The 114,903-nt window shown below is 72.4% G+C and carries 94 protein-coding genes, 5 tRNA genes and 1 pseudogene (2 of these 100 cut by a window edge); 58 read left to right on the top strand and 42 right to left on the bottom strand.

The genetic code is table 11. From position 1 onward, the window contains the following. Both BS80_RS21640 and BS80_RS21635 read right to left on the bottom strand, forming a co-directional pair. On the bottom strand, positions 1 to 1,884 hold the 5' portion of the coding sequence (locus BS80_RS21640; RefSeq protein ID WP_035799781.1) for an FtsX-like permease family protein. Its footprint begins 465 nt before the window's first position; the window shows 1,884 of its 2,349 coding nt (coding positions 1–1,884); the start codon lies at positions 1,882 to 1,884; the stop codon falls past the left edge of the window. Continuing rightward, positions 1,881 to 2,609 (bottom strand): ABC transporter ATP-binding protein, encoded by a 729-nt coding sequence (locus tag BS80_RS21635; protein WP_051966880.1) that lies wholly within the window; start codon positions 2,607 to 2,609, stop codon positions 1,881 to 1,883. The genes BS80_RS21640 and BS80_RS21635 overlap by 4 nt, the downstream gene beginning before the upstream one ends. 158 nt (positions 2,610 to 2,767) lie before the next feature. Between BS80_RS21635 and BS80_RS21630 the strand changes: the two genes are divergently transcribed. Both BS80_RS21630 and BS80_RS21625 read left to right on the top strand, forming a co-directional pair. After that, complete coding sequence (locus tag BS80_RS21630) at positions 2,768 to 3,709, top strand: sensor histidine kinase (protein WP_035799780.1); 942 nt, start codon at positions 2,768 to 2,770, stop codon at positions 3,707 to 3,709. A 77-nt stretch (positions 3,710 to 3,786) separates the two neighbouring features. Continuing rightward, a complete protein-coding gene (locus BS80_RS21625) occupies positions 3,787 to 4,491 on the top strand; it encodes a response regulator (RefSeq protein WP_051967174.1) in 705 nt (234 codons plus the stop codon). A 45-nt stretch (positions 4,492 to 4,536) separates the two neighbouring features. On the opposite strand, the gene BS80_RS21620 is transcribed toward BS80_RS21625, so the two are convergent. Beyond that, the gene (locus tag BS80_RS21620; protein ID WP_035799776.1) at positions 4,537 to 5,163 is read right to left on the bottom strand and encodes an ABATE domain-containing protein; all 627 of its coding nucleotides are present in this window, start codon (positions 5,161 to 5,163) and stop codon (positions 4,537 to 4,539) included. Between the two features lie 79 nt (positions 5,164 to 5,242). Here BS80_RS21620 and BS80_RS21615 point away from each other — a divergent pair, with 79 nt between their 5' ends. From BS80_RS21615 to BS80_RS21555, 13 genes are all read left to right on the top strand, one after another. Then, on the top strand, positions 5,243 to 6,019 hold the full coding sequence (locus BS80_RS21615) for an MBL fold metallo-hydrolase (protein ID WP_051966878.1): 777 nt from the start codon (positions 5,243 to 5,245) through the stop codon (positions 6,017 to 6,019). 159 nt (positions 6,020 to 6,178) lie between these two features. After that, positions 6,179 to 6,658: a VOC family protein gene (locus tag BS80_RS21610; RefSeq protein ID WP_035799775.1), complete on the top strand. Its 480-nt coding sequence runs from the start codon at positions 6,179 to 6,181 to the stop codon at positions 6,656 to 6,658. Between the two features lie 206 nt (positions 6,659 to 6,864). After that, on the top strand, positions 6,865 to 7,716 hold the full coding sequence (locus BS80_RS21605; protein ID WP_051966877.1) for an MmyB family transcriptional regulator: 852 nt from the start codon (positions 6,865 to 6,867) through the stop codon (positions 7,714 to 7,716). 325 nt (positions 7,717 to 8,041) lie between these two features. Beyond that, positions 8,042 to 8,920 carry a 3-hydroxybutyryl-CoA dehydrogenase gene (locus tag BS80_RS21600; RefSeq protein ID WP_035799773.1) on the top strand — a complete coding sequence of 293 codons (879 nt, stop codon included), beginning with the start codon at positions 8,042 to 8,044 and terminating at the stop codon, positions 8,918 to 8,920. 85 nt (positions 8,921 to 9,005) lie between these two features. Further along, entirely contained in the window at positions 9,006 to 10,226 is a 1,221-nt protein-coding gene (locus BS80_RS21595) for an 8-amino-7-oxononanoate synthase family protein (RefSeq protein ID WP_035799771.1), read from the top strand. After that, entirely contained in the window at positions 10,219 to 11,457 is a 1,239-nt protein-coding gene (locus BS80_RS21590; RefSeq protein WP_198045572.1) for an MFS transporter, read from the top strand. The genes BS80_RS21595 and BS80_RS21590 overlap by 8 nt, the downstream gene beginning before the upstream one ends. Before the next feature lie 62 nt (positions 11,458 to 11,519). Further along, entirely contained in the window at positions 11,520 to 13,124 is a 1,605-nt protein-coding gene (locus BS80_RS21585; RefSeq protein WP_035799769.1) for a carboxyl transferase domain-containing protein, read from the top strand. Positions 13,125 to 13,129: 5 nt separating this feature from the next. Next, entirely contained in the window at positions 13,130 to 15,106 is a 1,977-nt protein-coding gene (locus tag BS80_RS21580; RefSeq protein WP_035799767.1) for an acetyl/propionyl/methylcrotonyl-CoA carboxylase subunit alpha, read from the top strand. Between the two features lie 193 nt (positions 15,107 to 15,299). After that, positions 15,300 to 15,971 carry a hypothetical protein gene (locus BS80_RS40945; protein ID WP_035799765.1) on the top strand — a complete coding sequence of 224 codons (672 nt, stop codon included), beginning with the start codon at positions 15,300 to 15,302 and terminating at the stop codon, positions 15,969 to 15,971. A gap of 39 nt (positions 15,972 to 16,010) precedes the next feature. Next, positions 16,011 to 16,544, top strand: a complete 534-nt coding sequence (locus BS80_RS21570; protein WP_035799762.1) for a SigE family RNA polymerase sigma factor — start codon at positions 16,011 to 16,013, stop codon at positions 16,542 to 16,544. Next, positions 16,541 to 17,254: a hypothetical protein gene (locus tag BS80_RS41960; protein WP_035799760.1), complete on the top strand. Its 714-nt coding sequence runs from the start codon at positions 16,541 to 16,543 to the stop codon at positions 17,252 to 17,254. Before BS80_RS21570 ends, BS80_RS41960 begins: the two co-directional genes overlap by 4 nt. A gap of 127 nt (positions 17,255 to 17,381) precedes the next feature. After that, positions 17,382 to 18,305 (top strand): NADP-dependent oxidoreductase, encoded by a 924-nt coding sequence (locus BS80_RS21560; protein WP_035799754.1) that lies wholly within the window; start codon positions 17,382 to 17,384, stop codon positions 18,303 to 18,305. Between the two features lie 83 nt (positions 18,306 to 18,388). Next, a complete protein-coding gene (locus BS80_RS21555) occupies positions 18,389 to 19,327 on the top strand; it encodes an AraC family transcriptional regulator (protein WP_035799753.1) in 939 nt (312 codons plus the stop codon). Between the two features lie 19 nt (positions 19,328 to 19,346). On the opposite strand, the gene BS80_RS21550 is transcribed toward BS80_RS21555, so the two are convergent. Then, positions 19,347 to 19,898 (bottom strand): GNAT family N-acetyltransferase, encoded by a 552-nt coding sequence (locus BS80_RS21550; protein ID WP_035799747.1) that lies wholly within the window; start codon positions 19,896 to 19,898, stop codon positions 19,347 to 19,349. Between the two features lie 123 nt (positions 19,899 to 20,021). Between BS80_RS21550 and BS80_RS21545 the strand changes: the two genes are divergently transcribed. From BS80_RS21545 to BS80_RS21535, 3 genes are all read left to right on the top strand, one after another. After that, positions 20,022 to 20,777, top strand: coding sequence for a class I SAM-dependent methyltransferase (locus BS80_RS21545; RefSeq protein WP_035799745.1), 756 nt, complete (start codon positions 20,022 to 20,024; stop codon positions 20,775 to 20,777). Between the two features lie 241 nt (positions 20,778 to 21,018). After that, positions 21,019 to 23,295, top strand: a complete 2,277-nt coding sequence (locus tag BS80_RS21540; RefSeq protein WP_035799736.1) for a DUF1565 domain-containing protein — start codon at positions 21,019 to 21,021, stop codon at positions 23,293 to 23,295. 75 nt (positions 23,296 to 23,370) lie between these two features. Further along, a complete protein-coding gene (locus BS80_RS21535) occupies positions 23,371 to 25,692 on the top strand; it encodes a right-handed parallel beta-helix repeat-containing protein (protein WP_035799734.1) in 2,322 nt (773 codons plus the stop codon). An 84-nt stretch (positions 25,693 to 25,776) separates the two neighbouring features. On the opposite strand, the gene BS80_RS21530 is transcribed toward BS80_RS21535, so the two are convergent. Continuing rightward, positions 25,777 to 28,008, bottom strand: coding sequence for an MMPL family transporter (locus BS80_RS21530; RefSeq protein ID WP_083975019.1), 2,232 nt, complete (start codon positions 28,006 to 28,008; stop codon positions 25,777 to 25,779). 71 nt (positions 28,009 to 28,079) lie between these two features. Further along, on the bottom strand, positions 28,080 to 30,872 hold the full coding sequence (locus tag BS80_RS21525) for a lectin (protein ID WP_083975017.1): 2,793 nt from the start codon (positions 30,870 to 30,872) through the stop codon (positions 28,080 to 28,082). 114 nt (positions 30,873 to 30,986) lie between these two features. Between BS80_RS21525 and BS80_RS21520 the strand changes: the two genes are divergently transcribed. Further along, entirely contained in the window at positions 30,987 to 31,757 is a 771-nt protein-coding gene (locus BS80_RS21520; protein ID WP_083975015.1) for a rhomboid family intramembrane serine protease, read from the top strand. A gap of 86 nt (positions 31,758 to 31,843) precedes the next feature. Continuing rightward, entirely contained in the window at positions 31,844 to 33,010 is a 1,167-nt protein-coding gene (locus BS80_RS21515; protein WP_035799731.1) for a glycoside hydrolase family 10 protein, read from the top strand. An 11-nt stretch (positions 33,011 to 33,021) separates the two neighbouring features. Here BS80_RS21515 and BS80_RS21510 read toward each other — a convergent pair whose 3' ends face one another. After that, positions 33,022 to 34,590: a helicase HerA-like domain-containing protein gene (locus tag BS80_RS21510; protein ID WP_035799729.1), complete on the bottom strand. Its 1,569-nt coding sequence runs from the start codon at positions 34,588 to 34,590 to the stop codon at positions 33,022 to 33,024. 191 nt (positions 34,591 to 34,781) lie between these two features. Between BS80_RS21510 and BS80_RS21505 the strand changes: the two genes are divergently transcribed. Both BS80_RS21505 and BS80_RS21500 read left to right on the top strand, forming a co-directional pair. Beyond that, positions 34,782 to 35,078 (top strand): type II toxin-antitoxin system VapB family antitoxin, encoded by a 297-nt coding sequence (locus tag BS80_RS21505; protein ID WP_030061387.1) that lies wholly within the window; start codon positions 34,782 to 34,784, stop codon positions 35,076 to 35,078. A 352-nt stretch (positions 35,079 to 35,430) separates the two neighbouring features. Beyond that, positions 35,431 to 36,180 (top strand): LytR C-terminal domain-containing protein, encoded by a 750-nt coding sequence (locus BS80_RS21500; RefSeq protein WP_232246555.1) that lies wholly within the window; start codon positions 35,431 to 35,433, stop codon positions 36,178 to 36,180. Positions 36,181 to 36,253: 73 nt separating this feature from the next. On the opposite strand, the gene upp is transcribed toward BS80_RS21500, so the two are convergent. Continuing rightward, the gene (upp, locus tag BS80_RS21495) at positions 36,254 to 36,889 is read right to left on the bottom strand and encodes a uracil phosphoribosyltransferase (protein WP_035799724.1); all 636 of its coding nucleotides are present in this window, start codon (positions 36,887 to 36,889) and stop codon (positions 36,254 to 36,256) included. Between the two features lie 161 nt (positions 36,890 to 37,050). On the opposite strand from upp, the gene BS80_RS21490 reads away from it, so the two are divergent. From BS80_RS21490 to BS80_RS21460, 8 genes are all read left to right on the top strand, one after another. After that, positions 37,051 to 37,269, top strand: coding sequence for a hypothetical protein (locus BS80_RS21490; RefSeq protein WP_035799722.1), 219 nt, complete (start codon positions 37,051 to 37,053; stop codon positions 37,267 to 37,269). Positions 37,270 to 37,547: 278 nt separating this feature from the next. Continuing rightward, positions 37,548 to 38,072: a tRNA adenosine deaminase-associated protein gene (locus tag BS80_RS21485; protein ID WP_232246554.1), complete on the top strand. Its 525-nt coding sequence runs from the start codon at positions 37,548 to 37,550 to the stop codon at positions 38,070 to 38,072. A 47-nt stretch (positions 38,073 to 38,119) separates the two neighbouring features. After that, positions 38,120 to 38,629, top strand: coding sequence for a tRNA adenosine(34) deaminase TadA (gene tadA, locus BS80_RS21480; protein WP_083975012.1), 510 nt, complete (start codon positions 38,120 to 38,122; stop codon positions 38,627 to 38,629). A 56-nt stretch (positions 38,630 to 38,685) separates the two neighbouring features. After that, positions 38,686 to 38,775: transfer RNA gene (locus tag BS80_RS21475), tRNA-Ser, on the top strand. 423 nt (positions 38,776 to 39,198) lie between these two features. Beyond that, positions 39,199 to 39,363: a hypothetical protein gene (locus BS80_RS41955; RefSeq protein ID WP_198045571.1), complete on the top strand. Its 165-nt coding sequence runs from the start codon at positions 39,199 to 39,201 to the stop codon at positions 39,361 to 39,363. A gap of 114 nt (positions 39,364 to 39,477) precedes the next feature. After that, positions 39,478 to 39,771: a Dabb family protein gene (locus tag BS80_RS21470; RefSeq protein ID WP_035799716.1), complete on the top strand. Its 294-nt coding sequence runs from the start codon at positions 39,478 to 39,480 to the stop codon at positions 39,769 to 39,771. A gap of 255 nt (positions 39,772 to 40,026) precedes the next feature. After that, positions 40,027 to 40,971 (top strand): RNA polymerase sigma factor SigF, encoded by a 945-nt coding sequence (locus BS80_RS21465; protein ID WP_232246553.1) that lies wholly within the window; start codon positions 40,027 to 40,029, stop codon positions 40,969 to 40,971. Positions 40,972 to 41,151: 180 nt separating this feature from the next. After that, complete coding sequence (locus BS80_RS21460; protein ID WP_035799713.1) at positions 41,152 to 42,072, top strand: RNA polymerase sigma factor SigF; 921 nt, start codon at positions 41,152 to 41,154, stop codon at positions 42,070 to 42,072. A 12-nt stretch (positions 42,073 to 42,084) separates the two neighbouring features. Here the strand turns inward: BS80_RS21460 and BS80_RS21455 are convergent, their stop codons facing one another. Next, positions 42,085 to 42,870: a putative protein N(5)-glutamine methyltransferase gene (locus BS80_RS21455; protein ID WP_035799711.1), complete on the bottom strand. Its 786-nt coding sequence runs from the start codon at positions 42,868 to 42,870 to the stop codon at positions 42,085 to 42,087. Positions 42,871 to 43,030: 160 nt separating this feature from the next. Further along, positions 43,031 to 43,939, bottom strand: coding sequence for a tyrosine-protein phosphatase (locus BS80_RS21450; RefSeq protein ID WP_051966875.1), 909 nt, complete (start codon positions 43,937 to 43,939; stop codon positions 43,031 to 43,033). A 449-nt stretch (positions 43,940 to 44,388) separates the two neighbouring features. Between BS80_RS21450 and BS80_RS21445 the strand changes: the two genes are divergently transcribed. The 8 genes and pseudogenes from BS80_RS21445 to BS80_RS21410 all read left to right on the top strand — a co-directional run bounded on the left by BS80_RS21445 (position 44,389) and on the right by BS80_RS21410 (position 54,474). Then, a complete protein-coding gene (locus tag BS80_RS21445; RefSeq protein WP_035799709.1) occupies positions 44,389 to 46,599 on the top strand; it encodes a hypothetical protein in 2,211 nt (736 codons plus the stop codon). A gap of 135 nt (positions 46,600 to 46,734) precedes the next feature. Continuing rightward, positions 46,735 to 48,270, top strand: a complete 1,536-nt coding sequence (gene pelF, locus BS80_RS21440; protein WP_083975008.1) for a GT4 family glycosyltransferase PelF — start codon at positions 46,735 to 46,737, stop codon at positions 48,268 to 48,270. A 55-nt stretch (positions 48,271 to 48,325) separates the two neighbouring features. After that, complete coding sequence (locus BS80_RS21435; RefSeq protein WP_035799706.1) at positions 48,326 to 49,840, top strand: DUF2339 domain-containing protein; 1,515 nt, start codon at positions 48,326 to 48,328, stop codon at positions 49,838 to 49,840. Between the two features lie 39 nt (positions 49,841 to 49,879). After that, complete coding sequence (locus BS80_RS21430) at positions 49,880 to 50,872, top strand: SDR family NAD(P)-dependent oxidoreductase (RefSeq protein ID WP_035799704.1); 993 nt, start codon at positions 49,880 to 49,882, stop codon at positions 50,870 to 50,872. Positions 50,873 to 50,999: 127 nt separating this feature from the next. After that, positions 51,000 to 51,710, top strand: a pseudogene (locus BS80_RS21425) (nucleotidyltransferase family protein); the annotation flags it as partial. Positions 51,711 to 51,847: 137 nt separating this feature from the next. Next, positions 51,848 to 52,726: an NAD-dependent epimerase/dehydratase family protein gene (locus BS80_RS21420; RefSeq protein ID WP_035799702.1), complete on the top strand. Its 879-nt coding sequence runs from the start codon at positions 51,848 to 51,850 to the stop codon at positions 52,724 to 52,726. After that, positions 52,723 to 53,451, top strand: coding sequence for a spherulation-specific family 4 protein (locus tag BS80_RS21415; RefSeq protein WP_051966874.1), 729 nt, complete (start codon positions 52,723 to 52,725; stop codon positions 53,449 to 53,451). The genes BS80_RS21420 and BS80_RS21415 overlap by 4 nt, the downstream gene beginning before the upstream one ends. Before the next feature lie 24 nt (positions 53,452 to 53,475). Next, positions 53,476 to 54,474, top strand: a complete 999-nt coding sequence (locus tag BS80_RS21410) for an endo alpha-1,4 polygalactosaminidase (RefSeq protein ID WP_232246552.1) — start codon at positions 53,476 to 53,478, stop codon at positions 54,472 to 54,474. Between the two features lie 25 nt (positions 54,475 to 54,499). Here BS80_RS21410 and BS80_RS21405 read toward each other — a convergent pair whose 3' ends face one another. Continuing rightward, positions 54,500 to 54,685: a hypothetical protein gene (locus BS80_RS21405; protein WP_035799698.1), complete on the bottom strand. Its 186-nt coding sequence runs from the start codon at positions 54,683 to 54,685 to the stop codon at positions 54,500 to 54,502. Positions 54,686 to 54,802: 117 nt separating this feature from the next. On the opposite strand from BS80_RS21405, the gene BS80_RS21400 reads away from it, so the two are divergent. Next, positions 54,803 to 55,771, top strand: coding sequence for an aldo/keto reductase (locus BS80_RS21400; RefSeq protein ID WP_035802252.1), 969 nt, complete (start codon positions 54,803 to 54,805; stop codon positions 55,769 to 55,771). Positions 55,772 to 55,846: 75 nt separating this feature from the next. On the opposite strand, the gene BS80_RS37925 is transcribed toward BS80_RS21400, so the two are convergent. The 6 genes from BS80_RS37925 to BS80_RS21370 all read right to left on the bottom strand — a co-directional run bounded on the left by BS80_RS37925 (position 55,847) and on the right by BS80_RS21370 (position 61,869). After that, positions 55,847 to 56,965: a C40 family peptidase gene (locus tag BS80_RS37925; RefSeq protein WP_051966873.1), complete on the bottom strand. Its 1,119-nt coding sequence runs from the start codon at positions 56,963 to 56,965 to the stop codon at positions 55,847 to 55,849. Then, complete coding sequence (locus BS80_RS21390) at positions 56,962 to 58,230, bottom strand: SPFH domain-containing protein (protein ID WP_198045570.1); 1,269 nt, start codon at positions 58,228 to 58,230, stop codon at positions 56,962 to 56,964. The genes BS80_RS37925 and BS80_RS21390 overlap by 4 nt, the downstream gene beginning before the upstream one ends. 191 nt (positions 58,231 to 58,421) lie before the next feature. Beyond that, positions 58,422 to 61,127 (bottom strand): Ig-like domain-containing protein, encoded by a 2,706-nt coding sequence (locus tag BS80_RS40935; protein ID WP_035799695.1) that lies wholly within the window; start codon positions 61,125 to 61,127, stop codon positions 58,422 to 58,424. 189 nt (positions 61,128 to 61,316) lie between these two features. Continuing rightward, positions 61,317 to 61,389 (bottom strand) — tRNA-Arg (locus BS80_RS21380). 121 nt (positions 61,390 to 61,510) lie between these two features. Beyond that, a tRNA-Arg gene (locus tag BS80_RS21375) sits at positions 61,511 to 61,583 on the bottom strand. A gap of 195 nt (positions 61,584 to 61,778) precedes the next feature. Then, positions 61,779 to 61,869, bottom strand: a tRNA-Ser gene (locus tag BS80_RS21370). A 200-nt stretch (positions 61,870 to 62,069) separates the two neighbouring features. On the opposite strand from BS80_RS21370, the gene BS80_RS21365 reads away from it, so the two are divergent. Both BS80_RS21365 and BS80_RS21360 read left to right on the top strand, forming a co-directional pair. Beyond that, positions 62,070 to 65,645 carry a response regulator gene (locus BS80_RS21365; protein WP_035799693.1) on the top strand — a complete coding sequence of 1,192 codons (3,576 nt, stop codon included), beginning with the start codon at positions 62,070 to 62,072 and terminating at the stop codon, positions 65,643 to 65,645. Between the two features lie 266 nt (positions 65,646 to 65,911). Continuing rightward, the gene (locus tag BS80_RS21360) at positions 65,912 to 66,922 is read left to right on the top strand and encodes a helix-turn-helix domain-containing protein (RefSeq protein ID WP_051966871.1); all 1,011 of its coding nucleotides are present in this window, start codon (positions 65,912 to 65,914) and stop codon (positions 66,920 to 66,922) included. 58 nt (positions 66,923 to 66,980) lie between these two features. Here BS80_RS21360 and BS80_RS21355 read toward each other — a convergent pair whose 3' ends face one another. Then, entirely contained in the window at positions 66,981 to 68,657 is a 1,677-nt protein-coding gene (locus BS80_RS21355) for a long-chain fatty acid--CoA ligase (RefSeq protein ID WP_035799689.1), read from the bottom strand. 282 nt (positions 68,658 to 68,939) lie between these two features. On the opposite strand from BS80_RS21355, the gene BS80_RS21350 reads away from it, so the two are divergent. Then, positions 68,940 to 69,623: a hypothetical protein gene (locus BS80_RS21350; RefSeq protein WP_035799683.1), complete on the top strand. Its 684-nt coding sequence runs from the start codon at positions 68,940 to 68,942 to the stop codon at positions 69,621 to 69,623. A 54-nt stretch (positions 69,624 to 69,677) separates the two neighbouring features. On the opposite strand, the gene BS80_RS21345 is transcribed toward BS80_RS21350, so the two are convergent. From BS80_RS21345 to BS80_RS21330, 4 genes are all read right to left on the bottom strand, one after another. Then, positions 69,678 to 70,688, bottom strand: a complete 1,011-nt coding sequence (locus BS80_RS21345; protein ID WP_051966870.1) for a DUF1906 domain-containing protein — start codon at positions 70,686 to 70,688, stop codon at positions 69,678 to 69,680. A 212-nt stretch (positions 70,689 to 70,900) separates the two neighbouring features. Continuing rightward, on the bottom strand, positions 70,901 to 71,230 hold the full coding sequence (locus BS80_RS21340; RefSeq protein WP_035799681.1) for a hypothetical protein: 330 nt from the start codon (positions 71,228 to 71,230) through the stop codon (positions 70,901 to 70,903). A 257-nt stretch (positions 71,231 to 71,487) separates the two neighbouring features. After that, positions 71,488 to 72,852 (bottom strand): FAD-binding oxidoreductase, encoded by a 1,365-nt coding sequence (locus tag BS80_RS21335; RefSeq protein ID WP_035799678.1) that lies wholly within the window; start codon positions 72,850 to 72,852, stop codon positions 71,488 to 71,490. 354 nt (positions 72,853 to 73,206) lie between these two features. Then, positions 73,207 to 73,689, bottom strand: a complete 483-nt coding sequence (locus BS80_RS21330) for a hypothetical protein (protein WP_035799675.1) — start codon at positions 73,687 to 73,689, stop codon at positions 73,207 to 73,209. A 194-nt stretch (positions 73,690 to 73,883) separates the two neighbouring features. Between BS80_RS21330 and BS80_RS21325 the strand changes: the two genes are divergently transcribed. Next, entirely contained in the window at positions 73,884 to 74,216 is a 333-nt protein-coding gene (locus BS80_RS21325; RefSeq protein WP_232246551.1) for a site-specific integrase, read from the top strand. A gap of 137 nt (positions 74,217 to 74,353) precedes the next feature. Here the strand turns inward: BS80_RS21325 and BS80_RS21320 are convergent. Both BS80_RS21320 and BS80_RS21315 read right to left on the bottom strand, forming a co-directional pair. After that, positions 74,354 to 74,441, bottom strand: a tRNA-Ser gene (locus tag BS80_RS21320). Positions 74,442 to 74,507: 66 nt separating this feature from the next. Continuing rightward, positions 74,508 to 76,187, bottom strand: coding sequence for a S1C family serine protease (locus BS80_RS21315; protein WP_035799671.1), 1,680 nt, complete (start codon positions 76,185 to 76,187; stop codon positions 74,508 to 74,510). 363 nt (positions 76,188 to 76,550) lie between these two features. Here BS80_RS21315 and BS80_RS21310 point away from each other — a divergent pair, with 363 nt between their 5' ends. From BS80_RS21310 to BS80_RS21295, 4 genes are all read left to right on the top strand, one after another. Beyond that, positions 76,551 to 77,948 carry a purine-cytosine permease family protein gene (locus tag BS80_RS21310; protein WP_063772027.1) on the top strand — a complete coding sequence of 466 codons (1,398 nt, stop codon included), beginning with the start codon at positions 76,551 to 76,553 and terminating at the stop codon, positions 77,946 to 77,948. Positions 77,949 to 78,026: 78 nt separating this feature from the next. Further along, a complete protein-coding gene (locus BS80_RS21305) occupies positions 78,027 to 78,863 on the top strand; it encodes a glycerophosphodiester phosphodiesterase family protein (protein ID WP_035799668.1) in 837 nt (278 codons plus the stop codon). Between the two features lie 286 nt (positions 78,864 to 79,149). Beyond that, entirely contained in the window at positions 79,150 to 79,854 is a 705-nt protein-coding gene (locus BS80_RS42940; RefSeq protein ID WP_063772071.1) for an ATP-binding protein, read from the top strand. 107 nt (positions 79,855 to 79,961) lie between these two features. Beyond that, a complete protein-coding gene (locus BS80_RS21295; RefSeq protein WP_035799666.1) occupies positions 79,962 to 80,945 on the top strand; it encodes a DUF5926 family protein in 984 nt (327 codons plus the stop codon). A gap of 269 nt (positions 80,946 to 81,214) precedes the next feature. Here BS80_RS21295 and BS80_RS21290 read toward each other — a convergent pair whose 3' ends face one another. After that, the gene (locus tag BS80_RS21290) at positions 81,215 to 81,922 is read right to left on the bottom strand and encodes a bifunctional DNA primase/polymerase (RefSeq protein WP_035802241.1); all 708 of its coding nucleotides are present in this window, start codon (positions 81,920 to 81,922) and stop codon (positions 81,215 to 81,217) included. Positions 81,923 to 82,550: 628 nt separating this feature from the next. On the opposite strand from BS80_RS21290, the gene BS80_RS21285 reads away from it, so the two are divergent. Continuing rightward, on the top strand, positions 82,551 to 84,167 hold the full coding sequence (locus tag BS80_RS21285) for a PP2C family protein-serine/threonine phosphatase (protein WP_051966868.1): 1,617 nt from the start codon (positions 82,551 to 82,553) through the stop codon (positions 84,165 to 84,167). A gap of 126 nt (positions 84,168 to 84,293) precedes the next feature. After that, complete coding sequence (locus BS80_RS21280) at positions 84,294 to 85,796, top strand: aminopeptidase P family protein (RefSeq protein ID WP_035799664.1); 1,503 nt, start codon at positions 84,294 to 84,296, stop codon at positions 85,794 to 85,796. A 49-nt stretch (positions 85,797 to 85,845) separates the two neighbouring features. Here the strand turns inward: BS80_RS21280 and BS80_RS21275 are convergent, their stop codons facing one another. The 3 genes from BS80_RS21275 to BS80_RS21265 form a co-directional block, all read right to left on the bottom strand. Next, on the bottom strand, positions 85,846 to 87,264 hold the full coding sequence (locus BS80_RS21275) for a hypothetical protein (protein ID WP_035799662.1): 1,419 nt from the start codon (positions 87,262 to 87,264) through the stop codon (positions 85,846 to 85,848). Beyond that, complete coding sequence (locus BS80_RS21270; RefSeq protein WP_332262183.1) at positions 87,261 to 87,977, bottom strand: RNA polymerase sigma factor; 717 nt, start codon at positions 87,975 to 87,977, stop codon at positions 87,261 to 87,263. Before BS80_RS21270 ends, BS80_RS21275 begins: the two co-directional genes overlap by 4 nt. Before the next feature lie 246 nt (positions 87,978 to 88,223). Continuing rightward, positions 88,224 to 88,697, bottom strand: coding sequence for a rhodanese-like domain-containing protein (locus BS80_RS21265; protein ID WP_051966867.1), 474 nt, complete (start codon positions 88,695 to 88,697; stop codon positions 88,224 to 88,226). A 133-nt stretch (positions 88,698 to 88,830) separates the two neighbouring features. On the opposite strand from BS80_RS21265, the gene BS80_RS21260 reads away from it, so the two are divergent. Then, the gene (locus BS80_RS21260) at positions 88,831 to 89,868 is read left to right on the top strand and encodes a helix-turn-helix domain-containing protein (RefSeq protein ID WP_083975002.1); all 1,038 of its coding nucleotides are present in this window, start codon (positions 88,831 to 88,833) and stop codon (positions 89,866 to 89,868) included. 72 nt (positions 89,869 to 89,940) lie between these two features. On the opposite strand, the gene BS80_RS21255 is transcribed toward BS80_RS21260, so the two are convergent. Further along, positions 89,941 to 90,705 (bottom strand): MerR family transcriptional regulator, encoded by a 765-nt coding sequence (locus BS80_RS21255; RefSeq protein ID WP_035799661.1) that lies wholly within the window; start codon positions 90,703 to 90,705, stop codon positions 89,941 to 89,943. Between the two features lie 209 nt (positions 90,706 to 90,914). Here BS80_RS21255 and BS80_RS21250 point away from each other — a divergent pair, with 209 nt between their 5' ends. Beyond that, on the top strand, positions 90,915 to 91,712 hold the full coding sequence (locus BS80_RS21250) for an aquaporin (RefSeq protein WP_051966866.1): 798 nt from the start codon (positions 90,915 to 90,917) through the stop codon (positions 91,710 to 91,712). A 7-nt stretch (positions 91,713 to 91,719) separates the two neighbouring features. On the opposite strand, the gene BS80_RS21245 is transcribed toward BS80_RS21250, so the two are convergent. From BS80_RS21245 to BS80_RS21230, 4 genes are all read right to left on the bottom strand, one after another. Further along, on the bottom strand, positions 91,720 to 92,988 hold the full coding sequence (locus tag BS80_RS21245) for a hypothetical protein (RefSeq protein WP_408607418.1): 1,269 nt from the start codon (positions 92,986 to 92,988) through the stop codon (positions 91,720 to 91,722). Between the two features lie 270 nt (positions 92,989 to 93,258). Further along, the gene (locus tag BS80_RS21240; RefSeq protein WP_035799659.1) at positions 93,259 to 94,413 is read right to left on the bottom strand and encodes a hypothetical protein; all 1,155 of its coding nucleotides are present in this window, start codon (positions 94,411 to 94,413) and stop codon (positions 93,259 to 93,261) included. 273 nt (positions 94,414 to 94,686) lie between these two features. Further along, positions 94,687 to 95,253, bottom strand: coding sequence for a GNAT family N-acetyltransferase (locus BS80_RS21235; RefSeq protein ID WP_051966865.1), 567 nt, complete (start codon positions 95,251 to 95,253; stop codon positions 94,687 to 94,689). 47 nt (positions 95,254 to 95,300) lie between these two features. Next, a complete protein-coding gene (locus tag BS80_RS21230) occupies positions 95,301 to 95,717 on the bottom strand; it encodes a PPOX class F420-dependent oxidoreductase (protein WP_083975332.1) in 417 nt (138 codons plus the stop codon). 335 nt (positions 95,718 to 96,052) lie between these two features. Here BS80_RS21230 and BS80_RS21225 point away from each other — a divergent pair, with 335 nt between their 5' ends. Further along, positions 96,053 to 97,450, top strand: a complete 1,398-nt coding sequence (locus BS80_RS21225; RefSeq protein ID WP_157536435.1) for a glycoside hydrolase family 16 protein — start codon at positions 96,053 to 96,055, stop codon at positions 97,448 to 97,450. A gap of 22 nt (positions 97,451 to 97,472) precedes the next feature. Here the strand turns inward: BS80_RS21225 and BS80_RS21220 are convergent, their stop codons facing one another. The 5 genes from BS80_RS21220 to BS80_RS21200 all read right to left on the bottom strand — a co-directional run bounded on the left by BS80_RS21220 (position 97,473) and on the right by BS80_RS21200 (position 101,601). After that, positions 97,473 to 98,846, bottom strand: a complete 1,374-nt coding sequence (locus tag BS80_RS21220; protein WP_083975000.1) for a CoA transferase — start codon at positions 98,844 to 98,846, stop codon at positions 97,473 to 97,475. 115 nt (positions 98,847 to 98,961) lie between these two features. After that, a complete protein-coding gene (locus BS80_RS21215; protein WP_051966864.1) occupies positions 98,962 to 99,597 on the bottom strand; it encodes a TetR/AcrR family transcriptional regulator in 636 nt (211 codons plus the stop codon). Between the two features lie 123 nt (positions 99,598 to 99,720). Further along, on the bottom strand, positions 99,721 to 100,380 hold the full coding sequence (locus BS80_RS21210; RefSeq protein WP_051966863.1) for a hypothetical protein: 660 nt from the start codon (positions 100,378 to 100,380) through the stop codon (positions 99,721 to 99,723). A gap of 134 nt (positions 100,381 to 100,514) precedes the next feature. Continuing rightward, positions 100,515 to 100,727 (bottom strand): DUF397 domain-containing protein, encoded by a 213-nt coding sequence (locus tag BS80_RS21205; protein WP_035799656.1) that lies wholly within the window; start codon positions 100,725 to 100,727, stop codon positions 100,515 to 100,517. After that, positions 100,714 to 101,601: a helix-turn-helix domain-containing protein gene (locus tag BS80_RS21200; RefSeq protein ID WP_035799654.1), complete on the bottom strand. Its 888-nt coding sequence runs from the start codon at positions 101,599 to 101,601 to the stop codon at positions 100,714 to 100,716. Before BS80_RS21200 ends, BS80_RS21205 begins: the two co-directional genes overlap by 14 nt. Positions 101,602 to 101,847: 246 nt before the next feature. Here BS80_RS21200 and BS80_RS21195 point away from each other — a divergent pair, with 246 nt between their 5' ends. After that, positions 101,848 to 102,330 (top strand): ATP-binding protein, encoded by a 483-nt coding sequence (locus BS80_RS21195; RefSeq protein WP_051966862.1) that lies wholly within the window; start codon positions 101,848 to 101,850, stop codon positions 102,328 to 102,330. Between the two features lie 77 nt (positions 102,331 to 102,407). Continuing rightward, complete coding sequence (locus BS80_RS21190; RefSeq protein ID WP_157536433.1) at positions 102,408 to 103,154, top strand: hypothetical protein; 747 nt, start codon at positions 102,408 to 102,410, stop codon at positions 103,152 to 103,154. A gap of 106 nt (positions 103,155 to 103,260) precedes the next feature. Here the strand turns inward: BS80_RS21190 and BS80_RS21185 are convergent, their stop codons facing one another. The 3 genes from BS80_RS21185 to fgd form a co-directional block, all read right to left on the bottom strand. Beyond that, positions 103,261 to 103,791 (bottom strand): hypothetical protein, encoded by a 531-nt coding sequence (locus BS80_RS21185; RefSeq protein ID WP_035799650.1) that lies wholly within the window; start codon positions 103,789 to 103,791, stop codon positions 103,261 to 103,263. Between the two features lie 289 nt (positions 103,792 to 104,080). Continuing rightward, a complete protein-coding gene (locus BS80_RS42935; protein WP_035799648.1) occupies positions 104,081 to 104,293 on the bottom strand; it encodes a hypothetical protein in 213 nt (70 codons plus the stop codon). Between the two features lie 298 nt (positions 104,294 to 104,591). Further along, a complete protein-coding gene (gene fgd / locus BS80_RS21175; protein ID WP_035799645.1) occupies positions 104,592 to 105,596 on the bottom strand; it encodes a glucose-6-phosphate dehydrogenase (coenzyme-F420) in 1,005 nt (334 codons plus the stop codon). 223 nt (positions 105,597 to 105,819) lie between these two features. Here fgd and BS80_RS21170 point away from each other — a divergent pair, with 223 nt between their 5' ends. The 3 genes from BS80_RS21170 to BS80_RS21160 all read left to right on the top strand — a co-directional run bounded on the left by BS80_RS21170 (position 105,820) and on the right by BS80_RS21160 (position 113,437). Beyond that, positions 105,820 to 106,500, top strand: a complete 681-nt coding sequence (locus tag BS80_RS21170; RefSeq protein ID WP_051966861.1) for a hypothetical protein — start codon at positions 105,820 to 105,822, stop codon at positions 106,498 to 106,500. A 64-nt stretch (positions 106,501 to 106,564) separates the two neighbouring features. Then, on the top strand, positions 106,565 to 108,688 hold the full coding sequence (locus BS80_RS21165) for a flotillin family protein (protein ID WP_035799640.1): 2,124 nt from the start codon (positions 106,565 to 106,567) through the stop codon (positions 108,686 to 108,688). 27 nt (positions 108,689 to 108,715) lie between these two features. Continuing rightward, on the top strand, positions 108,716 to 113,437 hold the full coding sequence (locus BS80_RS21160) for a DNA repair ATPase (RefSeq protein WP_035802215.1): 4,722 nt from the start codon (positions 108,716 to 108,718) through the stop codon (positions 113,435 to 113,437). Positions 113,438 to 113,442: 5 nt separating this feature from the next. Here the strand turns inward: BS80_RS21160 and BS80_RS21155 are convergent, their stop codons facing one another. Continuing rightward, the gene (locus BS80_RS21155; RefSeq protein ID WP_035799638.1) at positions 113,443 to 114,486 is read right to left on the bottom strand and encodes a PucR family transcriptional regulator; all 1,044 of its coding nucleotides are present in this window, start codon (positions 114,484 to 114,486) and stop codon (positions 113,443 to 113,445) included. Between the two features lie 197 nt (positions 114,487 to 114,683). Between BS80_RS21155 and BS80_RS21150 the strand changes: the two genes are divergently transcribed. Continuing rightward, positions 114,684 to 114,903, top strand: partial view of a VOC family protein gene (locus BS80_RS21150; protein WP_035799636.1) — the 5' portion only. The gene runs 137 nt beyond the window's last position; the window shows 220 of its 357 coding nt (coding positions 1–220); it begins with the start codon at positions 114,684 to 114,686; the stop codon falls past the right edge of the window.

Genomic DNA, 114,903 nt, shown 5'->3' with positions numbered 1-114,903 from the left:
GGGGACGGCCGCCGCGAGCGCGGCGTCATAGGCGTCGACGTTCGTACCGGGGGCGAGCCGGACCCAGTACTGGTTGACGTACCGGGTGGTCCCCGGGTCGGGCACAAGCGCGGTCAGCGTCTCCCAGGGCGCCTCCACCTGGTCCGCGTCACCGGTCACGGTCTCGCCGACGATGGTCACGCCCTGCTCGCGGCCGGCCAGTTGAAGGGTGAGGTGGTCGCCGACGGTCAGTCCGTGCTTGGCGGTGAACGACGACGCGACGACGACCTCGCCCGGGCCGCTCGCCCAGCGCCCCTTGAGCATCGCCGTACTCATGCCCGCCGAGTCCCCGCGCATGAACCAGCCCCGCACGATCTGGGAGCTGCCCACCATGTGCAGCTCGACCGGCGCCATGGCGGTCACCTGCGCCGTCCCGGGCAGGGAGCGCAGCTTCGCCTCGATCGCGGCGTCGGCCAGCGTCGGCGCACGCTCGCCGATCTCCGCGTCACCCACGTAACTCACGGACTGGACATGGTCGTTCCCCGCCTCGATGTACGCGGCCACCGAGGAGGACAGCCCGCTCGCGAGGGTCACCGTGGTCACCCCGAGGACGAGCGTCGTCAGCGTCAACGCCGACCGGCCCGGACGGGCGAACGGCAGGCCCAGGCCCAGGCTGACGGCCCGCGGCAGCCGGGTGCCGCCGAACCAGCGCTGGACGCGCAGCCCCCGCCCGGCGCGCGGGGCGCTGCCCGCGCTGATCGCCCGGGCGGCCGAGAGCCGGTGCGCGCGCAGCGCGGGGACGAGCGCGGCCAGCACGATGACGGCGGGCATGCCCAGCAGGGTCAGCACGTCGACCCAGGGGCTGAGGGTCGCGGTGAAGTACCCGTAGTCGAACCCCGAGAACACCGTGTGCAGCAGGGGCTGCGCCGCCAGGTCGCCGAGGACCGTGCCGAGCACGGCGCCGACGACGCCCGGTGCCAGGACCATCACCAGGTAGACCGCGACGACCTGGTTCGGGGTGAACCCCAGGGACTTGAGCACCCCGATGTGCCGGTATCCCGAGACGACGGCGCCGCTGACCACGTTGGCGACGATCAGCACCGCCACCACCAGGCCCAGGACGCCGAACGCCAGCAGGAACGGCACGTACGCGTTGGCCGTGGCGGTCATGTCCTGCTTGACCGTGAGGTACGACAGCGAGCCGAGCAGCGCGCCCTGCGGCAGCCCGGCCGTGACCGTCGCCAGGCCGGCCCGGACCTGATCGGCCGTGCCGCTGCCGGTGAAGCGGTAGAGCACCTGGCTGGCCGTCGGGTGCAGGGCGGGCATCTGGTCCGGGGAGACCCAGGCACCGGCGCTCTGGCTCAGCGTGGACGCGAAGCCGACGACGGTGAGCGACGGGGCACCGGGCAGCAGCAGCCGGCTGCCGACCGCCTCGTTCGGCCCGTAGTGCTCGCCCGGCGGCCGCATCAGGACGATCTCGCCGGGACGCTCGACCCAGCGGCCCTCCCAGAGGTCGACGCGGTCCACCGGGCCGGCCGGGTCGGCCCGGCCGACGACCGTGATCGGTCCGGGCGGCGGCGCGTCCACGCCGGGCGCCTGGACGGCCGTGTTGCTCGGGGCGGTGAGCACGGCCTGCGCGAACGGTCCGGCGACGGCCGCCACACCGGGCCGGGCGGCGGCCTGCGCGAGCTGCGCGTCGGTGACCTTGGCCGGGTCGAAGGTCGCGGTCAGCTGGGCGCCGCGCTGCTGGTCGAAGGTGCGGTCGAACGGGGCCGAGGCGGCGTCGAGCAGCCCGAGGGCGACCACCAGGGCGACCGTGGAGGTGAGCACCACCAGCGCGATGACGAAGGTCTGAAGTCGGCGGCGCCGCACGGCCGCCCGGGAAACCTGCCACACCGCGCTCATGCCGTCCGCTCCAGGCTGCGCTGGCGCACCACGCGGCCGTCGGCTACCTCGACCAGCCGGCTGGCGCAGCGGGTGGCCAGGCGCTGGTCGTGCGTCACGATCAGCAGGGTCTGACCGATCTGGTTGAGGTCGATCAGCAGGTCCATCACCTGCTCCCCGGCGTGACTGTCCAGCGCACCGGTCGGCTCGTCCGCCAGCAGCAGGGCCGGGCGGTTCATCAAGGCGCGTGCCACGGAGACCCGTTGACGCTCTCCGCCGCTGAGCGCCGCCGGATAGACGTTGCGGCGATCGGCTATGCCGAGCTCGTCCAGGAGCTCCAGCGCCCGCCGACGCGCCTGCGCCACCGACACACCGGTCAACTGCGCGGCCAGCGCGACGTTGTCCAGCGCCGGCAGGTCGTCGAGGAGGTTGAAGAACTGGAAGATCATGCCGATCCGCCGCCGCCGGAACAGCGCCAGCCCGGTCTCGCTCATCGAGGCCAGATCCTCGCCGTTCACCACCACCCGGCCGGACGTCGGCCGGTCCAGGCCCGCGACCATGTTGAGCAGCGTCGACTTGCCGCAGCCCGACGGCCCCATCACCGCGACCGCCTCCCCCGCCCGGATGTCCAACGAAACCCCGTCCAGGGCCGTCGATTCGCCGTACTCCTTGCGTACGCCGTCCAGGTGGACGACGACCTGGCCCGCCTCGGTACCGCCTGCGTTGCTGCTGTCTCCCGTAGTCATGGCAGGAACCTACGGGTGGCGGCGCGACCTGCGGATCACTCCACCGGTGTATCCGCGCCGCCTCGTCATCCCGGAGATGTATGCCGGGCCGCTTCGGGCGCTGCGCGTTGGACCTGCGGATGATGCCAAGACCCGTGCCGGAGTGCGAAGGTGATCATGTGTGGGGAACCGAGTCGGACGTACTGATCGTGGCGCTGGCGACGGCGGCCTGTGGGGCGGGTGCGGGGTGCGGATGGCTGGGCACGGCCCTCGTCCGGGCCCGACGCCTGCACCGCCGAGCCCTGGAAGAGCGGGCCTGGCTCCTCGAACGGGAGCGCGAGAGCGCGGCCCGCACCGCCGTCGACGGTGAACGGGCGCGGATCGCCCAGGAGTTGCACGACATCGTCGGGCACAACGTCAGCCTGATGGTGGTGCAGACCGGGGCTGCCCGCGAGGTGCTGTCCAGCATGCCCGAGGAGGCGGCGGCGGCGCTGCTGGCCGTCGAGACGGCCGGGCGGGACGCGATGACCGAGCTGCGGCACCTGCTCGGCCTGCTCGCGCCGTCGGCCGACGGCGCGGACGGGCCGTACGGCGGGCAGGGCGGGCACGGCGGGCACGGCTTGGACGAGCCGGGCGGCTCGGGCGGCGCGAGCCTGACGCCGCAACCCGGGCTGAGCCGGCTCAGCCCGCTGATCGACCGCATCGCCTTCGCCGGACTGCCCGTCGAGGTGCGGATCTCCGGGGAGCCGCGCGCGCTCCCGGCGGGGATCGACCTGACCGCGTACCGGATCATTCAGGAGGCACTGACCAATGCGCTCAAGCACGGTGACGGGGGGAAGGCCGAGGTGACGGTGCGCTATGCCGACAGCTACCTGCGGGTGGAGGTGCTGAACAGCGGGCCCAGCGTGCTCTCCGGCACCGGCTCGGGCACCGCCAGCGGCACCGGCACCGGCACCGGCTCCGGTGCGTGGGAGTCCGCCCCCGGCCGGAAGAACGGCACCGGCCGCGGACTGCTGGGCCTGCGGGAGCGGGTCGCCGTCTACGGCGGCGACCTCGACGCTCGACGGCGACTCGGCGGCGGCTACCGGGTCCGCGCCCGCATCCCGCTGGACCGCCCGTGAGCACCCCGCCGAGCAGCGAGCCCGCACCCCGCGTGCTGATCGCCGACGACCAGGCCCTGATCCGCACCGGCTTCCGCATGATCCTGACCGCGCGCGGCATCGAGGTGGTCGGCGAGGCCGCCGACGGCGTCGAGGCGGTGGCGGCGGCGACCCGGCTCCTGCCGGACGTCGTGCTGATGGACATCCGCATGCCGACCATGGACGGCCTGGAGGCCGCCCGGCAGATCCTGCGGCAGACGCCCGCCTGCCGGGTGATCATGCTGACCACCTTCGACCTCGACCACTACGTCTACGCCGCCCTGGCCCTGGGCGCGAGCGGCTTCCTGCTCAAGGACGTCACCGCCGCGCATCTCGCCTCCGCCGTCCGTCTGGTCGCCACCGGTGACGCCCTCCTCGCCCCCTCGATCACCCGCCGCCTCGTGGAGAAGTTCGCCTCTGGCGACCAACAACGCAGCGCCTCTGGCGACCAACAACGCAGCGCCTCTGGCGACCGACAGCACAGCGCCGCCGGCGACCAGCGGCCGAGCAGCACCCCGCCCGCCCCCGCCCCCGCCGTGCACCGCGACCTCACCTCCCTCACACCCCGGGAGCTCGAAGTCCTGACCCTCCTCGGCCGCGGCCTCTCCAACACCGAACTGGCGCGCCGGCTAACCCTCAGCGAAGCCACCGTGAAGACCCACGTCGCCCGCATCTTCGCCAAACTCACCCTGCGCGACCGCGCCCAGGCGGTCGTCCTCGCCTATGAGACCGGCCTGGTCTCCCCGGGCGACGCCTGCTCCTGACGCCCGACACCCGACGTCCGACGTCCGACACCCGACGTCCGCCGCTCAGGCGGTCTTCGGCTGGGCGGTGCGGCGGGCGTAGGCGCGGGCCGCGCGGGCGCGGTCGCCGCAGCGGACCGAGCACCAGTGGCGAGCGGCGTGGGTGCGCAGCAGGTGGCGGGTGCAGGGGGCGGAGCCGCAGGTGGCGAGGCGTTCGGCGTCGGGGCCGGTGAGCAGGTCGGCGGCATCGGCGGCGAGGACCGCGAGGGCGTGGTCGACGAGGCGGTCGGTGGGGTGCGGCTGGGCGCGGTGCAGGCCCTGGGCCTCGTCCCAGCGCAGCAGGGGAGCCGAAGGGACGCTGGTCAGCGCCTCGTTGACGGCGGTCAGGGCCTCGGGTGGCGCCGGGAGAGCAGTGATCCGCGACACGAGCAGTGCTCTCACCTGCTGACGGAAGTCGCGCAGCCGCCCCGCGCACACCTCCTGCAGGCGGGCGTCGGCCGGCGCGAGACCCCGCTCGACCAGCCACTGCGCCGCCGAATCCGGCGAGCCCAGCAGGTCGAGGCCACCACTGGGCAGCACGAGGGCGCTGTTGGCGAAGTCGAGCGCGGGGTGGCGCTCGGCCCCCGGCGCGGGCGGCGGAGCGAGGTGAGCGGGTGCGTCGGTCACGGGCACGGTCTCCTTCATGGCTCTCATGTTAGACCTTGCGGTTTGCCGTGAGAGTTGGATAGCTTTCCCTCACGGCAAACAGCCGACTTAACCGTGAGGTGTTCTCATGACCGGTACCAGCGCGACCGCGACCAACGAGCAGATCACCGTCCGCGTCTTCGGCGGACCGACCACCCTCATCGAGGTCGGCGGCCTCAGGCTCCTCACCGACCCCGCCTTCGACGCCCCCGGCGAGTACCGGCGCGCCGGCGGCAGCGTCCTCACCAAGACCGCGCCCTCCACCGTCGACCCCGCCGAGCTCGGCCCGATCGACGCGGTGCTGCTCTCGCACGACGAGCACGCGGACAACCTCGACCACTCCGGCCGCGCCCTGCTGGCGACCGTCCCCCTCGTCCTCACCACGCGCGGCGGCGCGGACCGCCTCGGCGGCACCGCCCGCGGCCTCGCGCCCTGGGAGTCGGTCGAGCTGGGCCGTCCCGACGGCGGCGTGCTCACCGTGACGGCCGCCCCCGCCCTGCACGGACCGGAGGGCTGCGAACCGATCAGCGGCGAGGTGGTCGGCTTCGTGCTGACCGCCCCCGACCTGCCCACCGTCTACGTCAGCGGCGACAACGCCTCACTCGCCCTCGTCGAGCAGGTCGCCGAGCGGTTCGGCCCGGTGGACACCGCCGTCCTCTTCGCCGGAGCGGCCCGCACCAAGCTCTTCGACGGCGCACTGCTCACCCTCGACAGCGCCCAGGCCGCCGAGGCCGCCGTGATCCTCGGCGCGCGCAAGGTCGTCCCCGCCCACTTCGACAGCTGGGCCCACTTCAGCGAGGGCCGCACCGAGCTGCTGGACGCCTTCACCGCGGCCGGGCTGACCGACCGCCTCCAGCTGAGCTGAGCCCCGCCGCGCCGCCCATGGCCCGCCCCACGCCGACCGGACGCCGACCAGACGCCGACCTGCGCCGAACGGGCGGATCGCCGTCCGGTCGGCCGTCCGGGCGTTTGCGCCGCGCAGGCGGTCGGTACGAGTGAGCAACTCACCGACACGGAGGCACCGATGACCGACAAGGGATTCACCACCTGCCTGTGGTTCGACGGACAGGCCGAGGAGGCCGCGAACCACTACACCTCGATTTTCAAGGACTCCCGGCTCGGCCGGACCGTGCGAACCACCGAGGCCGGCCCCGGCCCCGCCGGCAGCGTGCTGACCGTCGAGTTCGAGCTCAACGGCCAGAAGTTCGTCGGGCTGAACGGCGGGTCGCAGTTCACCTTCAACGAGTCCGTCTCGTTCCAGATCCCGTGCGCCGACCAGGGCGAGGTGGACTACTACTGGAGCCGGCTCACCGCGGGCGGCAGTGAGGTGGCCTGCGGCTGGCTGAAGGACAAGTACGGGCTGTGCTGGCAGGTCGTCCCCACCGTGCTCATCGACATGATCAGTGACGCTGACCCGGAGAAGGCGAAGCGGGCCACCGAGGCGATGATGTCGATGACCAAGTTCGACATCGCCGCACTCCAGAAGGCCTACGAAGGCCGGTAGGGCCTGCACGGGCCCGGGCCCTGTCAGGCGCTTACGGACAAGCCGGACCCACCCCGGTCGCCCTCGGACGATCGGGGTAACATCGGAATAGGGGAATGCCGGGGGGTGACCGATCTCCGGGCGGCTCCGAATCAGGCTGTACGAATGTGGCACACACCACACAGTCGCGGTCGACCTGTCCCGTAATAGACCGGAGAAACGTGTCGATGGCGCACGAGGAAATCATTGTCGGCCTCAGTCACGACCCGTCGACGGCCGACTCGTCCGCCACCGGAGAACTCCCCGGGCTCCCCGATCTGCCCGGACTCCCTCCGCTGCCCGGACTCGCCGGCCTGCTGCGCAGCTGGCGCACCCGCGCCGGCGAGCGGCTCGGACTCGGCAAGCCCCTCCCGCAGGTGGAGCTGGCCAACCGGGTCGGCATGAGCGAGCGGTGGTACCGCGACCTGGAGCGCGGCGCGACCGCGCGCCTGGACCCACGGGTGCTGGCCCTCCTCGGGGACTCCCTGCTGCTCGACGCGGACGAACGCGCGACGCTCTACCTCTACGCCCTGGGCGGGACCCCGTACGCCGCCCTGTCGAAGCCCGACGACGCCTGCGGCCTCGGCCCGCTGCGGGAGCTCCTCGACCGGCAGATGCCCAGGCCGGCCTACCTGACCAACAGCTCCTGGGACATCGTGGGCCACAACCGGGCGATGGCCGAGTGGTTCCCGTGGGTCCTCACCCCGGACGCCAACCTGATCCGCTGGGGCCTGACCCTGCCCGAGGCCCGCGAGCAGCTGGTCGACTGGCCCCGGCACGCGCGGATGTACCTGGCGATGATCCGCTTCGCGCTGGCCCAGCACCCGAACGACGCCGGGCTGGTCACCCTGCTCCAGGACGTGCTGCGGGACCCGCTCTGCCGGGAGCTCTGGGCGGAACGGCTCTGCGTCGTCGCCAACCGCGACGGTCACAGTTTCCGCCTGCGCCTGCCGCACGTCTCCCCCGATGTCGTCGATGTGGTCACCCAGGTCCTGATTCCGGCCGGCCGACAGAACCTGCGCTTCGTCGTCATCACCTGAGCCGGCACCTGAGTCAGCGCTCCGGCCCGGCCGGTTGCCCTGCTCCCTATTGAATACACGCCGACGCGCCCCGGGTTCAATACCCGCCGACCGGCAAATATTTTCCGGTCCGCCCGATCGCCGGATTCCACCTGGATTCCGGGGTCGGCAAATAATTGCCGGTTGACAGCCGAGACAACGCGTTGGAAGTCTTTCGCCCTGCCAGGACGCCGTCTGCCGTCCTGTGGCGAGAGACTCCGGAGAGCGCACGTTGTACGCATTCACGAATCCACCGAAGACAATCGGGAACACTAATGATTTCCCGGCCGACGCCACCGGATCCGAAATGCACGGGCCCGCTCGGCGCATCGAGCGCGTCGAGCGCGTCGGCGTGGTCGGCTCCGGCGCGATGGGCGCCGGCATCGTCGAGCTGTGCGCGCTGCGCGGGCTGGACGTCCGGCTGGCGGTGTCCCGGGAGTCCTCGCTGACCTCCGCGCCGCAGCGGATCGCCGCCTCGCTGAACCGCCGGGTCGCCAAGCAGAAGATCACCGAGGACGAGCGGGACGCCGCGCTGGCCCGGATCTCGCTCACCACCGACCTGGCCGACCTCGGCGACCGGCAGCTCGTGATCGAGGCCGTCCCGGAGGACGAGTCGATCAAGCTCGACCTGTTCGCCACCCTGGACAAGGTCGTCGAGCCGGACGCGATCCTGGCCTCGACCACGTCGGCCATCACCATCACCCGGCTGGCCCGCGCCACCACCCGCCCGCAGCGAGTGATCGGGATCCACTTCTTCAACCCGGTCGTCTCGATGCCGCTGGTGGAGCTGGTTCCGACGCTGCTGACCGACGAGGGCGTCAACCGCCGCGTCGAGTCGTTCGTCGCCGACACGCTGGGCAGGCAGCCGCTGCCCACCCGGGACCGCAGCGGCTTCACCGTGAACGCGCTGCTGGTCCCGTACCTGCTGGCCGCCGTCAGGATGGTGGAGTCGGGCTTCTCCTCGGCCGAACTCGTCGACCAGGGCATGGAACTGGGCTGCGGACACCCGATGGGACCGCTGCGGCTGTGCGACCTGATCGGGCTCGACGTGGTCGCCGCCGCGGCCGACGCGCTGTACGGCGAGTTCAAGGAGCCGCTGTACACCCCGCCGCCGCTGCTCTCCCGGATGGTCGAATCCGGCCTCCTGGGCCGCAAGTCCGGCCGCGGCTTCTACGAGTACGCGTAGCCGGCCACCCGCAGCCGGACGGCCAACCACAGGTAGCCGCCCCGGTCCAGCTCTCCCCACCACCCTCACCCGCAGGAGCTTCGGCGTGCATTCCTACATGAACATCAAGAAGTCGGCCCGGATCAGCCACGACTTCTGGGAGGTCACCACCAAGGCCGGGATGTTCGACATCATCGCGGCCGGACTCGGCGACGGACGCCACCGATCGCTGGCCGACGGCCACGAGTTCGTGAACATGTCCTCCTACTCCTACCTCGGTCTCGACACCCACCCGAAGATCGTCCGGGCCGCCGCCGACGCCGTGCTCGCCGAGGGGTCGTTGAACACCTCGACCTCCCGGATGCGGATCCGCTTCGGCGTGCTGAAGGACGCCGAGGACGCGCTCTCCGAGCTGTTCGACGTGGAAGCCGTCACCGTCGCCTCCTGCGCGGCGGCGGCCTGGGCGAGTCTGCCGCTGATCGCCTCCGGCCTCTTCACCGACGACCAGCCGCCGTTGATGGTCTTCGACAAGAACGCGCACTTCTGCCTCAACGCGATGAAGCCCAACGTCGCCGACGAGGCCCCGGTCACCACCATCGCGCACAACGACCTCGACGCCCTGGAGGAGTTGTGCCGCACGCACCCCCAGGTCGCCTATGTGGCCGACGGCGTCTACAGCACCGGCGGACAGGCCCCGGTCGCCGAACTCCTGCGGCTGCAGGAGAAGTACGGCCTCTTCCTGTTCTTCGACGAGGCGCACGGAATCTCCACCGTCGGCGAGCACGGGCGCGGCGTGGTCCTGGAGGAGATGGCGAAGGCCGGTGGGATCAACGACCGTACGCTGATCATCACTTCGCTCAACAAGGGGTTCGGCGCGTCCGGCGGCGCGATCTTCCTGGGCCGCAAGGGCTCCCAGCAGCGGCGCGACACCGCGCTGCGCAACGGTGGCCCGCTGATGTGGTCGCAGCGGATCAACACGGCCGGCCTCGGCGCGGTCCTGGCCTCGGCCGAGATCCACCGCTCCGGCGAGCTCAAGGAGTTGCAGACCAGGCTGCGGGAGAACGTCGACCTCTTCGACCGCCTGGTCCCCACCGCGCTGAGCGGCGACTGGCTGCCGATCCGCTTCGTCGACATCGGCTCCGAGGACGCCACCGTCCGGCTGGCCGAGGGCCTGCTCAAGCACGGGTACTACGCCTCCCCGATCTTCTTCCCGGTGATCGCCCGGGGCAAGGCGGGCCTGCGCCTGATGCTGCGCGCCAACATGAGCAGCGCGGAGATCACCGAGTTCGCCGCCCTGCTGCACGAGTTGCGGGACCGGCATGTCTGAGCGAACCGTGACTCCCGCCCCGGCGGCGCCGGACACCACCGTGCGGCCGGAGCGGCGCACCATGGCGGTGGCCTGCCTGATGGTGTTCATGGCGCAGATGGCCACCACCATCTACCTGCCGTCGCTGCCCGCCGTCGAACACGACCTGGGCGTCTCGCGCGGGGTCGCCACCCTCTCGGTGTCGCTCTTCGTGATCGGCGCGGCCGCTCCCGTGGTGCTCTGGGGGCGCGCGGCGGACCGCTACGGCCGCCGTGCCTCGGTACTGGCCGCGCTGGCGCTGTTCGTCCTCTCCAGCGCGCTGCTGGCGGTCAACACCTCGCCCGCGGGCCTGCTGGTGCTGCGCTCGGTGCAGGGCATCGGCGCGGGCGGCGCGGCCATCATCGCGCGGATCTTCGTCCGCGACCTCGGCAGCGGCGACGCGCTCGCCCGCCGGCTGTCGGTGCTCTCGATCGCGTTCGTCACCGCGCTGGGCGGCGGCCAGTTCCTGGGCGGCCTGATCGGCCGCTACGCGCACTGGCAGGCCGGCTTCGTCCTGCTGGCCGTGGTCGGGACGCTCGGCGCGCTCGGGACGACGACGCTGCCGCTCGACCCCGGACGCGGACGCGACGGGCAGGGCGGCATGGTCGGCATCTACCTCCGGATCCTGACCATCCGGGCGTTCCTGCTGCCCACGGTGGCCGGCGGCCTCGGCTTCGCCACCATCGTGCTGCTGCAGGAGGTCGCGCCGTTCGTGATCCAGCAGCACTTCGGCATGAGCGTCGAGGCGTACGGCAACTTCGGGCTGCTCTTCGGGCTGGCCTACTTCGCCGGCGCGATGATGGTGAACCGGCTTGCGGCCAGCGCCGGTTCGGCCTGGCTGATGCGCACCGGGGCGCTCGTGATGACCGCCTCCGGCCTGCTGATGACCGTCCTGTGGCTGGTGCCCGGGCTGCCGCTGGGCGCCGCGCTCGCACTGTTCGTGCTGCTCTACTGCGCCACCACCTTCGGTCAGGCGGCTCTCTTCCCCAGCAGCATGGCGGTCGCGGTGGGCCGGGTGAAGGAGCACGGGGCGTACGCGGTGGCCCTGTGCGGGTTCCTGGCCCAGTCGATCGCCGGCGTCGCCTCCACCCTGGCGGTGCTGCTGCACGCCGACCTCGCCTGGGCGTCGGTCGCCACCGTGCTCAGCGCACTGGCCTTCCTGCTGGTCCTGCGCAGCGCCTCCGGCGCCCGCCCGGCGGCCGCCGGCTCCTGACCCGGCCGGACGCACCGGCACAACTCTCCACCACCACAAGCCTGTTAACAGCAGAGGCTCCGATGACGCAACTCCGCTCACGTATCGACACCTCGTCAGAAATCTTCCGCCGCAACGTCGAAGCCTTCGAAGAGAAGCGCCGGATCATCGCGGACGCCCGGGCCGCCGCCGTCGCCGGCGGCGACGCGAAGGCCCACCGACGCCATGCCGAACGCGGCAAACTCACCGCCCGCCAGCGCGTGTTCGGGCTGCTGGACCCCGGCACCCCGTTCCTGGAACTCGGCCAGCTGGTCGCCCACGACGTCTACGACGAACCGGTGCCGTCGGCCGCGCTGATCACCGGGATCGGCGTGGTGGGCGGGCGGCCGACCATGGTCTTCGCCAACGACGCGACGGTGAAGGGCGGGACGTACTTCCCGCTCACCGTGCAGAAGCACCTGCGGGCGCAGAAGGTCGCACGCGAGAACGGCCTGCCCTGCATCTACCTGGTCGACTCCGGCGGCATCTACCTGCCGCTGCAGGAGGACCTCTTCCCCGACGAGTACCACCTCGGGCGGATGTTCCGGAACATCGCCGAGATGTCGGCCCTCGGACTGCCGCAGATCGCGGCCGTCATGGGGTCGTGCACGGCCGGCGGCGCCTACATCCCGGCGATGTGCGACGAGGCGGTGATCGTACGGGGCAACGGCACGATCTTCCTCGGTGGACCGCAGCTGGTCCGCGCCGCCACCGGCGAGGTGGTGGACGCCGAGACGCTGGGCGGCGCCGACCTGCACACCCGGGTCACCGGCGTCGCCGACCACCTCGCCGAGAACGACGAACACGCCCTGGCGCTGGTGCGGGAGATCGCCCTGCGCAACGGTCCCGGCCCGGTGTCGCGCCCGCCGCAGACCCCGCGCCCGCCGCTGTACGACCCCGCCGAACTCCCCGGCATCATCAGCGCCGGCCTGCGCGAGCACATCCCCGCCCGCGAGGTGCTGGCCCGGCTGCTCGACGGCAGCGAGTTCGCCGAGTACCGCAGCCGGTACGGCCCGACCATCGTCTGCGGCACCGGGCACATCGGCGGCTACCCGGTGGGCGTGCTGATCAACGACGGCGTGCTGTTCCCCGAAAGCGCCCAGAAGGCCGCCAACTTCATCGAGATCTGCGCCCAGCGCAACATCCCGCTGCTGTTCCTGCACAACATCAACGGCTTCATGGTCGGCGCCGAGTACGAGGCCGCCGGCATCGCCAAGCACGGCGCCAAGCTGGTCAACGCGGTCTCCTGCGCCCAGGTCCCCAAGTTCAGCCTGGTGATCGGCGGCAGCTTCGGCGCCGGGAACTTCGCCATGTGCGGCCGGTCGATGGGACCGCGGCTGATGGCGATGTGGCCGAGCGCCAAGTCGACCGCCGTCGGCGGCGAACAGACCGCGACGGTGATGGCCCTGATCCGCAGCGACCAGCTGGCCAAGCAGGGCGAGGTCCTCTCCGCCGAGGAGGAGGAGTCGATCAAGCGCCCGATCATCGACACCTACGAGCGGCAGTCGCACCCGCTGTACTACGCGGCCCGGATGTGGGTGGACGCCGTGGTGGACCCGACCGAGACCCGCGAGTGGCTGACCCTTTCCCTCGCGATGGCCGCCGACGCCCCCGAACGTGAAACGCGCTTCGGCGTGTTCAGGATGTGATGGAAATGCTCAAGCGTGTCCTGATCGCCAATCGTGGCGAGATCGCCCGGCGGATCGCCCGCACCTGCCGACGGCTGGACGTCGAGTACGTCGCCGTCTTCTCCGACGCCGACCGCTCGGCGGCCCACCTGGAGGGCGCAGTCGAGTGCGTCCGGATCGGGGCCGGGCCCGCCGCGGACAGCTACCTCAACATCGCGGCGCTGGTCGACGCGGCCCTGCGGACCGGCTGCGACTCCGTCCACCCCGGCTACGGATTCCTCTCCGAGAGCCCGCAGTTCGCCACCGCGGTGGCCGACGCCGGCCTGGTGTACGTCGGACCGGACGCCGCGATGATCACGGCCATGGGCGACAAAGCGACCGCCCGCGCCCTGATGGCCGAGGCGGGCGTGCCGGTCCTGCCCGGCTCCCCGGACGCCACCGAATCGGCCGCGCGACTCGCCCTCGACGCCGGGAGGATCGGCTACCCGGTGATCCTCAAGCCGGTCGCCGGCGGCGGTGGCAAGGGCATGCGGGTGGTGCAGTCCGAGGCGGAGCTGCCCGAAGCCGTCGCCGCGGCCGTCCGGTTGGGACGCAGCAGCTTCGGCGACGGACGGCTGCTGGCCGAGCGCTACGTCCCGCGCCCGCGGCACATCGAGGTCCAGGTCTTCGGCGACACGCACGGCAACGTGGTGCACCTCTACGAGCGTGAGTGCTCGCTGCAGCGCCGGCACCAGAAGGTCGTCGAGGAGGCCCCGGCCGCCAACCTGCCCGTCGAGGTACGCGAGGCGCTGCTCGACGCGGCGGTCCGGGGTGCCGGCTCGCTCGGGTACGTCAACGCGGGCACCTTCGAGTTCATCCTGGACGCCGACGAGCGGTTCTACTTCCTGGAGGCCAACACCCGTCTCCAGGTGGAGCACCCGGTCACCGAGGAGATCACCGGGGTGGACCTGGTGGAGTGGCAGCTGCTGGTCGCCGCCGGGCAGCCGCTGCCGCGGGCGCAGCACGAGATCACCGTCAGCGGGCACGCGGTGGAGTGCCGGGTCTACGCCGAGGACCCGGAGGAGGGGTTCCGCCCCGCGCCGGGCCGGGCGCAGCACGTCGAGTGGCCCGACACCATCCGGGTGGAGGCCGCCTTCGACCAGCCCGACCTGGTCACCGCCTTCTACGACCCGATGATCGCCAAGCTGATCGCGCGGGGACCGGACCGGCCGACCGCCCTGCGCCGCCTGGTCGACGCGATCGACGGCACGTCCGTCCTCGGACTGACCACCAACCTCGGCTTCCTGGCCGACCTGCTCCAGGAGCCGCGCGTCGTCGCCGGACGGCTGGACACCCACCTGGTGGACGGCCTCGTCGAGCGAGCCACCCGCCCCGACCGGTCCGCCCAGGCCACGGCCTGCGCGGCCGCGATGGAGATCCCGCCCACCGGCGACGCCGACGCCTCCCCGTGGAGCGGCACGGTCGGCGCGCTCGACCGTCAGGACCTGGACCCCCGCGCGCCGTTCGGCCGGGTCCCGGTCCGCGACGCCGCCGGCCCCCGGGAGGCCTGGCTGACCGGCGTGCGCGGCAACCGGGTGGACGTCCTGGTGGACGGCCGGCCGTTCGGCGTCTCGGTGGCCCGGCGCGGCCCGCTGTTCCACGGCACGGTCGGGGACGTCGCCTGGACCGGCCTGCGCACCCCGGGCGGCTACGAACTCGTCCTGGCCGGCCACCGGGTGACGCTGGCCACCCGGACCTTCGAGCAGGGCGACGGCGACAGCGTCGACAACGTGGTGAAGTCGGCCATGCCCGGCACGGTGGTCGGCCTGTCCTGCGCGGTCGGCGACCGGGTGGAGAAGGGCGCCGTGCTCGTCGTCGTCGAGGCGATGAAGATGGAGAACCGCATCCTCGCGCCGTTCGCCGGCGTCGTGGACGAGGTGAACTGCGCGCTGCACGACATCGTCTCGGCCGACCAGGTCCTGGTCCTCCTGACGGCGGACGTCGCCGCCGAGGCAGACGCCTGACGCCCTGACGCCGTACCACCTGCGGGCCCCCGCCGCCGAAGCGGCCGGGGCCCGCAGGCATGTCCCGGACCGGCGGCGCTGTACCGTTCCGCCCCGGTGATCGACGCATGCAACCCGTTCGGCGCAGCGGGAGTACTTACGGGTGGAGAGGCGCCACTCCTTCCGTTCACCCCCTGCGCGATCTAGGAGAACCATGACCCAGCCCCGGACCAAGACGCTCATCGCGATCGCCGCGGCCGCCGTCGCGCTGGCCGGCCTCGCCCTGAGCCCGTCCGCGAGCGCCGACTCCACCCCCGGTGTCCCCGCGGCCGTCGCCGACCAGCTCGCCGCGGCGAAGGCCGCAGCGAAGGCGTCGCCCACCAGCACCGCCGTCCCCGTCCCCACCACCGTCCCCACCACCGCGCCGACCGGCAGCCCGCAGTCGCAGACCGTGGGCAGCGGCGTACTGGACGGCTCCCCCTGGTCGGTCACCCTGACCTACTACCCGACCACCCCTGCGGACTTCGCGCCCGGCGAGAAGTCCACGGGCAGCCTGGTCTGCCTGCGCACCAGCCTCAACAACCAGCCCACCAGCCGTTATGGCGACTGCGCCGGCGTCAAGGGCCTCACCGACACCTCCCCCAGCGGCATGTACGGCCAGCACATGCTCCCGGGCGGCGCCAGCATCTTCATCGCCCAGCCCGCCGCCGACGTCGCCGGCGCCACCATGACCTTCAGCAACGCCGCACCCACCACCGCCACCACCGCCACCATCCCCGGCACCGCCTTCACCGCCTACGCCATCCCCGTCCCCGCCGCCTCCCACATGCACGGCCTCGACGAGTACGACACCCAGCACCACACCGTCGGCCACCAGAACTTCTGACCCTCTCCCCGACCCGCAACCCGAAGGACGCCCATTCCCGTGCGCAGCCGCACAGACCGAGCAGGCGAGGACGCCGGCTTCAGCGAGTTCGTGGTGGCCAGATGGGGAGCACTGGTGCAGACCGCCTACCTGCTCACCGGTGACTTCCACGAGGCCGAGGACCTGGTGCAGACCACCCTGGCGAAGGCGTATCCGCACTGGCGGCGGATCGACCCGGACACCACCACGAGCTATCTGCGGCGCGCACTGGTGAACAACAACCGCAGCCGGCACCGGCGGCGAAGGGTCAGCCACCTGCTGACGCCCTTCCTGCCGGACACCCCGGCACCCGCGGCCACCCACACCGGTGAGGACCGCGACCTGCTGGTCGCGGCCCTCGCCGGGCTGCCCGAACGCCAGCGGGCCGTGGTGGTGCTGCGCTACTGGGAGGACCTGAGCCTGGAGCAGGTGGCCGACGAACTCGGGTGCAGCGTCGGCACGGTGAAGAGCCAGGCCTCCCGCGCACTGGCCAGGCTGCGCCTGGACCCCACCCTGCTCGACCACGCCGCCGACCTGTTGGGAGCGACCCCATGACCGATCAACTCCAGGACGCCCTCGCCCGTTCGGCCGGACGGGTCACCCCGTCACCCGCGCCGGTCACCGAGATCCTGCGCTCGGGCCGGGCCCGGCGCACCCGCCGCCGCTGGGCGCTGACCGGCGTCGCGGCCTGCGCCCTGACCGGCACCCTGGCCGGACTCCTGGCCAGCGTCCTCACGCTCACCGCGGACCCACGTGATCCGTCCGGACCGCCGAAGGCCCAGTTCGCCGCCGCGCCGTCGTCCCCCGTCGCGGGCCAGCTCTCGACGATCGTCGGCAGCGGTGAACTGGACGGCGCCGCCTGGTCGGTGACCCTGACCTACTACCCCACCGTCCCCACCGACTACCTGCCCGGCACGGGGAACGCCGGCCAGCTGGTCTGCCTGCGGACCAGCTTCAACGGCCGGACCAACAGCCCGTACGGCGACTGCGCCGGCGTGAAGGGCCCCACCGACACCGCCCCCAGCGGCATGTACGGCGAGAAGACCTTCCCCAACGGCGCCGGCATCTTCATCGCCCAGCCCGTCGCCGGCGTCGCGGGCGCCACCATGACCTTCAGCAACGCCGCACCCACCACCGCCACCACCGCCACCATCCCCGGCACCGCCTTCACCGCCTACGCCATCCCCGTCCCCGCCGCCTCCCACATGCACGGCCTCGACGAGTACGACACCCAGCACCACACCGTCGGCCACCAGAACTTCTGATGCCCTTGCCATCGAGACGAATGGACATGGATGTGAGACAGCAGGCCATTCTGCGTCTCACTCGCCCTCCCTAACGTGGAGTCCATCGAGTTGAGCGGATCAACTCGGCAGACCCAGGGGAGTCATCATGCGCACGGTCGTCCAGCACTCGTTCGGCGGTCCCGAGGTTCTCGAACTCGTCGAGGCCGACCGGCCGACGCCGCTCCCGGGCGAGGTGCTCGTCCGGGTGCACGCCAGCGCGCTCAACCCGGTGGACGCCGGGGTCCGGGCCGGGCACTACCCGTTGCTCGGCCGGCCGCCGTTCGGGCTCGGCTGGGACATCTCCGGGGTGGTCGAGGAGGCCGCCCCGGGAGCGCGGTACGCGGTCGGCGAGGAGGTGTACGGGATGCCGTTCTTCCCGCGCGCCGCGAACGGCTACTCCGAGTACGTCGCCGCCCCCTCCCGCCAGCTCGCCCGCAAGCCCGCCTCGCTCGACCACGTGCACGCCGCCGCGCTGCCGCTGGCGGGGCTGACGGCCTGGCAGGGCCTGGTGGACGCGGCCCAACTCGCCGCCGGGCAGCGGGTGCTGATCCACCGCGCGGCCGGCGGTGTGGGACATCTCGCGGTGCAGATCGCCAAGGCCCGCGGAGCCCACGTGATCGCGCTGGCCAGCCCGGGCAAGCACGCGTACCTGCGCGAGCTCGGCGCCGACGAGGTGATCGACTACCGGACCACCGACTTCACCGAGGCCGTGCGGGAACTCGACGTGGTCTTCGACTCCAACGCCGAGGGTGAGCGCTCACTCAGCGTGCTGCGGCCGGGCGGTGTGCTGGTCAGCATCCTGGAGCACGGCAACCAGGAGCTCGCGGCCGCCACCAGGGCGGCGGGACGGCGCTTCGCCGGGGTCTCGGTCGAGCCGGACTACGCCTCCCTGGAGGCGATCGCCACACTGGTCGACGCCGGGCGGATCCGGCCGCACGTCACCGAGACCTTCCCGCTGGCCGAGGTGGCCAAGGCGCACGCGCTGCTGGAGACCGGCCGCACCCAGGGCAAGATCGTGCTGACCCTCTGACCCCTTCCCGCACACCGGATCCCCCGATCGCGCGAACCGGCGCCGGGTAGCGTGGCGGACAGACGAGCGCGAGGGAGCGGCAGATGGACGTCCTCACCGAGGCGTTGGCGTCGATGCGGACCGGGCGGCCGGCATCGGTGCGCACCGACGGCCGCGCGCCCTGGGGGCTGCGGCTGCCACCCGTGGCCGGCGCGAGCTTCCATGTGGTGCTGCACGGCACCTGCTGGCTGATCCCGCTGCCGGACGCCGATCCGCACCCGGAGCCGATCGCGCTGGGCCCCGGCGACGTGGTGTTCCTGCGGGACGGCCGCGGGCACATCCTCGCCGACGATCCCGCCTCGCCGCCCGCGGAGGCCCGGCCCGAGCAGTTCCGTCAGCGCCCGCCGATCGGTTCGCTCGCGATCGGCGGCGACGGCCCGCGCACCAGCCTGCTCTGCGGCAGCTACCACCTGGACCAGGGGCGGCCGCACCCGCTGGTCCGCCAGCTGCCCGCGGTGATCCACCTGCCGGCCCGGCACGGGCGGCGCACCGAGCTGGCCGCCGCCGTCCAGCTGCTCGGCGCGGAGCTGGACAACCCGCGGATCGGCTCGGACGGGATCGTGCCGGCGCTGATCGACTCGCTGCTGCTCTACATCCTGCGGGCCTGGCTGGAGGAGCAGCCCGAGTCCGCCACCGACGGCTGGGTCGCCGCGCTGCGCGATCCGGCGGTCGCACCGGCGCTGGCGGCGATCCACGACGACCCGTCGGCGCCCTGGACCGTCGAGTCGCTGGCCTCCCGCGCCGGACTCTCCCGGGCGGCCTTCGCCCGGCGGTTCGCCACCCTGGTCGGCGAACCGCCGCTCTCCTACCTGAAGAGCTGGCGGATGACCCGGGCGGCCGAGCTGCTGCGGGAGGCGGACGTCCCGCTCAGCGCGGTGGCCGCCCAGAGCGGCTACGGCTCGGAGTTCGCCTTCGGCAAGGCCTTCAAGCGCGAATACGGCCTGGCCCCCGGCAGCTACCGCCGCCAGGCCCAGGCCGCCTGAGAGCCTTGCCGGCCGACCGTCAGGGCCGCGGCACGGCCAGCTCGATCTCCCGCATCGCCTCGTCACCCGGGATCGGCACCCGCAGACCGCTCGGCAGGAAGCCGGCCTTCGCGTAGAACGCCTGGGCCCGGGTGTTCTTCTCGTGCACGTACAGCCGAACGCGCTCCAGGCGCGGTTCGGGCAGCGCCCAGGACCACGCCACGGCGGCCCGGAACAGCTCATCGGCCACGCCGCTGCCGCGCGCCTCGGGCCGCACGAAGACCCCCACCAGATGCGCCTGCGGCACGGTCGGCGGCCCGCCGAAGGCCGCCTGGTTGTCAGGGAGTTCGACGAGCACGACGACCGACCCCAGCCAGCGCCCGGCCGCGTCCTCCGCGATGAACTGGCGCGACGTCCGCCCCTCGGCGGCGGCCGCCACCCGGTCCCGCCAGATCTGTTCGGGCCGCGCCAGGGCGGCCTCGTAGGTGTCAAGGAAAGCCAGGTGCGCGTCCGGGTCCTGCAACGCGATCAGCCGGAAATCCCTGACCTCGGGCCATTCCTCGGACCGGACGGGCCGGACGGTATGGGTCATCCACCGATCGTCGCACCACCCCCGGTGCCACCCGCAAGGGAGTTTCGCCGGCCACCGGCGACACATCACCACAGAACGGATAATAAGTCGCCGTTTCACACCCCCAGCTGGAACGATCCGGGCATGTCACGAACATTCGAGGAACTGGTCGCCGAGGCCGAGTCGGTCGACGTGTCCGGCTGGGACTTCTCCTGGCTGGACGGACGAGCTCGCGAGGAGCGCCCGTCCTGGGGCTACCAGCGGCTGATGGCCGAGCGGCTGGCGCACGCCACCGCCGCCCTGGACGTCCAGACCGGCGGCGGCGAGGTCCTCGCGGGCGCGTCGAAGCTGCCGCCGCTGGCGGTGGCCACCGAGTCCTGGCCGCCGAACGTCGAGAAGGCCACCCGGCTGCTGCACCCGCGCGGTGTCGTGGTGGTCGCTGACCCGGACGAGCCGCCGCTGCCCTTCGCCGACGACGCCTTCGACCTGGTGACCAGCCGTCACCCGGTGACGGTCTGGTGGGAGGAGATCGCCCGCGTCCTGCGCCCCGGCGGCACCTACCTGTCGCAGCAGGTCGGACCGTCCAGCGTCTTCGAACTGGTCGAGTACTTCCTCGGCCCGCAGCCCGAGAAGGTCCGCCGCGGACGCCACCCCGACGACGCCCGCCAGGCCGCCCAGGCCGCCGGCCTGCGGGTGGTCGACCTGCGCTCGGAGTCGCTGCGCACCGAGTTCAACGACATCGGCGCGGTCGTCTACTTCCTGCGCAAGGTGATCTGGATGGTCCCCGGCTTCACCGTGGACCAGTACCGCGACCGACTGCGGCAGTTGCACGATCTGATCGAGCGCGAAGGCCCTTTTGTCGCGCACACTTCACGATTTCTGATCGAAGCCCGGAGCTGACTTCCCCAAACGTCGCCCCCACCCGGCAAAGGGAATTCCGGCAACTCGCGCAAATGCCCCATCGGCAACTGTTGCGCGAATAGCCGATGGTGAGCGGAAGTCCGCTGTGAAACAATCCGCACGCGGTACGAGGTAGCGCCCCACAAAGGCCTCTCCCCGCCACCGTGATCGAACGGATCCGAACCGATTGCCCTTGGGGGGCATCATCAGAACTCGCATAGGCGCCGTCACCGGCGCCGCAGTGCTCGGCGCTTTCGCGCTTCCGGCCGTCGGAATCGCAGGCGCCTCCGCCGCTCCGACCGACCTGTATGTCAACAACGCCGCGGGCGCCAACTGCTCGGACGCCGGGACCGGCGCCCAGGGCGCGCCGTTCTGCACCGTCTCCGCGGCCGCCAAGGTCGTCCTGCCGGGCCAGACCGTCCACGTCGCACCCGGCCAGTACAACGAGCAGGTCACCCTGACCCGCTCCGGCACCGCCGCCGCGCCGATCACCTTCGAGGGTGCGGCCGTCTCGGGCGGGAAGCCCGGGGACGGGCCAGGTGGCCCGATGGTGGGCCCGGCCTGGGGAGCGGCGGCCGGACACGGCCTGGTGATCTCCGGCGCGCAGTACGTCACGGTCAGCGACCTGCTCTTCCAGTCCCAGGGCACGGGCATCGAGCCCGTCGTGGTCGACAACGCCTCCAACGTCACGCTGCTGCACGTCGCCAACTACGTCGGCGGCACCGTCACGCCCGCGGTCCGGGTGACGAACGGTTCCAGCAAGGTGACCGTCGCCCGCTCCCAGCTGAGCGCCGTCGTCGTCGACCAGGGCGTGACGGACACGGTCCTCAGCACCAACCTGCTGGGCGCCGTGACGGTCCTGGGGTCCCCGGGCACCGTCGTCACCAGCAACACGATCACCAACAACTGCCTGCACGACGGGATCGACCTCGCGGGCGCCTCGACCGGTGCCACGGTCGAGAACAACGTGATCGACACCAGCAACACCAACACGTTCCCGTCGACCGCCTGCGCGGCGGGCGCCACCGACACCGCGCTCTCGGTGTCGGCCGCGGCCGCGAGCACGGCCAAGGTCGACTACAACGTGCTCAGCCCGGTCAGCGGCGGCACCGCCTACGACTGGTCCGGCACGGCGTTCAAGGACCAGGCGTCCTTCACCGCGGCAAGCGGCGGACAGGGCACCCACGACTTCGTCGCCAACCCGGCGATTCCCTACGACGGCAGCCGTCCGGCGATCTCGCCGATCATCGACTCCGCCGACGAGAACGCCCCCGGCGAGCTCCCGGTCGACGCCTGGGACTGGGCCGCCAAGGACGACCCGCTGGTGCCCAACACCGGTACGGGGTCCGGCATCAAGGACCGCGGCGCGCAGGAGAACCAGAGCTTCGGCAGTGTCTACACCCCGACCGGCCCGACCCGCGTGCTGGACACCCGGGACGGCACCGGCGGCAGCCTGGGCGCGGTCAAGGGCGGCGGCACCGTCGACCTCCAGGTCGCGGGCGTCGGTGACGTCCCGGCCAGCGGCGTCACCGCCGTCACGCTCAACGTCACCGTGACGGACCAGACGTCCGACGGCTTCCTGACCGTCTTCCCGCACGGCCAGAGCCTGCCGACCGCGTCCAACCTCAACTGGGTCGCCCACACCACGGTCGCCAACCTGGTCACCGTCCCGGTCGTGGACGGCAAGATCTCCTTCGCCGCCGGCGGCGGTATCGGCAGCACCGACGTGATCGCCGACCTGGCCGGCTACTACAGCGCCAAGGGCAGCATCTTCACGCCCTCCGGCCCGACCCGGATGCTGGACACCCGGGACGGCACCGGCGGCGCCAAGGGCCCGGCCCAGCCCGGCGGTTCGGTCGACCTCCAGATCGCCGGCGCGGCCGGCATCCCGGCCACCGGCGTCACCGCCGTCACGCTCAACGTCACCGTGACGGACCAGACCTCGGCGGGCTTCCTGACCGTCTACCCGCACGGCAACACCCGGCCCACCGCGTCCAACCTCAACTGGGCCACCGGCCGGACCGTCGCCAACCTGGTCACCGTCCCGGTCATCGACGGCAAGGTGTCCTTCGCCACCGGCGGCGGCACCGGAACCGCCGACGTGATCGCCGACCTGGCCGGCTACTACAGCGCCAGCGGCTACACCACGTACTTCCCCGAGGGCCCCTGGCGGGCGATGGACACCCGCGAGGACTTCGGGGGCGGTGAGGGCCCGGCCCGTCCGGCCGGCGCCATCCCGCCCGGCGGGACGCTCGACATCGACTTCTCGGGCGCCGTCGCCACGGCGGTCACCCTGAACGTCACGGTGACCGACCCGAAGGCCGAGGGCTTCCTGACCGTCTACCCGCACGGCCAGGCCCTGCCGACCGCCTCGAACATGAACTGGGTCGCCGGCCAGACCGTCGCCAACCAGGTCGTGGTCCCGGTCAAGGACGGCAAGGTGTCGTTCCACAACAGCAGCTCCGGCAGCATCCAGCTGGTGGTCGACGACTTCGGCCGGCAGAGCTACCAGGGCTGAGCCCGGACAACCGGTGGCCCGCCTCCTCAACCAGGAGGCGGGCCACCGCCGTTCCACCCACGCATTCGCCTGTCCTTGGGGGACACCATCAGAACTCGCATAGGCGCCGTCACCGGCGCCGTCCTGCTCGGCGCGCTGGCACTTCCGGCCGCGGGCCAGTCCGGCGCGGCGGCCGTCGCCACCAATCTCTACGTCAACAACGCTTCGACCGCCCACTGTTCGGACAGCGGCAGCGGCCTTCAGGAGCAGCCCTACTGCACCGTCTCGGCGGCAGCGGCGGCGGTCCTTCCCGGCCAGACCGTGCACATCGCCAAGGGCACGTACCCCGAGCAGGTGAACATCACCCGCTCCGGAACGGCCGACGCCCCGATCACCTTCACCGGCGACCTCTACCCCGGGGAGGAGGTGCAGTCCGCCGCCACCGTCGGCACCAACTCCCCCGGCGGCAGCGCCCGGGCCCTGTCGGTCATCGGCGCCTCGCACGTGCGGATCAGCAACCTCAACCTGGCCGCGACGGACGAGGGGGCACACGTCGAGAACTCCACCGACGTCACCCTGCTGAACGCCACGGTGATGGGGGCCGGGACCTCGACCATGGGTGTCCACGTCACGGGCGCATCCGACGGCGTCACCGTCGGAAGGGTCGACTTCTGGTACATCAGCGGCACGAGCATCGCCGTCGACGGCGGCGCGAAGAACACCGTTCTCACCACCAACCTCGCGAAGTCCGCCATCGCGGTCACCGATGCGCCGGGCACCGTCGTGGTGAGCAACTCCGTCAACGACGGCTGCGGGAACGGCATCGTGCTGGCCGGGGCATCGACCGGTGCCGTTCTGGAGAACAACAGCATCACCGAGCTGAACCTCCCCGGTGTCACGCCCGCCTCCTGCCAAGGCATCCCGAACCCCGCCGTGAGCGTCTCGTCCGGCTCGGTGCAGGGCACCCGGACCGACTACAACATCATCGACACGACCACCGGCCAGACCGCCTACAGCTGGGCCGGTACCGCCTACAGCGACCGCGCCGCCTTCACGGCAGCAACCGCCCAGGGCACGCACGACGCCTTCGCCGACCCGACCGTCCCCCAGTCGGGCGACCGGCACGCCAGGCCGCTCCCGGGGATCGACTCGGCCGACGAGAACGCCCCCGGCGAACTCCCCACCGACATCTACGGCTTCGCGGCCAAGGACGACCCGCTGACGCCCAACACGGGCACCGGCGCGGGCTACCGTGACCGCGGCGCCGTCGAGTTGCAGAACGTCGGCAGCGTCTACACCCCGGTCGGCCCGACCCGTGTGCTGGACACCCGCAACGCGATCGGCGTGCCCACCACGACCCCGCTCGGGTTCGGCCAGGACAACCTCCAGGTGACCGGCGTCAACGGCGTTCCGGCCACCGGCGTCACGGCCGTGACCCTCAACGTCACGGTCACCGCCCCGACTTCGTCCGGCTTCCTGACGGTCTACCCCACCGAAACCGGCTCCTTGTCGTCGAACCTCAACTGGACGGCCGGCGAGACGATCGCCAACCAGGTGACGGTCCCGGTGATCGGCGGCAAGATCGCGTTCCGTCAGGGCGGCGGCAACGGCACGGTCCATGTGATCGCCGACCTGGCGGGCTACTACAGCGCCAGTGGCAGCGTCTTCACCGCCGTCGGCCCGGTGCGCGCGCTGGACACCCGCGCGGGCATCGGCGTACCGACCGGCACCCCGGTCCCCGCCCTCAGTACCGTGGACCTCCAGGTCACCGGCAGGAACGGCGTTCCGGCCACCGGCGTCACAGCGGTGACCCTCAACGTCACGGTCACCGCCCCGACCTCGTCCGGCTTCCTGACCGTCTACCCGCACGGCCAGGCCCTGCCGACCGCCTCCAGCCTCAACTGGACGCCCGGCGAGACGATCCCCAACCTGGTCACCGTCCCGGTCGTCGACGGCAAGGTCTCCTTCTTCAGCGGCGGCGGCAACGGCACCGTGCACATCGTCGCCGACGTGGCCGGCTACTACAGCGCCACCGGTCACAGCACGTTCTACCCGTACCGGCCCGAGCGGCTGTTGGACACCCGCGCGAGCACGCCCGACTACTGCGGCCCGCTCAACGCCAGCCGTCCGGCGGCCGTGGTCGCCCCTGGCGCCACGCTCGACATGGACGTGTGCACCGTGGGGCTGACCTCCCTCACCCTCAATGTGACGGTCACCGACACCGCCGCCGAGGGCTTCCTGACGGTCTACCCGCACGGCCAGAGCCTGCCGACGGCCTCGAACCTGAACTGGACGCCGGGCGAGACCATCGCCAACCAGGTCGTGGTCCCGGTGATCGACGGCAAGGTGTCGTTCCACAACAGCAGCTCCAGCAGCATCGACCTGGTCGTCGACCAGTTCGGCTACCAGGGCCTCTGACCGACCCTCACCACGGACGGCCCGGTCCCCCCACCTGCGGGGGGGCCGGGCCGTCCGTCGTCCGTTCCGGCGGCGGGCGCCGCCTCAGGCCTCGCCCTCGGTGTCCACGTGCGGCATGATCCGGTCCAACCAGCGCGGCAGCCACCAGGCGTGCCGCCCGAGCAGCGTCATCACCGCGGGAACGAGCAGCAGCCGCACCACCGTGGCGTCCACCAGGACGCTGACCGCCAGGCCAAGGCCCAGCATCTTGACCACGATGTTGTTGCTGAGGATGAACGCCGCGAAGACGCTGACCATGATCAGCGCGGCGCAGGTGATCACCCGCGCGGTGATCTCCAGCCCGTGCGCGACACTGCCCTTGCTGTCCCGGGTCCGCAGCCAGGCCTCGTGCACCCGGGAGAGCAGGAAGACCTCGTAGTCCATGCTCAGCCCGAAGACGATGGCGAACATCATCATCGGCACATAGCTCTCGATCGGCACCTTCCCGGAGACCCCGAGCGCGGGACCGCCCCAGCCCCACTGGAAGACCGCGACCACCACACCGTAGGAGGCCGCGATCGACAGCAGGTTGAGCACGGCGGCCTTGACCGCCACCAGCAGGCCGCGGAACACCATCAGGATGATCAGGAAGGCCAGTCCGACCACCACCGCGATGATCAACGGGAGCCGCGCGGCGATCAGTTCGAGGAAGTCCTCCTGGGCCGCGGTCGTCCCGGTCAGGTAGGTCTCGGCGCCGGTTCCCGCCACCGCCTGCGGCAGCACGTCGTCCTTGAGGTGGTTGAACAGCCGGGTGGTGGTCGCGTCCTGCGGCCGGCCGGTGGAGATCGCGGTGCCGATCAGCACCTGCCCGTCGCTGGTGGGCTGCAACGGGCTGATGCTCGCGGCGTCGGGCACGCCGGTGAGCGCCGTCTGGAGCTTGCCGGCGAGCGCCGCGCGGTCGGCGGACGGCACCGCGCTCTGGTCGACCACCACGGTGAGCGGTCCGTTGGCCCCCGGTCCGAAGCCCTGGGAGATCAGGTCGAACGCCCGGCGGTCGGTGAAGCTGGTCGGGTCGGCGCCGTCGTCGATGTGCCCGAGTCTGATCGAGAAGAGCGGGATCGCCAGGATCCCCACCACCACCAGGCCGCCGACCAGGAACCACCACGGCCGGTGCTCCACCCGCTGGGCGTACCGGTGCCAGCCGCCCTTCTCCATGGAGCCGGGCGCCGAGCCGCCCTCGGCGACCGGCGGCCGGACCTGGAGGCGGTCGATCCGCCGGCCGACCAGGCCGAGCAGGGCCGGCACCAGGGTGAGCGCGCCGAGCACCGCGGTGACCACGGTGACCGCGGCGGCGGCGCCCAGCTTGCCGATGAAGCTGACCCGGGAGACGTACAGCCCGGCCAGCGCGACGACCACCGTGCAGCCGGAGACCAGCACCGCGCGCCCGCTGGTCGCCACCGCCCGGCCGGCCCCGGTCACCGGGTCGTCCCCGTCGATCAGCTTCTGCCGGTGCCGGGTGATCAGGAAGAGGGCGTAGTCGATGCCCACCCCGAGGCCGATCATGGTCGCCAGTGTCGGCGACACGCTGGCGAAGGTGAAGGCGATCGCCAACAGGCTCAGGCAACTCAGTCCGACGATCACACTGATCAGCGCGGTGACCAGCGGCAGTCCGGCGGCGATCACACTGCCGAACCCGATCAGCAGCACCACGATGGCGACGGCGAACCCGATCCCCTCGCTGGTCAGGTCACCGGCCTTGGGCCGGGCCAGCTCGCCGAGCGGCCCGCCGTACTCGACCTGGACGCCGGCGGCCCGGACCGGCGCCACCGCGTCGTCGATCCCGGTGAGGTAGGAGTGGCCCAGCGAGGTGGGGTTGGTGTCGAAGCGGACGGTGATGTAGGCGGTCTTCCCGTCCGCCGAGACCGCGCCGGCCGGGGGCGGCGAAGTCTGCGACGGCGACGGCAGCGGGTCCACCGCGGCCAGCACGTGCGGGAGTTTCTGCAGCGAGGCGACCGCCTGGCCGACCTGGTCCTCGACGTCGGTGAGCGGGCCCTGGGCGTCGTGCATGACGATCTGGGCGCTGATCCCGCCGGTGCTCGGGGCGTGCGCGCTGAGCACCTCCAGGCCTTGGTGCGACTGGGTGCCGGGCAGCGAGAAGTCGTCGGAGTAGGTCCCGCCCACGGTGTTCTGCAGCACGTGCAGACCGGCGAGGGCGACCAGCCACAGGACGATGACCACGACGAAGTGGCGCGCGCACCACTCGCCCAGGGCGCGCAGCCCGCGCACCCTGTCCGCAGTCGGCGCCGCGTCGGCTCTCCCGCCGTTCGACGAGGTCATCTGCGTCCTCTCAAGAGTTGTGGTGATGTGTGAACGGACCTGCTCCCCTCTTTCCGTGCCGGTGCGGTGGATCAGCCGGGCACCCTCCACTGCTGCGCGGCGGTGCCGTTGCAGTCCCAGATCCGCAGCTTGGTCCCGCTCGTGGAGTCGCTGCTCGGGACGTCCAGGCAGCGGCCGGACGGCGGGTTGAGCAGCGGCCCGTCGGCCCGCGGCCACCACTGCTGGGCGCCCGTGCCGTTGCAGGTCCAGAGCTGCACCTTGGTACCGGCGGCCACATCGCTGCCGCTGATGTCCAGGCACTTGCCCAGCGCCTGCAACGTCCCGTCCGGGGCCACCGTCCAGCGCTGTGAGGCGGTGCCGTTGCAGTCCCAGAGCTGAACGGCGGTGCCGTCGGTGGTCTTGCCGGCCTCGACGTCCAGGCACTTGCCGGCCAGGCCGGTGACCGGGCCGCTGTGCGGGTCGGCCGGGCCGACGTCGAAGGACGGCGGCGCGTCCTGGCGGGCGTGGCCCCAGGCGGGGTCGGGGTCGGCGGCCAACGTGTACTCCAGCGTGCCGCCGGAGGTGACCAGCGCCTCGTCCGTCCAGGGGCGTTGCGAGTCCGCGCCGTCGACGCGCAGCCCGCGCACGTACCGGACGGTGTCCGAGGCGCCCGGCGCGCTGACGTCGATCGAGACCCCGTTGCCGCGGGTGATCGTGATCTGCGGGAAGAGCGGGCTGGCAAGCACCAGTTCGGCACGGCCCGGGACCTGCGGGTACATGCCGAGCGAGGCCCACACCACCCAGGAGGACATCTCGCCGAGGTCGTCGTTGCCGGGTTCGCCGTCGGGAAGGTCCGAGAACAACGAGGTCAGCACCCGCCGCACCACGTCCTGCGTGCGGTCCGGGCGGCCCGCGTAGTCGTACGCCCAGGGGGTGTTGAAGGAGGGCTCGTTGCCCATGTACGCGTAGGGCGCGTTCGGGCCGGCGTCGAACTGCTGGAAGAAGGAGTCCAGTCGGCCGGTCACCACGCCGTCGCCACCGATCGCGTCGAAGAGGCCGCGGTGGTTGTAGGGGACCATCCAGGTGTACTGCGCGCTGTCGCCCTCGACGAAGCCGTCCTGCCAGGTGGGGTCGAAGTTGGGCCAGCTGTGGTCGGCGTTGCGCGGCTGGATGTAGTGGCTGGTGGTGTTGAAGAGGTTGCGCCAGTTCGCCGAGCGGCGCAGGAAGGCGTCATGGGTGTCGGCGTCGCCGATCCGCCCGGCCAGCTGGGCGAGGGCGAAGTCGGAACTGGCGTACTCCAGCGTGTCGGAGGCCGTCCACTGCTCCTGGTCGGTGCCGACCGCGACGAACCCCTCCGCGTCGTACGGCGCGAGGCCGCCGCGCTCGCGCGCGTCCCGGGTGCCGGCCACCGCGCGGCGGACCAGGTCGGCGGCGTCGAAGTCGGTCCCGCCGAACGCGCTGATGTCGGAGGCGATGATCGGCAGCGGGTCGCCGATCATCACGGCAGTGGGGCCGTTCGCCAGCGTCCAGCGGTCGAAGTAGCCGGCCCGGGCGCCCTGGTCGAGCACCGACCGGGCGATGTCCGAGGCCTGTTGCGGCGCCAGCAGGGCGAGCAGCTGGACCTGCGAGCGGTAGACGTCCCAGCCGGAGAAGTCCGCGTACTGGACGTGCCCGGCGGCGGTGGTGTGCACCGCGCCGTCGAAGCCCGGGTAGCGGCCGTCCACGTCGCTCAGCACGCTGGGGTGCAGCGTCGCGTGGTACAGCGCGGTGTAGAAGGTGCGTAGTTCCTTCTGGTTGTCGCCGGCCACCGCGATCCGGCCGAGCATGTCGTTCCAGCCGGCCCGGCTCGCGGCCTTCACCTGGTCGAAGCTGTTCCCGCCCTGCTCGGCGGTGAGGTTGGCCCAGGCGTTGTCGGCGCTGACGAAGGAGAGGCCGACCTTGGCCGTCACCGAGCGGTTGGCGCTGGTGTCGAAGGAGACCAGCGCCATCGCGTTCGAGGCGCTCTCCGCCAGCTCGGGGTGGACCGGGCGGGCCTGCCGCCGCTGGGCGCCCGTGCTCCCGCCGACGCCCTCGGTCGGCTTGTCGGGCTGCGAGGCCACCCCTTCGGTGTGCCCGCTCGCGGTCTTCCGGGTGGTGTCCAGGGTTCCGTCGGAGACGATGCCGGAGCTGCTGAACGGACGGTCGAACACGGCGGTGAAGTAGATCCGGTAGTGATTGCCGGTTCCGCAGAAGCCGCCGCTGTCGGTGTAGCCGGAGACCCGGTCCGAGCCGATCGTCACCGATCCCGAGGCGCTGTTGAACGCCTTGCCCGCGTCGATGGTGAGCGAGGCCGTCTGCCCCGCCGGGTAGCTGAACCGGGCGATGCCCGAGCGCTGGGTGGCGGCCAGCTCGGTGGTCACGCCGTTGTCGAAGGTGACCGCGTAGGCCCCCGGGGAGGCCGACTCGTGGGCGTGGCTGAAAGTGGAGTGGCCCACCGGGGCACTGCCCAGCACCGGCATGAAGGGGATGTTGCCGTAGTCGCCACAGCCGGCCCCCGAGATGTGGGTGAGGCTGAATCCGCGGATCCGCTGGTCGTTGTACTGGTAGCCGCCGTGCTGGTAGTCGACGGTGTCCGGGCTCCACTGGACCATGCCCAGCGGCGCGGTGGCACCCGGGAACGTGTTGCCCGCGCCACCGCCGTTCCCGAAGTCCGGGGACCCCTGCTTGGTGCCGACGAACGGGTTGACGTACTGGGCCGGGTCACTGACAGTGGTGCGGACCGCGCGGCCGCCACCCGCCGACGCGGCCCCGGCGGGTGCGGCGACCGACCCGGCCAGCAGGGCGGCACAGGCCGTCAGTGCGATCGTGGCCAGCCGCCCAGTCGTGACAATCTGACGAGCACTCATATACTCATCGTGACGGCCTCGCCCCGACAGTCCGGCCATGACAGGCTCACAGTCACCCATCCGGCCGATCCGGCCTAGAGTTTCAGGACTGACCCGGCAGGGAGGGGAACGATCATGGCGGACATCGACGGGCCGCACGGCGCAACCCAGCGCGCTGCGGCGTCCGGCGGCACCGAGAGCGCCGAAGCGCTCCTGATCGGGGAGGCCCGCAAGGCGTTCTTCGTGATGTTCGGGTTCCTCTGCCTGATCTGGGCGATCCAGCTCGGCAACTGGTCGGACAGCGGGCTCCTGGTGCAGCGCTTCGGCATCCTCGCCCACCAGCCGGACCGACTGCCGGAGGTGTTCACCGCGCCCTTCCTGCACGTCAGCTGGCAGCACCTGGAGGGCAACTCCGGCCCGCTCTTCGTCTTCGGCTTCCTGGCGGCCTACCGTGGGGTCAAGAAGTTCCTCGCACTCACCCTGCTGATCGCCCTGACCAGCGGACTGGCGGTCTGGGTCTTCGAGCGCGGCGACGTCGTGACGGTCGGCGCCAGCGGGCTGATCTTCGGCTACTTCGGCTACGTGGTGCTGCGCGGCTTCTTCGACCGCCACCTGATCGACAGCCTGATCGGCCTGGTGATGGGCGCCTCGTTCGCCTACCTGGTCACCGAGGCCGTCCCGGGGACGCCGGGGGTCAGCTGGCTCGCCCACCTCGGCGGCCTGACCGGCGGCCTCGCCGGAGCCTGGCTGTTCCGCGAGCGCGGTACCCGTACGCCGCGCGAACCGCGCGCCCCCAAGGGCCCGCGCGAGGGCCGCACGAAGAACGCGGCGCTCCCGACGCAGTCCACGCCGGCCGCGGGCTCCCGCGCCGACCTGCTGAAGGAGCTCGACGACCTGGGTCTCTGAGCCCACACAGGTATAGACCAACCCGGAGCAGACGGCTACCGTGGGCCCCCTGCCCCCTCCAGCCCCCTCTGCTCCGGAGCCGCGCCGTGCAGTCCTCCGTCCTCGCTTTCGCCACCGACCTGATCGACGAGGGGGCGGACGGTTTCTTCGGCAACCTCACCGACCGGGCCGGCGTCGGCGCGGTCACCCTCGCCTCGGTCTACCACGAGGCCCGGGACGTCTTCCCGCACAACCCGCACCGGGTGATCCGCTATCTGGAGCCCGGCGCGGCGTACTTCCAGCCCGACCCGGCCCGCTGGGCCGGCCGCCGGCTGGTGCCCCGGGCCGCCGCGGTGATCGGCGCGCGCGACCCGTTCGCCGAGGCCTCGGAGGAGACCCGCCGGCGCGGCCTCAAACTGCACGCCTGGACCGTCTTCTGCCACAACGACCGGCTCGGCTTCCAGCACCCCGACTGCTCCCCCGCCAACGCCTTCGGGGACCGCCACCTCACCGAGCTCTGCCCCGCCAACCCGGAGGTCCGCGCCTACGCCGGCACGCTGGTGGACGAACTGGCCCGGTACGGCGTCGACGCGATCCGCGCCGAGTCGCTGCACTTCCACGGCCTGCGGCACGGCTACCACCACGAGCGCTACTTCGAGAAGCTCGGCCCGGTGACCGAGGCGCTGCTCGGGATCTGCTTCTGCCCGCACTGCCTGGCCACGGCCGACGCGCTGGGCGTACCGGCCGCCGAGGTCCGCCGGTTCGTCGCCGCGGAGATCCGCCGCCGGCTGGCCGACGACCAGGCCGCCACCGAACCCGCCGCCCTGGACCAGCTCGCGAACGGCGCACTGGCCGCCTACGTCGACGCGGGGACCACCACCGTCACCTCGCTCACCGCCGAGCTGGCCGAGCGGGCCCGGCGGCACGGCATGCGGCTGACCTTCATGGACGGCAGCGGCCCCGGCGCCGGCTGGCTCTCCGGCATCGACCTGCCCGCGCTGGCCGCCACCGGCGTCCAGATCGAGACGCTCGGCTACGCCAAGACCCCGGAGGCGGTCCGCGAGAAGGTCGCCGCGTTCGCCCTGCACGGCGTCCGGCCGGCCAACCTGGCGGTGATCCTGCGTCCGATGGCGCAGGACTGCGACGGTCCGGCCAACCTGGCCGCGAAGATCGCCGTGCTGCGGGAGCTGGGCGTCCCCGAGGTCGAGTTCTACAACTACGGGCTGATGCGGCTGTCCTCGATGGACCGGATCGGCGCCGCCCTGCGCGGCTAGGCCGTAAAGCGCTAGCGGCGCCGCTTGGCGGTGCCGAAGAGGTTGCGGGAGATCTCCCGGCCCAGCTGGGTGCCGGCCGAGCGGGCGAAGGACTTCAACGTCGGGTTGGCGAGCAGCGAGCCGAGCAGCCCGCCCGCCTCCGGGTGCTCCTTCTCCTTCTCCTTCTCCTTGGGCTGCCCCTGCTCCTTCTCCTTGGGCTGCTCCACCGCACCCGCGGACCCGGCCGCCAGCTTCTCGTATGCCGACTCCCGGTCGACGGCGTCCCGGTAGCGGGCGTTCAGCGGCGAGGCATCCACCGCCGCCGCCAGCACGTCCGGGGCGACCGGCCCCATCAGCGACTGCGGCGCGCGCAGCCGGGTCACCGCCACCGGCGTCGGCGCGCCCTTCTCGGAGAGCACCGTCACCACCGCCTCGCCCGTCCCGAGCTGGGTCAGCACCTGCGCCAGGTCGTAGCCGGACCGGGGGAAGGTCGAGACGGTCGCCTTGAGCGCCTTGGCGTCGTCCGGCGTGAAGGCCCGCAGCGCGTGCTGCACCCGGTTGCCCAGCTGGGCCAGCACATCGGCCGGGACGTCCTTGGGCGTCTGGGTGACGAAGAAGATCCCGACCGCCTTCGAGCGGATCAGCCGGACGGTCTGGGTGATCGCCTCCAGGAAGGCCTTCGACGCGCCCTTGAAGAGCAGGTGCGCCTCGTCGAAGAAGAAGACGAGCTTGGGCTTCTCCGGGTCGCCGACCTCCGGCAGCCCCTGGTAGAGGTCGGCGAGCAGCCACATCAGGAAGGTGGAGAAGAGCCGCGGCCGGTCCTGGACGGCGGGCAGTTCGAGGACCGAGACCACCCCGCGCCCGTCCTCCCGAACGCGCAGAAGCTCGGCGGTGTCGAACTCCGGTTCGCCGAAGAACGCCTCCGCCCCCTCCGCCGCCAGCAGGGCGAGCGAACGCAGGATCACCCCGGCCGTCGCGGCGGAGAGCCCGCCGATCCCCTTCAGCTCCTCCTTGCCCTGCGGCGAGGTGAGCAGCGAGATCACCGCGCTGAGGTCCTTGAGGTCGTAGAGCTCCAGGCCGTGCTTGTCGGCATAGAGGAAGACCAGCCCGAGGGAGGCCTCCTGGGTCTCGTTCAGGTCGAGCACCTTGGCGAGGAGCAGCGGGCCGAAGCTGGTGACGGTGGCTCGGATCGGGATGCCGGCGCCCTGTCCGCCGAGCGAGTAGAACTCGACCGGACAGCCCTGCGGCGTCCACTGCTGCCCGACCTCGGCGGCCCGGGCCGCCGTCCGCTCGCTCGGCTCGCCGGGCGCGGAGATCCCCGAGACGTCCCCCTTGACGTCCGCGAGGAAGACCGGGACGCCCTGGGCGGAGAGTTGTTCGGCGATCAGCTGGAGGGTCTTGGTCTTGCCCGTCCCGGTGGCCCCGGCGACCAGCCCGTGCCGGTTCAGGGCGCCGAGCGGGATCCGGACCTGCGCGGCCGGGTACGCGGTACCGTCCTGGATCGCCGCGCCGAGGTCGAGGGCGGGACCGTTGAACGCGTAACCGGTCGCGATCTCCTGGACGGGGGCGGGGACGGTGCTGGGGTTCGGTTGCTCGGGCATCCCGCGCTCCTCCTGGTGTGACATTCACCATCAAACCGTCGTAATCTCCCATTCCGAACGTTCGGAAGGCGCTGCGGCACACCGGTGCTTCGTCCACTGTTCGCGACATAGACGCAGGTCGGACACCCGGAGCGGAACGAGGGGCGCCGAGCTTGCTGTGCCACGCCCCGCCGGAACGGTAGGCTTTCCGTGTGATCTTCAAGCGCATCGGCAACGGGCGGCCGTACCCGGATCACGGCCGGACCAGCACCCGCCAGTGGGCGGACGTCGCCCCTCGCCCGGTGCGACTGGACCAGCTGGTGACCACCAAGGGCCAGTTGGATCTGGAAACTCTCCTGGCCGAGGATTCGACCTTCTACGGGGACCTCTTCGCCCACGTGGTGAAGTGGCACGGGGACCTGTACCTGGAGGACGGGCTGCACCGCGCGGTGCGCGCCGCCCTGCAGCAGCGTCAGGTGCTGCACGCCCGCGTGCTCGAAATGGAATAGCTCCGCCGCCCTCCCCTCCTCCCCACACTTCCCTCCTCGCAACGCGGTCCTCATGGCGAATCTCCATGGGGACCGTCCCATAGGCGCCCCACCCGGCCCGGGGACGGCCGTTCGGGGGAGTCGGCTGACTGCTCCTCACCCGGACGGGGTGACGGACAGGTCGTCAGTACACCCTTTCGAGTGTCCCTATGCGCCAAATGATGATCATTTATTACCTTCATGTCGCAAACCGGACTAGGCTGCTGACCACGGCAGCGCCACGCTCCGGGTTTCCGGATTCTCCGCCTCGGTGGCCCCCTTTCCCACCCGCCACCAAGGCTGCCCTTCCATCAAGGGGAGACAGACTGTGAGCATGTTGACCCCCCAGGGTTTGAAGGGGAAGCAGTTCCGGGTCACCGGCACCAGCTACCCGCGGCTGGGCCCGCCGCCTCGGCGCGGTCGGCGGATCATGATGGTCGTCAGCTCGACGCTCGCCCTCGCGCTGATCGCGCTGGGCGGGGTGCAGCTGGTCGGCATCTTCACCGGCAAGGCCAAGCACGGCGCCGCGCAGGCCTGTGCGTCGGCGAAGCCCTCGGGCAAGCCGCTGGCCGCCCCGGTCGCCGCCACCGGCCCGGCCTCGGCCGCCGCCTCTGCCGCCTCCCCCTCGGCGGCCGCGTCCGGCGCGACGGAAGGGGCCTCCCCGGCCGTCTCCGCCGCACCGCTGCCGGTCGCCGCGGCGAGCGCCATCCCCCAGCCGCAGACCGTCACGGTGAACGTCTACAACGCCACCGACAAGGCCGGCCTGGCCGCCAAGACCGCCGACGAGCTGAAGAAGCGCGGCTTCACCGTCGGCAAGGTCGGCAACGCCCCCTCCGCCCTGGACAAGAAGCTGCCCGGCACCGCCGAACTGATCGCCGGACCGGCCGGCATCGGCGCGGCCACCCTGCTCGGCTCACAGGTCGCCGGCGCCGCCTCGATGGCCGACACCCGGACCGACGCCAGCGTCGACTTCGTGGTCGGCGACGCGTACACCGCCCTGCTCGACCCAACCGCCGCGGCCACCGCGCTGGCCGACGCGCTCAAGCCCTCGGCGGCAGCCTCCCCGGGGCCCGGGAGCTGCTGACCCGCACGACCCGTGGCTGAGGGCCCCTGCTCCGCGGAGCAGGGGCCCTCAGCCGTGTCCGTTCCCTGCGGGCTCAGCCCGCGGTGCCGTAGAGGCGGTCCCCGGCGTCGCCGAGGCCCGGCACGATGTAGCCGTTCTCGTTCAGGCGCTCGTCCAGCGCGGCGGTGACCACCGTGACCGGCTGCGCCGCCAGTTCCTTCTCCAGCACCTCGATGCCCTCGGGCGCCGCCAGCAGCACCACGGCGGTCACGTCGGTGGCGCCGCGCTCGATCAGCAGCCGGATCGCGGCGACCAGCGTGCCGCCGGTGGCCAGCATCGGGTCCAGCACGTACACCTGACGGCCGGAGAGGTCGTCCGGCATCCGGGTGGCGTACGTGGAGGCCTCCAGGGTCTCCTCGTTGCGCACCATGCCCAGGAAACCGACCTCGGCGGTCGGCAGCAGCCGGGTCATGCCGTCCAGCATGCCGAGGCCGGCCCGCAGGATCGGCACCACCAGCGGGCGCGGGTAGCTGAGCCGGGTGCCGAGCGTGACCGCGACCGGGGTGGTGATCTCGACCTCGTCGGTCCGCACGTCCCGAGTGGCCTCATACGCCAGCAGGGTGACCAGCTCGTCGGTGAGACGACGGAAGGTCGGTGAGTCGGTGCGCTCATCGCGCAGCGTGGAGAGCTTGTGGGCCACCAGGGGGTGGTCGACGACGTGGATCCGCATGGTCCCGAGCCTAGCCGCGCCTGGACACCCGTACGACCGCCGCGCCCGCACTCGTCCACACCGGTCCGTACTGGTCCGCACACCTGTCGTCCCTCGGGTCTCCACAGGTGCCACGACTCTCCTGTGGTATCAATCCGGGACTTCTGGGAAGGTCAGACCGTATGAAGAGGAACCCGGGCCCGGTCGACGGACCCCCCGAGGAGCCCACCGGCCAGGCGCGCGCCGCACCGTCCGAGACGGAGGCGCAACGCCGCCGGCGGCGGGCCGTGTTCCTGCGCGAGCTCGCCGAGGCCCGCGAACTGCGGGCCAGGGTGCAGCCGAGGAAGACCAAGGAACGCCGGATGCGCGAGGCGTTGCGCATGCGGACCTTCCGGATCTGACGTCCCGCGCGCCACTCCCGCGCGCCACCCCGGGCCCGCCGCGCCGCCCCGATCCCGCGATTCCGACACGACCTGCAAAGACGCGCTGCCGAACACCCCCCGCAAGGCCGGGCTTTCTGTCACGATTCCCGATGGGACGGTCCGAACAGCGGACCGCCTCTGGTGCGGGGGCGGCCAGACCGCGTTCGCCCGAGATCGCCTACGGCCGAGACCATTTGGGAGTGTCCCTGGTGGCGTACTTCGCTGCAGTGCTTGCTCGCACCGAGGACGGGTGGGATGTGAGCGAGACCGAGTTGGACAGTGTCGAAACTCTTGCCGATCTTGCCGACCTGGCACGCGAAGCGGCAGAGGACGACAACACCGTGCTGGTGTTCATCGAGCAGGAGGACGCGTGGTTCGCCGTCGTCCGGGTGGACGGCGAGGAGGATCCACGGATCTTCGTGTCGGACGCCGCGGCTGCCGCCCGCAGCTCCTACGGGGACGTCGTCCTCACCGAGGAGCTGGTCGGACGGGCCGGCGACAGTGAGTTCGACGACCTCGACAACCTCGTCGCCGAACTGGAGGAGAGCGACGACGCCGAGTCGAACGCCGACTCCGAGGAGGACGACGAGGACGACGGTCCGGTCACCGGCCCCGGTGGGGTACCGGTCGGACCGCTCGGCGACGCCGAGCTGCTGAGCGAGTTCGGGATCTCCGGCCCCGAACTCCTGGGCCTCAGCGGCGAGGGCGCCGAGCCCGGCGAGGCGCTCAGCGAGATCGCCGACGCGCTGGGCTGCGCCGAGGTCCTGGAGGCGGTGCGCTGAGGGCAGGCGGGGTCGGGGCCGGGTTCCGGGTGGCCGACACTGGTGGAATGCAGCCCCACCCCGCCCTCGCCCCACTCCCGGCCCCCGTGCGCCCCGACCCGGTACGCGACCGCTGGACGGCCTCCATGCGCCTCGCCATCGCCGAGGCCGCCCTGGCGCTGCCCACCGGCGACGTCCCGGTCGGTGCGCTGCTCCTGGGCCCCGACGGCACCGTCCTCGGCCGCGGCCACAACGAGCGAGAGGCCGTCGCCGACCCGACCGCCCACGCCGAGATCCAGGCCATCCGACAGGCAGCCGCCGCCGTCGGAGAGTGGCGCCTGAGCGGCTGCACCCTCGTCGTCACCCTGGAACCCTGCACCATGTGCGCCGGCGCCATCGTCCTGTCCCGCATCGACCGCGTCGTCTACGGCGCCCTCGACCCCAAGGCCGGCGCCGCCGGCTCGCTCTTCGACGTGATGCGCGACCGCCGCCTCAACCACCGCCCCGAGGTCATCCCCGGCGTCCTCGCCGACGCCTGCGCCGCCCAGCTCCGCACCTTCTTCGACACCCACCGCTGACCCCGCCCCCACAACGGATTTCCTCCCCGCCCGACCCGTCCGGTAGAGTCTCCCTCGGTAGCGTGTCCGAGCGGCCAAAGGAGCACGCCTCGAAAGCGTGTGTGGGGGCAACTTCACCGTGGGTTCGAATCCCACCGCTACCGCCAGCTAGCAGCACGACGAAGGGCCCCGACCTGAGACGGTCGGGGCCCTTCGTACGAGCGGAAGCTCGACACGTACGTCCAGATAAAGCTGAGGATGGACGGAGGGGGGAGCGGCCCCGGGGGGACAGAGGCCGCTCCCCCGCGGAGACGTCCCACAACCGGAGCCGCGTCGGGGGGAAGCCGCGGCACCGGTCCCACAGCGGGGAAGCTCCGGATCCACGTACCGGTGATTCCTGCCAGATCCCCGGTACGACATCCATCCTGCTCCCACGGGCGGGACCCGGCATCCGGGTAAAGGGCACCTGCCCCTGGGACCTTCGTCCCAACAGGTGAACGCGTTGCAGACCTCCGTTGCGCCGTCCGGTGGATAAGCTGCGCCTGAGACAGGGCCGAAAGGGCGTACGCCGGAGGAAGCAGGGCGGTTCGATGGCACAGGCAAGGAAGCTCGGCATGTACCTGCTGCTGATTTTCGTGGGCTACACGATCATCCACTCCCCCGCACGCGCGGCGGAGTTGGTCCAGTCGGGTTTCGTGGGCGTCTCGGACGCCGCCAAGTCGGTGGGCGCGTTCATGACCGGCTTGATCAAGTAACCGGCCGGGCAGCGGCGATCAGGGGGTGGACGGCTCGGCCCGCCGCCGCGGGCGCGGGCTACCGTGGCGGGGTCCGTCAGCACCGTCACCCTCATCACCGCTAGGAGCGCCATCGTGATCCGGCACCTGGTCCTGTTCAAGCTCAACGAAGGCATCGCCAAGGACGACGAGCGCGCACTCGCCGCCGCCAAGGGCTTCGAGGGCCTCGACCAGCAGATTCCCGAGCTGCTGGAGTGGCAGATCGGCTGGAACATCAGCCCGCGCGACGTCGCCTACGACTTCGCGCTCAACAGCCTGGTCGCCGACGCCGCCGCCCTGGAGGCCTACGCCACCCATCCGGCCCATGTCGTGGTAGCCAAGCAGTGGCGGGAGATCGCCACCCTCGTGGTCGCCGACTTCGAGGTCTGATCCGGGCACCAGCCCGTAGATCGCACCCGCACGACCCAACGGCCCCCCGCCCCACCGCTGCCTCCCCTCGGAGCCGCGCCCGGGACGGGGGGCCGTGCCGCGCCCGGCCGGGCTCGTCCGACTGGCCGTCAGCCCGCCACCCCCGCCGCCAACACGCCTCGGTGCGGTGCTTGAAGGAACTGCGCCCGGCTTGTGATGCTATGACCGATTTCGCCGGGCACAACAGGGTGGTGAACCGAGGAGGATGACACGTCCGTGCGGATCCAGGACGGTACGCCGGACACCGGCATGAGCAGGACCAGTGGCACCGGCGACGGTACGACCAGCACGCCCGAGGCCACCGGCTCGACCGGCACCACCGGTACGACGACCACGACCGGCGCGGGCACCGTGGTCGAGCAGGAAGAGGACGCCGAGACCGCGAGCGGCCTGCCGGGCCGCCCGATCGACGTCCGCACGCTGACCCGGGTGCTCTTCGAGCGCCTCTCCGAGCTGCCGCCCGACGCGCCGGAGCGGGAGCAGGTCCGGGCGGCGCTGATCGAGGTGAACATCCCCCTGGTGCGCTACGCCGCCACCCGGTTCCGCAGCCGCAACGAGCCCATGGAGGACGTCGTCCAGGTCGGCACGATCGGCCTGATCAACGCGATCGACCGGTTCGACCCGCACCGCGGCGTGCAGTTCCCGACCTACGCGCTGCCCACCATCCTCGGCGAGATCAAGCGCTACTTCCGCGACAACGTCCGGACCATGCACGTGCCGCGCCGGCTCCAGGAGCTCTGGGTGCAGGTCAGCGGCGCCATGGAGGAGCTGACCGTGACGCACGGCCGCACCCCCAAGGTGCCGGAGATCGCCGCCAACCTGCGGATCCCCGAGGAGGACGTCCGGGCTTGCCTGGACGCCGGCCGCGCCTACAGCGCCGCCTCGCTGGAGGCCGCCCAGGAGCACGAGGGCGGCCTGGCGCTGCTCGACCGGCTGGGCTACGAGGACTCCGCGCTGACCGACGTCGAGCACCGCGACATGGTGCGGCACCTGCTGGTGCAGCTGCCCGAGCGCGAGCGGCGGATCGTCATGCTGCGGTTCTTCGCCAACCTGACGCAGTCCCAGATCAGCACCGAACTGGGGATGTCCCAGATGCACGTCTCCCGGCTGCTCACCCGGATCCTGACCCGGCTACGGACCGGCAACGACTGGGAGGAGTGAGCGCGGCGGTCACGGAGCGTACATTGCTGCGTGCTACCGCCACGTGACATCTTGCGACGTTCGGGTTTGCCGGGGACCGTGATCCGGTATTCAAGCGGTGGGGGGCGTCGGCAACTCGGCGCGCACCGGGGATGTGCCGAGCGGCGGATCCCGTCGGAGACACCACGAGGGGGTGGGTGCATGTCCGCAGAGCTGGGCAGCGCAGAGATCCACGGCAGCACGGCGGTCGCCGAGCACGCTCCGCAGGAGCACGCCTCGACCGTCGGGGCCACCGTGCCCACCACGCCCGTCGTGTCCGTCGCGCTCCCGGCGCCGCGTCAGCAGCCGGCCCTCGGGCCCGGCCTGGACACCCGCACCCTCTCCCGTTCGCTCTTCCGCCGGCTCGCCACCCTCACCGCGGGCAGCGACGAGCACACCTACGTCCGCGACACCCTGATCGAGCTCAACCTGCCGCTGGTGCGGTACGCCTCCGCCCGCTTCCGCAGCCGCAACGAGCCGATGGAGGACATCGTCCAGGTCGGCACGATCGGCCTGATCAAGGCGATCGACCGGTTCGACCCGGAGCGCGGCGTGGAGTTCCCGACCTTCGCGATGCCCACCGTGGTGGGCGAGATCAAGCGCTTCTTCCGGGACACCAGCTGGTCGGTCCGGGTGCCGCGGCGGCTGCAGGAGCTGCGGCTGGCGCTCACCAAGGCCGGGGACGAGCTGTCCCAGCGGCTGGACCGCTCGCCCACCGTCGCCGAGCTGGCCGTCTGCCTGGGCGTCAGCGAGGAGGACGTGGTCGAGGGCCTGGCCGTCGGCAACGCGTACACCGCCAGCTCGCTCGACTCCAGCCCCGGCGAGGAGGACGGCGACGGCCCGCTCGCCGAGCGGCTCGGGTACGAGGACCTCGCCCTGGAGGGCGTCGAGTACCGCGAGTCGCTCAAGCCGCTGCTGGCCAAGCTGCCGCCGCGCGAGCGCCGGATCATCATGCTGCGCTTCTTCGGCAACCTGACCCAGTCGCAGATCGGCGAGGAGATCGGCATCTCCCAGATGCACGTCTCCCGGCTGCTCACCAAGACCCTCACCCAGCTGCGCGAGGGCCTGATCAGCGAGGCCTGAGCCGCTCCAGCTCTACGGGCGGGTGCCGATCACCACGGTCGCGTACAGCTCGTCCGAGCCGACCACGCGCGGGAGCAGGCCGTGCCGGGCGAAGGCCTGCGCGGTGTGCGGGGCCTGGCGCTCGCTGGTCTCGATCAGCAGGTGGCCGCCGGGGGCCAGCCAGTCGGCCGCCTGGGCGGTCACCCGGCGCTGCACGTCGAGGCCGTCGGCGCCACCGTCGAGGGCGACCAGCGGCTCGTGCAGCCGGGCCTCGGGCGGGAGCAGCCCGATCTCGTCGGTGGGCACATAGGGCGCGTTGGCGACCAGGACGTCGATCCGCCCGCGCAGCGCGGCGGGCAGCGGCGCGTAGAGATCGCCTTCGTGGACCCGGTCGCCGCCGGCGAGGTTGCGTCGGGCGCAGCGCACCGCGGCGGGGTCGATGTCGGCGGCGTGCAGCTCGGGCCGGTCCAGGACCGCGAGCAACGCGGCGCCGACCGCGCCGGAACCGCAGCAGAGGTCGACGACGACGGCGCCCGGCCCGGCGAGTGCGGCCGCCTGGCCGACCAGGAACTCGGTGCGCCGCCGGGGGACGAAGACCCCGGGTTCGACGATGATCCGCAGGCCGCAGAACTCCGCCCAGCCGAGTACCTGTTCGAGCGGCAGGCCGTCGACCCGCCGGTCCACCATGGCGGTGAGCTCGGCGGGGTCGCGGGCGGTGGAGAGCAGCAGCCGCGCCTCGTCCTCGGCGAAGACACAACCGGCGGCGCGGAGCCTGCCGACGAGGGCGGGAAGCGGGAGAAGTGCGGGGGAAACCGACATGGGAAACCTTTCGGAACGCCTCTGGGCGCTCCCGCGGTCTCGCACCTATGCCTGGTGGACCGCGTGGTCGTGAAAGCGGAGCGCCCGACCTGATACAGCGGTAATCGGACTCACCTCCTCGGTTGCACGACTCGTGACGGGCCCACTGTAGCGGCTGGCGTCAGTCGTCCAGCAGGTTTTTGCGCAGCCCGGCCAGCACGGTGTCGTCGAGCCCGAGACCGGTGCGCCAGAAGGCATCGAAGGTCGGCCAGCCGGCGGCGACCTCCTCGTAGGCGGCCTCAAGATAGCGGCGGTCGGCGCGGAAGAGCGGGAGCAGCAGCGAGGGGTTCTGCATCAGGCCGCGGGTGCCGAAGCTCTCGACGATCTGCTCGATCAGCGCCCCCGAGCGGACGTTGGTCAGCAGGTAGTCCTCGTAGACGGTCTCCAGGTCGACGCCGAGGACGGTGAGCAGCAGCGCCGCCGTCCAGCCGGTGCGGTCCTTGCCGGCCGTGCAGTGGAAGAGCAGCGGGGTGCCGTCGGGTGCCGCCAGCAGGCGCAGCACGGTGGCGAACCGCTCGCGGGCGACCGGGTCGGTGACGAACCAGCGGTAGAGGCCGATCATCATCTCGGCGGCCCTGCCGTCGCCGAGCAGGTCGTGCTGCTTGACCGGGTCGCGGTCGGCGAGGGCGTCCCGAAGTGCGACGTAGATGTCGAAGTCGGCGGCGAAGACCGGCAGGTGGTGCAGGGTGATGCCGTCGGGGGAGGTGCGCTGCACGGTGACCGGCTGGGCGGAGAGTTCGGCGGCCGCGATGTCGGCGACGGGCAGTCCGGGGACCCTGTCGGGACCGGCCTCGCGGACCTCGTCCAGGCTGCGCAGGTCCACGATCTGGCGCAGTCCGAGCCCGCCGAGCAGCTCCACGTCCTCTTCACCGAGACGGTTCAGTCCGTCACTGCGCAGAGCGACGCCGTTGCGCAGCACCCGGCCGTCGGCTGTCCGGTAACCCCCCAGATCACGGGCGTTCACGGCACCCCGCAAACCCAGGCTTCGGGCGGAAAGTTCGTCGGCGGCCGTGCTCGGCTGCTCAGTCACAGTGGTTCCTCCTGGATTATCGGACAACGGAGTTGCGCAAAGGGGGGGTAAGTCACTTTGGCCCCTTCCTTCAGTCGCATCTATCAGACAAGGGTACGAACCTGTACGTCGAGTGAGCGCCCTTCACATGAGCCGGGCACTCTTGACGCTGTGCACGTCATATTCCTGCAGGTGACGTGCTTGTGGGGCAGAACATGTCATGGACTTGCAAAATCCTGCTCCCTTAAGTCTTCCCTAACTCACAGTTAGTGCCTAACATGGCGCCCGCGTGAACATATGTGACAGATTCGAGGTCCTCTCACCCGTTTGGCGGCATGGCCGGGTATTTCTGCCCCACCATGGTCGCAAGTGAACCGCAGCGATTTTCGTGCGGCACGGGGGACGCGAAAATGATCATCCGGGGCGGACGTCGGGGTCGTCTGCCCTGCTCAGGGGAGGAACACCGAACTATGGGTCGAGCGACCCGTCGCGCTGCCGCCTGCGCGGCAGCCGGTCTGCTGGCAGCCGGTCTGCAGACCGTGACCGCGCACGCCGCGGCACAGAACCGAATCGACCTCACCGTGCTGGTGGTGGACGACGGTGGCCCTGCCACCGCCGCCATCGCAGCGGAACTGACGAGTGAGGGCACCCCGTACACCACGGTGAAGCTCTCGGACCCGAACCGTCCGACGATCAACGCCGCCTTCCTCAGCGACACCGTGAACGGCGCCCCCCGGGCGAAGTTCGAGGGCGTCGTGCTGCCCAACGACAACCCCTTCGGCACCGGCTCCGCCGAGATGACCGCGCTCGCCACCTACGAGGCGACCTTCGGCATCCGGCAGATCGACGCCTACACCTATGCCCAGCCCTCGGTCGGTCTGAACTGGGCTCAGAACCCCGGCTACATCGGAACCCTGGACGGCACCCAGGGCGGCGTCACCGCCGCCGGCACCGCGGGCCCGTTCGGCTACCTGAAGGGGAACGTCCCCTTCGAGGACAACGACCCCAACGTCAGCGAGAGTTACGGCTACCTCGCCACCCCGCTGACCACCCTGCCCGCCGGTTCGTCGTTCACTCCCCTGGTGGACGCGCCGATCCCGGGAAGCACCTCGCGCGGTTCGCTGGTGGGCGAGTACGCCCACGACAACCGCCGGGAACTGGTCGTCACCTTCGTCTACAACCAGTACCAGCAGCAGTTCCGGCTGCTGGCGCGCGGCATGGTGGACTGGGTGACGCAGGGCGTTCACCTCGGCTACGACCAGAACTACTTCGCGGTCCACTCCGACGACCTCTTCCTGTCGGACGACCGCTGGAGCAGCACCCTCAAGTGCACCCCGGGCGACGTCACCTGCCCGCCCAACACCAGTCCGGACGAGAACCCGATCCGGATGACCCCGTCCGACGTGGACACCCTGGTGGCGTGGGAGCAGGCCAACAACTTCACCATCGACTTCGCGTTCAACGGTGGCGGCAGTGCGGACTGGGAGTCGGACAACAACACGACGACCGACCCGCTGCTGACGAAGTTCCTGGCCGACCAGTCGTCGTTCCGGTTCATCAACCACACCTGGGACCACCCGTTCCTGGGCTGCCAGCAGGACGTCACCGTCGTGCCGTGGAAGTGCCAGACCGACGCCGGCGGCAACGACGTGTGGGTCAGCGAAGCCACCATCCAGAGCGAGATCCAGCAGAACATCACCTGGGCGCAGCAGCAGGGGCTGAAGTTCGACCCCGCCGCGCTGATCACCGGTGAGCACTCGGGCCTGGTCACGCTGCCCCAGCAGCCGACCGACAACCCGAACCTCGCCCCGGCGCTGGCCGCCGCGGGCATCAAGTTCACCGGCAGCGACGCGTCCCGCGAGCCGGCCCAGCGTCTGGTCGGCTCCACGCTGACCGTCCCGCGGTACCCGATGAACGTCTTCTACAACGCGAGCACCGCCGCGTCGGAGACCGACGAGTACAACTGGATCTACACCAGCAAGGCCAACGGCGGCAGCGGTCTCTGCGAGACCTCGGGCAACTCCACCTGCCTGTCGGCCCCGCTGGACGAGGCCACCGGTTACACCTCGTACATCGTGCCGCTGGAGACCCGGATCGACCTCGGCCACGTGCTGAACAACGACCCGCGGCCGCACTTCATCCACCAGTCCAACTTCGCCGAGGGTCAGATCGCCTACCCGGCCCTGACCAGCATCCTGAACACCTACAAGGGGCTGTACAACACCAACACCCCCCTGGTGAACATGAGCGAGACCGCCATCGGCACCGAGCTGCAGAAGCGTGCCGCCTGGGCCGGCGCCGTCTCAGGCGGCCAGGTCACCGGCTACCGGATCGGCAACACCGTGACGGTCAGCGCGCCCTCGGGCGTGCAGATCGAGGCGACCATGCCGACCGGCACCACGCAGAAGCAGCTGCTCGGCAGCACGGCCTTCGGGGCCCCGTACGCGGGCACCCTCTCCGGCTGGGCCTCCCCGGGCGCGTTCCAGGGTTCCGTCACGCTCACCCTGAGCGCGGCGAACACCCCGAGCGGAGCCGCTGTCGTCAAGGCGAACACCGTCAAGATCGCGCCTGCCGCGCCGAAGGCCGTCGTGCCCCAGGGCGTCCTCAAGGCGGTCCCGGCCGGTCCGGGAGACACCAAGCGGAGCAAGGGCAAGTCCCTCGTTCCGAGCAGCAGCAAGTAGTGGACACCGGCCGGCTGCCACCCGCCGCCGGCCGGTGAACACACCGTAGGCAACGCATCGGTGGAGGCCCACCACGCCTCCACCGATGCCGCGCCCGGCCGCCACCGGGCGCCTGACAGGGAGAGGGAAGCCAGGATGCGCGTCACCCTACTCACCGAGGGGACGTACCCGCACGCGCACGGCGGCGTCAGCGTCTGGGTCGACCAGATCGTCCAGGGCATGCCCGATGTCGAGTTCGACATCATCGCCGTCACCGGCAGCGGCACCGAGGGCCTGGCCTGGGAGCTCCCGGCGAACGTGCGCAACGTGACGACCGCACCGCTCTGGGGCCCGGCCGACGACCGCAAGCCGCCCCGCGGCCGTTCGCTGAAACGATTCCTCGACGCGTACGAACGCTTCCTGCACGCCATCCTCGACCCGGTCTACACCACACACTTCGGCACCGAGCTGTACGGCTTCGCGGACTACGCCCGCCAGGGCCTGCTCAGTTCCGCGCTGCGCAGCGAGCCGGCCCTCAAGACGCTCCAGCACGTCTGGACCCGCGCCTACCTGCCGACCGCCGCGTCCAACCCCACCCTGCACGACGCCCTGCACGCCACCGACCTGTTGGAGCACGCGCTGCGCCCGCTCTCCGTCGAGCCGCCCCACGACGGGGTCGCGCACGCGGTCAGCGGAGGACTGGCGGCGCTGCCCGGGTTGATAGCGTCCCAGCAGTTCGCGGTGCCCTTCCTGCTGACCGAGCACGGCATCTACCTCAGAGAGCGCTACCTCGGCTACCGCACCGGCCCCTACCGCTGGCCGGTCAAGGCCCTGTTGCTCGGCTTCTACCGGATGCTGGCCGAGGAGAGCTACTCGCGCGCCGCGCTGGTCACCCCCGGCAACCGGTACAACCGGCGCTGGGAGGAGCGCGGCGGGACCCCCTCGGACAACATCCGCACCGTCTACAACGGCGTGGACCCCGACCTCTTCCCGGCCGCCGGTGCCGAGCCCGCCACGCCCACCCTGAGCTGGGCAGGACGGGTCGACCCGATCAAGGACCTGGAGACCCTGATCCGCGCGTTCGCGCTGGTCAGGGAGGAGATGCCGGACGCCCGCCTGCGGATGTTCGGCGGCACCGCGCGCGGCGCCGAGGGCTACCGGGACGGCTGCATAGCCCTCGCCGCGGAGCTCGGGCTCGGCGACTCGGTGGTCTTCGAGGGGCGGGTGGAGGACATCCAGGACGCCTACGCGGCCGGCAACGTGGTGATGCTCAGCAGCATCAGCGAGGGCTTCCCGTTCACCCTGATCGAGGCGATGTCCTCGGGGCGGGCGACGGTCTCCACCGACGTTGGCGGTGTGCGCGAGGCGGTCGGCGAGACCGGTCTCGTGGTGCCGCCGCGCGAGCCGGCCCCGATGGCCCGGGCCGCGCTGGAGCTGCTGCGCGACCCCGAGAGACGGGCCCGGATGGGCGAGCAGGCCCGGCTGCGGGTGATCGAGCAGTTCACCCTGCGACAGAACATCGACGGCTTCCGCGGCATCTACACCGAGCTGCTGGGCGAGCGCCGTTGGCTGCCGAACACCGTGGTCGCGGTCGACCCGGTGGCCGAGCCCGTGCCGGTGCCGGTGCCCGCGATCGGCCCGGCGCAGGAGCCCGAGGTCGGCTACGGCTGGTGGGAACGGGAGGCCCGGTGAACACGTGTCACGACAGTGCCGTCCGCACGGCCGCGCGCCGCGCGGGAGCAGGCCGGTGAGCGGCCCGCTGCGCCTGGTCCCCGACGAGGGAACCCCCGGCTGGGCCGAGGAGACCATGCAGCTGAAGACCCTGCCGCGCCAGCGCAGGCGGCCGCGGCTGGCGAGCGCGCCGGACGCTGCCCCCGAGCTCTCGCCGGACCCCATCGACGAGCTGGCCGAACGGCTGGCCGACATCTGCGCCGACGCGGTGCACCCCTACGAGATCGCCGCCTTCCTGGAGTCGGACGGGCTGACGGACGAGCAGGCCGCGCTCAACTACGGACGCCCGGACGCCTTCACCCTCGCCGAGGAGCTGTACGCCAAGGTCGACCGCCGCTACCCGGGTCCGCCCGCCGCGGCCGCCGACCCGTGGCGGGCCGACCCGTGGCGCTGCGTGCTGCGAGGCCTGGTCTTCGCCCTGCCGGGTCTGGGCTACCTGCTGGGCGCCGACCTGTTCGCCGCCCACCGGATGCGCTTCGGCATGCCCTCCGGGATGGCGGCGATGGCCGGGGCCACCCTGCTGAGCTGGGCCTGGAACCAGGCGCTGGCGCACCGCGCGTACAGCTGGCTGAGCCGGCTCGACCGGCGCTCGGCCGGACGGGCGCTGGCGCTGGGCGCGCCGAGCGGCGCGCTGCTGGCGGCCACCGCCGGCTACGTGCTGGGCGGTCCGCGGTCGGCGCTCTGGTTCACCGGCGGTCAGTCGGCGTACCTTGGGGCTGCGACCGTGCTCCTGGTGCTCGGCCAGGAACGTTTGCTGCTGGCCGCGTTGGCGCCCTCGGTGGTCGGCGCGGGGCTGGTCCTGGCCCTGCCGCTGCCGACCGTGGTGCGCGCTGCGATCCTGCTCGCCACCCTGGCGGGCGCGGTCGCACTGGCCGGCTGGCAGGTCGTGCGCTGCCTGCGGAGCGCGCCGGCCACCGGCGGCAGCGAACCGCCCCGGCACGAGATCGCGGCGGCCGGCCTGTTCGGGCTGGCCGTGGGGACCCTGACGCTGGTGGCGGGGCTCGGGGCGACGGTGCACCACGCCGTCCGTCCGGCCGACCCGCCGGTGCCGGGGGGCGGCACCGGGGCCGCCATGGTCGCGCTCACGCTCAGCCTCGGCCTGGCCGAGTGGCTCCTGTACCGGTACCGCAGCCTGGCCACCACCGCGCTGCGCACCAGCCACAGCCCCGGCGGCTTCCGCCGCCGAACGGCCGGGCTGCTGGCCGGCTGCCTGGTCGGCTACCTCACCGCGGTCGGCACGCTGGACCTGGCGGCCACCCGGCTGTGGCCGCACACCCCCCTGCTGGACCCGCCCCGGCTGGGCGCCCTGCTGCTGCTCGCCGCCACACTCTGGACGGCGCTGCTACTCCAGGCGCTCGGCCTGAGCTGGCGTACCGCCGGGCTCTGTATCGGCGCGGCCGGCTTCGAGTCCGCCGCCCTGTTCACCGGGGCCGACCCGTTGCGGGTACAGCTCTACGGCTGCGGAGCAGCCGCCGTCCTGCTGTTCCTGCTCGCCACGGTCGTCCTCGGCCGCACCACCACGCACCGCTGACAGTCCCGCCACCACACCACAGATAGGGCATTCCACGTCATGAGTACTGTCGCAGTCACCGGGGCCGAGGGATTCATCGGTTCCCACCTGGTCGAGAAGCTCGTCTCGCACGGTCACCACGTCCGGGCAATGGTCCAGTACAACTCGTTCTCCTCCTTCGGCTGGCTGGAGACGCTGGACCGCGACACGCTCGGCTCGGTGGAGATCGTTCTCGGCGACGTGCGCGACCCCGGCTCGGTGAACGGGCTGGTCAAGGGCAGCGAGGCGGTCTACCACCTGGCAGCCCTGATCGCCATCCCGTACTCGTACCAGGCGCCGCACTCGTACATCGAGACCAACGTCACCGGCACGCTCAACGTGCTGGAGGCCGTCCGGCACCTCGACATCCCGCGGATGGTGCACACCTCGACCAGCGAGACCTACGGAACGGCGCAGACCGTGCCGATCACCGAGGACCACCCGATCAACACCCAGTCCCCGTACGCGGCTTCGAAGGCCGGCGGCGACCGGCTGGCGGACTCCTACCACGCGAGCTTCACCACCCCGGTGGTCACCCTGCGTCCGTTCAACACCTTCGGGCCGCGCCAGTCGATGCGCGCCGTGATCCCCACCGTGATCGCCCAACTCGCGGCCGGTGAGCGGGAGATCACCCTGGGCGACCTGCGCCCGACCCGCGACTTCACGTTCGTCAAGGACACCGCGAACGCCTTCTTCACGGTGGGCACCGCGCCCGCCGAGACGGTGGTCGGCCGGACCTTCAACGCCGGTACGGGCGGCGAGATCTCGATCGGCGACCTGGTCACCCTGGTCGGCAAGCTGATGGGCGTGGACGTCACCGTCAAGGAGGACGAGCAGCGCATCCGCCCCACGAACTCCGAGGTGATGCGTCTGGTCGCGGACGCCACCCGGCTTCGCACCGCGACCGGTTGGGCGCCCGCGCACTCGCTGGAGGAGGGGCTGGAGCAGACCATCGCCTTCTTCCGCGACCCGAGCAACCTGGCCCGCTACAAGACCGACATCTACAACGTCTGAGCCGGTCCGGGCCCATCCGGGCCACCCGATTCCGAGAGCACAGTGCCCACGGCCGGTACCTGCCCCTCCGGCCGCACCCGCACCACGTCCGCTCATCTCCTTCGTTCATGACCTGTGGGGGAACCACATGCACGCAGTGATTCTGGCCGGTGGCAAGGGCGTTCGGCTTCGGCCGTACACCACGGCACTGCCCAAGCCGCTGGTTCCGATCGGCGACCAGCACGCCATCCTGGAGATCGTGATGCGCCAGCTGGCGAGCGCGGGCTTCAAGACGGTGACACTCGCCATCGGCCACCTCGGCCACATCATCCGCGCCTACGTCGGCAACGGTTCGCAGTGGGGGCTGCGGGTCGGCTACGCCGTCGAGGACACACCGCTGGGCACCATGGGTCCGCTGCTCACGCTGCTCGACCGGCTGCCCGAGAACTTCCTCGTGATGAACGGGGACATCCTGACCGACCTGGACTTCTCCGGGATCCTCAAGCACCACGAGGCCAGCGGGGCGCCGCTCACCATCGCCACCTACGCCCGCCAGGTCAAGATCGACTTCGGCGTGCTGGACACCGCGGACGGCAGCATCACGGGCTTCCGCGAGAAGCCCAGCATGGACTACCGGGTCTCGATGGGCGTCTACGGCGTCTCGCGCTCCGCGCTGTCCGCCTACACGCCCGGGCTGCCGCTCGGCTTCGACGACCTGGTGCTCGACCTGTTGGCGGCCAAGACCCCGCCGTCGGCCTACGAGTTCGACGGGTACTGGCTGGACATCGGCCGCCCCGACGACTACGACCGGGCCAACGCCGAGTTCGCGGAACGCCGTTCGCTGCTGCTCCGGGAGGCCGCGCCGATCGGCGAGGGTCTGCACGCGGTGCACGCCGCACTGGCCGCCGCCGACCGGGCGCCCGTCACCCGCGCGGCCGTCGACCTGCCGGACGAGACCGAGCCCGAGGCCACGGCCGCCTCCGACGGGCGGGCCGCGTGAGAATCCTGCTGCTCGGCGCGGACGGCTTCCTCGGCCGTCACGTCGCCACCGCCCTGCGCGCCCTCCCCGCGGCCGAGTTGGTCACCGGCGGGCGCCGGGACAGCCACGACCTGCGGGTCGACCTGACGACAGCCCAACTGCCGGAACTGGCCGACGCCCTGGCGGCACTGGCCCCCGACGTGGTGGTCAACTGCGCCGGGGCGGTGGCCGGCAGCGCGCTGCACCAGAGCGAGGTGAACGCGCGCGGCCCGGCGCTGCTCTGCGAGGCACTCCAACTCGCCGTCCCCTCGGCCAAGTTGGTGCACCTCGGCTCGGCCGGCGAATACGGCCTGTGCGAGCAGGGCGTGCCGCTGAGCGAGAGCTCCGACACCCGTCCGGTCGGGATCTACGGCGCCACCAAGCTGGCCGGCAGCCTCGCGGTGGCCGCCTCCAAGCTCGACGCCGTGGTGCTGCGGGTCTTCAACCCGGTGGGCCCCGGCGCACCGGCGGCCTCGCTGGCGGGCGAACTGGTGAAGGCCCTGGGCGGCGAGGAGGACATCACGGTCGGCGACCTCTCCGCCTACCGCGACTTCGTCGACGTCCGGGACGTCGCCCGTGCGGTCGCCCTGACCGTCACGGCCGACGGACCGCTCCCGCGGATCCTCAACATCGCGACCGGCCGGGCCCAGCAGGTCCGGGCGATCGCCGACGGGCTGGTGGCGGCCTCCGGCTTCACCGGCCGGATCCACGAGAACGGCGCGGGTTCGGAGCGTTCGGCCGCGGTCTCCTGGCACCAGGCCGACATCTCGGCGGCCGGGCGGGCCCTGGGGTGGCAGCCCGTCATCCCGTTGGCCGACACCCTGAACGACCTCTGGCTGGCGGCCAACGCTAGATGACCGTCACAGAGTCCCGCCTGCTGGTGCCGCTGTACGTCCACCCCGCGGTGGACCCGGCGGCCTGGCAGGCGGTCGCGGCGGCGGGGCCGTCGGCCGTCCGGGGCGTCGTGCTGAACATCGCCGACGGCCCGGGCCCGGCCCCCGACCCCGCCTTCGAGCAGGCCGCGGACCGGCTGCGCGCAGCCGGCATCACGCTGCTCGGATACGTCGACACCGCCTACGGCCGCCGCCCGCACGCCGAGGTGGTGGCTGAGCTGTTGAACTACCGCCAGTGGTACGGCACCGACGGCGTCTACTTCGACCAGGCGGCCAGCCACGCGGACGCCCTCCCGCACTACCGCCGGCTCGCCACCGCCGCCCGCGCGGCGGGCTGCGCGACCGTCGTGCTGGGCCACGGCGTCCACCCCGAACCCGCCTACGCCGAACCCGAACTGGGCGACCTGCTGGTCACCTTCGAGGGCAGCTGGACCGAGTACGATGCCTTGGTGCTGCCGCTCTGGACCGGCCACCACCCGGCCACCCGGTTCTGCCACCTGGTCTACGACGTCCCCGCCGAACGAGCCCGCGCCGCAGGCGCGTTGATCGCCTCCCGACGGGCCGGCGCGGGATGCGCGGTGGCCGGGAGCGGTGCCAACCCGTGGGGCGTCCCACCGTACGGGCTCCCCGCCCCCGCCGACGCTCCCCCACCAGCCGCCGCCACGGCACTCCCCCACCTGCGACCCTGATCCCGATTCCCTGGAGTGCTCACCGTGACGCGCCGTACCTCCGTACTGCTGGCCGCCCTGACCCTCTCCACCGCACTGTTCGTCACCTCCTGCAGCAGTGACGGCGGCGGCGACGACGGGGACGGCGACGCGAGCGGCTCGCCGACCGTCGCGACCTCACCCACGGCGCCCGGCTCCTCCCCGGCGGCCCCGCCGGCCTCGTCCGCGGCCCCCTCCTCGCCCGATCCGTCCACCGGAGCGCCGGCCACCAGCGCCACCCCGGGCGTACCGTCCTCTCCCGGCGCGCCCAACCCGTCCGGCTCGTCCGGCTCGACGGCTCCGCAGGCGATCTGGCATCCCTCGCCGGGCACCGCCTGGCAGTGGCAACTCAGCGGCACGGTCGACCAGTCGGTCGACGTCCCGGTGTACGACATCGACGGCTTCGAGAACGACGCCTCGGTGGTCGCCTCGCTGCACGCCAAGGGCCGCAAGGTGATCTGCTACATCAACGCCGGTTCCTGGGAGACCTTCCGCCCCGACGCCGGTGCCTTCCCGCAGGCCGTCCAGGGCTCCGGCGACGGGTGGAAGGGCGAGAAGTGGCTCGACATCCGTCAGCTGAGCGTGCTGCGCCCGCTGATGACGCAGCGCTTCCAGATGTGCAAGGCCAAGGGCTTCGACGCGGTCGAGCCCGACCTCCTGGAGGCCTACGCGAACAAGTCGGGCTTTCCGCTCACGGCGGCCGACCAGCTGGCGTACAACAAGATGATCGCCGACATCGCCCACCAACTCGGGCTCGGCGTCGCCCTGAAGAACGACGTGGCCCAGGTCTCGGACCTGGTCGACTACTTCGACTTCTCAGTCGACGAGCAGTGCGCCGAGTTCCAGGAGTGCGACGGGCTCACGCCGTTCATCAAGCAGGGCAAAGCGGTCCTGCACGTCGAGTACAACGTGCCGAACTCGCAGTACTGCGCGCAGTCCAAGCAACTCCAACTCAGTTCGATGGAGAAGCACCTGGAGCTGGACGCGTGGCGCGCGCCGTGCTGACGGCCCGCGCCTGACGGGTGCCGCCCTAGATCGCGAGCCAGACCACCGCACCGACGACCAGCACGGCCACGATCGCCACCACGGCGATCAGGCCACTGCGGTTGCCGCTGCGGTGAACGGAGACGTTGCCCGGGGCCTGCGGCGCCGGCGTCTCCACGAAGGCGCGGAACATCTGGGTGCTGCCGGCGGGGTCTTCATAGTTCTCAGCCATGGCATGGGACTCTAACGAACTTCGGCCCGCCCGTGCTATTGCGACCGGCGCATGAAGATCTTCCGATCAGCCGCCCAGCACGGAATGGCCCACGGTTCCCGCTCGTTGGTCCCCTTCATGACCGATAACCGACGTGACCCCCGCCGCAGTGTGACGCTCGGCACCTCTGACCTCACCGTCTTCCCGCTCTCCTTCGGCGGCAACGTCTTCGGCTGGACGGCCGACGAGGCCCAGTCGTTCGCCGTGCTGGACGCCTACGCCGCGGCCGGCGGCGACTTCGTCGACACCGCCGACGTCTACTCGGCGTGGGTGCCGGGCAACAAGGGCGGCGAGTCGGAGACCATCCTCGGCAACTGGCTGCGCTCGCGCGGCAACCGGGACTCGATCGTGGTGGCCACCAAGGTCGGCGCCCACCCCGACGCCAAAGGCCTGAAGGCCGACAACATCCGGGCCACCGTCGACGGGTCACTGGGCCGGCTGGGCATCGAGCGGATCGACCTGCTCTACACCCACTTCGACGACCTCGAGACGCCGGTCTCCGAGATCATCGGCACCCTGGACGCCCTGGTGAAGGAGGGCAAGGTCCGCGAGATCGCCGCCTCCAACATCAGCGCCGAGCGGCTGACCGCCTCGCTGGAGTTCTCCGACGCCGAGGGCCTGGCCAAGTATGTGGCCATCCAGCCGCGCTACAACCTGGTCTCGCGCGACAGCTACGAGGGCGAGTTGGCTGCGGTCGCCGCCGAACACCGGCTCTCCGCGCTGCCCTACTCCGCGCTGGCCTCGGGCTTTCTGACGGGCAAGTACCGCCCGGGCGGCCCGGCCGTGCAGAGCGCGCGGGCCCAGGGCGCGGGCCGCTACCTGGAGGAGCCGCGCGGTCCGCGCGTGCTCGACGCGCTGGACACCGTCGCGGCGGCGCACGGCGTCGAACTCGCCGCCGTGGCCCTGGCCTGGCTGGCCGCCCAGCCGACGGTCGCCGCGCCGATAGCCAGCGCCCGCACCGTCGAGCAGCTGCCCGCGCTGCTGGCCGGCGCCGCGCTGGAGCTGACGGCGCAGGACCTCGCCCTGCTCGACGACGCCTCGGCCTGAGCCGCGGCGTCGGCACAGCGCGGGGCCCCGTCCACAGGCTGTGGACGGGGCCCCGCGCTCAGGACGTGCGCCGGCTCAGCTGGGACGGCCCAGGTGGGTCGGGTAGTAGGAACGGCTGAGCGTGGAGATCCGCACGCTCCGGCCGGGACGCGGGGCCTCCACGTAGGTGCCGCCGCCCAGGTAGATCGCGACGTGGTGGATGCCCGAGGCCCGGCTGCTGTCGGACCAGAAGATCAGGTCGCCGCGCCGCAGATCGGCCGAGCTGATCGGAGTGGTCGCCGCGTACTGGTCGTCGGCGACCCGGGGGAGGTCTATCCCCGCCCGCTGGTAGGCCTGCTGCACCAGCCCGGAGCAGTCGTACCCGTCCGGGCCGTCGCCGCCCCAGACGTACGGCTTGCCGAGCTGGGCCAGCGCGTAGTCGACGGCGGCCTCGACGCCGCTGCCCGCCTGCTGCGACGGCTGCGCCTGCTGGTCCTGGGAGGACTGGTCGCCTCCCGCCGTCCGGCTGACGTAGACGTCGTAGTGGCTGGTGTAGCGCCACTCACCGCTCCCGTTGACGAACCAGTACCTGGCTCCGTCCCACCCCTGGCGCCGACCGCCGCCGGACGTGGGGCGGGTCTCGGTGGACCCCGAGGTCCCGGAGGTCCGGCTCAGGTAGACGTCGTAGTGACTGGTGTACCGCCACTCACCACTCGCGTTCCGGAACCAGTAGCGCGAGCCGTCCCAGCCCTGCCGGATACCCTCGTCGCCGGCGGTGCTCTCGGACGCCTGGCCGGCCGGAGAGCTGGCCGACCCGGACGACCCGGACGACCCAGAGGTCGCGGAGGCCCCGGAGGTCCGGCTCAGATAGACGTCGTAGTGACTGGTGTACCGCCACTCACCACTCGCGTTCCGGAACCAGTAGCGCGACCCGTCCCAGCCGGCCCGGCTCGGCGCCGACTCGGCGTTGGCCGTCCCGGCGCCGGAGCCGAGCCCGACCACGCCGGCGCCGGCCAGCACGGTGGTGGCGAGGCAGGTGCCGCGCACGGTCCGGGCGAACCGGGTCGGGCGGGCCGTCCCGCCCGCCGGGGCGAGGCGCCGGGCGCTGCCGCTGCTGCGTGAGACGCAGTGCAGGCAGCCGCAGCCCCTAGGCTCCGCCAGATCGCCACGGCGTTCCTCGAAGCCGATCAGGGCGGGGTCGGTGGATATCCTCATGCTCGATTTCCTTCCTTGCGAGCCGCGTTCTTGGTGGTCGGCCGGGCGGCGGGTGCCGGGACCGTGCCGGGCATCGCACTGGGCACCCCGGCCGGGGCGACGAACGCGACGAGCAACTGCTCCATCAGGGCGCTGCGCGCCGCGTCGTCCAACTCGTGCGTGGTGGCCCGCTCCAACCGCCGGACGGCCAGCGCGGCAGCCTCCACCGCGTCGTCGACCAGCACCGTGCGCAGGCCCGCGTCCAGATCGGCGAGGCGACGGCGGCGCATCGACTCGGCCACCTCCGGCGCGTAGTCGAGAGCCTGCGGCTGCACCGAGTAGACCTCCAGCCCGGCCGGCGCCGCCTCGGCGGCGAGCGAGCGGGTGAGCTCGTCGGCGAACCACTGCCCGTCGCGCAGCGCCGGACCCGGACCCGCGTTGCTGTCACAGGGCAGCGTGCTGGCGGTGCGGGTGAGGACGGCGTGGATCTGCTCGCGCAGGTAGTCCTCGTGGTCGGCGACGGCGAACAGCGCCCGCGCGGTGTCCTTGATCCGCCAGACCACCAGCAGCCGGACGACGATCGGCGTCCCGGTTCGGTCGGTGACCTGGACGGGCTCGCTTCGCCAGTGCCGCAGCCGGACGTCGACCTGGCGGCGCCGCAGCAACGGGTTGACCCAGAGCAGTCCGGAGCGGCGGACCGTGCCGCGGTAGCGTCCCCACCGGCTGAGCACCCGGGTCTCGCCGCCCGCGTTGGTGAGCAGTCCGGCGAGGGCGATCAGACAGGCCAGCGAGGTGGCCGTCACGGCCGCGAGCGCGCGGGTGGTGACGACCGGTCCGCCGGCCGCCAGCGAGTCGGGCGAGCGCAGGTCGGGCAGCGCGTCGCTGAGGTGCGGGATGAGGCCGACCCGGGCCAGCACGAGGACGATGGAGCCCATCCCGAGCAGCAGCGCGAACAGCGCGATCCACCCCGGCAGGGCGACCGCGCCGTGCTCGCGAAGATCCGGGTCGGCGCGCGGCGGACGGCGGGCGGCGATCTCGGCGCGGGCGTCCACAGCCTGTGGATACTGCGCGGTGTCGCCACGACGTGCCGCCGCCTCCGCGGTTCGCCCACTCGGACGTTCACCCGATCGGCGGGGCAGCCGCTCGTGCACCGGCACCGGACCGGGGGCCGGCGTGGCGACCGGAGCGGCGGCGACCGGAGCCGGGGCGGGGACGGGCGGTAGCGCCTTGGGGATCGAGGTCGCCCCGACCGGGGTGCGGTGTGGCATATCGGTTGGGGCTTCCATGCTCGGATCCTCCGGGTCGGTGTGTCGCGCAACTGTCGGCCCGGATCTGACGGGCTGTGCCAGAGCCAGGCTAAGTACATAAATCCGTATATGCGACATTTGGCATGTGGCGTGTCGCGATTAATCTGACGATCCGTCGAGACGGAAGAACCGCTGGTCACTGTGGGTGCATCGACTCGGTCGACGCACCGTCACCTCCGCCGACTCCCGGGACCCCGGGCGAACACCCTGCGGGTGAGCAGCGACAGACCCGCCAGGATCAGCAGCACCCCACACCCCGCCGCCCGCCAACCGCCGAGCGAGGTGTGACGCACCGTGGAGATCGCGTCCGGCGGCAGCGGCAACGGCAGCTCCCGCGCGGCCATGGCCGAAGCGGAGTCGCCGGACGGCGACGGGAGCTGCGAGGACGCGGCGGAAGAGGGGGACGGGGACGGGGAGGGGGTTGAGGAGGGGGAAGTCGGCGGGGCCGACTGTGCGGGAGCGGAGGAGGGGGTGGGGACCGGGATGGGCACCGCGACGGAGATCGGCGTCTTCGTCGGCGAAGCGCTGCCCGCTGGAGTCGGGGTCGGGGTCGGAGTCGGGGTCGGGCTGGAGCTCGTAGTCGCGGACGACGGCGATGCGCTGCCCGAAGCCGAGACGGACGGACTGGCCGATGCGCCGGCCGATACCGCCACCGGAGCCGACGCCGTAGCCGTAGCCGACGGACTGGCCGAGGCCGACGCGGACGCCGACGCGGACACCGAGGCTGAGGCCGCCCCGGACGCCGAGGCCGAAACCGAGGCCGACGCGGACGCCGACGCGGACGCGGACGCCGACGCACTCGCCGACGCACTCGCCGACGCCGTCGCCGTCGCCGTGGCGACCACCACCCGGACCACGTCCCCCCGGGTGGCGTTGCCCGCACGGTCGGTGGCCGTGGCGGTCAGGAACTGCTCGCCCTGCGCCAGGTCGCGGGCCGCGGCGCACGTCCAGCCGCCGTCGACCGCCGCCACCGCGCTGCACAGCGCGCCGTCCGTCCCGGAGACCACCGTCACCGTCGACCCCGGCTCGGCCCGGCCCGCCAGTCGTGGCCGGACCACGTGCAGTTCCTCGCCCGCCTGCGGCGAGCTGAGGACGGGCTTGGCCGGCGCGGCGGTGTCGACGATCAGCGCGGTCACCGGTCCGTTCGTCCGGTTGCCGGCCGGGTCGACGGAGGTCGCCGTGAGGTGGTGCGTCCCCTCGGCCAGTTCCTCCACCGGCAGGCAGGACCACGAGCGGTCCGGTCGGACGGCCGTGCGGCACAGCTCCGCGCCGCTCTCGTCGGTGACCGAGATCGTCGTCCCGGGACCGCCGGTTCCGGTGATCAGCAGGCCGGGGTCGTTGGTGTACTGCGGGAGGGTGAAGAGTGGTGCGGGCGGCGGCGTGGTGTTGACGGTCAGCTGCACCGGATCCCCGCGCAGCACCACTCCCCCGCTGGTCGTCTCGGCGGGCAGCACGGTGTGCCGGCCCTGCGCGAGCGGCGTGTCGGGCCGGCAGGACCAGGTCCCGTCGCCGCCCACCGAGGCCCGGCAGAGCGCCGACCCGCCCTCCTGGACCTCCACGGTCGCGCCGGCCACGCCGCTGTCGCCGCGGAACTCCGGCCGGGTGTCGCCGACCGCCGCGCCGCCCACCGGGCTGGTGAGCTCGGGCTTGGCTGCGACCACCGCGAGCTGCACGGCCTGGTCCTCGACCTGCCCCGAGTCCGCGAAGCCGTCCGCGTCGACCAGTTGGGACGGGTCGCGGCCGATCCGCAGCCGGCCCCAGGTGTCACCGGCGGAGACGTTCGCGGGAACCGTCCACTCCAGGGTCGCGCTGCTGGCGCCCGGCGGGACGTCGACCTGGGCGCGTTCGGTGGCGTCGAAGCGGCCGTTGCGGTCGAAGTCGATCCAGCCCGCCAGCGTCGCCGGGTTCTGCCCGGGGCTGACCGGCACGGTCAGGTCGTAGTAGCCGCCGATCGCGGCGTCGCGCGGGAACGCCACGGTGGGGTCGTTGGCCACGTGCTCGACCCGGCCGGGCAGGAGCTCGGGTGGCACGGGCGCGGGCACCGCACCACGGACGTGCTCCGGCGTCAGACCGGTCGCATCGGACCCGAGGAAGAGGTCCGAGACCACATGCGAGGCTCCGCCGTACCCCGACGGCGCGCTGCCGAGCGACTCGTCCAGGGTGATGGTGTACGCCTGGCGCAGCGCGGCGGGCGGCGTGCTGCTGCCGGCCGGGGCGGTGGTGCGCTGCTCGACCCTGAGGGTGGCGGTGTCGAAGGTGCCGTCCAGTTCGACCGTGCCGGCCGGATCGGCGGTGGCGTCGCCGGTGCCGTCGGCGGAGGCGGGCGCGAGCATCCCGTCGCCGACCGTCCAGCCGGACCAGGGGGAGCGGCTGGTCAGCGCGGGCCCGGCCGGGGTACCGCCGATGACGGTCAGCCGGGTGGCGCTCTCGGTACTGCCGTCCGCTCCGGTGGCGACCGCGGTCAGGCCGCTGACGTGCAGCCGGGGATTGCGGACCGGGCGGGAGAAGGTGAGCCGCAGGGTCCCCAGGGTGCGCCACGCGCCGTCGGCCTGTGGGCGGTCCTGGCTGAGCTGGAAGGTCTGGGCCGGCGCACCGGCGTGGACCCCGTCGGTGTAGGCCGGGACCCGCTGGGATCCCCGGTCGGCGGCGCCGTCCAGGGTGCCGGGGCGGGCCTGGGCGGTGACGCCGGGAGCCGCCTCGAAGTCGAGGTCGACGGTGAGCCCGGAACGCAGCACCGCCTGGTGGTCGGGCGACCAGCTGTCGGGCGACTGCTGCGCCTGGGAGACGGAGGGGAGCCAGCCGAGCGTCAGTCCGGCGGCCAGCGCCACGGCGACGACGACCGGACGGCGGTTGCGCCGGGGCGTTCTCGGGCTCATGGAGACCCTCCTGTGCACACGATGTGACAAGAAGGAATCACGATCTAACGGGAAGTCATCGCCCGACTTCCCCGCCACGCCGCCCCAACCACCCGTCCGGACGCCCTGACGGGCGCGGCGGGCGAATCAATCGGCCGACTGGCACGGAAACGCCGAAGGCCCCCTCGGTGGAGGGGGCCTTCGGTTCGGTGCGCTCAGCAGGATTCGAACCTGCAACCTCTTGATCCGTAGTCAAGTGCTCTATCCGTTGAGCTATGAGCGCCTCAGGGAGACCGGAGTCGCCCTGCGGTACTGCTCGGCCAGCCTACCCGATCCCGGGAGGACAACCTCGCGCTTCGCAAGCGACGAGGCCCCGGCCGGAGCCTGGGGCCTCGTCATCGCGGTGCGCTCAGCAGGATTCGAACCTGCAACCTCTTGATCCGTAGTCAAGTGCTCTATCCGTTGAGCTATGAGCGCTCGCCCCGGCGATTCGATCCTCCGGGGCGGTGCGGGGACAACATTACATGACCGTCGACCTGGGGTGAAATCGGATATCTCCGCTCCCCCGGCAGGCCGCTGCCAGGCCCCTCCAGAACCCCGCCGGGCCTGGCAGCGGCCTAGCGGGAACGAGAAGAGCCCCCTCGACCGAGGTCAAGGGGGCTCTCTTCGGAGCGGAGGCTCGGGGATTTGAACCCCGGATGGGCTTTAAGACCCAAACCGCATTAGCAGTGCGGCGCCATAGACCGGACTAGGCGAAGCCTCCATTCACCCGGACCGCGCCACCAGGTGGCGCACTCCGTGTGCATGTGATGATGCCACAGCCTGGGGGCTCGGCACCAACCGTTGACAACGTTACTAGGCAGGTCGTCCTCTCGGCAAAAACAATGGGATACTCCAAGCCCCGGAGCAGCCCGGTCCGCAGTGGCGAGCCGCAAGTCGTAAGTGGTGAGGAGACCAGTCGACGTGAGCAGCAGGCCGACCCGAGGCGCTGCTCGCCTCGCCGCGATACTCGACGCCCTCCCCGACGCCCTGTTGCTGGTGAACAGCAACGGCACGGTGGTCGACGCCAACAACGCCGCCGTCCGCAGCATGCAGACCCCCGGGACCTCGCTGGTCGGGATGGGCGTGCTGGACCTGCTGCCCGAGTTCGACCCCAGCCGGATCCCCGGCTCGATGCGTCCCGCCCCGCGCGACCAGGACGAGGCCGACCTCCCGGTCCGGATGACCGCGCGCCGCACGGACGGCAGCACCTTCCCCGTCGAGGTCTCCGGCAACGACTTCGCGGACGAGAACTCCAGTGAGGGCCGCGGCTACGCGCTCTCGCCGCTCGTCCCCTACGACCTCTACCGCGCCACCGGCTCCCGCTCGGGCACCGACGACCTGCTGCTCCTCCTGGTCCGCGACCTCTCCAGCCGGCTCGGCGTGGAGGCGGAGCTGCGGCGCCAGCACAAGCAGACCGAGATGATCCTGCGGGCCGCGGCCGAGGGCGTCCTCGGCGTCGACCTCGAAGGCCGCGTGGTGCTGGTCAACCCGGCGGCCGCGCACATCCTGGACTTCCGGGCCAGCGAGCTCGGCGGGCGCGAGCTGCACCCGCTGATCCAGCACTCCCGGGCGGACGGCACCCCGCTGGCCGCCGAGGAGTCGGCCCTGCTGGACACCCTCACCTCGGGCCGCAAGCACCGGGTGCGCGGCGCGACGCTCTGGCGCAAGGACGGCCGGGCGGTCACCGTCGACCTGACGACGGCGCCGGTCCGGGACGGCGACCAGTTGGTCGGCGCCGTGATGACGTTCACCGACCGGACCAGGGAACTGGCCCTCACCGCCCGCAACGAACACCTCACGGCGGTCCTGGAGACCGAGGTCAGCGGCGCCCTCGCCGCGCTGCGGCGGCGGATCGACACACTGGCCGCCGACCCCGCCGGCCAGCTCTGGCCGGAGGCCAACTGGACGCTGCGCGCGCTGGCGGACGAGTGCCGACGGTTCGGCGTGCTGATCGACGGCGTGCTGAGCCACCAGCGGTTCGAGCGCGGCGCGGACGGCGCCACTGCCGCTGCCGCTGCCGCCGCCACCGCTCCGGTCAGCGCGGACGCCTCCGAGGGCCGTGACGTGCGCGAGCCGCGCGAGAGCGCGGACGGGCTGACCCGCGAGGTCGCCACCCTGGACGAGCTGGTCGACCGCGCCGTCGAACTCGCCGGGCAGCTGGTCGGTACCGGCCGACTGCGCTTCTCGGTGCACGCCGCGCCCGTCGAGGTGACCGCCGACCACGAACGGCTGGCCCAGGCGCTGGCCCACCTGGTGGCCGACGTCAGCGGCCTCACGCTCGCCAGTACGGCCTACGGCCACTCCGGCCCCGACGGCGCGGCGGGCCTGCCGACCGTGGTGCTGGCCGCCGCCCAGCGCGGTGAGGTGGCCCGGATCGAGGTCCGCGGGCCGGGCCGGGGCGGCAGTCGGGTGCACCTGCCGATCGCCCTCGGCCTGGTCGAACGGCACGGCGGGGTGCTCCAGCCGCACGAGCTGCCGAACCACGCCGGCACGACGTATGTGGTGGAGCTCCCGCTCGACCCGGCGGCCGCCCGCGCCGCCGCGGCCCGCGCCGCGTCCGGCGCCGGACGGCTCGTCCCGCGCGAGACCGACACCGCCGTCCTGCCGGACCTGCCCGGCGTGCCCGAGCTGACCGCGAGCGCGGACGGCGACGGCAGCGGTAACGGCGACGGCAAGGCCACTGCGGCCGCCCCGGAACGGCCGGCCGCCGAGCCGGTCGCGAAACCGGCGGCCGACGGCAGACCGGCACCGGAGGGCAGGCGGTCCGCCCGCGCGGCGCGTGGCGGGGAGTCCGGCCCCTCGCTCGGCCCGCTCGCGCTCGGCCCCGGCCCGTCGGCTGCGGCCGAGCCGGAGTCCGCTCCGGTGACTGCGCGGACGAGCGGCCCGGCCGCCATCCCGGCGCAGGCCTCGGCCGAGCAGCCGCGCACCCCGTTCGCCCTGGGCCCCGGCCCCAGCTCCGCCGTCGGCCCCGACGCCGCAGCGGGCGACGCCGCACCCACCCCCGCCCCGCCGACCTCCCGTCGGCGCCGGGCGCTGCCCTCGCCCGACGGCCCGCCCGAGGAGCCGGCGGCCCTCTCGCTGCCCGGCGTCCCCGAGGCCGGTATGCCGTTCTACCCCGGCCTGGAGCACTCGCTGCCGCCGATGCCCACCGAGGCGCCCGCCGGTGCCGGCGGCCCGACCGGCCCGTCCGCTCCGGCGCAGCCCACCGGGCGACGGCGGCGGCTCGGCATCCCCGGCGTCACTGGTGGACCGGCCGACGGCGCCGCCGATCCGGCGTCGGCCGACCGGCAGGAGCGTGCGGAGGCCGGCCCGGCCGCGCTGGAGGCCGGCCCGGCGCGTCCGTCCGCCGAGACGCCCTCGACGGCGTTGGCCCTCAGCGAGACGTCCGTCCCCCCCATGCCCAGCACTCCGCCCAGCACCCTGCCCGTGCCGCAGCAGGTCCCGGTCGGCAGCGGGCTGGGCGAGCTGGCCCCGCCGCGTCCGGCCGGCGGTTTCGCCAGCGCGTTCCCCGGTGCGTTCCCGGCACCGGACGCCCCGGCACCGGTCCCCGCACCCGTCGAACCGCGGCAGGCGCCGCGCGCGATCGCCGAGTTGGGCCCGGCCCCCGCGCAGGTGGCCGGCGAGGCCGAGGGCGATCGCGGCCTGCCGCGCCTGACCGGCGAGGACGACGCGGCGCCGCCCACCGGCCCGAACAACACCCCCCGGGTCCCCGAGTACCCCGACTACCCGACGATGGTGAGCCCCGCCGCCGACGGGCGTCCGCGCCGGCTGCTGGTCTGGCCGGAGCCCGACCCGTCCACCAAGCAGGCGCTCCAGGAACGCGGCTACCGGCCGGTGATAGTCCGCTCCCGCGAGGAGGTGGACGCGCAGGTCGCGGCATACCCCGCCGCGCTCTTCGTCGACCCGCTGACCGGACCGATCACCCGGACCGCCCTCCAGTCACTGCGCACCGCCGCGCTGAACAGCCGGGTCCCGGTGCTCGTCACCGCCGGCCTCGGCCAGGCCGACCGGGACGCCGCGTACGGCGCGGACCCCGCCGTCCTGCTCCGGGCGCTGGCCCCGCGCGACAGCGCCAACCACGCCGCCCGGGTGCTGCTGGTGGAGTCCGACCCGGACATCGCCGCGGCCCTGATCAGCAGCCTGGAACGGCGCGGTATGCACGTCGAGCACGCCATCTCGGAGATCGAGGGAGTCTCCAAGGCGAGCAGCGTGCAGCCCAACCTGGTGGTGATGAACCTGCTGAAGATCCGCCGCCGGCGGCTCGGGCTGCTGGACTGGCTGCGTTCCAACGACCGCCTGCACCGCACCCCGCTGGTCGTCTACACCGCCGTTGACCTCGACCCCGCCGAACTCCCGCGCCTGCGCACCGGCGAGACCGTGCTCTACCTCGCCGAACGCTCGACCACCGGCGACGTGCAGTCCCGGATCGTCGACCTGCTGGGCCGGATCGGCGCCCTCGGCGAGCCGGGCCAGGTGCTCGGGATGACCGGGAACTAGTGCCGCGTCAGGCAACCTTCGCCCCGTCGCGACGCCCGGCACGCACTCTCGCCGCACCGGACCCCGCTCCTTGACGGGCAAAAGTTGCCTGACGCGACACTAGGACAACCCTCACGCTCCGCGATCAGTTGGCGACTTTCCGCCACAACGGCGGCGGGTGGGACGTACCCTGACGGAAGGTCAGGCCGTGGGCCGACCCCGAGCCGCTGGGGGCTGTCATCAACCGTCACGAGGTATCGACGATCCAGGCCACCTGCACGCCCGGGGTGTTCGCGGCGGAACTCGCCAACGCCCGCGAAGAGGCCGGGATGAGCCAACCGCAGCTGGGGAGGCTGGTGAGCTTCACCAGTTCACAGATCTGCCGGGTCGAGGGCGGCAGCCGCAAGCCGTCGTTGGAGTTCGCCCAGGCCTGCGATCGGGCGCTCGGCACGGGGAGGCTGCTGGAGCGGATGTGGCGGCGGACGGACTGGCACGGGATCCTGCAACACCCCGACTGGTTCCGCGAGTACGCGGGCCTGGAGGCCGAGGCCGTCCGTATCCGGATGTTCCAGCTCCAGGTGGTGCCGGGCCTGCTGCAGACCGCCGACTACGCCCGCACCCTGTTCCGCGCAGGCCAGCCCCAGGCGACGAGCGAGGAGATCGAGAGCCACATCCGCGCCCGCCTCGCCCGGCAGCAGATCCTCGGCGGGGAGAATCCGGTGCACTTCTGCGCCGTGCTGGACGAGGGCGTCCTCGTCCGGACGTACGGCGGGCACACGGTGATGCGGGGTCAGCTCGCGCACCTGCTCAACGCGGCCCAGCTGCCCAACGTGACGATCCGGGTCGCGCCGTTCACCGTGGACGCGCGGGCCGCCTTCGACCAGAGCTTCACCCTGCTGACCCGCGCCGAGGAGGCCGACGCGATCTACATCGAAGGGGTCCGGCACGGTCAACTGGTGGACGATCCGGCGGAGTACGCCCACTGGTCGCGGCTCTATGATCTGCTGCTGAGCGAGGCACTGCCCGAGGCGGCCTCGCTGGAGAGGATCCGCACAGCAATGGAAGGACTCCACCCCATGACCGTCCCCACGTTCGACCCGGCCACCGCTCCCTGGCGCAAGAGCACCTACAGCAACGGTCAGCAGGCGGGCAACTGCATCGAGATCGCCGACAGCCTCGCGGGCATCGTCCCCGTCCGCGACTCCAAGGACCCGTCGGGCCCCGCTCTGGCCTTCTCCGCGGAGGCGTTCGCCTCCTTCGTCGCCGGGATCAAGCGCGGAGACTTCGGGGACGTCTGAGCGAGGCGCGTTGCCCCGGCACGGGCGTCACCGGGCCGGGACAACTGCCTTCTGCTGCCTACTCCTTGCCGAGGACCGTGACGTCGAGCAGGCCGTCGGCGTACTCGGCGCGGATCACCTTCTTGTCGAACTTGCCGACCGAGGTCTTCGGCACCGCCGCGACCAGCGACCAGCGCTCGGGGAGCTGCCAGGAGGCGACCCGGCCGGCCAGGAAGGTGCGCAGGCCGGGCAGGTCGACGGTGGCGCCGGGGCGCAACACCACGGTGGCCAGCGGGCGTTCGCCCCACTTCTCGTCGGGGACGGCCACCACGGCCGCCTCCAGTACGTCCTGATGGGCCATCAGATGGTTCTCCAGCTCGACCGAGGAGATCCACTCACCACCGGACTTGATGACGTCCTTGGCCCGGTCGGTCAGGGTGAGGAAGCCGTCCGGGGTGATCGTGCCGACGTCGCCGGTGCGCAGCCAGCCGTCCTCGGAGAACTTGTCCTCGGGCCGCTCAGGCTCCTTGCCGGCGCCGCCGTAGTAGGCGCTCGCGATCCAGGGGCCGCGGACCTCCAACTCGCCTGCCGACAACCCGTCGTGGGGCATCCGCGCGCCGTCGGGGCCGATCAGCCGGGCCTCCACGGAGGCCGGGAAGACGCCCTGGGTGAGCCGGTAGGCCCACTCCTCGTCCGCGTCGAGCCCGCCCGGGGGAAGGGCGAAGGTGCCCAGCGGCGAGGTCTCCGTCATGCCCCAGGCGTGCACCACCCGGATGCCGTGGCGCTCCTCGAAGCCGCGCATCAGGGCCGGCGGGCAGGCCGAGCCGCCGATCACCACCATCCGCAACGAGGAGGTGTCGTACGGGGTTTCGCGTCCGGTCGGGTGGTCGAGCTCGTCCAGCAGGCCGTTCCAGATGGTCGGGACGGCGCCGCTGACAGTGGGCTTGACCAGGTCGATCATCGTGGCGAGCGGCTGCGGCTGGAGGAAGCGGTCCGGCATCAGCATGCTCGCGCCCGACATGAAAGCGGCGTGCGGGATGCCCCAGGCCCCGACGTGGAACATCGGCACCACCGGCAGCGCGGTGTCCTGCGGGGTGAGCGCGAAGGTGGCGGCGGAGTTCACCTGGAGACAGTGCAGGTAGATCGAACGGTGGCTGTAGACCACGCCCTTGGGGTCGCCCGTGGTCCCGGAGGTGTAGCAGATCATCGCCGGGCTGCGCTCGTCGATCTCGTCCTCCCACGGGTACGCGGTGGGACGGCCGGCGATCAGCTGCTCGTACTCGTGCACGGTGCCGGCGAAGCCGGCCAGCAGCGCCAGGTCACCCGGGCCGCTCACCACGATGTGCTTGAGGGTCGGGGCCAGTTGGGGCAGTACCCCCGCGAGCAGCGGCAGCACGCTGCCGTTGACGATGATCGCGTGGTCGGCGGCGTGGTTGATGATGTAGGCGAGCTGGGCCGGGGCCAGCCGCAGGTTGAGCGTGTGCAGCACCGAGCCCATCGACGGGACGGCCAGGTAGGCCTCCACGTGGTCGGCGTTGTTCCACATCAGCGTTCCCACCACGTGCTCGGGCGTGACACCCAGCTCGTCGCGGAGCGCGTACGCGAGCTGGGCGGCGCGGGCGCCGACCTCGGCGTACGTCCGGACCACCGGGCCGGTTCCGTCCCAGGTGGTGACCGTGGCGCGCCCGTGCACAGTCGACCCGTGTGCCAGGATCCGGGCGACGGTGAGTGGTACGTCCTGCATGGTGCTAAACACGGGGCCTCCTTGACCGGGCGGGCTGCGCGGCTCCGGGTGGATCACTACCGGCGGGTAGCAAGAGCCGCCCTCTGATTCTGTCGCCGCCCGCGCCGGTTGTCAGCATCGGCGCAACGGATGAGACCAGGAGCTCAGGAACACGTGTGCGGGTCCGAACCGCGCGGCGGCGGGCAGCCGTGTCACTGGATGGAGGGGTCCGGCTCCGGCCCCCTCGTCGACACGAGCGCGGAGGTACCTCCCATGCCCTGGTACGAAGGCCCTTGCAGGATCACGGTCGTCGGGGTGTCCGCGAGTTTTCCGCAGCGCGTGGTGGTGAACATCCGCCGGGGCGCCACCGTGATCCTCCCCGGCACGGTCGGTGCGAGCCGGCTGATCGACGACACCGCCTCTCGGAACGGGTGGGACCTGGCCCTGGAGCACGAGTACGGCGGCGCATGGCGGCCGAACATCCGTGCGGTGCTGGGCAAGTGGACCGAGGCGGACGGGCTGCGCAGCCAGCTGATCCACAGCAAGGACGTCGACTGGCCGGGGCGCGACAACCGTGAGCGCAACCTGATCATCCGGATCGAACGGGCCGACGTGCCACGGCCGAGCGCCCAGCCAGTGGCCGCCGCGACGCGGGCGGGCACCGAGTGGACGGCGCCGCGGGACGAGCGGCAGGGCCTGGCGCGGAGGGCCACGGAGAGCGTGGAGCGGGGAGCCGGGGCGGGGGCCGAGTGGGGGGCCGGGCGCGTCGCCGAGCGCGTCGCGGGGCTGAGCTCTGGGGCTGGGGCCGGGGCTGGGGTCGGGCGGGGTGGTGCGGTGCCCGGGATGCCGGTCGGTGCCCCGACGACCGCCGCCCGCGCCGCGCGGCCGGCCACCAGTAGCGGCGCCGAGGCCCCCGTCGGCGGCGCCGGCCGGATCAGCACCAGCGGTGGCGGGGCCCCGGCCACCGGCGGGCGCGGGACGGCCACCAGCTCCGGTTGAGCCCTGCGCGCTGCTCGCGGCTGCGGATCGCGGCCGGGCGGCCGGGCGGCCGCCTCAGCGCGCCACGACGGCGTCCACCTCGTCGCGGTCGATGTCGAGGCCGACGCCGCCGTAGGTGTCGTGGACCTCGCCCTGGTACTGGTGGACCCGCTGGTGCACGGTCCACTGGTCGTCGCCGAACGCCCCGCCGCCGTCCGTGACGTCCCGCCCGTCCCACCGGGCGTACCAGAGCGCGTCCGGCACCGGGGCGGCTCCCGCGCGGACGGCGGCGGAGAGGTCGGCGACGCCGGATTCGGTGCTGGAGTAGAAGCCGGACCAGTAGCCGGAGGCGTGCAGCGCCTGCGTCCAGCCGAGCGTGAAGTCCACCACCGCCTTCGAGCAGACCGGATCGCCCGTGGGGTAGGCCTCGATGTCCAGGTAGACCGGGCCGCCCGGTCCCAGGCCGACCGCACTGGCGCCGCGGACGGCCTCCGCGGCCTCGTCACGGCCCTGCTGCACGGCCTTCGCGGGGTCGATCTTCTGTGGCTTGTGCGGATTGGTGCTGCACGGCGCCTGCGGGCCGACGTGGGTGGGCATCAGCCGCCAGCCGAGCGCGCGCACCTGGCGCACCCAGTCGGCGGTCAACAGGGGCTGGCCGCAGGCGCGCTGCCGGCCGCTGGTGTAGATGCCCACCGCTCCGAACGGGGAGGAGGCGCGCCAGGCCCGCATGGCCTCCAGCGGCGGCGCGCTGCACGCGTCGAAGCCGGGTCCGGCGAAGCGCTCGTGCGGCACGGCCCGCAGCAGGGCGCGACCCGGGTCCGCGAGCACGGTGACCGGCACGACGGCGGCGACGGCGGCGACGGGGACGGCCGGGAGGACGGTGACAGCCCCGGGAAGGCCGGACCCTCGGGCCGCGCCGCGAGACCCCGGCGCCAGGTGGCCGGACACGCCGGGCCGGAGCTGGAGGGTCTCCGCCCGGGCGGCGGTGAGCGCGAGGTCGGCGCTCCGCGCGGCCGCCCCATCGGTGGCCATCAGCAGAACGAGGGCGGCAGCCGAGAGTGCCGCAGGACGGAGATAGCGGACCATCCTGTGATCCTGAGGTCGGATCAGGTGACGGTCGCAAGGACGCGCCGCGCATTCGGGGCACCTCACCCGGGTGGCGGACAACCGTCCCGCCGCACCGGACATGCCGGTGGGCGGTGCCGTTGCCGACACCGCCCACGGACCGGAATGCGGTGACCCTTTCCGCCGCCGGTCGGTCCTGCCGAGGCCCTGGAACCACCTCGTCAGGCGTGCGCTCAGCCGATGACGGGCGCGAAGTTGATGTGCACGTTCTTGTTGGACTGGTCGGCGTAGATGAGACCCGAGTTGCCCTTCACCGCAAGGGTGTTGTTCTGGTTCGAGGCACCCGAGCCGGTGGCGGTCTGCTGTGTCCAGTTGTAGTTGCCGTCGACGGATCCGAAGACGTTCCCGCTGCCCACGTTGGAGACGACGCTGCTGTTGGAGTGGTCACCCGCGAGGGAGCCGTTGTCGGCAGCGGCCGCACCCGCCCCGGCCAGCAGCAGGCCGGCGGCGAGCGGGGCGGCAGCGAGAGCGACGATCACGCGAGCGGTACGGAAGCGAGCCATGGAATCCTCCAAGAAGCTGAATTCGAAGAACTGGTACGGGAGTTCGCGGCCAGACGAACCCCTGCGGCTGCGACGCCGAGAGACAGACTTCCGCAACAAATCGACAAAGCACCAGCCCCCCCAGGGCTTTTACCTCGAACGCGTGATGCCGGAGCGCTAAACCCCGACCGCCGGGACGCCGATACTTATCGGTCAACCGCGCAGCTGGACGCTTCTGCCCAGGCACTCCGTCCCGGCACGAACACCTGCGAAATGGCTCAGAACAGCTTGCCCGGATTGAGAATTCCCAAGGGGTCAAACAATCCTTTCATCTGCTTTTGCAGCTCCAGCCCGACCGGCCCCAACTCCTTTGCCAGCCAATCCCGCTTGAGCAGTCCGACGCCGTGCTCGCCGGTGATGGTTCCGCCCAGTTCCAGGCCGAGTGCCATGATCGCGTCGAAGGACTCCCTGGCCCGGGCCACCTCGTCCGGGTCGTCCGCGTCGAAGGCGACGATCGGGTGGGTGTTCCCGTCGCCCGCGTGGCAGACCACGCCGATGGTCAGCCCGTAGCGCTCGGCGATCTCGGCCACCCCGTTCAGCATCGCGCCCTGCCGGGAGCGCGGCACCGCCACGTCGTCGACCATCGTGGTCCCCAGCAGCTCCAACGCCGTCAACGCCAACCGGCGTGCCTGAAGCAGGAGTTCCGACTCCGCCTGGTCCTCGGCCGGCACCACGTCGGTTGCCCCGGCGGCCTCGCAGAGCTCGCCGACCGCGGCCAACTCGCGGGCCGGGTCCGGCCCGTCGAACGCCACCAGCAGCAGCGCCTGAGTGCTCTCCGGAAGTCCCATCTGAGCCAGCCGGTTGACGGCCCGTACGCTGACCGCGTCCATCAGCTCCATCAGCGACGGGGTGAACCCGGCCGCCATCACCGCGCAGACCGCCTCGCAGGCCGCGTCCGCGGTCGCGAACTCGGCCACCATCGCCAACTGCGGCGCGGGGGCCGGTCGCAGGGCCAGCACAGCGCGGACCACCACGCCCAGCGTCCCCTCCGAGCCGACGAACAGCCGGGTCAGGTCGTAGCCGGCCACCCCTTTGGCGGTCTGCCGCCCGGTCCGCAGCAGCCGACCGTCGGCCAGCACCACGTCCAGGCCGAGCACGTACTCGCTGGTCACCCCGTACTTCACGCAGCACAGGCCGCCCGCGCCGGTGCCGATGTTGCCGCCGATCGTGCAGGATTCCCAGCTGGACGGGTCCGGCGGATAGGCCAACCCGTGCTCACCGGCCGCCCGCGACAGCACCGCGTTGACCACGCCGGGCTCGACCACGGCGATCCGGTTGACCGGGTCGACCTCCAGGATCCGGTCCATCTTCACCAGCGACAGGACGATGCACCCCTCCACCGCGTTCGCCGCACCCGACAACCCCGTCCGCGCCCCCTGCGGCACCACCGGCACCCGCAGCTCCGTCGCGGTGCGCATGACGTGCTGCACCTCCTCGACCGTCGACGGGAACACCACCACCGCCGGCGCCCCCGAGGCACAGAACCCCGCCATGTCGTGCCGGTACGCCTCCGTCACCGCCGGATCCACCACCACCGCACCCTCCGGCAGCCCCACCACCAAACGCTCCACCAGCCCACTCACCAGCCAGCCTCCTCTCACCCCTGGGGCGGCACCGGTCACACACCCCACGCCCCGCACTCTGCCCCAAGGGACCCAGGGAACGACACAGGGCGGGTACCGGCTGCTCGCCGGTACCCGCCCTGTGGCTGGGTCTTCCCCACCTGCGGAGGATGTGGGATTCGAACCCACGGTGAGGGGCTACCCCACGACAGGTTTCACGACCGAAGCCAGCCCCGCCACCCCGGATGCTCTGACCTGGGGCGGGCTTGGAATAGGGCCGCTGAAACGGCGGCGCTTATTCCGCTGGTGGCCGATGCTGCTCCGGGTGAGGGGCACCCGAAGCAGCACGGCCTCTTCGAAGCTGTTGACTGTTGGTCAGGCCGGGGCGTCGGTCAGGCCGACGATCACCCTGTCAGAGAGCCGCACCGTGTAGAGGACCTTGGTGTCGGGCGCGCCGTCCTGCCAGTGCTCGGTCAGGATGAGCGTGGACTGGCCGTCGGCGTCGCCCTTGTAGCTCAGCTCCCAGTTCTTGACGACTTCCGAGCGGCGCAGGACCGGATCGGCGTGGTGTTCGGAGCCCCAGGTGGTGAGGGCTTCGTCGAGCTTCGGGTCCAGGTACTCCTTGCGGATGTCGAAGGTGTTCTTGCCCTCGCTCTGCTGCTCGAGTACGGCGTCGTAGTAGTTCTGGAAGAACGATGCGACCTCGCGCTCGGCCGGTGCCTCCCGCCGTGAGGGGGCGGTGGCCGGTGCCTTCGTGCCGGCCGCCTGGGCCGGTAGGGCGAGCAGCCCTGAGCTTGCGATTACTGCCGTGGCGCAGATGCCGATCGCTGTCCGGCGAAGCTTCGACCGGTAGGACATGGGGGGCTCCTTGGGGGGGCTGGTTGGGTGGGACGGAACGACCTCAGCACGCCTTCGGCAGCCGGGTACAGCGACTGTTCGGGTGACTGCGGCCGACTTCGCTCCGGGCCCCCGAGGTGCCCGTTCTCTCCGTTGAGGAGAAAGGTTTCCGTCCCTCCGTCAGGAGGGCGACAGTGCTCGACACATCGACCCGTATGACCGATAGGCCACCACCCGCGCGCGGGCAGGCTCGACTCCTCGAGACCGATGGCCACCCACACGTCCTAAAGGCCCTAGTCGCGCTGAGCGAGGAGCAGGCCGCCACGCCGCTGGCCGAGGTACCGTACGCCGCGCGGAAGGCGGGCACTTCGCTCTGGCTGGCGTCCGGGGTCGACCCGACCGAGGTCGCTCGCCGCGCCGGCCACAGTGTCGCGGTGCTCTACCGCTTCTACGCCAAGGTGCTGGACGGCAAGCGGGAGCAGGCCAACGAGAAGATCGAGCGGGCTCTGAATGAGGCCCAGGATGGCCCGGACGCCCCTACGGAGTAGCCCGGATCTGTCCCCCGTCTGGCCCCGACACAGTGGTCAGGACCGGTACACAGGTGGGACACCCCGGGACAGGAATCGAAAAGAGGGGGTATCGGCATTTTGCCGATACCCCCTCTGATCAGGGTGTTCCCCACCTGCGGAGGATGTGGGATTCGAACCCACGGTGAGGGGTTACCTCACGACAGTTTTCAAGACTGTTCCCTTAGGCCGCTCGGGCAACCCTCCTGGCGGAGGTCAGCCTAACGGGTCTGGGCGGGTTCGTCGCACCTGGTTTGGGGGTGCGGGGGTGGGTCAGTTGTCGCCGCTGCGGCTGCCGAGGGTGACGGTGGTGGTGGCGGGCTGGCCGTTGCGGGTGTACTCGACCTGGACCTGGTCGCCGGGCTGGTGGGTCCAGATCTCGCTGACCAGGGCCGGGCCGTTGTCGATGGTGACGCCGCCGAGCTTGGTGACGACGTCGCCAGGCTTGAGGCCGGCCTTGTCGGCGGGGCCGCCGGGGGTGACGGCCGGGGTGTTCTGGATGGCGGCGGTCTGGATCTGCGCGCCGTCGCCCTGGTAGTCGTCGTTGCGCAGGACGCCGAGGGTGGCGTAGACCGGGGTGCCGGTCTGGATCAGCATCTGGGCGACCCGCTTGGCCTGGTTGATCGGGATCGCGAAGCCGAGGCCGATGCTGCCGGCCTGGCCGGTGCTGCTGCCGCTGGAGTTCGACTGGATGGCGGAGTTGATGCCGATCACGGCGCCGCTCGCGTTGAGCAGCGGGCCGCCGGAGTTGCCGGGGTTGATCGAGGCGTCGGTCTGCAGGGCGTTCATGTACGAGACCTGCGCGCCGCTCTCGTCGCCGGAGGCGACCGGGCGGTTCTTCGCGCTGACGATGCCGGAGGTGACGGTGCCCTCCAGGTCGTACGGCGCGCCGATGGCGATGGTGACGTCGCCGACCGCGACCTGGTCCGAGTCGGCCAGCGGGAGCGGGACGAGCTTGTTGGTCGGCGGGTTGTCGAGCTTCACGACGGCGACGTCGTAGCCCTTGGCCTGGCCGACCACGGAGGCGGAGTAGGTCGAGCCGTCCGAGAACTTGACGGAGAGCTTCCCGCCGTTGGCCGCCGGGGCGACCACGTGGTTGTTGGTGAGGATGTGGCCCTGGGTGTCGAAGACGAACCCGGTGCCGGTGCCGGACTCCTGGCTGCCCACCGCCTTGATGGTGACGGTGCTGGGCAGCGCCTTGGCGGCGATGCCGGCCACCGAGTCGGGGGCCCGGCTGATGGTCTTGGTGTTGTCGCCGGCGGTGATGGTGGTGCTGCTGTGGCTGCTGCCCGCGGCGAAGCTGGTGCCGTTGTTGTTGTCCTTGATCGCGGCGCCGGCGACACCGCCCGCGAGGCCCGCGACCAGCGCGACCGCGGCCACCAGGGCGACCAGGCCGCCGCGCTTCTTGCGGGGCGCGGCCGGGGCACCGTACGGGCCGGCGAACTCGCCCGGGTAGCCGGGACCGCCCGGGCCGGCGGGCGGGGTGCCCCAGCCGCCGAGCGGCTGGCCTGCGCCGAACGGGTGGTGCTCGCCGTGCGGCGCCGACGCGGCGGGCACGCCGGGGGTGATCGGGGTGCCGGTCTGGGTCGGCGCGGCGTACGGGTTCTCGGGTGCCTCGGCCGCGAGCGGCACGGCCGGGACGGCCGGGACCGACGGCACGGGCGGCGGCGCGTCCAGGTAGGACGGCGTGGCAGCCGGCGGGACGGGGGGCGGCGCGTCCAGGTAGGACGGCGCGGCGGGTGCCTCGGTCGGCAGCACCACCGTCTGCTCGGCCGCGGACGGCTCCGCGTCCGACGGGACGGGCTCCGGCGCGGCCTCCGGGGCGTTGAGCTTGGTGAACGCGAGGGTCGGCATCGGCTCACCCACCGGCGGCGTGCCCCCCTGCTGCCCGTGACCGCTGGAGGGCTGCTCCCCCTGCGGCCCGGCGGGCCCACTCTCGTGCTCGGTGCTCACGGACGACCTCCATCGCTGACAGGACCTTGGCCCATAGTTTTTCCCATGTGTGATCTGGTTGCCGTAAGGAGCCCCCTGAAGAACTACTAAGAATCCTTAGGTAGGCCGAACAGCCCCCGTCCGCCGCAGCCGGGATCCCCCCACTGCAGAGTCCCGCGATGCGGACGGCGCACCCGCTCGACCTTGGCGGATTCTGCAGGTCGGGCTACCCTTGCGCTGCCAAATCTGACACGCGGGAGCTTGGACCCACCAGGCTGAGAGTGCGCTGGTCGACCGTACGCCATGACCACTCGGGCGGTGCGGGCGAGGGAGCGCTGACCGCCGGAACCTGACCGGGTAATGCCGGCGTAGGGAGTATCGGCCATGACGGCTGCTTCGCCTTCCCCATCTCCGTCCGCGCTGCTGGACCGTCCGCAGGGTGCCCCCGGCGCCCGTGCCGAGGCGCCGCTGACGCTGGACACCGCACCGCCTCGCACGCTGGGCTTCAGGGAGCAGTTCGCGCTCTGGGCCAACCTGGGCATCAGCCTGATCGGCTTCACCAGCGCCGCGACGGTGCTCGGCCAGCCGGGCAGCGAGCTGTCGTTCACGGCCGCCACCACGGCGATCGTGGTGGGCACGGTGATCGGTACCGCGATGCTCGCCGTCGCCGCGCTGATCGGCGCCCGGACCGGCGCGCCGGCCATGGCCGTGCTGCGCGGGCTCTTCGGCACCCGGCTGAGCTTCGTGCCGACCGTGCTGAACATCGCGCAGTGCGTCGGCTGGGGGGTCTACGAGCTGATCGTGATCGCCTGGGGCGCGCAGACGGTGGCCGGCACGCAGGGCTGGCGCTGGCTCTTCGTGGTGCTGGCCGGGGCGCTGACCACGGTGCTGACCATCTGGCCGCTCGGCTCGATCGCCGCGCTGCGCAAGTACGTCGCCGTCGCGGTGGGCGTGGCGATGGTCTACTTCACCGTCCAGCTCGGGCGGCAGGGCTTCCCGGACCCGGGCGCCGGGAACTGGAAGGGCTTCCTCGGCGCGACCGACGCGATCATCGCCGTCTCGATCTCCTTCGTGCCGCTGGCCGCGGACTACACCCGGCACTCGCGCACCGCGCGCGCCTCGTTCTGGGGCACCTTCTCCGGCTACACGATCGCCCAGATCTGGTGCTACCTGCTCGGCCTGATCGCGCTGCTGCAGTCGCACGGCAACGCCGACAACCTGCTCGACTCCTTCACCGGAGTGGCGGCCGGCTGGGCGTTCCTGCTGGTGCTGGTGCTGCGCGAGGCGGACCAGTCGTTCGCCAACGTCTACTCGACGGCGATGTCGGTGCACAACCTGTTCCCGCGGGTGGACCGGCGGCTGCTCACCGGCGGGATCGGCCTGCTGGTGACGGGGCTGGCACTGGAGATCAAGGAGTTCACGGCCTCCTACTACGCCTTCCTCGGTCTGATCGGCGCGGTCTTCGTGCCGCTCCTCGCGGTGCTCGCGGTGGACTTCTTCCTCGGCCGCGGCCGGCAGGGCTGGGACATGTCGCAGGACGCGCCGAGCCGCCCGCTGATGCTGCTGCCGTGGGTGCTGGGCTCCGCCACGTACCAGTTCCTGGCGCCGACGGCGATCGCCGGCTGGTGGACGAACTTCTGGACCCACCTGCAGACGCTGGTGCACTTCACCCCGCAGGGCTGGACCTCGGCCTCGCTCTTCTCCTTCCTGGTGGCCGGCCTGGTCACCTGGGCGATCACCCGGCTGACTCCGGCCGCGGCGCAGAAGCAGGCGGCGAAGTAGCGGCTCCCGCAGTTGAGCGGCTCCCGCAGTTGGGGGTGCGGCCACCTCCGCTTCACCCGCAGGTCCTAGGGTTGGAGGGTGAGCACTTCTCCCTCCAACCCCACGTCCGTCCAGGTGGTCGCCCACCGTGGCTCCTCCGAGGCGCTGCCCGAGCACACCCTGGCGGCCTACCGCCGGGCGTTGGAGGAGGGCGCGGACGCCGTCGAGTGCGACGTACGGGTGACCGCGGACGGGCAGCTGGTCTGCATCCACGACCGGACCGTGCGCCGGGTCTCGGACGGCGGCGGAGTGGTCTCCACGCTCACCCTGGGGCAGCTGGAGGCGTTGGACTTCGGCTCCTGGAAGCCGGTCGCCGACGACGGCGGCGACGGCAACGGCGGCGGACCGGTGGTGGCGGCCGAGCGGCGCTCGGTGCTGCGGCTGGAGAGCCTGCTGGAACTGGTCGTCGACTGCGGCCGCCGGGTGGACCTGGCCATCGAGACCAAGCACCCGGTGCGCTACCGCGGCCGGGTCGAGAGCGAGCTGCTCTCGATGCTCGACCGCTTCAAGATCGCCGCGGACCCCGCCGAGGCGCCCGACCGCTCGCACGCCCGGATCATGAGCTTCTCCGGGCTGGCGCTCGGCCGGGTCCGGGCGGCCGTGCCCGAGTACCCCCGGGTCTATCTCTTCGAGCACACCCTGCCGCTGCGGCTGTGGCCCGGCGGCGGGCTGCCCGGCGGTGCGACGATCGCCGGACCCGGCATCGAACTCATCCGCAAGCAGCCGGAGTTGGTGGGCCGACTGCGGGCCGCCGGGCACCGGGTGCACGTCTGGACGGTGGACCGTCCCGAGGATGTCGAACTCTGTCTGGAGCTCGGCGTGGAGGCGATCATCACCAACCGCCCGCGCGCCGTCCTGGACCAGCTCGGCCGCTGAGAGAGGCCAATCCGCGCGGCCGGCCCGCGGGCTCCCGGCCGGCAGCCCGGACGGGTTGGCGTACGCGGGCGTGAGGCGAGGCGGCGTCCGCGGGACGGCGTGCGGAATCCCACTCCCCCCGATTGACGCAGGGTAAGCGTCGAATCACCTTTTGCGCACAGTGTGTTGCGGCTCCGCAAGGGTTTTGTCATTGACGTGCCACGATCGAGTTCACCTCGTTTCCGGCGCATTCCCCCGGGGCATCCATCCCTCGGCAAGCGCTGAAGGAGGTCCGGGGGTGGCGTTGATGGTGGCGCGCGAAGTGCCGACTTCATCGACCATGGCGGTGCCGCACGGTCCGGCCAGTGTCGGGGCCGCACGGCGTCGGCTGCGGCGAGATCTGGGCGACCGAGAGGTGCCCGAAACCGTCATCGATGACGCGGTTCTGATCCTTTCCGAACTACTCAGTAATTCCTGCCGCTATGCGCGGCCACTGGCCCGATTGCTCGATCTCGACGGGGGGGCCGGGGAGGAATTCGGCGATCCCCGGCACCCGGTGGCGAACGCGGCGAACTCCGCGCATGCGGTCAATGCGGCGCACCCGGCGAACTCCGCCGTCGCCCGCCCGGCGCACGCCCCGTGCGTCGAATGCGCGGTGGGCCCGGTGGGCGGACCGGACGGACGGACGGCGGCCGCCCGGGCCGACGGCCCGCGCGAGCACACCGAGGACGACGACCCCGGCGGCGTGCTGGTGCGCTGGCAGATGCACACCGACGGGCTGTTGACCCTGGAGGTCACCGACGGCGGCGCGGCGACCCGGCCACTGCCGTCCAGCCCCTCGCTCACCTCCAAGGGCGGCCGGGGCCTGAGCATCGTCGGCGAGCTCGCGGCCGACTGGGGTGTGCGCGACGCGCCCGGCGAGGTGACGGTCTGGGCCGCGCTCCCGGCCCGCATCGGTCACGCGGTCGCCCACTCCGCCGACCAGGGAACCGAACACGCGCGCTCGGCCTGACCGTCCGTTCGCGGGGGCGGCGCCGGGAGCGGGACGAATCGGGACGTCCGGCAAACCTCAGTAGGCTGCCCGGGAGACAGAGACCACCGTCCCGGGAGAGCCGCACCATGGCCAAGAAGGCCGCCAAGAAGTCGCCCCAGCAGAGCAGCGCCGCCGCACCGGCCGGCACCGTCCCCGTCGTCGGGGCCCGCGAGGACTGCCCCTGCGGCTCCGGCCGCCGCTACAAGGCCTGCCACGGCCGGGAGGCCGCGCACGCCGTCCAGGAGCTGGTGCACCGTCCGTTCGAGGGACTCCCGGGTGAGGCCGACTGGGTGGCGCTGCGCGAGCTGGTGCCGGCCGCCACGGTGCCGCTGAAGCTGAACGCCGCGACGGCCGCCACGGCCGAGGGTGACGTCCCGTCGGTGACGCTGGCGACCGTGCTGCCGCTCGCCTGGCCGGCCCTGCGCCGCCCCGACGGCTCGATCCTGCTGGGTCTGCAGACCCAGTCCTCCTCGGGCGACCTGAGCCGCGACCTGGCGGACGCCCTGGTGCAGGCCCTGACGGCCGAGCCGGGCGCGCCGGTGCCGACCCGGCGGGCCCCCGCCGACGGTCCGCGCCTGCAGGAACTGCTCGACCTGGACGGCGCGTTCGTCCCGGCCGTGCACACCGGCTTCGAGTTCTGGCTTGAGGACGCGGAGTCCGCCACGGGCGAGGTGGCCGCCTCCCTGGAGCGTGCCAACGCCTCGGCGATCCCCACCCAGAAGCTCACCGGCGTGGATTCCTCGTACTGGTGCAGCACTCCGGAGAAGAACCACCTGCGCTGGGTGATGACCGTCCCCGAGGAGCAGCTGCTGGACGCGCTGGCACGCCTCTCGGCGGCCGGCGACGCCTCGCTCGGCGAGGGCACCAAGCTGGTCGGCTCGTTCCGCGCGCACGGGCTGACCGTGCCGGTCTGGGACCTGCCGGTGGCGATGACGGCCGCCGACTGCGAGAAGCCGGCGGCGGCCTTCGCCGAGCGGCTGACCGCAACGCTGGCCGCGCCGGCGCCGCTGACGGCCGAGGAGCGCCGGGCCCGGGCCAACCTGGTCAACCGTCAGGTCACGCTCAACTGACGCCTCCTGGCGGAGTGTGATCATTTCTGGACGCCAGAACGTGAGTCCGGTCACATTCCACCCTGCGGCCCCGAAAACTCGGGAGGCGGGCCGTGCCGAAAAATTGGCTACGGCGCAAATCCTTGTTACTGTTTAAACAGTCCGGTCGCTGGTGCATCCCCCGTCGCCAGCGGCCGGATCTTCAATTTCCGGGGCAGACCCCCGCGGAGCGGCCCGAAGGCCCCGCGCAGAGGCCGCCGTTCGCCCCCTCAACCGCAAGCCCGGCCCGCTCAGTAGGCCAGTCGAGTGCCGTCCGGCGTCGCCGTCCCGGCCGCGACCAGCGGCTCCAGCAGCGTCTCCACCGCCGGCAGCCGCACGCCGCCGCCCGGCAGCGCCACCGGCCGTCGCAGCCAGCGCACCGCCTCCAGGCCACCCGCCCCCGAACGCGACGGCGGCAACACCAGATACCCGCCCGGCCCGTGGTACCGCACGGAGCTCGGCACCCGGCCCGGCCCGCCGCCGGGCAGCAGCGTCTCCTCCTGGGCCACCAGCAGCTCGGCCAACTCCTGGTAGGAGTAGGGCGCGACCAGCAGCGCGTAGCGGGTCGGCGTCGCCAGCACCGGGCCGGGCTGGATCCGCAGCGCCGCGAAGTACTCCAGCACCCGCGCTCCCGCCGCGGCGGGCAGGCTGACGGCCGCCACCGCGCCGCCGGTGGCCACGATCAGCGAGGCCTGCGGGCTGTGCCGCTCCCACCACCAACGCACCATCCCGGCCTCGGTGGTGGCCGCCAGCAGCGGGTGCTCGTGCGGGTGCGCCCCGGGGACGGCGCAGGCCGGGTTGGCGCACGAACACGAGAGCCCGCGCGGGCCGCCGTCCGGCTCGCGGCCCACCATGACCGCCCCCGGCACCACCGGCCAACGCCACCGCTCGGCGCAGGTCAGCGCCGCCTGCAGCAGCGCCCGCCGGTTCCTGCGGTGTCTTCCGGACATCTCGGACATCTCACGCATGGGCGCTCGTTCCTTTCCGGGACCGTGTGGGCCGCGACCGCCGGGACCGCCGAGAGCACCACCATCGGCGCGCGTAGCGCCGGGAGCCGGACCATCGGGGAACCACGGCCGTCGAGACCGTCGAGACCTGACCTGACGCGGCCGGGGAGCCGCAGGCTTGCTCATGTGGCACCGAACCGCGACGGACGGGCGACGGCTGCCTTGCATGCCGCGGCTGCGTCCCTGGAACGAGAATCCCTCATGCGACCGAATGGACGCCTTCCGGCACCCTTCGGTTCCACCGTACGAGTGAGTGACTTCTGGTCAACAAGGTTGCCGGGCGGGAGACCCCTACGATCCGGGCAGGGTCCGGCAGCCCCTCGTTGGCTTGTGCCCGCAACCCGGGTGCTCCATTCCGCGACGGTCCGGTGCGCTCCGCCCGTTCGGTCCGCCGAGCGGTCCGGGCGGCCGGGAACTCCGCCGTGGCCCGGGCTCGGGCGCAGAACCAGCCATCCGGCGGGGGTCCGATCCTGGACACGCGCCGACCGTCCTGTGTAGAAGTGGGGCACTACGAGTGGTTTGGCAGGTCTCGCCCCTCGGGGTTCCGGATGACAGGTACCACAGCGCTGGGAGTTGCGGCATGAGTGACAACCATCCGTCCGCCGCCGGCGGCAGCGCGGGCAGCGGCGCTCCTGACCACTCCGCGGCGGGCGGCGACGCGGCGTCACCGGCGCCACCCGGCACCGGGCGACTGGCCACCCTGCTCGACCCGCCGCAGCACACCGCTGCCGCCGCCGCCTTCCGGTCGGCCGACACCGTGACACCACTCGACTCGGACCGCACCGCGGAGCCGCGGCAGGGCGGCGGCCCGTCTGACGACCCGTCCGACGCCGGTGTCGGCAGCCTGCTCGACGACCGGCCGCAGGACGGACGGCTGGCCGCGCTCGACTGGTTGAACCGGCACACCGAGCGGCTGGCCCGGGCCCGCGGCCTGGCCGCCACCCTGAGCACCCTCCTCGACTCCGGCGCCACGCTGCTCGGCGCGGGCCGCGCACTGCTGGTCCCGCTCTCCCGCGAGTGCGCCGACGGCACCTCGGGCCGCCGCCCGGCCGCCGACTGCGAACACCCGCACGCGGCGCACGGCACCCTGGTCGGCCTGGCGCTGGACCGGGCGGCGCTCGGCGCGCTGGAGACCGTCCCCAGCGAGAACGGCCCGTTCGCCGGACTGCTGCGGCCCTTCGACCGGCCCGACCAGGTGCTGCACCCCGACCTGGCCGGCGACCCGTCGATCGGCGCACGGTTCCGCGAGGTCGCGGCGGCCCTGGAGATCGGCGCCTGCTTCGCGCTGCCGCTGGCCACCGAGGAGGACGGCCCGCTCGGCGCGGCCGTCTGGTTCTACGAGCAGCCGACCACACCCACCCACGAGCAGCGGGAGCTGGCCCGCCGCTACTGCGCCTTCGCGGCGGCGCTGCTGGCCGGCCGGCTGGAGGCGGAGCGCCGCCGCCGCTCCACCGAGGCGCTGCGCCGCGGCCTGCTGCCGGACCACCTGCCGTACGTCCCCGGGCTGCGGCTGGCCGCCCGCTGGGTGCCGGCCGGCCTGGACCTCGCGGCGGGCAGCGACTGGTATGACGCCATCGCGCTGCCGGACGGCTCGGTCGGGCTGAGCGTGGGCAGCGTCTCCGGCGACGGTCCCGGCGCGGGCCCCGGCTCGGCGCCGGGAGCCGCGACCGCGATGGGCCGGGTCCGCGCCGCGCTGCGGGCGTACGCGGTACTGGAGGGCGAGGACCCGGTCTCCGTGCTCGGCGATCTGGAGCTGCTGCTCAAGACCACCGAGCCGGCCCGGACCGCCACCGCGGTCTACGCCTGCGTGGAGCCCGGCGAGCGCCGGATCACCCTGGCCGGCGCCGGGCACTGCCCGCCGCTGCTGGTCACCCGCTACGGCGCCGAGTTCGTGGAGACCTCGCTCTCCGCCCCGCTGGGCATGCTGAGCTGCTGGGAGGCGCCCAGCGTGGAGCTCGGCGCGGAGCGCGGCGACCTGCTGCTGCTGTACACCGAGGGCCTGGCGCGGCGCTGCGGCAGCAGCCTGCACGCCGGGCAGGCCTGGCTGCGCAAGACCGCCGCGGACGCCCCCCGGGAGATCCGGCAGGACCCGGACCGGCTCTGTTCGTACCTGCTGACCAGCTGCGTCGGCGGCGCGGACGAGGCCGCGGCCGATGCGACCGACGACCTGGTGCTGCTCGCGGCCCGCTTCGAGTAGCGCGGGCGGCCCGGCCCTCCCGAACGGGTGAGCGGTCCGGCGTCCGTACCATGGGACGCACGGCCGCCCCACCGCGTCGCGATCCGACGCGTCCGAGGCGGCGAGAATCGCGAGGAGGCGACGTACGTGACCGAGGACCGTACCCCGGCAGCGGCCGACAACCCCGAGGGGGCCGGCACCGAGGAGACCGAGGCCGACCAGCCCGTCAAGGGACGCAAGAACGGCCTCTACTCCGAGGTGTCCGACGAGCTCGCCGCTTCGATGAAGTCCGGCTGGGCCGACACCGAGCTGCGCGGTCTCGAACCGATCCCGCAGGCCTCGTACGCCGCCGCCCGCCGCGCCGCGCTGAGCGCGCAGTTCCCCGGCGAGCGGATCGTGGTGCCCGCGGGCAACTTGCGCACCCGCTCCAACGACACCGAGTACTCCTTCCGTGCCGCGAGCGAGTACGTGCACCTCACCGGTGACCAGACCGAGGACGCGGTGCTCGTCCTGGAGCCGCTGCCCGAGGGCGGCCACCTGGCGTCCTGCTACCTGCTGCCGCGCTCGAACCGGGAGAACGGCGAGTTCTGGCTGGACGGCCAGGGCGAGCTGTGGGTCGGCCGCCGCAACAGCCTGGCCGAGGCCGAGCAGTTGCTCGGCCTGCCCACCCGCGACGTCCGCAAGGCCGCCGAGGAGCTGAAGGCCGACGCGGCCACCCCCACCCGCATCGTGCGCGGCTACGACGCCGGCCTCGAGGGCGCCCTCGCGGAGATCACCACCGAGGACCGCGACGACGAGCTGAAGGTCTTCCTGAGCGGCCTGCGGCTGGTCAAGGACGACTGGGAGATCGGCGAGCTGCGCGCCGCCTGCACCGCCACGGTCAACGGATTCACCGACGTGGTCCGCGAGTTGGGCCAGGCCGTGGCCACCTCGGAGCGCTGGATCGAGGGCACCTTCTGGCGCCGCGCCCGGGTCGAGGGCAACGACATCGGCTACGGCTCGATCTGCGCCGCCGGACCGCACGCCACCACCCTGCACTGGGTGCGCAACGACGGCGACGTGCGTCCCGGCGAACTCCTGCTGCTGGACGCCGGCGTCGAGACGCACACCCTCTACACCGCCGACGTCACCCGCACGCTGCCGATCAACGGCACGTTCAACCCGCTGCAGCGCAAGATCTACGACGCCGTGTACGCCGCCCAGGAGGCGGGCATCGCGGCCGTGAAGCCCGGCGGGCAGTTCCGCGACTTCCACGACGCCTCCCAGCGCGTTCTGGCCGAACACCTGCTCGCCTGGGGCCTGTTGGACCCGCAGACGTACGACGTCGAGAAGGTCCTGGAGCTCGGTCTGCAGCGCCGCTGGACCCTGCACGGCACCGGCCACATGCTCGGCCTGGACGTCCACGACTGCGCCCACTCGCGCCGCGAGGTGCACGCGGACGCCGAGTTGGTGCCCGGCATGGTCCTGACCGTCGAGCCCGGCCTGTACTTCCAGCAGGACGACCTGACGGTCCCCGAGGAGTACCGCGGTATCGGCGTCCGGATCGAGGACGACATCCTGGTCACCGCCGACGGCAACGAGAACCTCTCGGCCGGCCTGCCCCGGCGGTCCGACGAGGTCGAGGCCTGGATGGCCGGCCTGACGGGCTGACGGTTGCCACTGAGGGTGGTGCCCGGATCCACCGGTCCGGGCACCACCCTCAGGTCATGACGATGCCGTTCCAGTACACCGAGGGCCCGGTCGCGGAGTCCGGCCCGGCGTACACGTAGCTGGTCACTCCGTGGTAGTCGGACGCCTTGGTGAGCCCGAAGACCGACAGGTCCGCCTGGGCCTGCGGGCACTTCGTGCTCGGGTCCATGGTGAAGGCGGGCCGGGTGATGCCGTCGGTGCCCGCCTGGTGGGTCTCGGTGAGGACCGCGATCAGCTGGTCGAGCACGCCGGCCTGGTGCCAGAGCGTCTGCTGGGCGGCCAGGCCCTGGGCCGTGTGGGACGGGTTCACCTGGTACAGCGCGGTGAGCTTGGTGTAGTCCTTCGCCTTCGCGGCGGCCAGCACGTCCGACTCCACGCGGTACGTCGGGTCGGTGGTCTGCCCCTGGGTGACCTGGCAGTTCTGGTCGTAGGAGTCCAACTCCGGTCCCTCACCGGGCAATCCGGTGACCGGCTCGACCGCTGACTTCCCGGAGAGGTCCAGGCTGCCCAGGATCGACTGCAGGCCCGCCTCGTAGCCGGCCTTGAGCCCGTCGACCGCAACGAACACCTGCTGGCTCCGGAAGCCCCACATCCGGGCGGTGAAACTCTCGCCCGACGAGCAGCCGACGTGCCAGGTGGCGAGCGAGGCCTTGTGGTGGGCCACCGTGACGACCGTGTGGGACTCCGCGGTGAGGGTCTGGATATCGGAGTTGCCCGACGCGTCCTTCTCGTGCGGATTGTCCGAGGAGTAGCAGTACGGCTGGTGCGCGTAACCGTCGGAGGCGTCCAGGCTGCCGTCCCCGGGCCCGACCCCCTGGACGGCCTCTGTCGCGGAACCGTAGACGGTGACGTCGACACCGTACGGCTGGCACACTCTTTCCTGGTTGACCGGTGCGGCCTGGGCCGCCACACAGAGGTCGTTCAGGCCCTCGACCGTGACGGCCCACCCCGCCGGGACGGTGAAGGTGACGTTCTTGAAGGTGTAGGGAGTTCCGGTCGCGGCGCTGCTGCTCGACGCCCCGTCAGGAGACTGCTGCCCTCCGGCCGCCGGGCCGCCGGCGGTCACCATGCCGGAGGCGGACGGCGAGGGCGGGGACGACGCGACGACCGGGGACAGGGTCGGCGACGGCTGGGGGCTGACGCTGATGCTCGCGGCCGGGGGTGGGGTCTGCTTGGCCATCGGGGCGGCGTGGAAGCCGACGTAGCCGATCGAGGCCGCGGCGGCCAGCCCCAGCAGCGGAAGCGCCACCGTGTACAGCGGCCGGGTGCGCCGCATCCGGCGGGCCGGCGGGGCGTCGGTGCGCAGGTCGTGCGCCGAGAGCCGGCCGGCCCGGGCGGCCAGCGCCTCGCGCAGCAGCTGTTCCAGCGGCGTCTCCACCGGACCGTCGTCGCCTGCGTCCGGGACGGGGCGGTTCTTGTCGTCGGTCATCGTGCCTTCTCCAGCTGCTTTTCCAGCGCGTCGAGAGCACGGCTGGCGGTGGACTTCACGGCGCCTCTGGACAGTCCCAGGGTCTCGGCGATCTGTGCCTCGGACAGATCCGACCAGTAGCGCAGCACGAGCACCTCGCGCTGGCGGTCCGTCAATTCCTGGAGGGCGACGACCACCCGGCGGTGCTCGTCGTTGAGGATGGCATGGTCCTCGGCCGAGGGCGCGTCGGCCTCGTGCGGCGGCACGTACTCGCGCGCCGTCTTGCGGCGGCGCAGGACCGAACGGGATCCGTTCACCACCGCCGTACGCAGGTAGCCGAGCGCGTTGTCCAGGTTGTCGAGCCGCTCGCCGTGCTTCTGGTAGAGCGCGGTGAACGCCTCCTGGACCACGTCCTCGGCGATGTCCTGACGGTCCACCAGGAGCAGGGCCAGCCGCACCAGGCCCAGCCGGTGCGCGTGGTAGAGCTCGGTGACGGTGGGACGCTCCTCGCCGTCGGGCCGACCGCCGCGCAGCAGGCGGAACCCGGAACGGCGCTTGGCCGGCTCGGGCTCGGCGGCTGCGGAGGTCTCGGCGTCCTCGGAGCCCTCGGGGCCTTCGGAGCCGGCGGGCTCAAGGGCGCCGAAGAGCGACATCAGCGTACCCAGCGGGGTACGGCCCCACCCGACCCGCACCGGAACGACTGTCGGCAGGCCCGGCGCCAACGCCACGGACATGGACTTTCTGCTTTCCCCCAGGACGCCGGCGGACCGCAGCCCGGCCGCCTGCCGCGTCGACATGATGATCAAGGTTCGCGATTGACGAGACTGCTCCACCGCACCGATGTCTCATGATCCACACCGGTCGCCGCCGGCCCCCCACCGGCGCCGCCTCCCCCGTCCCCCCACTGACCTAGACGTCCATCCCCCGGCGAGGTTGCAGCCGGGTTCCGAGAAGTTTTCAGGACCGGATGTCGCCGGCCCTCAGCAGACCAGGCCGAGGTCGATGGCCGTGGCCGTCTTCGGGTCCACCGGGCGCCGGCCCTCGGTGGGCCAGCCCTCGCGGATCCAGTACTCCAGGCCGCCGATCATCTCCTTGACCTCCCGGCCGAGTGCGGCGAGCTTCATCGCGCCCTTGGTGGAGCCGTTGCAGGCCGGGCCCCAGCAGTAGACGACCAGCAGGCCGGGCGGCAGCTCGGCGACCCGCTCGGGGGTGATCTCGGCCAGCGGGAGGCTGATCGCTCCGGGGAGGTGGGTCCGGCGGTGGGCGCCCTCGATCCGGACGTCGAGGACGGTGAAGTCCTGCTGCCCGTCGCGCATCGCGTACCAGACGTCCGCCGGGTCGGCCTGGCAGCCGAGGCGCTCGGCGAAGAAGGCGAAGGCCCGCTCGGGGGAGACGGCCGGGATGGCGGTCACGGGCGAGGGGGTGGAAGGCGAAGCGGTGGCGGCAGTGGTCATCTTCGGTCTCCTGGTGGGCGGTTGCGGAACTCCCTGGTGCTGAATCGATCTTCTGCCCCGGAAGCCCCTCCTCGACAGTGGCGTGAACGACTACACTCGCCAATATCTCGCCAAGCACAGCAGGGGGTTTCCGATGGCCGAACAGCGCAGCCCACAGCCGGTCCCCGTGTCGATCGGGCGCCGTCCCGAGCCGGTCCACACCATCGCGGTGTACGCCTTCGACGGTATGGCGCCGTTCGAACTCGGCGTGGTCGTCGAAGTGTTCGGGCTGGCCCGGCCCGAGCTGTCCGGCCTGCTGGCCACCCCCTGGTACGGGCTCAAGGTCTGCGCCGACGAGCCCGGCACCCCGCTCTCCGCGGCCGGCGGCTTCTCGCTGACGGCCCACCACGGCCTGGACGAACTCGCCGCCGCCGACACGGTCATCGTCGTCGGCGTCCCCAACACGTTCAGCGGCGAGGTCTCCCCCGGGCTGGTCGCCGCCCTGCGCACCGCCCACGAACGCGGCGCCCGGATCGTCTCGATCTGCTCGGGCGCCTTCGCGCTGGCCGCCGCCGGACTCCTGGACGGCAAGGAGGCCACCACCCACTGGCGGTACGCCGAACTGCTCCAGCAGCGCTATCCGAAGGTCCGGGTGAACCCCGAGGTGCTGTACGTCGACAACGACGACCTGCTCACCAGCGCGGGCAGCGCCGCCGGCATCGACCTCTGCCTGCACCTGGTCCGGCGCGACCACGGCGCCAAGGTGGCCAACACGGTCGCCCGGCGCTTCGTCGTCCCCCCGCACCGGGACGGCGGGCAGGCCCAGTTCATCGAGGCGGCGGTCAGGCCCGTCGAGGAGGAGGACGACGGCGTCACCCGCAGCATGCACTGGGCGCTGGAGCACCTCTCCTCCCCGCTCACCATCTCGCTGCTGGCCCGCGCCGCCCAGATGTCCGACCGCTCCTACCTGCGGCACTTCACCGCCCGCAACGGCACCAGCCCGATGCGCTGGGTGATCACCCAGCGGATCGCCGCCAGCCTCCCGCTGCTCGAATCGCTGGACGGCACCGTGGAGGAGATCGCGACCGCCGTCGGCTTCGAGAGCGCCGCGACCTACCGCCACCACTTCGGCCGCACCATGCGCACCTCACCGACCGCCTACCGCCGCACCTTCGGCCGCACCTCGGCCTGACCGTCCGTCGCAGCCAACGGCCGAGCGCCGCACGGCCGGTGGGACCGGGCGGCGCCGACGAGGACGGCGGCGTCAGTGACCGGCGCGGGCGGCGTTGGCGAGGATGGCGTCGTGCAGCCACTGCGCGAGGCCGGGGGCGATCTTCTCGTAGGTCGCCGTGAAACGCGGGTCGGCGACGTACATCGCGGCCAGGCCGCGGTGGATGCGGTAGTCGCAGTCGTAGTGGTTGGCGGTGATCTGCGCGCGGTGTGCCTCCGCGAGGTCCATCGCCTCGACGCTGTCGGGCGCGTGGCCGGCCGCCATGGCCTCGGCCAGCCGCCGGTGGACGGCGTCCGCCTCCGCGGTGACCCGCTGCCAGTCGGCCTTGGAGTAGCCGCCGGTCCGGCGCCGCGCCTGCTTCCAGGGGTCGGTGTCCGCGTACCGCTGCTCGGCCTCGGCCTCCCAGCTCTCGTCGTAATCGGGTCCGAAGACCTCGAACTTCTCCTCGGGCGTCAGCTGAATGCCCATGCTCGCTGCCTCCATGGCGTGTTCGACGGCCGCGGCCAGCTCCTGGAGACGGTCGATCCGGGCGCGCAGCAACCGGTGCTGGCGCCGCAGGTGCTCGGTGGGACTGGTGTCCCCGTCGTCCAGGACGGCCGCGATCTCCTCCAGGGAGAACCCGAGTTCGCGGTAGAACAGGATCTTCTGCAGCCGGTCCAGATCGGCCTCCCGGTACAGGCGGTAGCCTGCCGCGGTGCGTCCGCCGGGTGACAGCAGCTTGATCCGGTCGTAGTGGTGCAGGGTGCGCACGGTCACCTTGGCGACCTTCGCGACCTCTCCCACCGTGTACCCGCTCATGTCCGGGTGCTCCCTTCCTTGCTGTCCACCACCCTGCGCCCTGACGTCGCGTAGGGGTCAAGCCGCCCTTTCCGGGTCACTTCCGGCACTCTGGCAGACACCCCGGTGCGAGTCTCCGACCGGCGGATCGTCAGGGGGCGAAGGAGTTGGAGGTACCGCCATCCGGACGGGGATTGCCGGGCATCGGAGCGGCACCAGAGGATGGTCGGATGATCCTCCAACAACCCGCTCTCGGTCGACGGCTGGTCGCCGAGACGGTGGGCACCGGCATCCTCGCCATGGTCGTGATCGGCTCCGGCATCCAGGCGGCCGCGCTCACCCAGGACGGCGCGGTGCGGTTCCTGGCCAACGTGCTGGCGTCGGTCTGCGCGCTGGGCGTGCTGATCGCGCTGCTCGGTCCGGTCTCCGGCGCCCACCTCAACCCGTTGCTCTCGGCCGGGGTCTGGTGGACCGGCCGGGGCCGCCCGGGCGCACTGACGGGACGCGAGCTGGCCGGTTACGTCCTCGCGCAGGTCGCGGGCGCGGTCGGCGGCGCGGTGCTGGCCAACGCGATGTTCGGGCGCCCGGCGGTCGACCTCTCGCACCACGTACGGTCCGGCGGGGCCGTGTGGACGGGCGAGGTGGTGGCCACCGGCGTGCTCCTGCTGCTGGTGTTCGGGCTGACCCGCGGCGGGCGCGACCGGTACGCGCCGGTGGCGGTGGCGGGGTGGATCTCGGCGGCCTGCTGGGGCACCGCTTCGGGGAGTTTCGCCAACCCGGCGCTCACCCTCGGGCGGGCGTTCAGCGACAGCTACGCGGGGATCGCCCCGGGCTCGGTGCCCGCGTTCGTGCTGGCGCAGCTGGTGGGCGCGGTGGCGGGACTGACGCTGGTGAGCGTGCTGTTCGGCGGCGCACGGCGGCCGACCGAGGAGAACGTCCCGGTCGAGGCGGCCGCGGCGCAGGCGGCGGGACCGGTCCGCGAACCGGTCGCGGAGCTGATCCGCACGCCACGGCTCAGCCGCGCCTAGAAGGCTCTCAGTTGCGAGAGGCGGTCAGCACGCGGCTCTCCGAGCGCTGGCTCGGCACGCCCGCGCGGCCCTTGGCCCGGCGGCCGCCGCCACCGCCGCGACCCGGTCCCGCGCTGCTCCCCGGGCGGCCGCGCCGCTGCTGTTTGGTCGGCCAGAGCAGCACGTACGCCGTGGAGACCACCACGAACCCGAGCCGCACCAGCCCCCGCCCGGAGTCGGACGGGATGAGCAACGTCCCGCCGTACAGCGAGGCCAGCGCGATCCAGCTCCACCAGGGCACCAGCCGGCGCTGGCCGACCGCGTCCCAGAGCAGCGTGCCGAGCAGGATCGACGCCGTGTAGTAGGTGTAGACGCTCGGGTCGAGCAGGATCCGGGCGTTCGCGCCGATCAGCACCACGGCGGGCCAGCGTCCGCGCCGCACGGCGATCGTGCCGAGCCCGAGCCCCACCGCGAACTGGGCCGGCCGGTCCCACCACGGGGTGGCCGGATCGGAGACGCCGAGCCAGCGCAGCGAGGAGGCGGGCTGGTTCGGGATGGTGAACTTGGCCGCCGCCATCGAGCCGAGGTTGCCCAGGTAGAAGGGCAGCCAGGCGATCGCCACCAGGCCCGCGAACCAGGCGAAGGTGCGCAGCCAGACCGGCCGGGGCAGCGCGAGGATCAGCGGCAGGAACGAGATCGCCCAGGGTTTGGAGTCCACCGCCAGGGCGAGGAAGATGCCGACGGCGGCCGGCTTGTTGCGCACCAACGCCTGCACGGCCAGCGTGGTGAAGAAGAGTGCCAGGACGTCGTCGAGGTGTCCGAAGCGGACCGAGACCTCGACCCACATCGGGATGAAGGCCAGCCCCGCGATCAGGATGCGCTGCTGGAGCCGGCGGTGGTTGGTGCCGGTGCCGCGGTAGTACCAGGCCGCCGTGCGGCCGACCAGCACCAGCATGACCAGGCCGAGCGCGGACATCGTCCCCTCGGCCAGGACCTGGCCGACCCGGTCGGAGAAGGGGGCGAAGAGCCGGGCCGCGGCCAGGCTGACCGGGCCGATCTGGAGTTCCGGGTGGTGGGCGTAGAGCGACAGCCCGCCGCCCTCGCCGCTGGCGAAGAGCAGCTGCTCACCCTGGCGCAGGTAGTGCCAGGAGACGCCGCCGCTGGGCTCGACGATCAGGAACCAGACGACGGTCCAGACCAGGAGCAGAGCGTGGTGTCTACGGACGGGCAGGCCGAGGATCCGGCCGGTGTCCGCACCGTAGTCGGTGGTGACCGCTGCCGCGCTGTCTTGGCGCACCTGTCCCTCTTCCCCGCACCGGCTCCCCCCGGCCGGACATCATATGCGATCTATAGGAACATTTGTCCTTGTTCCAGGTCACAGCGCTGGACGGCGGGACGGCGGGTTGATGACCGCCGCCGGGGACGTCGCAGGCCCGTCCCGAGACGGCCGAGGCCCGTCCGGACAGTGCGCGGACGGGCCTCGAAACCAGCCGGGAACGGCTGTCATGCCAGGTCAGACGGGGTCGGCCGGGGTCGGCCGGGCTCGGGTCGGCTTTGCCGGTCGGTCTTAGGCGTGCGAGCCGGACCGGCGGCGGCGGACCAGCACCAGGGTGCCGATACCGAGTGCCACCGCGGCGGCGCCGCCGATCGCGATCGGGGTCGCGTCGTCACCCCCACCAGTGAACGCCAGGCTCTGCTGGTCGGCGCCCGCCGCGGACTTGGCCGCCGCGACCGCGGTCGGCGCGATCGGCACGGTGACCGGCTTCGGCGGGGTGACGGGGAAGACGACGACCACGTCGGAGTCCGAGGGGGACGGCGCGGCGGGACTGGTCGCCGGCTGGGTCGGGCTCGGGCTCTTCGACGTGGAGGCCGACGCCGACGCCGACGTGGAGCTGCTCGCGGACGCCGAGGCGGAAGCGGAAGCGGAAGCCGACGCGCTGGCGGAGGCGGACGCGCTCGCCGAGGCAGAGGCCGACGCGGAGGCCGAGGCGCTGGCCGAAGCGGAAGCCGACGCGGAGGTGCTGGCGCTGGCGGAGGCCGACGGCTTCGGGGTCTTGCTGCCCGACGGGTGCGGCGGCTTCGGCTTGCTCGGCGCCACGATGCAGAAGTAGTCCGGCTTGCTGTACGCGAACTCGCCCGCCTGGGTCGGCGCCTTGTCCTGGTCCACCGGCGCCCAGTACGCGAGGTAGGTGACCTGGGCCGGCCCGGTCGGCGCGTCGCTCGGCAGGGTCAGCCGCAGCTTGATCGAGACCGACTTGCCACCCGCCACGAAGACCAGCCCGGCATCCGCCGGCTCGCCGTTGGCGTCCAGCGGGCCGAGCAGGTGCACGTCGTCCATGAACTGCGGGATGGTGCTCGGCTGCCAGCTCTTGGAGCTGGCCCGCCGGTAGTCCAGGCCGTAGGAGTCGGTGTCGAGGTCCTCGGCCTTGTTGGTGATCTGCACCGCCGGGAAGAAGACCAGGTCACTGTCGGTGTGGTTGGTCAGCTGGACGGTGAACTCGGTGGCGGTGCCGGCCTCGACCTTGTCGGGGAGGCCCTCGACCTGGAGCTTCGGCTGGGTGGCGGCCGGCTTGGACTCCTGGGCCGTCGACGGGGAGGCGCTGGCACTGGCTGCCACCAGACCGGGCAGCTGCATCGGCGCGGCGAGCGCGGTGTGCGCCCCCGTCAGGACGGTGGTGGAGGCGAGCGTGGTGACGGCCGCGAAGGCGATTCTGCGACGCATGGCTTTTGAGCACCTCACGGAGATGTGCTCGCTGGGGCTGGGACCCGGCGGAGCGCGACGGTGGAGAGGAACAGCGGACAGCTGTGCCCAAGCGTCCGGCCCAGCTGAGAGTTTGAGCGACAGTACCGGACTAACCGATGAGCATAAAAGCCGCATGCACGCTTCGCCGTAGAGTCCCCGGACCCCAAGGGCCGTGGGTGTACGACGTGGTGGCCGCGGCGCCGCGTCGGCGGCCGGCAACGGTGAACCGATACGTCCAGGAACGAGCTGGTTTCAGCCGGCCCAGGGGTCCACGTCCGGCAGCTCACGGTCGGCGAACCTGTACGCCTGGCGGCGGTGGAAGGGGTCCAACAGCAGGCCGTGGTCGATCAGTCCGGCCCGGACAGCGACCGCGCGGGAGCCCGCGTTGTGCGCGTGCGCCCAGGCGACCACCGGCACGTCCGGGCTGTGCCGGTTGCCGGCGGCGATCGCCGCAACGGACAGCTCGGTGGCGTAGCCACACCCCCAATGGGCATGCGCCAGGCGGTAGTAAAGGTTCCAGTTGCCGCGCGAGGCGATCAGTTGGACGCCGCCGATGCCGATCACCTCGTCGTCGCCGCGCAGCCGGGCCGTCCAGTAACTCAGGCCCTCGCCCTCCCAGCGCGCGACGGCGCGCTCGATCCACTCCCGGGTCGTCGCCGGGGTGGCGTGCCGGCCCTCCGGCTGGTGGCGCCAGACGGCCGGGTCGGCGTTGATCCGGTACAGCGCGTCGAGGTCGTCCAGGGTGACCGCGCGCAGGTCGAGGCGTTCGGTCAGGACGCGCCGGAAGTCGGCCTGGTCGACGATCGGCGCATCACTCATCCGACGAGACTAGGAGGACCAGCTCGGCGTCGGCAACGCCTTTGTGCTCAGTCGGTGATGCCGCCCTGCGCGTTGACCTTGTCGATCCGCACCCGCACCAGCAACTCGCCCGGCACGCCGTTGCGCGCGCCGTACTCCTCGGCCCGGTCCTCGCCCATGTAGCGGGCCGCGATCCGGCCGGCCCAGGAGCGGACCTCGGACAGTTCCTCGCTCAACTCGGCCCGGCCCTCGATCAGGACGAACGCGAAGGGCGGCCGCTCGTCGTCGACGCAGAGCGCCAGCCGGCCGTCCCGCGCCAGGTTGCGACCCTTGACGGTCTCCCGGCCGGTGTTGAAGACGAGGTCGTCGCCGTCCAGCAGGAACCAGACGGGGGCCAGGTGCGGACGGCCGTCGGCGCGGACGGTGGCCAGCTTGGCCGTCCGGGTCCCGGCACTGAGGAAGGAGCGCCAGGCGGCGTCGGTCATAGCGGTCATGCCGCCATCCTGGCGGACCACCCGTCCGCGGTCGATCAGCCACACCGGCCGTGCGCCGACGCTCACGGACCGACACGACATATCGCGTTGCGGAGCCGCTGTGGTCGACCTCACAACAGGGCCGCCCGGACGCCCGCACAACCGCGCCGAGCAGGCACTTTGGGTACGTACGGGTGCGCCGTAGCCTGGCAGGGGGGTACCGCGGCGGTTGCGCGAACGAGGACCTGTCCCGCACAGTCCTGGTGCACCGGATCCGCCCGAGCCGCTATCTGCCCGTGGCCCGGACGGACATCACGTGGGGGGAACGAAAGGTCTCCTCCCACAGCATGCGCACTCACGCGAAGCACCGACGAACGACGACCGCCCCGCGCCGCCTCCAGCTGGCCGCCCTCGGGCTCGCCGTGGCGGCCGCCGCCACCGGCACCACCGCCTGGGCCGCCCAGGCGCAGACCGTCCCCGCCCCCGTGGTCCTGGACTCCCTGTCGCTCTCCGCCGCCGCCCCGGCCGCGGGCAGTCCGGTGACCGCGACGGCCAAGGTGCACGCCGGCCGGTCGCTCCCGGTCCAGCGGCTGACCATCGCCGTCCGGGCCGCCAACGGCGACCACTACGACTTCCCCGGAGCGATCCAGACCACGCTGGGCACCTCCGAGACCAGCTTCACCCCGGGCGCGCGGGCCTTCCCCGCCGGGAGTTACCACTACTTCCTGGCGTACGAGACGGGCGGGACCTGGCACAACCTCTCGCCGGTGGGCACCTTCAGCAGCGGCGCGAGCGCCCCGGCCACCAAGCCGACGCCGTCCGCCACGCCGACGCCGACGCCGACTCCCACCCCCACGCCGACGCCCTCGCCCAGCGCGAAGCCGACCCCGACCCCGACCGCCACCCCGACGCCGTTCGCGTCGCCCACGCCGTCGCCCTTCGCGACGCCGACGCCCACGCCCACTCCCACGCCCACGCCGACGCCGAGCGCGAAGCCCACCCCGACCCCGACGCCCACCCCCACGCCGTCGCCGTCCGCGTCCGCCTCCACTCCGGCGGGCACCGGCCCGCTGGGCATCCCCGGCACCTGGCACTCGGTCTTCGACGACGAGTTCAACGGCAGCAGCCTCGACACCTCCAAGTGGACGCCCAACTGGCTCGGCTGCGCCACCTGCACCACCGGCCCGGTCAGCAGCGCCGAGTCGCAGGCCTACGCCCCGTCGCAGGCCACCGTCAGCGGCGGCTCCCTGCACCTGGCCGCCGTCCAGCAGCCGACCACCGTGAACGGCAAGACCTACCCGTACACCTCCGGCATGGTGCAGTCGAACGGCAAGGCGCAGTTCACCTACGGCGCCTTCGAGGCCCGGATCTACCTGCCGGCCTCCGGCTCGCAGATCGCCAACTGGCCCGCGTTCTGGACCGACGGCCAGAACTGGCCCACCGACGGCGAGATGGACGTCATGGAAGGCCTCAGCGGCAACGCCTGCTTCCACTTCCACTCGCCGTCCGGCGGGCCCGGCAGCTGCGCGACGGGCAACTTCACCGGCTGGCACACCTACGGCGCCGTCTGGCAGCCCGGCTCGGTGACGTACTACTACGACGGCACCGAGGTCGGCACGATCTCGACCGGGATCACCTCGGCTCCGCAGTACCTGATCCTCAACAACGCGGTCGGCGGCTCGGGCGGCACCTCGCTCGCCCCCTCCGACATGCAGGTCGACTACGTGCGGGTCTGGCAGCAGTAGTCCCCACCGCCCGGCGGGCCGGTCAGGCCCAGGTCGGCGTGTCGGTGCCCCACAGGCCCGGCCCGCGCGACCAGTCGGCCGGAGCGCCGGCGTAGCCGATCGGCGGCAGGGCGTAGGTCAGCAGGCCGTGCGGTGTCCGGACCTCCCCCAGCCACCGCGCGGCCTGGTGCGTCCCGTCGCCACCGGGCGCAGGCGTGCGGATCCCGTCGGTCAGCCACCCGGCCGTACCGGCCAGGGAGCAGCGCAGCTGGGCACTGTCCCCCGACTTCTGGCGCTCGGTCAGCGCGCGCAGAACGGCCGCCGCCAGCAGGTAGCCGGTGCCGTGGTCGAGCGCCTGGGCCGGCAGCACGCCGGGGCGGCCGTCCGCCGCTGCCTCGGTCACCGCGATCCCGCAGCCGGCCTGCACCAGGCTGTCGAAGCCACGCCGCGCCGACCACGGTCCCGACCAGCCCCACGCGCAGAGTTCGGCGACGACCAGCCCGGGACGGCGCTGCGCCAGCGCGTCCGGCGACAGGCCGTGGGAGGCCAGCGCGCCGGGCCGGTAGCCGGTCACCAGGACATCGGCCGAGTCGAGGAGCTGCTCGAACACCGCGCGGTCCTCGGCCTGTTGGAGGTCCAGGCGGGTCGAGCGCTTGCCGAAGCCGGTGTCCGCGTGCGCCTCCTCGCTCTCCGGCAGGTGCGGCGAGTCCACCCGCAGCACGTCCGCGCCGAGCAGCGCCAGCGTCCGGGTCGCCACCGGCCCGGCGATCACCCGGGTGAGGTCCAGCACCCGCACCCCGGCGGCCGGCAGCGCGGCCGGCGGCAGCACGCGGGCCGCGCCGCCGGGGAGGCGGCGGGCCTCCACCAGCGGGAGCACCGGCGCCGGTCGGGCCGGCGGGACGACGGCGACGGCCAGCCCGCCCGCCGCGTACACGGCCTCCTGGACGGACTCGGCGGTACGCCCGGCCAGTTCGACCGCCAGCCGCCGGGCCATGATCTCGTCTCCGTCCGCGTCCGTGTCCGGCAGACCGAGTGCGGACAGCAACCGGGCGCGGTGGTGCGGGTAGTTGGCGTGCGTGCGTACCCAGCCGTCGGCGGTGCGCCAGAATCCGGAGAGCGGCGCGAAGCTGACCGGCGCCCGGCCGTCGATCCGCAGATGGCGCTCGCTCACGAACGCGGTGGCCACCGCGCCCTCGTCCACCCGCACGGCCGGCACGCCGCCCCCGTTCCGCGCGGCCAGCAGCTCCGCCGCCGCGAGCGAGCAGACACCGACCGTCGCCCGCGCCAACTCCCGCACCGGCAACCCCGACGGAAGCCCGTCACCCGGCCCCTCGTACGCCACCCCCGCCACCAGCTCCGGCGCCCCGCCGAGGGCGGCCCAGGCCTGCGCGGTCGGCTCGTCGATCATCTCTGTCATACCCGCCATCCTGCCCCTGACCAGGCCGATCGCCCAACGGCGCCGACGGTGACGAGCGGGCCCGCTCTGGTGCTGCGCTCCCAACCCCGCCCGGGGTCGGGAAGCTCAATGTCCGTCAGCCGCAGCCCAGTTCGAGACCGGCGAGCATGGCCTGCACGCCGGCGCGGTACATCCGCTCGGCGGCGGTGCCGTCCTCACCGCTGACGCCCCAGCTGGTGAGCGGGGCGCGCAGGACGGCGGTGAGTTCGAGGCCGACGAGCCCGTGCATCACGCACCAGAGGCAGTAGGCGGCGCGGGTGGCTGCGAGACCCTGGGCACCGGCGCGGTGCACGGCGTCGATCAGCGGCGCGAAGGCGGCCTGCAGCACCTCGGCGTGCAGGCCGTCGGCCGGCTCGAAGTCCGGCAGCGGACGGCTGAACATGAAGACGTAGCGGTGCGGCACGTCCAGCGCGAACCGGCGGTAGGCGCAGCTGAGTTCGCTCAGATCGTGCAGTGGGTCAGTGGTGGCCGGGATGAGCGCCAGGGCGTCCGTGAGCACGCTGAAGGTGCGCTGGTACAGCGCTTCGAGGAGCCCCGGCCGCCCGCCGAACCGGCTGTAGACCCCCATCGTCGAGGACCCGGCCTCCTCCGCGACCCGGCGCACCGTGAGTTCGGGGGACCCGTGCTCGGCCAGCACGCGCAGAGCTGCGTCGACCAGCCGTTCGGCCAGCTCGGCCTGCGCGGCCGCGCCGGGGAGAGAACCGCGCGCCATGGGATCGTCCTCCGTTCGTGCCGCGTCGCGAGCAATGCCATGACCCTAGATGATGGAGTCCGAAGTCCGGGCTGGTCAGTGGTCCGCCGTGGGTGCGGGCGCCGTGCTGTTCCAGCGCTCAATTCATCTGCTCTGCTCGAACCCGAGATTCCGCCGCGCCTGCGCCAACTGCCGCGAGACGGCCACGGCCGCATGGCGCGAGGCCAGTTCGTCCCCTTCGTCGAGATGCCGTGCCGCGTCGTCGCGGCGATCCTGCTGAGCCGCGAGATAGGCGAGCCCGACCAGGTTCGCCGCCGCACCGTCTTCGAACCCGAGTTCGCGACGGAGCCGGGTCGACTCGGTCAGCCGCTCGCGTGCGACGTCGAGCTGCCCGGCGCGGTGCGCACCGATGCCGATGTGGCGGAGGATGTAGGAGGCGGTGAGCCGGTCCCCGGTCTCGTTCGCGAGGCTCAGCGCTCGGTCGAACACCTCTGCCGCCGCCACGTCATCCTGGTCGATCATCTGGTTGACGAGCCCGACCCAGAACAGCGCCTCACCTTCGCCACGCCGGTCCCCCAGCGCGGCGTAACACCTGGCGGCCTCCGCGAACAGCTCCGCTTCCCGCGGGTCGGCCAGGCCGCTGTCGAGGAAGTCGGCGTGCAGGAGCCGCCCCCGGGCGAGAGCGAGGTCGGCCGCGACCGCGTCGAGCGCGCGCCCGGCGGCGGGGAGACCGGCGCGGTCGTCAGCGAAGACGGCGCGGTGGTAGGCGAACTCGGCGAGGGTCAGGCGGGAGTCGTCAGGCACGGAAGCGAGCCTAGCGGGGCAGGAAGATCAGTGCCCTGCCCGCAACGGTCACGCCGTCGAGCGCAGCTGCGGCCGCGAGCGGCGACAGCCCCGAACCGGGTGACCGGCTCGGGGCTGTCGGCGGTGCGCTGCGCTCAGCAGTCGGCGGGGAAGTCCCCGGCGCGCACGCCCGCGACGAACGCCCGCCAGGCGTCGGCGCGGAAGACCAACGCCGGGCCGTCGGGGTCCTTGGAGTCACGCACCGGCATGACGTCCGGGCCGATGAAGGCGGCCTCCACGCAGGCCGACTTCGCATCGCTGTGGCTGGACTTGAACCACGCTGCGTTCGTCAGATCAACCTGTTCCATAGTTCCCTGCCATTTCGGAGATCAGGCGCCTGGACGCCTCTTCGTTGAGTGCGGTGTCCCAGATGTTCCCGAACGCCGCGTCGTATCGTTCGATCTCATTGGGCTTGTCCAGGTAGAGATCACCGGTGAAACCGTCCGAGTAGACCGTCGGCGGCTCGGTGTCGCTGCCATCTCCGTTGAGCGGGAACCGGAGGATGACGAACGAGCCCGTGATGACGCCCAGATGCAGTCCGGCTTCGAACGGCACCACCCTGAGCGAGACGCTGGGCAGTTCGGAGACCTCTACCAAGTGTGTGAGCTGGTCCCCCATGACGACGTCCCCACCGACCGGACGTCGCAGGACGGATTCGCCGAGCACGGCACGCAGGACAGGGGGCTCGGTGACCCTGCTGAGGAGAGACTGCCGAGCGATCCGCAGCGACGCGCGCCGGTCAATCTCCTCGGCATCCTCAACCGGGTTGCCCGCGCTGATGATGGTTCGTGCGTAATTCTCGGTCTGCAGCAATCCGGGGATCAACTCGTTTTCGTACCAGTCGAGCTGGGACGCAGCAGCCTCCAACCCGATGAACAGGTTGAACCCTTCGGGGATCACATCCCCGTACGCGTGCCACCACCCGCGCGACTTGGTCTCCTTCGCGAGCCCCTTGAGCACCTCCGTGAGCTCCCCCGGCGCGCCGTAGACCTTGCACATCGTGTCGACGTCGTGGCTACGCAGCGAAGTCTGACCGGTCTCGATGCGCCAGAGCTTCGCCTCCGACCACTCCAGGTTGCGCGCGGCCGCCCGCACCGTCAGGCGGGCGTTGTTCCGCAGATCGCGGAGGTATCGCCCGAGTTGCCTGCGCGGCACGGTCGAACCTGTCGGACCGTCAACCATGGTCTGCCCCTTCCCAACTCCAGTATGAAGCACACCCCGCACTCGAAATGAAAGCACCCGTTCTACCACTCCGCAATGAGCGACAAATGTTCGAGCCGGGTATATCGAGGCAATCCAAATGAAGTCTTGCAGATAACCGAGAGGCAGGAGCACACTACGTTCAGTAGTCCATTGTCCGTGACAGTCAGTCATTCTGACGACTCGTCACCGGGCATCCCCTGCCCCTGTGCCCGGAGGAGCCTTGCCATGTCCGAAACCGTCGCCTGCCCGCCCGCCCCGCCGATCGAGACCGCGTGCTGGTTCCCTCGCCACCCCAAGTCGGCCGGCCGGGCCCGGATGCTGCTCCGGGAGTTCCTGTCGACCCGACCGGGCGGTGAACTCTACGTCGAGGCTGCTGAGTTGGTACTCAGCGAGCTGGTCACCAATGCACTCGTGCACGCCCGCACGAGCCCTGGTCGACTGATCATGGTCCGATTCGAGCTCCCGCCGGACCGGCTGCTGCTGATCGAGGTGCACGACGCGAGCCCGAAGGCGCCGACCGCCCGCCGCGCGACCGGCCCGGAGGGGTCCGAGGCGGCGGAGTCCGGCCGGGGGCTGGTGCTCGTGGAAGCCCTGTCGACGGACTGGGGCTCACGCCCGCGCGCGGGAGGCGTCGGCAAGTGCGTCTGGGCCATCGTCGCCCCGGAGGGGTCGGGTCCGGATGCGGGTCACGACTGCGCAACTCTCTGACGCTCAGTCATTGCCTCCTGACAGTCTGTCCGCTGTTCGCCCACACGAGCAGCAGCAGAAGCAGCAGGAGTAGCGCTATGAGCACCCCGGATCACGGCCAGCAGGAACCGCCGCCACCGACATCACCCCCGACACCGCTCCACCCGCCTCAGCCCACGCAGCCACCCCTGCCGTCCTGGGGCCAGCCGGCCGAGGGCACCGCGTGGCAGCCGTCCGCCCCGGAACGCGCGGGCATGTCGAAGAGCGCCGGGATCACACTCGGGATCCTCGGTGCGGTCATCGTCGTCGGCCTGTGCGGCGCGGTGATCAGCGCATCCGGCAGGAGCAGCGCACAGCCACCGGCCACCCCGCTCGTCGTCACCGCTTCTCCCGTACCAAGCATGGTAGTTGCGACGAGTGCGGCAGCCGCTTCGTCCCCCTCCGCCCCCACGAATCACAATGCCGACTACGCCACCGGTCAGGCGATCGTCGCCTGGTACAGCGGTGGCGGCCAGGACAAGGCGGCCGCGATCGCGACGGACGCCGGCGCCATCGGCACCGACGCGACGAACCTCGACTCGCAGACCATGGCCGCCGACTGCGGCTCCCTCAACGGCCATATCCAGGACGCCCAGAACTACGCGGCGTTCCCTGACGCCGAAGGACAGGAACACTGGTCCAAGGGGCTCGACCTCTACAAGCAGGCCGCCACCGACTGCATCCTCGGCGCGAGCCTCATGGACGCCAACGCGCTGACCCGGGCCGCGAACGAACTGGCGCTGGGCGCCACCGAGATCTCGCAACTGACCGCCCGGGTACGGGAGATCAGCGCGGCCGCCGAGTAGCCGGGCAAGTCACCGCCGCTGCCGTGACCGGACCGGCCACGGCAGCGGCAACGGCAACGGCAACGGCAGCGGCAGCGGCAGCGGCGTCACACGGTGACGCGGACGGTCAGAACGCGTTCGTATGCACGGGCCCGCCGACGGTGAGCGCCCAGCCGCCGGAAATGACGGGGTTGGTCTGCGGGAGGCTGTACTTCATGATGCTGTAGGAGCCGCCCTGCACTCCGGTGGCCACCACCTTCACATCGGAGGTGGTCCAGTGGCCGGCGGCGCAGTCCGCCGACTCACAGGCGAATTCCACCAATTTGCCGGTGGCGGTGGCGGTCGGAGAATCCCAGCCCTGCCAGGTCAGGCCCTCCAAGGTCGTGGCCTTGGTGGCGCCGCAGTCCATCACGAGCGCAGCGGGTCGCGCGACCTTCTTGTGGTCGCACTGGATGATCGTGGCGCCCTGCGCGGCCGGCTGCTGGGTCGCCGACGCGCCGGCCGACGGGGCGGCGACCGGTCGCGCAGCGCCGGGCGAAGCCGCAGCCGTCGGCGCTGCGGTCGGTTGCCCGCCAGCCGGTTGCACCGCAGCCGGCTGGCCCGCTGTCGGCTGCGCGGTCGCGCTGGAGACCGGCGACGACAGCGCCGGGCTGGGCACGGTGGTGGCTGTCGTGGACGGCGCCGGAGCCGCCGACTTCCCCCCGCCACCACAGCCCGTCAGCGCGACCAGCGCAGCGGTGACAGCACTCGCGACGATCAGGCCTGGGCCGAGTCGTCGTGCCCTGTTCGAATTCCATGATGCGCGCATCATGCCCCCCGGTGAAGAAGATCAGCGATTTCCCAGGAGGACGCTGCCGCCGGACCACCGGTTGCAGCCAAGGGCGGCCTGTTTTTCCGTCAATTCAGCTGCGCTGAAAGGGACCCCGACGGCACGGCACAGCGGCAGCTCAGCCGTAGAGCGCGTCGAGCCCCAGGAGCAGCACATCGCCGCGCGCCGCCGCCTCCGCGCGCAGGGCGTCGCTGAAGCCGGCGGCGCCGAAGCAGGCGAGGGCGCACCGGCCCTCCGCGAGCAGATAGCGCGCCCCACGGAGGAGCGGGCTCAGCGGAGACAGCACGGTCCGGCAGAGCCGGCCGTCGAACTCCTCCAGGCTGCCTGGCACGTCGTCGGCGAGGAACTGCCGACGGTAGGCCGGCGTGCCGCCGAGTACGGCATGCAGCCGAGCGCCGCATCCGGCTCTCGGCCGTCTGGAACCGGTCCGTCTCGCGCTGGATGAGCGAAACCAACTCCGGTGCGACCTTGGCGAGGTAGGGGAACTCGTCGATGACCACCAGGAACGGCCCGGTACCGCGCCCCGGGGCGGCGAGGTCGAACAGATACGACATCGCGTCGTCCCAGGTGGCGAAGGAGAAGGACACCGGCGACCCGGTGTCCTTCGCCAGTGCCGCCACGGGTAGCGCTCAGGAACCGGCGACGGCCCGCAGCCGGGGCAGGATCTCCTTGCCGTAGAGCTCCAGGAAGCGGTCCTGGTCGGGGCCCGGGGCGTGGAAGACCAGGTGGTTGAAGCCCAGGTCCAGGTATTCGGTGATCCGGGCGACGTGCTCGTCCACGTCGCTGGAGACGATCCAGCGGCTCGCGGTGCGCTCGACCGAGAGCGCGTCGGCGCGGCGCTCCATCTCGATCGGGTCGTCCACGCCGGTCTTCTCGTCCGGGGTCAGGGCCAGCGCACCCCAGTAGTGGGTGTTCTCCAGCGCCCGCTGACGGTCCGGGTCGAAGGAGACCTTGACCTCGATCATCCGGTCCAGGTCCTGCAGGCTACGGCCGGACTGGGCCGCGCCCTCGGCCAGCGCGGGCATCAGGATGTCCGCGTAGAGCTCGCGCCCCTTGCCGCTGGTGCAGATGTGGCCGTCGGCCAGCCGCCCGGCCATCCGCGTGGTGGCCGGGCCGGCGCCCGCGACGTACAGCCCGACCGGGATCTCGGGCAGGTCGTAGATGGTGGCGCGGTCGCAGCGGTAGAACGTGCCCTCGAAGGTGACCCGCTCCTCCGTCCACAACTTCTTGATCAGGGTGATCGACTCCTTGAGGCGCGCGAAGCGCTCCTTGGGCTCCGGCCACACCGTGCCCGCGGGCACCTCGTTGAGGGACTCCCCCGATCCGAGGCCCAGCACCACCCGGCCCGGCGCCAGGCACCCGAGCGTGGCGAACGCCTGGGCGATGACCACCGGGTTGTAGCGGAACGACGGTGTCAGCACGCTCGTCCCGACGGTCACTCGCTCGGTGCTCGCGAGCAGCGCGCCCAGCCAGGGCAGCGCCGCCGGAGCGTGGCCGCCGGTGTGCCGCCACGGCTGGAGGTGGTCGCTGATGAAGACCGAGTCGAAACCGTGCTTCTCCGCTTTCACGGAGAAATCCAGCAGTTCACGTGGCGCGAACTGCTCGGCGGACGCCTTGTAGCCGAACTTAGTCACCTGCTGAGACCCCTCTGAGTGGACGACCGGGCCTGATGACCCCGCGTCACCAAGCTATCCGAGGGTCGCGTTACGGACGTTAAGACAACGCCAAGACTTCCGGGTTCTGGCAGTGCGCGGCGGGCGGCCGGACCGCCACCATGACCACGGCAGCGCGAGCGGGAGGCGCGCTGCCCGGTGCGGCAGTCGCTGTCGCACCGGGCCTTCGGGGTGGGAGTCAGCGGTGCGTGATTTCGTGGGGACGGCGATGGCCTTCCCGGCGGTGCTGTTCAGCTTCGCGCTGGCGGTGGTGGTCGGGTACTGGCTGCTCGTACTCATCGGGGGCGTCGGGCACGGCGGCGGACACGCGGGCGGGCACGGCGGGGGGCACGGCGGACACGGGGGTGCCGCCGTGCAGCATGGGGGAAGCGGGGGGCACGGGGGCGGTCGGGGTGTGGGCGGAGTGTTGTCGGCAGTGGGACTCGGGGGAGTTCCGATCACCGTCGTGGTGTCGCTGCTGGTGGCCTTCGCCTGGTTCAGCGCCCTGGCCGGGGAGCTGGCGGGGGGGCCGGGGCTCGGGGGAGCCCTGGCGGGGTCCGCGGCGGCGGTGGCCGGCGGGTGGGCGGGGGCGAGGCTGCTGGTCTCGCCGCTGCGCCGGCTGCTGCCGCAGCCCGGACCGCCGCCCTCCCGGCTGGACTTCGTCGGCAGCCGCTGTGTGATCCGGACCGGCCGGGTCGGGCCCGACTTCGGGCAGGCCGAGGTGCACGCCCAGGACGGCTCGGCCGCCCTGGTGCAGGTCCGGCAGAGCGACGAGGACGCGGCCGGCGCCGGCAACGCGCTGACGGCGGGCACCACGGCGCTGATCTACGACTACGACACGGACGGCGAGTTCTTCCGGGTCATGCCGGAAGTCGCCTTCGACTGATCGACGACCGAGCACCGGCCGATCGCCGACGAGACGTCAACTGACCATTCAAGAAGGACCATTCATGTCTGCACTCGCCATCGGCATCGGCGTGCTCGTCGCCGTCGTGCTGCTCATCGCACTCGGCTCGATGATGCTGCTGGGCCGGCTGTTCCGCAAGGTCGACCAGGGCCAGGCGCTGATCATCTCCAAGGCCAAGCACGTCGACGTGACGTTCACCGGCGCCCTGGTGATGCCGGTGCTGCACCGGGCCGAGGTGATGGACATCTCGGTGAAGACGATCGAGATCTCCCGCACCGGCCGGGAGGGCCTGATCTGCCAGGACAACATCCGGGCCGACATCCGGATCGCCTTCTTCGTGCGGGTCAACAAGACCGCCGAGGACGTCATCAAGGTCGCCCAGGCGATCGGCACCGACCGGGCCAGCCACCAGGAGACGATGCAGACGCTCTTCAGCGCCAAGTTCGCGGAGGCGCTCAAGACGGTCGGCAAGCAGCTCGACTTCGTCGACCTCTACACCAAGCGCGAGGAGTTCCGGGACCGGATCGTCCAGGTGATCGGCACCGACCTGAACGGCTACCACCTGGAGGACGCCGCGATCGACCACCTGGAACAGACGCCGCTGGTCCAGCTGGATCCGGCCAACATCCTGGACGCCCAGGGCATCCGCAAGATCACCGAACTCACCGCGCTGGAGCACATCCGCACCAACGACTACCAGCGCAACGAGGAGAAGGAGATCACCCGGCAGAACGTCGACGCCCGGGAGGCCGTCCTGGAGCTGGAGCGGCGCAAGGCCGACGCGGAGATCCGCCAGCACCGCGAGATCGAGACGCTGCGGGCCAAGGAGGAGGCCGAGACCGCCAAGGTCCAGGAGGAGGAGCGGCTGAAGGCGCACTCCGCGCTGCTGCGCACCGAGGAGCTGCTCGGCGTCCAACGGGAGAACCAGGCCCGGGAGATCGCGGTGGCGGAGAAGAACCGCGAGCGGGTGATCGCGATCGAGACCGAGCGGATCGAGAAGGACCGGCTGCTGGAGGTCATCAACCGCGAGCGGGAGACCGAACTCTCGCGGATCTCCAAGGAGAAGGAGGTCGAGGGCGAGAAGCGGGCGGTCGCCGAGGTGGTCCGGGACCGGATCGCGGTGGACCGTACGGTCGCCGAGCAGGAGGAGGAGATCAAGCGGGTCCGGGTGGTCCAGGAGGCCGAGCGGACCCGGCAGGCGCTGGTGATCACCGCCGAGGCGGAGGCCCAGGAGCGGCTGGTCAAGGACATCAAGGCGGCCGAGGCGGCCGAGCAGGCGGCCCACCACCGGGCCAAGGAACAGCTGGTGCTGGCCGAAGCCCGCCAGCAGACGGCCGAGTTGGAGGCGTCGGCGGCGATCCGGCTGGCCCAGGGCGAGCAGGCGCAGGCCGCCGCCGAGGGGTTGGCGGCGGCGCAGGTCAAGGAGCAGGACGCGGCGGCCGGCGAGAAGGTCGGGATGGCCGAGGCCGCGGTCCTGGAACGGAAGGCGTTCGCGGAGGCGGCCGGCATCCGGGCCAAGCTGGAGGGCGAGGCCGAGGGCCTGTTGCAGAAGGCGGCGGCGATCGAGAAGGTCGGCCTCGCGGAGGCGGCCGTCAACGAGCGCAAGGCGCTGGCGGAGGCCACCGGGATCCGCGAGCGGCTGCTCGGCGAGGCGGCCGGCCTCAAGGAGAAGGCCGCGTCGATGGCGGCGCTGGACGACGCCACCCGCGGGCACGAGGAGTACCGGCTGCGGTTGCAGGCCGACAAGGAGGTCCGGCTGGCCGGGCTCGACGTGCAGCGGCAGATCGCCGAGGCGCAGGCCGCCGTGCTGGCGGCCGGCCTGGAGGGCGCCGACATCGACATCGTCGGCGGTGACAGCGTCTTCCTGGAGAAGCTGGTCGGCGCGGTGTCGTTCGGCAAGGGGGTCGACGGGTTCGTCCAGAACTCGTCCACGGTACGACAGTTGGGCGCCGACTGGCTGGACGGCTCGCAGAGCTTCCCGGACGACCTGACCCGGGTGCTGAGCGCCCTGGGCGGCGGGATGCCCGGGCTGAGCGGCACCGCGCTGCTCCAGTCCCTGCTCAACACCGCCGGGCCGGAGGTCGTCGAACAGGTCAGGGAGTCGATGGCCGCCACGACCCCGGCAGCCCCGCAGCTGCCCGCCAAGAGCCTGAACGGCAAGAAGTAACACCGAGAGCAGCAGGAGAGAACGACGATGGGCGCGGAAGCGGACGGCTACCAGCTGCTGCGGACACGACTGGCGGACCGGGCAGCCGAGTTGGGGCGGCGGGCCGAGGCGCTGAACGCCCGTCGGCAGGAGGTGTTCGGGGCGCCGGCGCTGGAGCTGACCGGCTCACTGCGCCTGCGCACCCCCGATGACTGCCTCCCGCGCGATCTGGTCCCGGTCGGCCCGCAGACGGTGCTGCTCGGAACGGACGCGGCGGAGGCGATGCTCTCCCCGCACGCGGCGGCGGGCGGGGAGAGCGGACACACCGTGCCCGGGCTGTTGGACGACGCCAGGTTCCGCCTCGACCTGGCCGAACTGCTGCGCTACTACCGCGACGCCCGGCTGCTGCGTCTGCACCGCACCCCCGCCGGGCGGCTGCTGGCGGTCTTCCGGACCGGCGAACGCGCCGAGGACGTCCGGGTGTTGCGCTGGCAGCTGACGCGCGACGGCGCCGAGTACCTCGACAACCGGGGCGAGCGGGACCTGCCGCAGATCCCCGACTACGACGTGCGCTGGACCCGGACCGGTCGCGAGCAGCAGCTGCCCGGGCGGTTCCCGCGGATCTCGGTGGCGGACACCGTCTTCGTCGGGACCACCGGCGGCAGCCTGACCGTCACGCTGGACCCCGACACGGACACCGAGGAGCACGTCCGGCACCGCGAGCCGGTCGACGAGCCGCTGCAGAGCCTGGCCGACGCCGAGCTGTCGTACGCGATCGCCGGACCACTGGTACTGCTGCGGGTGCGCCCGTACAACGAGCCGCACGAGCGCCACCTGCTGGTCAACACCCGCACCGGCGAGGTCCGCCGCCGGGACGCGCTCGGCCAGGGCTGCCGGCTGCTGCCGGCCGACCAGGGCCTGGTCTTCCCCGGCGGGTACGAGCTGGCCGACGGCACCGGGCGCACCTTCCGGACCGACACCGAGGGCCTGCGTTTCGAGGCCGCGGTGCCCTCGCCCAACGGCGAGGACCTGCTCTACGTCTTCCGCCACCCCACCGAGAGCCGCACGCTGCTGCTGCCCTGGAACACCGTGCGCAGGGAGGCCTCCGGACCGCTGACCGGCACCGCGCACGCGCTGCTGGCCGACGGGACGCTGCTGCTGCTCCGGCCGGCCCAGGGCCCCACCCGGACCCACGACGCGCAGGTCTGGCGCACGCCGTTCGCCTCCGCCGAGCACGCCGCCGCGCAGCCGATGGGGGACGGTCCGCTGGAGCGGATCGGCAACGCCGAGCTGGTCCGCGGCCTGGCCGCCGTCCTGGACGTGGTGCGCACGGCCGTGGCCGAGCCCGCCGAGGGGGCCGCCGGATCCGACAGCGAGGCGGTCCTCCTGGACGCCTGCGCCAAGGCCGCCGACCGCCACCACTGGCTGGCCGAACCGGAGTTGTTCGACCTGCGGGCGCCGCTGGAAGAGATCCGGACGGCCGCCGAGCAGCTGGGCGCCGAGCACCGGCGCCGGACCGAGCTGATCGAGCGCGCCGCCGCCGCGCTCGGCCGGGCCGAGGCGGCGGCTTCCTCGCTGATCCGCCGGGCCCAGGGCGAACCGCCCGCCGACGCCGCCGGCTGGGTCGAGCGGCTCAGCGAACTCCGGACCTCCCAAGGAGAGTTGCTGACCCTGCGGGACCTGCCCGAACTCGACCGGGAACGCCTGGAGGCGATCGCCGGGCGGCTCGGCGGCGAGATCGAGGCCACCGCCGAGCGCGCGGTCGTCTTCCTCGCCCGCCCCGACGCCTTCGCCGGGCCACTGGCCGACGCGATGGCCGCGGCCGACCGGGCCGGAGCGATCGGCACGGCGGCCGAGGCCGGACCGTTGGCCGGGCAACTCACCGCCCAGGCAGCCGCGCTGGCCACCGTGACCGACGTCGTCACCGGACTGCCGAGCGAGGACGCGACGGTCGGCACCGCCGTCCTGCTGGCCGTCGGCGAGGTGCTGGCCGCGGTGAACCGGGCCCGCGCGGTGCTGGAGAGCCGGCGCCGCGACCTGCTGGCCGAGGAGCACCAGGCCGCCTTCGCCGCGCAGTCCGCGCTGCTCGCGCAGGCCGTCACCGCGGCGCTGGAGAGTGCCGGCTCCCCCGCCGAGTGCGACGACCAACTGGCCCGGCTGCTGCTGCGGTTGGACGATCTGGACAGCAGGTTCGCGGACTCCGGGGAGGCGGCACAGCAGCTCGGCGCCCAACGCGAGGAGTTGCACCGGGCCTTCGCCACCCGGCGGCAGGCCCTGCTGGACGCCGCCGCCGCCCGCGCCGAGCGGGTCGCCGAGTCGGGCACCCGGGCGCTGGAGGCGCTGCGCCGCAGGCTGGCCACGCTGACCACCGCACAGGAGGTGCACACCTGCCTGGCGGCCGACCCGATGGCCCTGCGGGTCCGGGCCGGTGCGGCCGAACTGCGCGAACTCGGCGACCCGGTCCGGGCGCAGGAGGCCGAGGACGCCCTCGCCGCGGCCGCCCAGCGCGCCGTCCGGGCCCTGCGCGACCGGGCCGAGCTCTCCGCCGACGGCGGCGCCACCGTCCGGCTGGGCCGCCACCGGTTCGCGGTGCGCCGCGAGCCGGTCGAACTGACCCTGGTGCCGGACGGCGAGGGCCTGGCGTTCGCCGTCACCGGCACCGGCTACCGGCGTCCGGTGCGCAGCACCGACTTCGCGCGGACCCGGCCGTTCTGGACCCAGCCGCTGGTCAGCGAATCCCCCGAGCTCTACCGCGCGGAGTACCTGGCCACCACCCTGCTGGCGGCCGCCGAGCGCGGCGGCGACGGCCTGTCGGTGGAGCAGCTGACCGAGGGCCCGCTGCTCCCGCTGGTGCGCCGGGCGGCGGAGAGCGCCTACGACGAGGGCTACGAACGCGGCGTGCACGACCAGGACGCCGCCGCCATCCTGCGCGCGCTGCTGGAGCTGCGCACGGCCGCCGGCCTGCTGCGCTTCCCCGCCGCCGCGCGTACGGCCGCGCAGCTGTTCTGGGCACACGCGGTGGACGAGCCGGCCCGCGCCGCCTGGCAGCTCCGGGCGAGTTCGCTGCTGCGGGCCCGGGACGCCTTCGGCCCGACCCCGGCACTGGGCGACCTCGCGGCCGAACTCAACGCCCGGGTGGCCGAGTTCACCACGTCGCTCGGCCTGCCGGCGGGCGGCGAGCAGGCCGGCGGCTATCTGTTGGAGGAACTCGGCTCCGCCGAGCGGGGATTCGTCACCGGCGCCGGTGCCCGCACGCTGCTGGAGAAGTTCCAGCGCGCCGTGGGCACCCCCCAACTGATCGAGGACCTGCGGGCGCTGGGCTCCGACCTGGCCGCCCGTCACCAGCTGGCCACCGCCTGGCTCGGCGCCTTCGCCGCCACCGCGGGCCCCGACGCCGCCCGGGCCGACGCCCCGGAGATCACCGAGGCCGTCGCGCTGCTCTGCGCGGACGCGCTGCCGCGCTACGACTGCGCGGCCCCACTGGCCGCCACCGTCGACGGGCTGCTCGGCGCGCACCCGCTGATCGCCGACCGCCGGCTGACCGTACGGATCGACGAACTGCCCACCCGCGCCGAACGGTTCCGCACCGAGCGGGTCCCCGCCTACCGCGCCTACCAGCGGCAGCGGAGTGAACTGCTGGGCGCCGAGCGGAGCCGGCTGCGGCTGGACGACTACCGCCCGCGCCCGCCGGCCGGCTTCGTCCGCAACCAGCTGATCGACCAGGTCTACCTGCCGCTGATCGGGGACAACCTCGCCAAGCAGCTCGGCTCCGCCGACCTCCCCGGCGCCGACCGCAGCGGGCTGCTGCTGCTCGTCTCCCCGCCCGGCTACGGCAAGACCACGCTGATGGAGTACGTCGCCGACCGGCTCGGGCTGGTGATGGTGCGGGTCGACGGCCCGGCGCTCGGCCGCGCCACCACCTCGCTCGACCCGGACCGGGCGCCCGACGCGGCCGCACGACGCGAGGTGGAGAAGATCGTCTTCGCCCTGGAGGCCGGCAGCAACGTGCTGCTGTACCTGGACGACATCCAGCACACCTCGCCCGAGCTGCTGCAGAAGTTCATCCCGCTCTGCGACGCGCAGCGCCGGATCGAGGCGGTCAGCGACGGGCAGCCGCGCAGCTTCGACCTGCGCGGGCGGCGCTTCGCGGTCTGCCTGGCGGGCAACCCGTACACCGAGTCCGGAGCGCTGTTCAGGATCCCCGACATGCTCGCCAACCGGGCCGACGTGTGGAACCTCGGTGAGGTGCTCTCCGGCCGGGCCGACCTCTTCGCGCTGAGCTTCCTGGAGAACGCGCTCACCGCCAACCCGGTGCTCGCCCCGCTGGCCGGCCTGGACGGCGCCGAACTGCGCCGGCTGGTCGCACTCGCCGCCGGCGACCCGGCCGCGCAGGCCGACCGGCTGGAGCGCTCCTACGACGACCTGGACCGCATCCTGGCCGTGCTCGGCCGGCTGCTGCACGTCCAGCGGACCGTCCTCGCGGTCAACCGGGCCTACATCGCCTCCGCCGCGCAGGCCGAGGCGGACCGCACCGAGCCGCCGTTCCTGCTCCAGGGCTCGTACCGGAACATGGCGAAGATCGCCCAGCGGGTGCTGCCGCTGATGGAACCGGCCGAGCTGGAGGCGGTGATCGACGACCACTACCTCGCCGAGGCGCAGACCCTGGGCGGCGCCGCCGAGGCCAACCTGCTCAAGCTCGCCGAGCTGCGCGGCCGGGCCACCGACGGGCAGCGCGCCCGCTGGGAGCAGCTGAAGGCGGCCTACGCGTGACGGCCTCAGACCCGCTGGTTCGGCCAGTCCAGCAGCCGGGCACCCATCGCGGCCGTCTCCAGGGTGTAGCGCTGCAACGCCTCGTCCGGGTCGAAACCGGTCAGCTGGGTGATCCGCTCCAGCCGGTAGGAGAGCGCCCGCACGCTCAGGCCCAGCCGGCGGGCGGCCTCCGCCGCCACGTAGCGGGTCTCGGCGTAGGCGGCCAGCGTGTCGAGCAGCGGGCCGGCGCCGCCGCGGGCCGTCTCCAGCGGGCCGAGCACGCTGTGCACCAGATCCGCCATCGCGGCCCGGTCGCGCAGCAGCACCGGCAGCACCAGCAGGTCCGCCGCCCGCAGCAGCGGTCCGGGCAGCCCCAGCCGGGCGGCCTGCTCCAGCGCGGCGGTGGCCTCCTCGTAACTGCGCACCACCCCGCCGGGACCGCTGTGCGCCCGTCCGACCGCGACCCGGCGACCCTCCGTCAGCGCGGCGAACCGGGCGATCACCGCGCCGCCGTCCGGCCCGTCCTCGTGCACGCCGCCGGGGAGGCTGGGCGCGATGCAGACCAGCCGCCCGTGCTTGACCGCCAGTAGCACGTCGAGGTCGCCGAAGCGGCCCATCAGCTGCTGCTCCACCCGGCGCACCACCGGGTCCTCCACGTCGTAGCCGTCGCCCTCGGCGACCGCCACCACGTGCCGGCAGGCCAGGTTGAGCCCGAACCGGGCGGCATGCTCGGCGAGTCGGCCCAGGTCGCTGCGGTTGCTCAGCAGGTCGGCGATGAACTCGCGGCGGCCCGAGTCCTCCTGGTGCATCCGCTGGTGGCTGGCCCGGCTGTGCCCGTCGCCGAGCGCGGCGACCGCGCTGCGCAGCGCCAGCAGGGAGGCCGCCTCCACCGGGCGGCCCTGCCAGGCGCCGGAGACGGTCGCCAGATGCTCGTCGATCAGCTCCGGCAGCGAGACGCCCTCGCCGGCCGCCTGCTCCCCACGGCTGCGCAAGCCGTCGAGCTCCTCACGGCGCAGCCGCCGCCCGGTCCGGGCGACCTCGCCCAGCAACTCCGCCCAGGCCGTGGCCATCAGCGCTCTTCTCCCCCGTCCGTGGAATGTGACGCGTCAGCGTATCCGGCGGCGGAGGGCGTAAGTGATCTAGGACCGGCACAGGACCGACCGGTCAGGAATCGAGAAGCGCGGCCACCGGGCCGCAGCTAGCGTTTCGGCCATGGACATCGGGTCCCCGGCATCCCCGGGACCCCCGACCTCAGGAGTGACCGACCGTGAGCGACTCTTCCACCCAGGGCGTCAAGACCATCCTGCACCCCGTGACCGACCTCCCGAAGGCCAAGGCGGTGTACGCCGCCCTGCTCGGCGTCCAGCCGCAGAGCGACTCGGACTACTACGTCGGCTTCGAGGCCGAGGGCCAGCAGATCGGGCTGGTGCCCGGCGGTGCGCAGCAGGGCATGACCGGGCCGGTGGCCTACTGGCACGTGCCGGACA

Origin of the sequence: Kitasatospora mediocidica KCTC 9733, assembly GCF_000744225.1 — a bacterium.
Classification (GTDB): Bacteria; Actinomycetota; Actinomycetes; order Streptomycetales; family Streptomycetaceae; genus Kitasatospora; species Kitasatospora mediocidica.
The sequence above is the reverse complement of the archived record's forward strand: the minus strand, read 5'-3'. Positions and strand labels throughout refer to the sequence as shown.

Excerpts from the sequence above, each read along its gene's own strand:
- BS80_RS21430 (WP_035799704.1), top strand. The coding sequence starts at position 49,880 with ATGAGTACTGTCGCAGTCACCGGGGCCGAGGGATTCATCGGTTCCCAC.
- BS80_RS21195 (WP_051966862.1), top strand. The coding sequence starts at position 101,848 with ATGTCCGAAACCGTCGCCTGCCCGCCCGCCCCGCCGATCGAGACCGCG.
- BS80_RS21260 (WP_083975002.1), top strand. The coding sequence starts at position 88,831 with ATGGCCGAACAGCGCAGCCCACAGCCGGTCCCCGTGTCGATCGGGCGC.
- BS80_RS21340 (WP_035799681.1), bottom strand. The coding sequence starts at position 71,230 with ATGGCTCGCTTCCGTACCGCTCGCGTGATCGTCGCTCTCGCTGCCGCC.
- BS80_RS21635 (WP_051966880.1), bottom strand. The coding sequence starts at position 2,609 with ATGACTACGGGAGACAGCAGCAACGCAGGCGGTACCGAGGCGGGCCAG.
- BS80_RS40935 (WP_035799695.1), bottom strand. The coding sequence starts at position 61,127 with ATGAGCCCGAGAACGCCCCGGCGCAACCGCCGTCCGGTCGTCGTCGCC.
- BS80_RS21390 (WP_198045570.1), bottom strand. The coding sequence starts at position 58,230 with ATGGAAGCCCCAACCGATATGCCACACCGCACCCCGGTCGGGGCGACC.
- BS80_RS21400 (WP_035802252.1), top strand. The coding sequence starts at position 54,803 with ATGACCGATAACCGACGTGACCCCCGCCGCAGTGTGACGCTCGGCACC.
- BS80_RS21520 (WP_083975015.1), top strand. The coding sequence starts at position 30,987 with ATGGCGGACATCGACGGGCCGCACGGCGCAACCCAGCGCGCTGCGGCG.
- BS80_RS21165 (WP_035799640.1), top strand. The coding sequence starts at position 106,565 with ATGTCTGCACTCGCCATCGGCATCGGCGTGCTCGTCGCCGTCGTGCTG.
- BS80_RS21155 (WP_035799638.1), bottom strand. The coding sequence starts at position 114,486 with ATGGCCACGGCCTGGGCGGAGTTGCTGGGCGAGGTCGCCCGGACCGGG.
- BS80_RS21460 (WP_035799713.1), top strand. The coding sequence starts at position 41,152 with ATGTCCGCAGAGCTGGGCAGCGCAGAGATCCACGGCAGCACGGCGGTC.
- BS80_RS21230 (WP_083975332.1), bottom strand. The coding sequence starts at position 95,717 with ATGACCGACGCCGCCTGGCGCTCCTTCCTCAGTGCCGGGACCCGGACG.
- BS80_RS21620 (WP_035799776.1), bottom strand. The coding sequence starts at position 5,163 with ATGAGAGCCATGAAGGAGACCGTGCCCGTGACCGACGCACCCGCTCAC.
- BS80_RS21220 (WP_083975000.1), bottom strand. The coding sequence starts at position 98,846 with ATGACAGAGATGATCGACGAGCCGACCGCGCAGGCCTGGGCCGCCCTC.
- BS80_RS21255 (WP_035799661.1), bottom strand. The coding sequence starts at position 90,705 with ATGAGCGGGTACACGGTGGGAGAGGTCGCGAAGGTCGCCAAGGTGACC.
- BS80_RS21310 (WP_063772027.1), top strand. The coding sequence starts at position 76,551 with ATGACGGCTGCTTCGCCTTCCCCATCTCCGTCCGCGCTGCTGGACCGT.
- BS80_RS21605 (WP_051966877.1), top strand. The coding sequence starts at position 6,865 with ATGGCGCACGAGGAAATCATTGTCGGCCTCAGTCACGACCCGTCGACG.
- BS80_RS21415 (WP_051966874.1), top strand. The coding sequence starts at position 52,723 with ATGACCGTCACAGAGTCCCGCCTGCTGGTGCCGCTGTACGTCCACCCC.
- upp (WP_035799724.1), bottom strand. The coding sequence starts at position 36,889 with ATGCGGATCCACGTCGTCGACCACCCCCTGGTGGCCCACAAGCTCTCC.
- BS80_RS21590 (WP_198045572.1), top strand. The coding sequence starts at position 10,219 with ATGTCTGAGCGAACCGTGACTCCCGCCCCGGCGGCGCCGGACACCACC.
- BS80_RS21215 (WP_051966864.1), bottom strand. The coding sequence starts at position 99,597 with ATGGCGCGCGGTTCTCTCCCCGGCGCGGCCGCGCAGGCCGAGCTGGCC.
- BS80_RS21235 (WP_051966865.1), bottom strand. The coding sequence starts at position 95,253 with ATGAGTGATGCGCCGATCGTCGACCAGGCCGACTTCCGGCGCGTCCTG.
- BS80_RS21555 (WP_035799753.1), top strand. The coding sequence starts at position 18,389 with ATGGACGTCCTCACCGAGGCGTTGGCGTCGATGCGGACCGGGCGGCCG.
- BS80_RS21275 (WP_035799662.1), bottom strand. The coding sequence starts at position 87,264 with ATGACCGACGACAAGAACCGCCCCGTCCCGGACGCAGGCGACGACGGT.
- BS80_RS21265 (WP_051966867.1), bottom strand. The coding sequence starts at position 88,697 with ATGACCACTGCCGCCACCGCTTCGCCTTCCACCCCCTCGCCCGTGACC.
- BS80_RS21490 (WP_035799722.1), top strand. The coding sequence starts at position 37,051 with ATGAAGAGGAACCCGGGCCCGGTCGACGGACCCCCCGAGGAGCCCACC.
- BS80_RS21405 (WP_035799698.1), bottom strand. The coding sequence starts at position 54,685 with ATGGCTGAGAACTATGAAGACCCCGCCGGCAGCACCCAGATGTTCCGC.
- BS80_RS21445 (WP_035799709.1), top strand. The coding sequence starts at position 44,389 with ATGGGTCGAGCGACCCGTCGCGCTGCCGCCTGCGCGGCAGCCGGTCTG.
- BS80_RS41955 (WP_198045571.1), top strand. The coding sequence starts at position 39,199 with ATGGCACAGGCAAGGAAGCTCGGCATGTACCTGCTGCTGATTTTCGTG.
- BS80_RS21330 (WP_035799675.1), bottom strand. The coding sequence starts at position 73,689 with ATGTCCTACCGGTCGAAGCTTCGCCGGACAGCGATCGGCATCTGCGCC.
- BS80_RS21525 (WP_083975017.1), bottom strand. The coding sequence starts at position 30,872 with ATGAGTGCTCGTCAGATTGTCACGACTGGGCGGCTGGCCACGATCGCA.
- BS80_RS21285 (WP_051966868.1), top strand. The coding sequence starts at position 82,551 with ATGAGTGACAACCATCCGTCCGCCGCCGGCGGCAGCGCGGGCAGCGGC.
- BS80_RS41960 (WP_035799760.1), top strand. The coding sequence starts at position 16,541 with ATGACCGATCAACTCCAGGACGCCCTCGCCCGTTCGGCCGGACGGGTC.
- BS80_RS21290 (WP_035802241.1), bottom strand. The coding sequence starts at position 81,922 with ATGTCCGAGATGTCCGGAAGACACCGCAGGAACCGGCGGGCGCTGCTG.
- tadA (WP_083975012.1), top strand. The coding sequence starts at position 38,120 with ATGCAGCCCCACCCCGCCCTCGCCCCACTCCCGGCCCCCGTGCGCCCC.
- BS80_RS21205 (WP_035799656.1), bottom strand. The coding sequence starts at position 100,727 with ATGGAACAGGTTGATCTGACGAACGCAGCGTGGTTCAAGTCCAGCCAC.
- BS80_RS21455 (WP_035799711.1), bottom strand. The coding sequence starts at position 42,870 with ATGTCGGTTTCCCCCGCACTTCTCCCGCTTCCCGCCCTCGTCGGCAGG.
- BS80_RS21345 (WP_051966870.1), bottom strand. The coding sequence starts at position 70,688 with ATGGTCCGCTATCTCCGTCCTGCGGCACTCTCGGCTGCCGCCCTCGTT.
- BS80_RS21325 (WP_232246551.1), top strand. The coding sequence starts at position 73,884 with ATGACCGATAGGCCACCACCCGCGCGCGGGCAGGCTCGACTCCTCGAG.
- BS80_RS40945 (WP_035799765.1), top strand. The coding sequence starts at position 15,300 with ATGACCCAGCCCCGGACCAAGACGCTCATCGCGATCGCCGCGGCCGCC.
- BS80_RS42940 (WP_063772071.1), top strand. The coding sequence starts at position 79,150 with ATGGTGGCGCGCGAAGTGCCGACTTCATCGACCATGGCGGTGCCGCAC.
- BS80_RS37925 (WP_051966873.1), bottom strand. The coding sequence starts at position 56,965 with ATGAGGATATCCACCGACCCCGCCCTGATCGGCTTCGAGGAACGCCGT.
- BS80_RS21200 (WP_035799654.1), bottom strand. The coding sequence starts at position 101,601 with ATGGTTGACGGTCCGACAGGTTCGACCGTGCCGCGCAGGCAACTCGGG.
- BS80_RS21500 (WP_232246555.1), top strand. The coding sequence starts at position 35,431 with ATGTTGACCCCCCAGGGTTTGAAGGGGAAGCAGTTCCGGGTCACCGGC.
- BS80_RS21530 (WP_083975019.1), bottom strand. The coding sequence starts at position 28,008 with ATGACCTCGTCGAACGGCGGGAGAGCCGACGCGGCGCCGACTGCGGAC.
- BS80_RS21225 (WP_157536435.1), top strand. The coding sequence starts at position 96,053 with ATGCGCACTCACGCGAAGCACCGACGAACGACGACCGCCCCGCGCCGC.
- pelF (WP_083975008.1), top strand. The coding sequence starts at position 46,735 with ATGCGCGTCACCCTACTCACCGAGGGGACGTACCCGCACGCGCACGGC.
- BS80_RS21585 (WP_035799769.1), top strand. The coding sequence starts at position 11,520 with ATGACGCAACTCCGCTCACGTATCGACACCTCGTCAGAAATCTTCCGC.
- BS80_RS21190 (WP_157536433.1), top strand. The coding sequence starts at position 102,408 with ATGAGCACCCCGGATCACGGCCAGCAGGAACCGCCGCCACCGACATCA.
- BS80_RS21615 (WP_051966878.1), top strand. The coding sequence starts at position 5,243 with ATGACCGGTACCAGCGCGACCGCGACCAACGAGCAGATCACCGTCCGC.
- BS80_RS21295 (WP_035799666.1), top strand. The coding sequence starts at position 79,962 with ATGGCCAAGAAGGCCGCCAAGAAGTCGCCCCAGCAGAGCAGCGCCGCC.
- BS80_RS21160 (WP_035802215.1), top strand. The coding sequence starts at position 108,716 with ATGGGCGCGGAAGCGGACGGCTACCAGCTGCTGCGGACACGACTGGCG.
- BS80_RS21580 (WP_035799767.1), top strand. The coding sequence starts at position 13,130 with ATGCTCAAGCGTGTCCTGATCGCCAATCGTGGCGAGATCGCCCGGCGG.
- BS80_RS21550 (WP_035799747.1), bottom strand. The coding sequence starts at position 19,898 with ATGACCCATACCGTCCGGCCCGTCCGGTCCGAGGAATGGCCCGAGGTC.
- BS80_RS21625 (WP_051967174.1), top strand. The coding sequence starts at position 3,787 with ATGATCCTGACCGCGCGCGGCATCGAGGTGGTCGGCGAGGCCGCCGAC.
- BS80_RS21270 (WP_332262183.1), bottom strand. The coding sequence starts at position 87,977 with ATGTCCGTGGCGTTGGCGCCGGGCCTGCCGACAGTCGTTCCGGTGCGG.
- BS80_RS21545 (WP_035799745.1), top strand. The coding sequence starts at position 20,022 with ATGTCACGAACATTCGAGGAACTGGTCGCCGAGGCCGAGTCGGTCGAC.
- BS80_RS21560 (WP_035799754.1), top strand. The coding sequence starts at position 17,382 with ATGCGCACGGTCGTCCAGCACTCGTTCGGCGGTCCCGAGGTTCTCGAA.
- BS80_RS21510 (WP_035799729.1), bottom strand. The coding sequence starts at position 34,590 with ATGCCCGAGCAACCGAACCCCAGCACCGTCCCCGCCCCCGTCCAGGAG.
- BS80_RS21600 (WP_035799773.1), top strand. The coding sequence starts at position 8,042 with ATGCACGGGCCCGCTCGGCGCATCGAGCGCGTCGAGCGCGTCGGCGTG.
- BS80_RS21610 (WP_035799775.1), top strand. The coding sequence starts at position 6,179 with ATGACCGACAAGGGATTCACCACCTGCCTGTGGTTCGACGGACAGGCC.
- BS80_RS21240 (WP_035799659.1), bottom strand. The coding sequence starts at position 94,413 with ATGCGTCGCAGAATCGCCTTCGCGGCCGTCACCACGCTCGCCTCCACC.
- BS80_RS21250 (WP_051966866.1), top strand. The coding sequence starts at position 90,915 with ATGATCCTCCAACAACCCGCTCTCGGTCGACGGCTGGTCGCCGAGACG.